At 71.2% G+C, this 87,456-nt stretch carries 84 protein-coding genes; 33 read left to right on the top strand and 51 right to left on the bottom strand.

The features are described 5' to 3' along the window. Positions 1-111: 111 nt before the first annotated feature. Genes ACYVIP_RS14870 through ACYVIP_RS14860 form a run of 3 tightly spaced genes read left to right on the top strand, consistent with a single transcriptional unit; the run spans position 112 to position 2,220 of the window. Positions 112-939 (top strand): class II fructose-bisphosphate aldolase, encoded by an 828-nt coding sequence (locus ACYVIP_RS14870; protein ID WP_460396380.1) that lies wholly within the window; start codon positions 112-114, stop codon positions 937-939. A 32-nt stretch (positions 940-971) separates the two neighbouring features. Next, the gene (locus ACYVIP_RS14865; RefSeq protein ID WP_460396378.1) at positions 972-1,289 is read left to right on the top strand and encodes an ArsR/SmtB family transcription factor; all 318 of its coding nucleotides are present in this window, start codon (positions 972-974) and stop codon (positions 1,287-1,289) included. Next, positions 1,282-2,220, top strand: coding sequence for an SRPBCC family protein (locus tag ACYVIP_RS14860; protein ID WP_460396376.1), 939 nt, complete (start codon positions 1,282-1,284; stop codon positions 2,218-2,220). The genes ACYVIP_RS14865 and ACYVIP_RS14860 overlap by 8 nt, the downstream gene beginning before the upstream one ends. A gap of 15 nt (positions 2,221-2,235) precedes the next feature. On the opposite strand, the gene ACYVIP_RS14855 is transcribed toward ACYVIP_RS14860, so the two are convergent. The 3 genes from ACYVIP_RS14855 to ACYVIP_RS14845 all read right to left on the bottom strand — a co-directional run bounded on the left by ACYVIP_RS14855 (position 2,236) and on the right by ACYVIP_RS14845 (position 7,365). Continuing rightward, positions 2,236-3,483: an aspartate aminotransferase family protein gene (locus ACYVIP_RS14855; protein ID WP_460396374.1), complete on the bottom strand. Its 1,248-nt coding sequence runs from the start codon at positions 3,481-3,483 to the stop codon at positions 2,236-2,238. A 122-nt stretch (positions 3,484-3,605) separates the two neighbouring features. Further along, positions 3,606-4,691, bottom strand: a complete 1,086-nt coding sequence (locus tag ACYVIP_RS14850) for an S-(hydroxymethyl)mycothiol dehydrogenase (protein ID WP_460396372.1) — start codon at positions 4,689-4,691, stop codon at positions 3,606-3,608. 79 nt (positions 4,692-4,770) lie between these two features. Next, positions 4,771-7,365, bottom strand: a complete 2,595-nt coding sequence (locus ACYVIP_RS14845) for a bifunctional FO biosynthesis protein CofGH (protein ID WP_460396370.1) — start codon at positions 7,363-7,365, stop codon at positions 4,771-4,773. Positions 7,366-7,516: 151 nt separating this feature from the next. Here ACYVIP_RS14845 and ACYVIP_RS14840 point away from each other — a divergent pair, with 151 nt between their 5' ends. Then, positions 7,517-8,167: a TetR/AcrR family transcriptional regulator gene (locus ACYVIP_RS14840; RefSeq protein WP_460396368.1), complete on the top strand. Its 651-nt coding sequence runs from the start codon at positions 7,517-7,519 to the stop codon at positions 8,165-8,167. Here the strand turns inward: ACYVIP_RS14840 and ACYVIP_RS14835 are convergent. Together ACYVIP_RS14835 and ACYVIP_RS14830 are read right to left on the bottom strand one after the other, a co-directional pair. Further along, the gene (locus tag ACYVIP_RS14835; protein ID WP_460396366.1) at positions 8,134-8,739 is read right to left on the bottom strand and encodes a TetR family transcriptional regulator; all 606 of its coding nucleotides are present in this window, start codon (positions 8,737-8,739) and stop codon (positions 8,134-8,136) included. The two genes, ACYVIP_RS14840 and ACYVIP_RS14835, sit on opposite strands and share 34 nt — an antisense overlap. Further along, a complete protein-coding gene (locus ACYVIP_RS14830) occupies positions 8,736-9,593 on the bottom strand; it encodes an oxygenase MpaB family protein (protein ID WP_460396364.1) in 858 nt (285 codons plus the stop codon). Before ACYVIP_RS14830 ends, ACYVIP_RS14835 begins: the two co-directional genes overlap by 4 nt. A gap of 126 nt (positions 9,594-9,719) precedes the next feature. On the opposite strand from ACYVIP_RS14830, the gene ACYVIP_RS14825 reads away from it, so the two are divergent. Both ACYVIP_RS14825 and ACYVIP_RS14820 read left to right on the top strand, forming a co-directional pair. Continuing rightward, positions 9,720-10,691, top strand: coding sequence for a LysR family transcriptional regulator (locus ACYVIP_RS14825; protein WP_460396362.1), 972 nt, complete (start codon positions 9,720-9,722; stop codon positions 10,689-10,691). 118 nt (positions 10,692-10,809) lie between these two features. After that, complete coding sequence (locus tag ACYVIP_RS14820) at positions 10,810-12,258, top strand: S1 family peptidase (protein ID WP_460396360.1); 1,449 nt, start codon at positions 10,810-10,812, stop codon at positions 12,256-12,258. Between the two features lie 66 nt (positions 12,259-12,324). Here the strand turns inward: ACYVIP_RS14820 and ACYVIP_RS14815 are convergent, their stop codons facing one another. Both ACYVIP_RS14815 and icmF read right to left on the bottom strand, forming a co-directional pair. Continuing rightward, positions 12,325-13,188: a 3-hydroxybutyryl-CoA dehydrogenase gene (locus tag ACYVIP_RS14815; protein ID WP_460396406.1), complete on the bottom strand. Its 864-nt coding sequence runs from the start codon at positions 13,186-13,188 to the stop codon at positions 12,325-12,327. Positions 13,189-13,202: 14 nt separating this feature from the next. After that, entirely contained in the window at positions 13,203-16,445 is a 3,243-nt protein-coding gene (gene icmF / locus ACYVIP_RS14810) for a fused isobutyryl-CoA mutase/GTPase IcmF (protein ID WP_460396358.1), read from the bottom strand. Positions 16,446-16,559: 114 nt separating this feature from the next. Here icmF and paaI point away from each other — a divergent pair, with 114 nt between their 5' ends. Continuing rightward, positions 16,560-16,925, top strand: a complete 366-nt coding sequence (gene paaI / locus ACYVIP_RS14805) for a hydroxyphenylacetyl-CoA thioesterase PaaI (protein WP_460396404.1) — start codon at positions 16,560-16,562, stop codon at positions 16,923-16,925. Positions 16,926-16,932: 7 nt separating this feature from the next. On the opposite strand, the gene ACYVIP_RS14800 is transcribed toward paaI, so the two are convergent. Beyond that, positions 16,933-17,517 (bottom strand): hypothetical protein, encoded by a 585-nt coding sequence (locus tag ACYVIP_RS14800; protein ID WP_460396356.1) that lies wholly within the window; start codon positions 17,515-17,517, stop codon positions 16,933-16,935. A 33-nt stretch (positions 17,518-17,550) separates the two neighbouring features. Here ACYVIP_RS14800 and ACYVIP_RS14795 point away from each other — a divergent pair, with 33 nt between their 5' ends. Next, positions 17,551-18,006, top strand: a complete 456-nt coding sequence (locus tag ACYVIP_RS14795; RefSeq protein ID WP_460396354.1) for a peroxiredoxin — start codon at positions 17,551-17,553, stop codon at positions 18,004-18,006. Between the two features lie 4 nt (positions 18,007-18,010). Here the strand turns inward: ACYVIP_RS14795 and ACYVIP_RS14790 are convergent, their stop codons facing one another. The 3 genes from ACYVIP_RS14790 to ACYVIP_RS14780 form a co-directional block, all read right to left on the bottom strand. Further along, a complete protein-coding gene (locus tag ACYVIP_RS14790) occupies positions 18,011-19,216 on the bottom strand; it encodes an LCP family protein (RefSeq protein ID WP_460396352.1) in 1,206 nt (401 codons plus the stop codon). 74 nt (positions 19,217-19,290) lie between these two features. Then, positions 19,291-19,977 carry an alpha/beta hydrolase gene (locus ACYVIP_RS14785; protein ID WP_460396350.1) on the bottom strand — a complete coding sequence of 229 codons (687 nt, stop codon included), beginning with the start codon at positions 19,975-19,977 and terminating at the stop codon, positions 19,291-19,293. Continuing rightward, positions 19,974-20,732: a TetR/AcrR family transcriptional regulator gene (locus ACYVIP_RS14780; RefSeq protein WP_460396348.1), complete on the bottom strand. Its 759-nt coding sequence runs from the start codon at positions 20,730-20,732 to the stop codon at positions 19,974-19,976. The genes ACYVIP_RS14785 and ACYVIP_RS14780 overlap by 4 nt, the downstream gene beginning before the upstream one ends. Positions 20,733-20,819: 87 nt before the next feature. On the opposite strand from ACYVIP_RS14780, the gene ACYVIP_RS14775 reads away from it, so the two are divergent. From ACYVIP_RS14775 to ACYVIP_RS14760, 4 genes are read left to right on the top strand one after another with little or no spacing between them, the layout of a single operon-like run. Beyond that, the gene (locus ACYVIP_RS14775) at positions 20,820-21,692 is read left to right on the top strand and encodes an SDR family oxidoreductase (protein ID WP_460396346.1); all 873 of its coding nucleotides are present in this window, start codon (positions 20,820-20,822) and stop codon (positions 21,690-21,692) included. Then, complete coding sequence (locus ACYVIP_RS14770; protein ID WP_460396344.1) at positions 21,689-22,543, top strand: NAD(P)H-binding protein; 855 nt, start codon at positions 21,689-21,691, stop codon at positions 22,541-22,543. Before ACYVIP_RS14775 ends, ACYVIP_RS14770 begins: the two co-directional genes overlap by 4 nt. Positions 22,544-22,553: 10 nt before the next feature. Continuing rightward, complete coding sequence (locus ACYVIP_RS14765; protein ID WP_460396342.1) at positions 22,554-23,135, top strand: nucleotidyltransferase family protein; 582 nt, start codon at positions 22,554-22,556, stop codon at positions 23,133-23,135. Between the two features lie 60 nt (positions 23,136-23,195). Then, positions 23,196-23,564, top strand: a complete 369-nt coding sequence (locus ACYVIP_RS14760; protein ID WP_460396340.1) for a DUF1801 domain-containing protein — start codon at positions 23,196-23,198, stop codon at positions 23,562-23,564. A 14-nt stretch (positions 23,565-23,578) separates the two neighbouring features. On the opposite strand, the gene ACYVIP_RS14755 is transcribed toward ACYVIP_RS14760, so the two are convergent. Further along, on the bottom strand, positions 23,579-25,471 hold the full coding sequence (locus tag ACYVIP_RS14755; protein ID WP_460396338.1) for an ABC transporter ATP-binding protein: 1,893 nt from the start codon (positions 25,469-25,471) through the stop codon (positions 23,579-23,581). Positions 25,472-25,550: 79 nt separating this feature from the next. Here ACYVIP_RS14755 and ACYVIP_RS14750 point away from each other — a divergent pair, with 79 nt between their 5' ends. Next, complete coding sequence (locus tag ACYVIP_RS14750) at positions 25,551-26,852, top strand: glycosyltransferase 87 family protein (protein WP_460396336.1); 1,302 nt, start codon at positions 25,551-25,553, stop codon at positions 26,850-26,852. A 5-nt stretch (positions 26,853-26,857) separates the two neighbouring features. Here the strand turns inward: ACYVIP_RS14750 and ACYVIP_RS14745 are convergent, their stop codons facing one another. Both ACYVIP_RS14745 and ACYVIP_RS14740 read right to left on the bottom strand, forming a co-directional pair. After that, positions 26,858-27,067 (bottom strand): helix-turn-helix domain-containing protein, encoded by a 210-nt coding sequence (locus tag ACYVIP_RS14745; protein ID WP_075123504.1) that lies wholly within the window; start codon positions 27,065-27,067, stop codon positions 26,858-26,860. Between the two features lie 133 nt (positions 27,068-27,200). Then, positions 27,201-28,829 (bottom strand): ABC-F family ATP-binding cassette domain-containing protein, encoded by a 1,629-nt coding sequence (locus tag ACYVIP_RS14740; RefSeq protein WP_460396334.1) that lies wholly within the window; start codon positions 28,827-28,829, stop codon positions 27,201-27,203. Positions 28,830-29,007: 178 nt separating this feature from the next. Between ACYVIP_RS14740 and ACYVIP_RS14735 the strand changes: the two genes are divergently transcribed. After that, positions 29,008-29,775 carry an SDR family oxidoreductase gene (locus tag ACYVIP_RS14735; protein WP_460396332.1) on the top strand — a complete coding sequence of 256 codons (768 nt, stop codon included), beginning with the start codon at positions 29,008-29,010 and terminating at the stop codon, positions 29,773-29,775. A gap of 36 nt (positions 29,776-29,811) precedes the next feature. On the opposite strand, the gene ACYVIP_RS14730 is transcribed toward ACYVIP_RS14735, so the two are convergent. From ACYVIP_RS14730 to ACYVIP_RS14720, 3 genes are all read right to left on the bottom strand, one after another. After that, the gene (locus ACYVIP_RS14730) at positions 29,812-30,246 is read right to left on the bottom strand and encodes a type II toxin-antitoxin system Rv0910 family toxin (protein ID WP_460396330.1); all 435 of its coding nucleotides are present in this window, start codon (positions 30,244-30,246) and stop codon (positions 29,812-29,814) included. A gap of 117 nt (positions 30,247-30,363) precedes the next feature. Beyond that, positions 30,364-33,156 carry a S8 family serine peptidase gene (locus ACYVIP_RS14725; protein ID WP_460396402.1) on the bottom strand — a complete coding sequence of 931 codons (2,793 nt, stop codon included), beginning with the start codon at positions 33,154-33,156 and terminating at the stop codon, positions 30,364-30,366. Positions 33,157-33,353: 197 nt separating this feature from the next. Next, a complete protein-coding gene (locus ACYVIP_RS14720) occupies positions 33,354-34,907 on the bottom strand; it encodes a deoxyguanosinetriphosphate triphosphohydrolase family protein (RefSeq protein WP_460396328.1) in 1,554 nt (517 codons plus the stop codon). 23 nt (positions 34,908-34,930) lie between these two features. On the opposite strand from ACYVIP_RS14720, the gene ACYVIP_RS14715 reads away from it, so the two are divergent. Genes ACYVIP_RS14715 through ACYVIP_RS14705 form a run of 3 tightly spaced genes read left to right on the top strand, consistent with a single transcriptional unit; the run spans position 34,931 to position 37,504 of the window. Beyond that, positions 34,931-36,013, top strand: coding sequence for a lycopene cyclase family protein (locus tag ACYVIP_RS14715; RefSeq protein ID WP_460396326.1), 1,083 nt, complete (start codon positions 34,931-34,933; stop codon positions 36,011-36,013). Between the two features lie 22 nt (positions 36,014-36,035). Then, positions 36,036-36,413, top strand: coding sequence for a MerR family transcriptional regulator (locus ACYVIP_RS14710; protein ID WP_460396324.1), 378 nt, complete (start codon positions 36,036-36,038; stop codon positions 36,411-36,413). A 23-nt stretch (positions 36,414-36,436) separates the two neighbouring features. Next, on the top strand, positions 36,437-37,504 hold the full coding sequence (locus ACYVIP_RS14705; protein WP_460396322.1) for a hypothetical protein: 1,068 nt from the start codon (positions 36,437-36,439) through the stop codon (positions 37,502-37,504). On the opposite strand, the gene ACYVIP_RS14700 is transcribed toward ACYVIP_RS14705, so the two are convergent. From ACYVIP_RS14700 to ACYVIP_RS14665, 8 genes are all read right to left on the bottom strand, one after another. After that, positions 37,501-37,902 (bottom strand): metal-sulfur cluster assembly factor, encoded by a 402-nt coding sequence (locus ACYVIP_RS14700; protein WP_460396320.1) that lies wholly within the window; start codon positions 37,900-37,902, stop codon positions 37,501-37,503. The two genes, ACYVIP_RS14705 and ACYVIP_RS14700, sit on opposite strands and share 4 nt — an antisense overlap. A 70-nt stretch (positions 37,903-37,972) precedes the next feature. Further along, positions 37,973-38,416: a Fe-S cluster assembly sulfur transfer protein SufU gene (sufU, locus tag ACYVIP_RS14695; RefSeq protein ID WP_460396318.1), complete on the bottom strand. Its 444-nt coding sequence runs from the start codon at positions 38,414-38,416 to the stop codon at positions 37,973-37,975. Beyond that, the gene (locus ACYVIP_RS14690) at positions 38,413-39,669 is read right to left on the bottom strand and encodes a cysteine desulfurase (RefSeq protein WP_460396316.1); all 1,257 of its coding nucleotides are present in this window, start codon (positions 39,667-39,669) and stop codon (positions 38,413-38,415) included. Before ACYVIP_RS14690 ends, sufU begins: the two co-directional genes overlap by 4 nt. A gap of 28 nt (positions 39,670-39,697) precedes the next feature. Then, the gene (sufC, locus tag ACYVIP_RS14685) at positions 39,698-40,471 is read right to left on the bottom strand and encodes a Fe-S cluster assembly ATPase SufC (protein ID WP_460396314.1); all 774 of its coding nucleotides are present in this window, start codon (positions 40,469-40,471) and stop codon (positions 39,698-39,700) included. 33 nt (positions 40,472-40,504) lie between these two features. Next, positions 40,505-40,819, bottom strand: coding sequence for a non-heme iron oxygenase ferredoxin subunit (locus ACYVIP_RS14680; RefSeq protein WP_460396312.1), 315 nt, complete (start codon positions 40,817-40,819; stop codon positions 40,505-40,507). Next, complete coding sequence (gene sufD, locus ACYVIP_RS14675) at positions 40,816-41,973, bottom strand: Fe-S cluster assembly protein SufD (RefSeq protein WP_460396310.1); 1,158 nt, start codon at positions 41,971-41,973, stop codon at positions 40,816-40,818. The genes ACYVIP_RS14680 and sufD overlap by 4 nt, the downstream gene beginning before the upstream one ends. Beyond that, positions 41,974-43,416 (bottom strand): Fe-S cluster assembly protein SufB, encoded by a 1,443-nt coding sequence (gene sufB / locus ACYVIP_RS14670; protein ID WP_460396308.1) that lies wholly within the window; start codon positions 43,414-43,416, stop codon positions 41,974-41,976. After that, positions 43,413-44,123 (bottom strand): helix-turn-helix transcriptional regulator, encoded by a 711-nt coding sequence (locus ACYVIP_RS14665; RefSeq protein ID WP_460396306.1) that lies wholly within the window; start codon positions 44,121-44,123, stop codon positions 43,413-43,415. Before ACYVIP_RS14665 ends, sufB begins: the two co-directional genes overlap by 4 nt. Before the next feature lie 125 nt (positions 44,124-44,248). On the opposite strand from ACYVIP_RS14665, the gene mptB reads away from it, so the two are divergent. From mptB to ACYVIP_RS14635, 6 genes are all read left to right on the top strand, one after another. Next, positions 44,249-45,853 (top strand): polyprenol phosphomannose-dependent alpha 1,6 mannosyltransferase MptB, encoded by a 1,605-nt coding sequence (gene mptB / locus ACYVIP_RS14660; RefSeq protein ID WP_460396304.1) that lies wholly within the window; start codon positions 44,249-44,251, stop codon positions 45,851-45,853. Positions 45,854-45,863: 10 nt separating this feature from the next. After that, positions 45,864-46,799, top strand: a complete 936-nt coding sequence (locus tag ACYVIP_RS14655; protein WP_460396302.1) for an ABC transporter ATP-binding protein — start codon at positions 45,864-45,866, stop codon at positions 46,797-46,799. Continuing rightward, entirely contained in the window at positions 46,796-47,572 is a 777-nt protein-coding gene (locus ACYVIP_RS14650) for an ABC transporter permease (protein WP_460396300.1), read from the top strand. The genes ACYVIP_RS14655 and ACYVIP_RS14650 overlap by 4 nt, the downstream gene beginning before the upstream one ends. A gap of 172 nt (positions 47,573-47,744) precedes the next feature. Beyond that, the gene (locus ACYVIP_RS14645) at positions 47,745-48,674 is read left to right on the top strand and encodes a COX15/CtaA family protein (RefSeq protein ID WP_460396298.1); all 930 of its coding nucleotides are present in this window, start codon (positions 47,745-47,747) and stop codon (positions 48,672-48,674) included. A gap of 82 nt (positions 48,675-48,756) precedes the next feature. After that, complete coding sequence (locus ACYVIP_RS14640; protein ID WP_460396400.1) at positions 48,757-49,701, top strand: acyl-CoA desaturase; 945 nt, start codon at positions 48,757-48,759, stop codon at positions 49,699-49,701. Between the two features lie 39 nt (positions 49,702-49,740). Further along, complete coding sequence (locus ACYVIP_RS14635) at positions 49,741-50,715, top strand: quinone oxidoreductase family protein (RefSeq protein WP_460396296.1); 975 nt, start codon at positions 49,741-49,743, stop codon at positions 50,713-50,715. 29 nt (positions 50,716-50,744) lie between these two features. On the opposite strand, the gene ACYVIP_RS14630 is transcribed toward ACYVIP_RS14635, so the two are convergent. After that, entirely contained in the window at positions 50,745-51,344 is a 600-nt protein-coding gene (locus ACYVIP_RS14630; protein WP_460396294.1) for an FKBP-type peptidyl-prolyl cis-trans isomerase, read from the bottom strand. A 294-nt stretch (positions 51,345-51,638) separates the two neighbouring features. Between ACYVIP_RS14630 and ACYVIP_RS14625 the strand changes: the two genes are divergently transcribed. From ACYVIP_RS14625 to ACYVIP_RS14615, 3 genes are all read left to right on the top strand, one after another. Continuing rightward, positions 51,639-52,517, top strand: a complete 879-nt coding sequence (locus ACYVIP_RS14625) for a hypothetical protein (RefSeq protein WP_460396292.1) — start codon at positions 51,639-51,641, stop codon at positions 52,515-52,517. A 5-nt stretch (positions 52,518-52,522) separates the two neighbouring features. Next, complete coding sequence (locus ACYVIP_RS14620) at positions 52,523-53,161, top strand: hypothetical protein (RefSeq protein ID WP_460396290.1); 639 nt, start codon at positions 52,523-52,525, stop codon at positions 53,159-53,161. Between the two features lie 136 nt (positions 53,162-53,297). Further along, complete coding sequence (locus ACYVIP_RS14615; RefSeq protein WP_460396398.1) at positions 53,298-53,966, top strand: HD domain-containing protein; 669 nt, start codon at positions 53,298-53,300, stop codon at positions 53,964-53,966. Here ACYVIP_RS14615 and ACYVIP_RS14610 read toward each other — a convergent pair. Beyond that, positions 53,963-54,289 (bottom strand): ArsR/SmtB family transcription factor, encoded by a 327-nt coding sequence (locus ACYVIP_RS14610; protein ID WP_460396288.1) that lies wholly within the window; start codon positions 54,287-54,289, stop codon positions 53,963-53,965. The genes ACYVIP_RS14615 and ACYVIP_RS14610 overlap by 4 nt on opposite strands. 67 nt (positions 54,290-54,356) lie before the next feature. Beyond that, on the bottom strand, positions 54,357-55,289 hold the full coding sequence (locus ACYVIP_RS14605) for a heme o synthase (protein WP_460396396.1): 933 nt from the start codon (positions 55,287-55,289) through the stop codon (positions 54,357-54,359). A 188-nt stretch (positions 55,290-55,477) separates the two neighbouring features. Between ACYVIP_RS14605 and tkt the strand changes: the two genes are divergently transcribed. From tkt to ACYVIP_RS14570, 7 genes are all read left to right on the top strand, one after another. Further along, complete coding sequence (tkt, locus tag ACYVIP_RS14600) at positions 55,478-57,589, top strand: transketolase (protein ID WP_460396286.1); 2,112 nt, start codon at positions 55,478-55,480, stop codon at positions 57,587-57,589. After that, entirely contained in the window at positions 57,583-58,704 is a 1,122-nt protein-coding gene (tal, locus tag ACYVIP_RS14595; RefSeq protein ID WP_460396394.1) for a transaldolase, read from the top strand. Before tkt ends, tal begins: the two co-directional genes overlap by 7 nt. A 9-nt stretch (positions 58,705-58,713) precedes the next feature. Next, positions 58,714-60,336 (top strand): glucose-6-phosphate isomerase, encoded by a 1,623-nt coding sequence (locus ACYVIP_RS14590; RefSeq protein ID WP_460396284.1) that lies wholly within the window; start codon positions 58,714-58,716, stop codon positions 60,334-60,336. Then, positions 60,333-61,862 (top strand): glucose-6-phosphate dehydrogenase, encoded by a 1,530-nt coding sequence (gene zwf, locus ACYVIP_RS14585; RefSeq protein WP_460396282.1) that lies wholly within the window; start codon positions 60,333-60,335, stop codon positions 61,860-61,862. Before ACYVIP_RS14590 ends, zwf begins: the two co-directional genes overlap by 4 nt. Continuing rightward, on the top strand, positions 61,859-62,878 hold the full coding sequence (gene opcA, locus ACYVIP_RS14580; protein WP_460396280.1) for a glucose-6-phosphate dehydrogenase assembly protein OpcA: 1,020 nt from the start codon (positions 61,859-61,861) through the stop codon (positions 62,876-62,878). The genes zwf and opcA overlap by 4 nt, the downstream gene beginning before the upstream one ends. Continuing rightward, positions 62,875-63,654, top strand: coding sequence for a 6-phosphogluconolactonase (gene pgl / locus ACYVIP_RS14575; protein ID WP_460396278.1), 780 nt, complete (start codon positions 62,875-62,877; stop codon positions 63,652-63,654). The genes opcA and pgl overlap by 4 nt, the downstream gene beginning before the upstream one ends. Before the next feature lie 168 nt (positions 63,655-63,822). Further along, positions 63,823-65,145, top strand: a complete 1,323-nt coding sequence (locus ACYVIP_RS14570; protein ID WP_460396276.1) for a sensor histidine kinase — start codon at positions 63,823-63,825, stop codon at positions 65,143-65,145. A 66-nt stretch (positions 65,146-65,211) separates the two neighbouring features. Here the strand turns inward: ACYVIP_RS14570 and ACYVIP_RS14565 are convergent, their stop codons facing one another. From ACYVIP_RS14565 to metK, 23 genes are all read right to left on the bottom strand, one after another. Then, positions 65,212-65,553 (bottom strand): RNA polymerase-binding protein RbpA, encoded by a 342-nt coding sequence (locus tag ACYVIP_RS14565; RefSeq protein WP_460396274.1) that lies wholly within the window; start codon positions 65,551-65,553, stop codon positions 65,212-65,214. Positions 65,554-65,618: 65 nt separating this feature from the next. Continuing rightward, a complete protein-coding gene (gene secG / locus ACYVIP_RS14560; RefSeq protein ID WP_460396392.1) occupies positions 65,619-65,852 on the bottom strand; it encodes a preprotein translocase subunit SecG in 234 nt (77 codons plus the stop codon). A gap of 142 nt (positions 65,853-65,994) precedes the next feature. Next, a complete protein-coding gene (gene tpiA, locus ACYVIP_RS14555; RefSeq protein ID WP_460396272.1) occupies positions 65,995-66,780 on the bottom strand; it encodes a triose-phosphate isomerase in 786 nt (261 codons plus the stop codon). Then, positions 66,777-67,976, bottom strand: a complete 1,200-nt coding sequence (locus ACYVIP_RS14550) for a phosphoglycerate kinase (RefSeq protein ID WP_460396270.1) — start codon at positions 67,974-67,976, stop codon at positions 66,777-66,779. The genes tpiA and ACYVIP_RS14550 overlap by 4 nt, the downstream gene beginning before the upstream one ends. A gap of 9 nt (positions 67,977-67,985) precedes the next feature. Further along, positions 67,986-68,990: a type I glyceraldehyde-3-phosphate dehydrogenase gene (gene gap, locus ACYVIP_RS14545; protein ID WP_460396268.1), complete on the bottom strand. Its 1,005-nt coding sequence runs from the start codon at positions 68,988-68,990 to the stop codon at positions 67,986-67,988. Between the two features lie 405 nt (positions 68,991-69,395). Next, positions 69,396-70,382, bottom strand: coding sequence for a DNA-binding protein WhiA (whiA, locus tag ACYVIP_RS14540; protein ID WP_460396266.1), 987 nt, complete (start codon positions 70,380-70,382; stop codon positions 69,396-69,398). An 80-nt stretch (positions 70,383-70,462) separates the two neighbouring features. Next, a complete protein-coding gene (locus ACYVIP_RS14535) occupies positions 70,463-71,416 on the bottom strand; it encodes a gluconeogenesis factor YvcK family protein (RefSeq protein ID WP_460396264.1) in 954 nt (317 codons plus the stop codon). Further along, positions 71,413-72,294, bottom strand: coding sequence for an RNase adapter RapZ (gene rapZ, locus ACYVIP_RS14530; protein ID WP_460396262.1), 882 nt, complete (start codon positions 72,292-72,294; stop codon positions 71,413-71,415). Before rapZ ends, ACYVIP_RS14535 begins: the two co-directional genes overlap by 4 nt. Beyond that, positions 72,291-74,273 (bottom strand): excinuclease ABC subunit UvrC, encoded by a 1,983-nt coding sequence (gene uvrC, locus ACYVIP_RS14525; RefSeq protein ID WP_460396260.1) that lies wholly within the window; start codon positions 74,271-74,273, stop codon positions 72,291-72,293. Before uvrC ends, rapZ begins: the two co-directional genes overlap by 4 nt. A 68-nt stretch (positions 74,274-74,341) precedes the next feature. Then, on the bottom strand, positions 74,342-75,379 hold the full coding sequence (locus ACYVIP_RS14520; protein ID WP_460396258.1) for a GDSL-type esterase/lipase family protein: 1,038 nt from the start codon (positions 75,377-75,379) through the stop codon (positions 74,342-74,344). A 145-nt stretch (positions 75,380-75,524) separates the two neighbouring features. Continuing rightward, entirely contained in the window at positions 75,525-75,989 is a 465-nt protein-coding gene (locus ACYVIP_RS14515; RefSeq protein ID WP_460396256.1) for a Rieske (2Fe-2S) protein, read from the bottom strand. Positions 75,990-76,126: 137 nt separating this feature from the next. Next, on the bottom strand, positions 76,127-76,567 hold the full coding sequence (locus tag ACYVIP_RS14510) for a PH domain-containing protein (protein ID WP_460396254.1): 441 nt from the start codon (positions 76,565-76,567) through the stop codon (positions 76,127-76,129). Further along, on the bottom strand, positions 76,564-77,049 hold the full coding sequence (gene ribH, locus ACYVIP_RS14505; RefSeq protein ID WP_460396252.1) for a 6,7-dimethyl-8-ribityllumazine synthase: 486 nt from the start codon (positions 77,047-77,049) through the stop codon (positions 76,564-76,566). Before ribH ends, ACYVIP_RS14510 begins: the two co-directional genes overlap by 4 nt. 53 nt (positions 77,050-77,102) lie before the next feature. Then, positions 77,103-78,347, bottom strand: a complete 1,245-nt coding sequence (locus ACYVIP_RS14500; protein ID WP_460396250.1) for a bifunctional 3,4-dihydroxy-2-butanone-4-phosphate synthase/GTP cyclohydrolase II — start codon at positions 78,345-78,347, stop codon at positions 77,103-77,105. Further along, positions 78,344-78,994: a riboflavin synthase gene (locus ACYVIP_RS14495; protein WP_460396248.1), complete on the bottom strand. Its 651-nt coding sequence runs from the start codon at positions 78,992-78,994 to the stop codon at positions 78,344-78,346. Before ACYVIP_RS14495 ends, ACYVIP_RS14500 begins: the two co-directional genes overlap by 4 nt. Further along, positions 78,995-79,642, bottom strand: a complete 648-nt coding sequence (rpe, locus tag ACYVIP_RS14490; protein WP_460396390.1) for a ribulose-phosphate 3-epimerase — start codon at positions 79,640-79,642, stop codon at positions 78,995-78,997. It lies immediately after the preceding gene. A 73-nt stretch (positions 79,643-79,715) separates the two neighbouring features. Beyond that, entirely contained in the window at positions 79,716-80,705 is a 990-nt protein-coding gene (locus ACYVIP_RS14485) for an asparaginase (RefSeq protein WP_460396246.1), read from the bottom strand. Beyond that, complete coding sequence (locus ACYVIP_RS14480) at positions 80,702-82,141, bottom strand: RsmB/NOP family class I SAM-dependent RNA methyltransferase (protein ID WP_460396244.1); 1,440 nt, start codon at positions 82,139-82,141, stop codon at positions 80,702-80,704. The genes ACYVIP_RS14485 and ACYVIP_RS14480 overlap by 4 nt, the downstream gene beginning before the upstream one ends. Beyond that, complete coding sequence (fmt, locus tag ACYVIP_RS14475; protein WP_460396242.1) at positions 82,138-83,076, bottom strand: methionyl-tRNA formyltransferase; 939 nt, start codon at positions 83,074-83,076, stop codon at positions 82,138-82,140. The genes ACYVIP_RS14480 and fmt overlap by 4 nt, the downstream gene beginning before the upstream one ends. A gap of 2 nt (positions 83,077-83,078) precedes the next feature. Then, complete coding sequence (def, locus tag ACYVIP_RS14470; protein ID WP_460396240.1) at positions 83,079-83,627, bottom strand: peptide deformylase; 549 nt, start codon at positions 83,625-83,627, stop codon at positions 83,079-83,081. Between the two features lie 190 nt (positions 83,628-83,817). After that, a complete protein-coding gene (locus ACYVIP_RS14465) occupies positions 83,818-85,797 on the bottom strand; it encodes a primosomal protein N' (protein ID WP_460396238.1) in 1,980 nt (659 codons plus the stop codon). A gap of 5 nt (positions 85,798-85,802) precedes the next feature. Then, positions 85,803-86,180, bottom strand: a complete 378-nt coding sequence (locus tag ACYVIP_RS14460; protein ID WP_460396236.1) for a DUF5313 family protein — start codon at positions 86,178-86,180, stop codon at positions 85,803-85,805. 9 nt (positions 86,181-86,189) lie between these two features. Continuing rightward, positions 86,190-87,392: a methionine adenosyltransferase gene (metK, locus tag ACYVIP_RS14455; RefSeq protein WP_460396233.1), complete on the bottom strand. Its 1,203-nt coding sequence runs from the start codon at positions 87,390-87,392 to the stop codon at positions 86,190-86,192. Positions 87,393-87,456: the final 64 nt, after the last annotated feature.

Below are 87,456 nucleotides of genomic sequence, written 5' to 3'. Positions count from 1 at the left end.
TGGCCGACGCCGTCGCGCTGTCCGCGGCGGCGGTCGCCAGCCCGCTGGCCGGCGACGTCGATCTGGACATCTACCGGCGGCTCGCGCCGGTCATCGAGGTGGAGGGACCACATGCTCACCCCGACCGCTGAGATCGTCAACCCCGCGGCCATCGCCGGCCGGGGGGTCGGCGCGTTCAACGTGATCCAGCTCGAGCACGCGCAGGCGCTGGTGGCCGGTGCGGAGGCGGCCGGCGCGCCGGTGGTGCTCCAGCTCAGCGAGAACGCGGTCCGCTACCACGGCCGGCTGGAACCGTTGGCGCGGGCGGTGTTGGCCATCGCCCGCACGTCCTCGACGCCGGTCGCGGTGCACCTGGACCACGCCACCGACGTCGCGCTGGTGCACGAGGCGATCGAGCTCGGCTTCGGCTCGGTCATGTACGACGGGTCCACGATGTCCTATCCGGACAACGTGGCGACCACGACGGCCGTGGTGGCGCACTGTCACGCCCGTTCGGTGTGGGTGGAGGCCGAGCTCGGCGAGGTGGGCGGCAAGAACGGCGTGCACGCGCCGGGCGCGCGCACCGACCCGGCCCAGGCACGGTCCTTTGTGGATGCCACCGGGGTGGACGCGCTCGCGGTCGCGGTCGGCACCTCGCACGCGATGCTGCGCCAGGACGCGCGGGTCGACCACGACCTCATCGCGGCGCTGCGCGCGGCGGTCCCGGTGCCACTGGTGCTGCACGGCTCCTCCGGCGTGCCGGACGACGACCTGCGCCTGGCGATCGCCAGCGGCATGACGAAGATCAACATCGCCACTCAGCTGAACAAGGTGTTCACCGCCGCCGTCCGCGCGTTTCTCGCGCAGGACCCGCAGGTCGTGGACACCCGCAAGTACCTCGGCGCGGCCAGGGACGCGGTCGCCGCCGAGGTCACCCGCCTGCTGGGAGTCCTGGCCTAGCCCATACATGCCATCTCGGCTATATTGCCCACGTGGCATCTACATTCGAGGTCCTGGCCGAGCCGCGCCGCCGGGAGATCCTCGACCTCCTGCGCGATGGTGAGCGCCCGGTCGGCGAGCTGGTCGACCGGCTGGCGCTGAGCCAACCCACGGTGTCCAAGCACCTCAAGGCGCTGCGCGGCGCGGGCCTGGTCGAGGTGCGCCGGGACGCGCAGCGGCGCTGGTACCGGCTGCGCCTGGAACCGTTGGTGGAGCTGGACACCTGGCTCGCGCCCTACCATCGAATGTGGACGTCCAGTTTGGACGCACTGGAAGAACACCTTGACCAGATGGAGGAACCCGATGAGTGAGCGCGCGACCATACGCACGATCGAGGGCCAGGCGGTGTTGCGCCTCGAACGCGGGCTGCGCCACTCGCCGGCCAAGGTGTGGCGCGCGGTGACCGAGCCGGCCGAGCTGGCCAACTGGTTCCCGGCGACCGTCGAGGTCGAGCTCCGGGCAGGCGCGCCGATGCGCTTCACGTTCCCGGACGAGGCGGTGGTCGACGGCGCCTGGGACGGCGAGGTGCTCGAGGCCGACGCGCCGAGGGTGTTCATGTTCCGCTGGAACCAGGACGTGCTGCGCTTCGAGCTGATCCCCGACGGCGACGGCTGCCGGCTGGTGTTCACCCACACCCTCGGCGGCGACTGGGTCGGCCGCCTTGGCGCCGGGCGCACCGCCGCCGGCTGGGACACCTGCCTGGCGATCCTGACCGCCGGCCTCGACGGCCGCGAGCCCGCGCCGCCGGCGCACTGGCTGACCCCGATGGAGCGCTACATCGAGGAGTTCGGCCTCGCCGAGGGCACGGTCACCCCGACCGAGGACGGGTTCGCGCTGCGCTTCGCCCGCGACCTGGTCTGGAAGCCGCCCGCCGAGGTGTGGTCGCTGCTCACCGGCGGGACCGAACCCACCGGCGAGCCACCGGCACCGGCGACCAACCCGCTCGTGCCGGCCGGCCGGCTGCGCACCGCGAACGCCCCGCACGAGCTGACCTACGAATGGCTGCACGACGGCCGGCCCGCCGGCACGGTCAGCTGGACGATCGTCGCCGACGAGACGCTCGGCGTCCGGGTCGAGGTGACCCAGACCGTGCCGGCCGACCTGGCCGACCTGCGTGCCACCGCGCTCGCCGGCTGGCAGGCGCGGCTGGAGCAGTTCTTCGCCGCGAGCGCCGGCGAGGACCGCCCCTGGCCGGCGGACCGGGCCGAGGAGCTGGTCAAGCACTACACGGCGACGCTCTGAACCAGCAGCTCTGACTCAGCGCGCGGCCACCGCCTCCCGCCACAGCGCCAGGCCGTCGTCGATCTGCTCGGCGGTCACGATCAGCGGCGGGATCATCCGCACCACGTTGCCCGCCGCACCACAGGTGAGCAGCAACAACCCGGCCGCCGATGCCGCCTGCTGCACGCGGGCGGCCGTGGCCGGGTCGGGGTCGCCGTCCTGGTCGACGAACTCGTTGCCCAGCATCAGGCCCAGCCCGCGCACGTCACCGATGGCCGGCACGTCGGCGGCCACCTTGGCCAGGCCCTCGCGCAGCCGTGTGCCCATGTCGGCCGCGTTCTCCACCAGGTGCTCGGACTGCACGACGTCCAACGTGGCCAGCGCGGCCGCGCAGGCGACCGCGTTGCCACCGTAGGTGCCGCCCTGCGAGCCGGGCCATGCCTTGGCCATCAGCTCGGTCGGCGCGGCGATCGCCGAGATGGGGAAGCCGCTGGCCAGCCCCTTCGCGGTGATCACGACGTCCGGGCGCACGTCGAAGTGGTCGTGGCCCCAGAACCGGCCGGTGCGGCCGAAGCCGGTCTGCACCTCGTCGACCACCAGCAGGATGCCGTGCCGGTCGGCCCGCTCGCGCAGGCCGCGCAGGAACTCGCTGTTGGCCGGCACGTAGCCGCCCTCGCCCAGCACCGGCTCGACGAAGAACGCGGCCGTCTCCGCGGGGGCGGTCATCGTCTGCAGCACGTAGTCCAGCTCGCGCAGCGCGAACCGGGTGGCCTCCTGCTCGCTCCAGCCGTAGCGGTAGGCCGTGGGGAACGGCGCCACCACGACCCCGCCCATCAACGGCGCGAACCCGGCGCGGAACTTGGTCGCCGAGGTGGTCATGGACGCCGCGCCGATGGTCCGGCCGTGGAAGGACCCGTGGAAGACCACGACGTTGGGCCGCCCGGTGGCGTGCCGGGACAGCCGCAGCGCCGCCTCGACCGCCTCACTGCCGGAGTTGACGTAGAACAGCGCGTCCAGCCCCTCGGGCAGCACTGACCCGAGGCGCTCGGACAGCGTCAGCAGCGGCCGGTGCATGACCGTCGTGTACTGGCCGTGGATCAGCTTGGCCGCCTGCTCCTGCACGGCCGCGACCACCCGGGGGTGGCAGTGTCCGGTGCTGGTCACGCCGATACCGGCGGTGAAGTCCAGGTACCGGCGCCCGTCCTCGGCGTAGAGGTACACCCCCTCGCCGCGCTCGGCGAGCACCGGTGTCGCCTGCTTCAGAATCGGGGACAACGCAGCCATCAGCCCAACCTCCCGTAGATTGTCGACAATCCTACGACTGGTCGGCCGATGTGGCTAGTGACATGCCCTGAATGCCTCATTGAGGACGTTGAGCGTCCTGAATGAGGCATTCAGGGCGTTCGTCAGAAGACCACTACCGAGCGGAGTACGTCACCGGCGTGCATCTTGGTGAAGGCCTCCTCGACCTGGGTGGGGGTGATCTTCTCGGTGACGAACGCGTCCAGGTCGAGCTTGCCCTGGCGGTACAGGTCGATCAGGTACGGGAAGTCGCGGGAGGGCAGGCAGTCGCCGTACCAGCTCGACTTGAGCGAGCCGCCCCGGGAGAAGAAGTCGATCAGCGGCATCTCCAGCCGCATGTCCGGGGTCGGCACGCCGACCAGCACCAGGGTGCCGGCCAGGTCGCGGGCGTAGAAGGCCTGCTTCCAGGTCTCCGGCCGGCCGACCGCCTCGATCACCACGTCCGTGCCGAACCCGCCGGTCAGCGCCTGGACCGCCTCGACGACGTCGGTGTCGGTGGCGTTGACGGTGTGCGTCGCGCCGAACTTCCTGGCCCAGTCGAGCTTCCGGTCGTCCAGGTCGACCGCGATGATCGTGGTGGCGCCGGCGAGCGCGGCGCCGGCGACGGCCGCGCTGCCAACGCCGCCACAGCCGATCACCGCCACGCTGTCGCCCCTGGTGACCGCGCCGGTGTTCACCGCGGCGCCGATGCCCGCCATGATCCCGCAGCCGAGCAGCCCCGCCGCGGCCGCCGAGGCGTCCGGGTCGACCTTCGTGCACTGTCCACTGTGGACGAGAGTCTTCTCGGCGAACGCGCCGATGCCAAGGGCGGGGGTCAGCTCGGTGCCGTCGGTGAGGGTCATCGACTGGGTGGCGTTGAAGGTCGAGAAGCAGTACCACGGGCGGCCGCGCAGGCAGGCGCGACAGGTGCCGCACACCGCCCGCCAGTTGAGGATCACGTAGTCGCCCGGCTCGAGGTCGGTGACGCCCTCACCGACCTCCTCGACCACGCCGGCCGCCTCGTGCCCGAGCAGGAAGGGGAAGCTGTCGTTGATGCCGCCCTCGCGGTAGTGCAGGTCGGTGTGGCAGACGCCGCAGGCGTGCACCTGGACCACCGCCTCGCCGGGGCCGGGGTCGGGCACCACGATCGTCTCGACCTCGACCGGCGCCCCCTTCGACCTGGCGATGACACCGAGAACCTGCTGAGCCATGAGCCGCCCACCTTCCATGCACCGTTGCTTACCCGTACTTCTACCAGCCGGGCGGGCGCGGCGACGGGAGGCGGCCGGGTCAGTTGTTCACGAGCGGGAGCAGGTTGGGGCGCCAGACGCCGTCGTGGGCTCGGCCCGCGGTCAGGCGTTCCTCGGGGACCTGGCCGTAGGTCGTGGTGCGTTGGCGGGCGGGGCGGCCGGCGGCGTGTGCCAGGGCCTCCAGGTCGGCGATCGTCTTGTAGCTGCCGTTCTCCGAGCCGGCCATGCGGCTGATGGTCTCCTCCATCAGCGTGCCGCCGAGGTCGTTCACGCCGCCGCGGAGCACGTCGAGCACGCCGGGGTCGCCCAGCTTCACCCAGCTCGTCTGGATGTTCGAGATCCGGCCGTGCAGCAGCAGGCGGGCCAGGGCGTGCACCGCGCGGTTCTCCAGGTGGGTCGGGCCGGGGCGGGCGATGCCGGCCAGGTAGAGCGGCGCGTTGGTGTGCACGAAGGGCAGCAGCACGAACTCGGTGAAGCCACCGGACCTCGCCTGCAGGTCCCTGATCAGCTTGAGGTGGGCCACCCAGTGGCTCGGGTTGTCGACGTGGCCGTACATCATCGTCGAGGTGGTCGGCAGGCCGATCTCGTGTGCGGTCGTGACCACCTCGATCCACGCCGCGGTCGGCAGCTTGCCCTTGGTCAGGATCCAGCGCACGTCGTCGTCGAGGATCTCCGCCGCGGTGCCCGGCAGCGAGTCCACGCCGGACTCCTTGGCCGCGATCAGCCAGTCCCGGATGGACAGGTTCGTCCTGGACGCCCCGTTCACCACCTCCATCGGGGAGAAGGCGTGCACGTGCAGCTCGGGGGCCTGGCGCTTGACCTCCGCGGCGATGTCGAAGTACGCCGAGCCCGGCAGGTCGGGGTGGATGCCACCCTGCATGCACACCTCGGTCGCGCCGACCGACCACGCCTGCGACGCCCGCTGGCCGACCTGCTCGAGCGAGAGCGTGTACGCGTCGCTGTCGGTACGCCGCTGGGCGAACGCGCAGAACCGGCACCCGGTGTAACAGACGTTGGTGAAGTTGATGTTCCTGGTCACCACGTAGGTGACCTCGTCGCCGACCGCGTCCCGGCGCAGGTCGTCGGCCAGCGCGGCCAGCGCGGTGATCTCCGTGCCATCGCCGGCCGACAACAGCAGCAGCGCGTCCTCGTCGGACAGTCCACTCGGGTCGGCCTCGGCGCGCAGCAGCGCGGCGGAGAACTCCCGGCGCAGCCCGCCCGCCGGTCCGGGCGCGGTCAGCGACGGCATGGCGGCCACCTGCGAGCGCAGCGACTCCCAGTCGCCGTAGACCGAGTCGAAGTCGTCGCGCCGGTCGGCCGTGCGGCCGTCGGTGTCGATCGAGGCGTGCAGGTCGGTGCGCCCGGACGCGACCAGCGCGACCTCCGGCTCCTGCCACGGCAGGCCGGCCGGCACCCGGCCGGGAACGGCCAGGCCGGTCGCGGGGTCGGCCAGCGCGGCGACGTGCCCGGCGACCCTCGGGTCCAGCCACGGCTCGCCGCGCAGCACGTACTCCGGGTAGATCGGCAGCCGCTCGGCCAGCGTGAACCCCGACGCCGACGTGTGCTCGGCCAGCGTCTCCTCTCCCGGCCACGGCCGCTCCGGGTTCACGTGGTCCGGGGTGATCGGGGAGACCCCGCCCCAGTCGTCGATCCCCGCGCGCAGCAGCAGCTCGAACTCGCCGCCGATCAGGTTCGGCGGCGCCTGGATGCGCATCTTCGTACCGAGCACCAGCCGCGCGACCGCGACCGTGGCGGCCAGCTCGGCCACCGTCGCGTCGGCCATGCCGGCCATCGCGGTGTCCGGTTTCGCGCGGAAGTTCTGCACGATGACTTCCTGGATGCCGCCGTACTGCCGGGCGATGCCGCGGATGGCGAACAGCGAGTCGACCCGCTCGGCGAGCGTCTCGCCGATGCCGATCAGGATGCCCGTGGTGAACGGCACCGAGCTGCGGCCGGCGTCCTCGAGCACCCGCAGCCGGACCGCGGGCTCCTTGTCCGGCGAGCCGTAGTGTGGCCCGCCCTTCTCCGACCACAGCCGGGTCGCGGTGGTCTCCAGCATCATGCCCATCGACGCCGACACCGGCTTGAGGCGCTGGAAGTCGGTCCAGCTCAGCACGCCGGGGTTGAGGTGGGGCAGCACCCCGGTCTCCTCCAGCACCTTGATCGACATCGCCCGGACGTAGGAGAGGGTGTCCGGGTAGCCCGCCTCGTCCAGCCACTCCCGCGCCGCGCTCCACCGGTCCTCCGGCCGGTCGCCGAGGGTGAACAGCACCTCCGTGCAGCCGAGCTCGGCGCCCCGGCGAACGATGTCGAGCACCTCGTCCTCGCTCAGGAACGCCGATGGCACCCGGCCGGGCACGGTGGCGAACGTGCAGTAGTGACACCGGTCCCGGCAGAGCTTGGTGAGCGGCACGAAGACGCTGCGCGAGTAGGTGATCACTCCTGGCCGGCCGGCGGCCGCCAGCCCGGCGTCGCGCACCCGCGACGCCGCGGCCAGCAGCGTGTCGAGCTGCTCGCCACGCGCGTGCAGCAGCGTCTCGGCCTCGGTCCGATCCAGCGCCACCCCGTCGCCCGCCCGGCGCAGTGCCCGCCGAAGTGCCGACTCGGTCGGCACGAAACCCTCGGTCACGGGCATTCCTCCTGGCGAGCGCGCGGTCGGTAGGTCCCCAAGCTAGTGCCCATGTTCCCCGACAACCCCGATCGGTTGCCGATCATTCCGGGGCGCGCCGCCACACCCTGTCCGATTCGCTCCGCAAACGGGCCTTCGCGAAATAGACTTCGGTGCGATGTCCCCACGAAGATCCAAGACTGGACTCACCCAGCAGCAACGCCGCGCCGCCATGCGCCTGCGGCTGCTCGACGCTACCGTCGTGTGCCTTGACCGGTGCGGATACCAGGCGACCACGACCACGAAGGTCACCGAGATCGCCGGCGTGACCCGCGGCGCGCAGGTGCACCACTTCCCCACCAGAGCCGATCTGATCGCCGCGGCGATCCGCCATCTGGTGACCAAGCGCACGGAGCTGGCACTGGAGCGGCTCGACGACGTGCGCGCGGCCGACGACCCGCTGGACGCCGCGCTCGACCTGCTGTGGGACGCCCACTGCGGCCCGTACCGGTACGCGATGATCGAACTGTGGCTGGCCGCGCGGACCGACCCCGAGCTGCGCGCCCAGGTGGCCGAGGTGGAGCCGGCGGCGCGCGCGAAGCTGGTGGAGTACGTCCTGTCCGCCTTCGCCGAGCACACCGACCAGGAGCGGTTCCGCCAGGTGGTCTACACCGCCATGTTCGCCGTGCGCGGCGTGCTGCTCACCAGCCTGCCCAGCGCGGACACCACCGCGCTGGACGCCAGATGGGCCCACACCAAGGCCGATCTGCGGATGCTGATCGACGCCGTGCTCGCTCAGCCGGCCGAGCCCATCAGCGGCGCAAGATAGCCGGTCGCGAAGGCCCGCACGGCGTCGTCGGTGTCCAGCGGGATGGCGCTCTGGGGCATGAGCGTGAACGAGATCGCCAGGCGCACGAACACCTCGGCGACGCCGTCCTGGGTGCGGCCGGCCGCCGGCGGTGGCGCGTCCGGCGCCTGGCGCACGAGGAAGTCCCGCGCGGCCGCGACCACCAGGTGGCCGTTGGTCGTCAGGTAGGGCAGCAGCGCCTCCGGGTCGGAGGCGAGCAGCCGGTTGAGCAGCCGGTCGGTGCGCGCGAAGCGGACGCCGACGACGAAGCCCTCCACCAGTCGCGCGCGCGGGGTGTCCAGGTCGGCCACGGCGGCCGCGATGCTGGCGAAGAACCGCCGCGACTCCCGCACCAGCACGGCCTGGACCAGCGCGTCCTTGCCGACGAACCGGCGGTACAGGGTCGCCCGCGACACGCCGGCGCGGCGGGCGACGACGTCCACGTTGGTCCGGCGCAGGCCGTAGGTGAGGAACTCCGCCATCGCGGCGTCCACGATCGACTCGCCGACGGTGTCGGTCTCGGGGCCGTTGAGCACCAGGTCGAGCAGGTTCACCGGCCCAGGGGTCCCACCCCGGCACGCCGGTAGCCCGCGCGGGCGCGCTCGGTGTACCGGAGGCGGTAGGGCACGAAGCGCGTGGACACGCTGACCGCGCGCCGGACCTGGCGGTGCCACCGCTCGTCGCGGTCGGTCCAGCGCTCGCCGATCTGCTCGCGGACCGGCGCCGGCAGCGTGCCGACCGACAGCCACCACAGCGGTTTGGCGGACGGCTTGCGCAGCAGGCGGTAGAGCGGGGCCGGGACGAGCGGGAAGGTGGCCGGCGGCTCCTTGGCGAACTCGATCAGCCCTCTGGCGGCCGGGGTGATCACCAGTTCCTCGCGGCACATCCGGTCGAAGTAGGCGAGGAAGCTCGCCCAGTCCGGCGGCACGATCCGGTCGCTGACCCCGTAGGCGCGGAACACCCGGCGCGTCTCGGCGTACAGGTCCTCCTTGTCCGCCTCGCTCATCGGGTGGTCGAACAGGTCGATCATCTGGAACAGCGCGTCGAAGATCGTCGCGTGCGCCCAGAAGAACACCTCCGGGTCCAGCGCGTGGTAACGCCTGCCCTGACCGTCGACGCCCTTGATGTGGTTGTGGTACTCGCGGATCTGGTGTGCGGTGCCGGCCCCGTCCGGCCAGTCGAAGGTGACGCCCTGGATCTGCGGGACCGACCGGAGCACCCGCTCCCACGGCTCGTTGAAGAAGTCGGAGTGCTGCTCGACGCCGGCGCCAAGGCCGGGGTGCATCAGCTGCAGCAGACCGGCCTTGACCAGCATGAGGTAGCCGCGGGTCTCACCCGCCCACCGCCAGTGCAGTGACCCCGGTCCCGGCAGCTCGACCTCGACCCGTGCGTGCTCGCTCGTGGTCACGCCCACTCTCCCCGCTGAGTCGATGAGACATTCGTGCATCTTTGTATCACGGAGTCGTCGGGTGGGGGAACCGGAAACGGCCCTTTGGCTCTTCCCGGTGACCGATTCGCCCCTTAGCGTCATCTCATGGAGCTTGAGCTTCGGCACCTTCGGGTCGTCTGTGCCGTGGCCGAGAGCGGCAGCATCACCAAGGCCGCCGCCCGACTCGGCCTCGCTCAACCCGCCCTCACCGCGCAGCTCAACCGCATCGAGCGCACCCTGGGCGGTCCCCTGTTCCAGCGCGGGCGCGACGGCACGCGACCGACCCCGCTCGGCGAGCTGGTGCTCGACCGGGCCCGAATCCTGCTCCCGGCCGTCGAGGACCTGCGCGACACCGCGGTCCGGCTGTCGGGCACCGACCAGGCGACCATCCGCTGCCGGATCGGCTCGACGGGCAACTCGATGGTCAGCGGGCTGGTGCGGCTGCTGTCGGACGACCGGCCGGAGGCCAATGTCATCCCGCACACCTCGTGGTCGGCGCGGGAGCTGGTCGACATGGTCGCCGCCTGGCGGCTGGACTTCGCGATCGTCGGGATCTGCGGGGACATGCAGCCGCCGAGCGAGCACGGCCTCGAGTGGCGGCCCATCGCGGTCGACGCGGTCGGTGTGCTGCTGTGCGACGACCACCCGCTGGCCGGCGGGGACGAGGTCGACCTCGCCGGGCTGGCGGACGCGCGCTGGGTCGCCGCGCCGGGCGACGGCTGCTTCTCCGCGTGCTTCGCGGCCGCGTGCGCGCGGGCGGGGTTCACCCCGAAACCCATGTACGAGACCGATCTGCGGGTGTGCATGGACCTCGTGGCGGGTGGTCAGGCGGTGGCGCTGGTCCAGCCGACCTTCCGCGAGCTGTCCGACATGCGGGCCTATCCGCTGGCCGGCGCGCCGCTGCGCTGGCGGCACCTGATCGGCTGGCATCCGGAGGCGCCCGCCGACGCGGTGGCCACCAAGATGCACCAGTACGCCACGGCCGCCTACACCGACTCCCTGCGGCACTGCCCGACCTACGCCCGCTGGCTGGCCGGACATCCCCGGTTCGGCGCCACGGCGGTCTCGGCCAGCTGACCTCGGGCATAAGCCCGGCGGTATGGCCAAGCTGGTATGCCCACACCGACCGGCTCCGGCTCTAGCGTCTCCCTTGTTGATCCACCCTGCACCGGTTGTCAAAGGGAGACACGGAAACATGGATCGAAGACTCAAGGCTGGCATCCTGGCCGCGGCCATGCTCATGGTCACCGCGATGGCGGTACCGGCGGCCGCGTCCCCACCACCAGACGACAACGCCCCTGACCCGAACGGCATGTTGGCCGCGGTCGCGCGTCATCTCGACCTCACCGAGGACCAGGCCGAGGCGAGGCTGGCCGCCGAGGACCGCGCGAGCACGACGGACCTGCGGCTGCGCAAGGAACTCGGCGACAGCTACGCCGGCGGCTGGCTGACCAGCACCGGCGACACGCTGGTCGTCGCGGTCACCGACACCGCGGCGGCTGACTCGGCACGGGCGGGCGGCGCCGAGCCACGGCTGGTCAGGTACTCCGCGTCCGAACTGGACGCTGTCAGGTCCACTTTGGACGCCAAGCGGGCGGCCGCGCCGGCAGGCGTCGCCAGCTGGTATGTCGACGTCACCGCGAACGCGGTGGTGGTCAACGCCGGCTCGGTCGCCGCCGCGTGGCGGTTCGTCGAGGCCAGCGGGGTCGCGCGGGACGCCGTGCGGGTGGTCAGGTCGACCGAGGCGCCCCGGCCGCTGATCGACGTGGTCGGCGGCAACGCCTACTACATCGGGGGCAGCCGCTGCTCGGTCGGCTTCTCGGTCACCGGCGGCTTCGTCACCGCCGGCCACTGTGGCAACAGCGGGGCCGCCACCTCGCAGCCGACCGGGCAGTTCGCCGGGTCGAGCTTCCCCGGCAACGACTACGCCTGGGTCAGGGTCGGCTCGGGCAACACGATGATCGGCGCGGTCAACAACTACTCCGGCGGCCGGGTGGCGGTCGCCGGCTCGCAGGACGCGGCGGTCGGCTCGACCGTGTGCCGGTCGGGGTCGACCACCGGGTGGCGCTGCGGCACGATCCAGGCGCGCAACGCGTCGGTGACCTACCCGCAGGGCACGGTGTCCGGCCTGATCCGCACGTCGGTGTGCGCCGAGCCGGGTGACTCCGGCGGCTCGCTGCTGGCCGGCGGCCAGGCCCAGGGCGTGACCTCCGGTGGGTCTGGCAACTGCTCGTCCGGTGGCACCACGTACTTCCAGCCGGTGAACGAGATCCTGCAGGCCTACAACCTGACGCTGGTCACCAGCGGCGGCGGCGACCCGAACCCGCCTGGCGACTGCGAGGACTCCGAGTCGACCGGCTCGGGCAGCCTCAGCTCCGGGGCGAGCGGCTACCAGCCCAACAACAGCTACTACGTGTCGAACTCGTCCGGCACGCACCTCGGCTGCCTCGACGGCCCGTCCGGCGCGGACTTCGACCTGTACCTGCAGAAGTGGAACGGCTCCGCGTGGGCGAACGTGGCCAGCGGAACCACCCCGAACGCCGACGAGACGGTGTCCTACAACGGAACGTCCGGCTACTACCGGTACCGGGTGCACGCCTACAGCGGCTCCGGCCAGTACACGCTCGGCATGACCAGCCCGTAGTTCCGGGCACCGCCGCGACGTCGGCCCCGGCGTCGCGGCGGGTCAGCCGCCAGTCAGCCGCCGTAGTCAGCCGCCGTAGTCATAGAAGCCGCGACTGCTCTTCTTGCCGAGCAGTCCGGCATCCACCATGCGCAGCAACAGCGGCGGCGGGGAGTACAGCGGCTCCTTGAACTCCGCGTACATCGACTCGGCGATGGCCTTGGTGGTGTCCAGGCCGATCAGGTCGGTCAGCGCGAGCGGGCCCATCGGGTGCGCGCACCCCTGCTGCATGCCGGTGTCGATGTCGGCCGCGGAGGCGAAGCCGGACTCCAGCATCCGGATCGCCGAGAGCAGGTAGGGCACCAGCAACGCGTTGACCACGAAGCCGGCGCGGTCCTGGGAGCGGATGACCTCCTTGCCCAGCTTGGTTTCCACAAAGGACTCGGCGCGCTCGCGGGTGGCGTCGTCGGTCAGTAACGATGGCACCAGCTCCACCAGCTTGAGCACCGGGACCGGGTTGAAGAAGTGGATGCCGATCACCTGCTGGGGCCGGGAGGTGGCCATGCCCAGCTTCATGATCGGAATCGACGAGGTGTTCGACGCGAAGATCGCGGCCGGGTCGGCGACCGCCTTGTCCAGCGAGGTGAACACGTCGGTCTTGAGCTGCTCGCTCTCCGCCACGGCCTCGACGACCAACTGGCGGTCGGCGAACTCGCCGAGGTCGGTGGTGAACCGGATCCGGCCGAGCGCCGAGGCCCGCCCGTCGTCGTCGAGCTTGCCGTTGCGGACCGCGCGGGCCAGGGACTTCTCGATCCTGGCCTGGCCGGCGGCCAACGCGTCCCTGGCGACCTCGTTGACCACCACGTCCAACCCGGCCCGCGCGCACACCTCCGCGATGCCCGAACCCATCAGGCCGCAGCCGACGACGCCAACCCGCTCGATGTCCGACAACCCCAACGCCTCCGTCATACGTTCCGCCGGTACTGCCCGCCGACCTCGAAGAAGGTCTCGGTGATCTGGCCCAACGTGCACACCCTAGCGGCGTCCATCAGCACGCCGAAAACGTTCGACCCGCTCGCGACCGCCTCGCGCAACCGGCCAAGCGCCGCCTGGGCCTGCTCCTCGTGCTGGCCACGGAACTCCCGGGTGCGCTCCACCTGGGAGCGCTTCTCCTGCTCGGTGGCCCTGGCCAACTCGATCACCGGCGGCTCCTCGGCGTTGTCGGCGCTTGGCAGGAACGTGTTCACGCCGATCAGCGGCAGCGAGCCGTCGTGCTTGCGCTGCTCGTAGCCCATCGACTCGTCCTGGATCCGGCCGCGCTGGTAGCCGGTCTCCATGGCGCCGAGCACGCCGCCGCGCTCGGAGAGCCGCTCGAACTCGGCGAGCACCGCCTCCTCGACCAGGTCGGTCAGTTCGTCGATCACGAACGAGCCCTGCAGCGGGTTCTCGTTCTTCGACAGGCCCCATTCCTTGTTGATGATCAGCTGGATGGCCATCGCGCGGCGCACCGAGCTCTCCGTCGGCGTGGTGACCGCCTCGTCGTAGGCGTTGGTGTGCAGGGAGTTGCAGTTGTCGTAGAGCGCGCACAGCGCCTGCAGCGTGGTGCGGATGTCGTTGAAGTGCATCTCCTGGGCATGCAGCGAGCGGCCGGAGGTCTGCACGTGGTACTTGAACTTCTGCGACCGCTCGTTGGCCCCGTAGCGTTCCCGCATCGCCACCGCCCAGATCCGCCGGGCGACCCGGCCGATCACGCTGTACTCGGCGTCCAGGCCGTTGGAGAAGAAGAACGACAGGTTCGGCGCGAAGTCGTCGATGTGCATGCCGCGGGCGAGGTAGGACTCGACGTAGGTGAACCCGTTGGCCAGGGTGAAGGCCAGCTGGCTGATGGGGTTCGCGCCGGCCTCGGCGATGTGGTAGCCGGAGATGGACACCGAGTAGAAGTTGCGGATCTTGTTCTGGATGAACCATTCCTGGATGTCGGCCATCATCCGCAGCGAGAACTCGGTGGAGAAGATGCAGGTGTTCTGGCCCTGGTCCTCCTTGAGGATGTCGGCCTGCACGGTGCCGCGCACGTTGGCCAGCGTCCACGCGGTGAGCTCGGCCAGCTCCCCCTCGCCTGGCTCGCGGCCGTGCTCGGCGACGAACCGGTCGACGGTCTGGTCGATCGCGGTGTTCAGGAAGAACGCCAGGATCGTCGGCGCCGGGCCGTTGATCGTCATCGAGACCGAAGTGGACGGTGCGGTCAGCTCGAACCCGTCGTAGAGCGCCTTCATGTCCGCCAGCGTGGCGATCGAGACGCCGGAGGTGCCGACCTTGCCGTAGATGTCGGGCGGGGTGTCCGGGTCGTGCCCGTAGAGGGTCACCGAGTCGAACGCCGTCGACAGCCTGGTCGCGGCCGAACCCGCTGACAGGTAACGGAACCGGCGGTTGGTGCGGAACGCGTCGCCCTCGCCGGCGAACATCCGCGCCGGGTCCTCGCCGTCGCGCTTGAACGGGAACACCCCGGCGGTGAACGGGAAGTATCCCGGCAGGTTCTCCTTGCGCAGGAAGCGAAGCAGCGAGCCGTCCTCGTCGTACCTGGGCAGCGCGACCCTCGGGATCCTGGTGCCCGACAACGTCTCCCGCCACAGCGCGGTGTGCAGCTCCCGGTCCCGGACCCGCACCACCAGCTCCTCGCCGGCATAGTCCTTGGCGAGCGCGTGATGGCGGTCGAGCAGTTCCCCGGTGTCCCGCTCGACCCGCCGACGGGCCTCCGCGACCAGTTCGTCGATGTCCGAAGTGGACGACCCGGCCCGGTGCAGCGCGAGGCTGGCGGTGGTGAGCGCGTCCCGCTCGCGCACGGCGGCGACCTGCTCGTCGGTGTGCCGGTGGTAGTCGCGGACCGCCTCGGCGATCTCGGCGAGGTAGCGCACCCGCTTGGGCGGCACGATGGTCGCCGCGCGGGTGGACACCCGACCATCGACCGGTGCGAGCACCGGCTCGCTGACCGGCAGGCCGCGCTCGGCCAGCAGCGCGCGCAGGTGGTGGTGCAGCGCGGTCACGCCGTCGTCGTCGAAGGTGGCCGCGCTGGTGCCGAAGACCGGCATGTCCTCCCAGGAGGAGCCGAACGCCTCACGGTTGCGCACCAGCTGACGGGCGACGTCGCGGCGGGCGTCCTCCGCGCCCCGGCGCTCGAACTTGTTGATCGCCACGACGTCGGCGAAGTCCAGCATGTCGATCTTCTCGAGCTGGGAGGCGGCGCCGAAGTCGGGAGTCATCACGTACAGCGAGGTGTCCACATAGGGCACGATGGCCGCGTCGCCCTGGCCGATGCCCGGGGTCTCGACGATCACCAGGTCGTTGCCGGCGGCCTTGGCCGCGGCGATCGCGTCGGTCAGGCCGGCGGGCACCTCGCTGCCGGCGCCGCGGGTGGCCATCGAGCGGAAGTACACCTGGTCCCCGTCGAGCGAGTTCATCCGGATCCGGTCGCCGAGCAGCGCGCCGCCGCCGCGCCTGCGCGTCGGGTCGACCGCGATGACCGCGATCCGCAGCTTGTCCTGCTGATCGACGCGCAGCCGGCGGACCAGCTCGTCGGTGAGCGAGGACTTGCCGGAGCCGCCGGTGCCGGTGATGCCGAGCACGGGCACCTGGCGGCGCGCGGCCGCGGCGCGGATGGCGCTCAGGGTGTCCTCGGCGAGCCTGCCGGCCTCGATCCCGGTGAGGATCCTGGCCAGCGCGTCCTGGTGCCCGCTGAACAGGGCGTCCAGCGGGGGCGCCGGCCGCTCGGCCAGGTCGGTGTCGCAGGCCTCGATCATCGTGTTGATCATCCGGGCGAGGCCGAGTCGCTGGCCGTCGTCCGGGGAGAAGATGCGCGCGACGCCCCTGGCGTGCAGCAGGTCGATCTCCTCGCGCACGATGACGCCACCGCCGCCGCCGAAGACCTTGATGTGCCCGGCGCCGTGCTCGGCGAGCAGTTCGACCAGGTAGCTGAAGTACTCGACGTGGCCGCCCTGGTAGGCGCTGATGGCCACCCCCTGGACGTCCTCCTGGACGGCGGCCGCGACGACCTCGCGCACCGACCGGTTGTGCCCGAGGTGCACGACCTCCGCGCCCTGGGACTGCAGGATGCGACGCATGATGTTGATCGCCGCGTCGTGCCCGTCGAACAGGCTGGCGGCGGTGACGAACCGAACCGGGTGCTCGGGGCGGTACAGCGCGGCGGTGCTCATAAGAATAGTTTGATGTCCTACTTTCGTACGTGCAACCATTGTGGCCCAGGTCTCGCCAGAAGGGGACGCCGACCTGCGATGATGACCAGCGTGATCCCCGAATCGGTGCGCAGAATGCTGGCCGACGACCTCGCTTCCCGGTCGCTTGGCATGTCGCTGGTGGACGCCGGGACCGGTTTCGCCGTGGTGTCGATGACCGTGGTGGAGACCATGGTCAACGGCCACGGGATCGCTCACGGGGGCTTCGTGTTCCTGCTCGCGGACACCGCGTTCGCCTGCGCGTGCAACAGCCACGGACCGGTGACCGTGGCCGCCGGCGCGGACATCACGTTCGTGGCCTCGGCCAAACTGGGCGACGAGCTGACCGCGAGCGCGCGCGAGCGGGTGACCTACGGCCGCAGCGGCATCTACGACGTCACCGTGAGTCGCGACCAGGACGTCATCGCCGAGTTCCGCGGCCGCAGCCGCACGATCCGCTGACCCTCGGTCACCACACGGCGAGGAAGATCGCCCCGCCGACCACCGGGCCGAGCACCGCACCGGCGAGGACCTGGCCGACCGTGTGGTCGGTGACCGCCACCCGCGACCAGCAGACCAGCGCCACCAGCGGGATGAGCAGCAGCAGCCACGGCCCGTAGAGGAAGGTCACCATCGCCACCGCTCCCCCGGCGACGGTCGCGTGCACCGAGATCTTCCACCAGCGGGTGATCACCAGACAGGCCAACAACGTGCTGATCATGGCCAGGGCCATGGCCACCACCGCGGTCGGCGCGTCGAACACCAGCATCAGCGCCATCCCCGCCAGCGCGGACAGCAGGCACATGACCAGCGGGACCGTGCGGTGCTCGCGGTCGCGGACCCAGTGCCCGTCCCAGCGGCCCCGGCGCGCGCCGTGCACCAGGAACAGCATCGGCAGCACGCTGAAGAACACCGCGGCCAGCGCACCCCAACCCACGGTCGCGGCCAGTGACCCGTCGGTGGCGTGCCAGGCGACGGCGAGCGGGAGGACGACGACCACGACCGCGGGCGACAGGGCCTCGGTCAGTAGCCGGGCGATGCGACTAGGGTCCATGGAACGCGATCATGCCAAGGCCAGGAGGCCCTCATGAAGCCAGGCGACCTCGCCCCGGACTTCACCCTGCCGGACCAGACCGGCACCCCACGCACGCTGTCGGGCCTGCTGGCCGACGGCCCGCTGGTGCTGTTCTTCTACCCGGCGGCGATGACCAAGGGCTGCACGGCCGAGAGCTGCCATTTCCGTGATCTGGCCGCCGAGTTCGCCAAGGCGGGCGCTGGCCGGGTCGGCATCAGCCCGGACGCGGTCGACCGGCAGCAGGAGTTCAGCGACAAGCACGCCTTCGACTATCCGCTGCTGTCGGACCCCGACGGCGCGGTGGCCACCCAGTTCGGCGTGCGGCGCTCGTTCGGGCCGTTGCTGACCAGGCGGCAGACCTTCGTGATCGACACCGATCGCACGGTGCTCGAGGTGATCAAGAGCGAGCTGCGGATGGCCGTGCACGCCGACCGGGCCCTCGCGGTGCTGGCGGCCCGGTCGGCGTGAGCGGTCACGGCGTCTCGGTGATCGTGTCCTCTGGCACCGGCTGATCGTTGCGCAGGGCCTCGAACATCCGGCCCGCCTTGTCCTCGTCCCACAGCAGCACCGCGCCGACGTCGACCCGGTCCGAGCCGCCGATCGGCACCGTGGTCGACAGCGTGCTGCCGTCGCTCGCGCCGCCGATGGCGAACGCCAGGCTCGGCAGGTGGTGCAGGTGGTCGCCATCGTCGACGGTCACCGCGTCCGGCGCGCTCGCCATCACCGGGATCAGCTTGAAGGGGTTGAGGAACGTGCCGGGGCTGGCGATCTTGTCGGTCAGCGCGCCGATGAACTCCCGCTGGTGGATGACCCGGTCGTAGTCGGCACGCGGCGTCGCCCGGGTGCGCACGTAGCCGAGCGCCTGCGCGCCGTCGAGCTCCTGACAGCCCGCCTCGAGCTTCAGCCCGGCCAACGGGTCGTCGATCGGCTCGTCGATACACATCTCCACGCCGCCGACGGAGTCCACGACATCGGCGAAGCCACCGAGCCCGACCTCGACGTAGTGGTCCAGCCGCAGCCCGGTGTTGACCTCGACGGTCTGCGCGAGCAGCGGCGGGCCGCCGGTGGCGTAGGCGGCGTTGAGCTTGTTCTTGCCCTGGCCAGGAATCTCCACATAGGAGTCCCGCATCAGGCTGATCAGGGTCGGCTTGGTGTCGTTGTCCGGGACGTGCAACAACATCATCGTGTCGGTGCGCTTGCCGGCGACGTCGCCGGTGGTCAGCTCGCCCTGCTGTTCGGCGGACAGGTCCTCGCGGCTGTCCGAGCCGACGATCAGCCAGTTGGTGCCCGCGCCCTCGGCCGGGCGGCCGGGGTAGTCGGCCAGGGCCTCCACGCGGTTGAGCGAGGTGTCCAGCCACAGCCAGACGCCGCCGAGGCCGAGCAGCAGGACGATGAAGAAGATGAGCAGCTTGCGGCCGAACCGGCGCTTGCGCGGTGGACGCGGCTGGCGCGGCGGCGGACCGTAGCCGTCCGGCGGCGGGCCTTCCGGCCGGCGGTCGTAGCGGTCGCGACCGGGCGGCGGACCGCCGCGGCGTGGCGGCGGCTGCTCGGTCGGCGGCAGTGGCAGCGCGCGGGTCTCGTGATAGGCAGGACGACGCTGACCTGGCGGCGGACCGTAACCGGGCCCCCGGCCCGGCTCAGGTCGACGCGGTGCGCCCTGCGGATAGCCGTAGCTCATCTCCCCAACCTTCCGTCGTCTCCCAAGACGTGGGGGCCGCCAAGGAGGTTGCGCTCCACCGTACGAGACATCACTCAGCGCACCACTCTCAACCCGTCCGGCGACGATTTGGCCAGTGCGCTACCGATGACGTGGTCCAGTTCGGTCACGTCCAGGACACCGAGGGTGAACTGGCGCACCAACAGCCGCCATTCGCCCGCGCGGCGCAGCATCGCGTGGGTCTCGTCACGTATCTCGAACCGGCAGGTGGTGTCGGTGACCTCCTTGGCGCGTAACGCGTAGGCGTAGGACAGGTCGGGGTCGGTGATCGTGTCGTGCGTGCCGTGGGCCAGCAGCACGGTCCGCCCGGCCAGCTGCGCCACCGGCTCGCCGTCGGGGGTCCATGGCGCCAGCGCGCACACCCCGACGACCGCGGGGTCGTCGGCCACCCGTAACGCGACCCGGCCGCCCATCGAGTGCCCGACGAGCACGACCGGGACGTCCGGGGGGCGCTGGTGCACGCGCGCGAGCACGGTTCTGGCGTCGGCCACCGGGTCCATCGCGGCGCCGTTCCAGCCGCGGTACCGGTAGCGCATCGCCAGCACCCGGAGCCCGGCCCGCCGGCCCACCCTGGCCAGGTCGCGGGCGAACGGGAGCATCCGCAGGTAGGCGGGCCGGAAGCGGTGTGCCGGGGCGGTGCTGGTCTGCTGGCCGCCGTGCAGCACCAGCACGATCGCCCGCGGCGCCGCCGACCCGAACGCCCGCAGTGACGGCCCCGTCATTTGGTCTGGACCAGTCGCTCGATGCCGTCGAGGATGCGGGCGAGGCCGAAGTCGAAGGAGTCCACCCAGTCGACGTTCTCGGCGCGGAACAGCGTTGTCAGTGCGGGGAAACGGTGTTCGTCGAGGTGACTGTCGAGCAGTGGGGCGAAGTCGGTCCAGAACTGCTCGTCGGACAGGCCGCTGCGCTGGTGGGCGATGGCCGCGTCGATCCGCTGCTGGGCGACGCCGCGGGCGTAGCTGGTCACCAGCTCCACCAGGGCCATCTTCTCCCCGCCGGTCAGGCCGATCCCGTCGATCGCGGCGAGCACGCTGTCCAGCGCGGCGGTCTGGTTGGGACCCATCGCGCCTCTGGTCAGCGACGCGCGCAGCAGCCACTGGTGGCGTAGGTAGCCGTCCAGGCTGAGCGTGGCGAACCGGGTCAGCCCGGCCCGCCAGCCGCCGGTGGTGAGGTCCATCGGCAGGTCCTCGCCGGTGACCGTGTCGAGCATCAGGTCGTGCAGTTCGGCCTTGGACGGCACGTATCGGTAGAGCGACATGGTGCCCACGCCCAGCGCGTCGGCCACCCGGCGCATCGACAGGCCGTCCAGGCCTTCGGCGTCGGCGACCTCGATGGCCGCGGCGACGATCCGTTCGATGGTCATACCTGGTTTTCGTCCCCGACTGGGTGGCGGCTTGGTGCCCCACAGCAGTTCCATGCTGCGCGCGGCGGCGGCCGAGCCGCCGAAGCTGGCCGAGGTGTCATCCGAGGTCGTCATATCGGGGCCCATCGTAGGGAATGCTATTTGCGTACACCGCACCCATCTGTTTAATCTATGCGTACATCGTACCCATTTTCAGGCGAGGTGAAGGCGTTGACGATCTTGGTGACCGGCGCGACAGGTTTCGTCGGCCGGCACGTGGTGTCGCGGTTGGCGGCGGCGGGCGAGCAGGTGCGGGCCATGACCAGGACCCCGGTCGGCGTGTCCGTGCCGGCGGGGGTCGAGGTGGTTCGGGGCGACCTGCTCGACCCGTCCTCGGTGGCCGAGGCGTGCGCCGGCGTTGACCGGATGTTCCTGTTCCCCGAGCCGCGCACCGCGGTGGCGGTGGTGGCCGCCGCGCGGCGGGCGGGCGTGGAACGCATCGTGACGCTGTCCTCCGGCGCGGTGTCGGCAGGGTTGGACACCGACTACCAGTTCCCGGTCGAGCAGGCGGTGGAGGCGTCCGGGTGTGTGTGGACCCACCTGCGGCCGGGCGAGTTCGCGTCGAACTCGTTGCGGTTGTGGGGGCCGTCGATCCGGGCGGAGCGGGTGGTGCGCCACCACGCGCCGGACTGGCGGGGGCTGCCGATCCACGAGGCGGACATCGCGGCGGTCGGCGTGGCGGCGTTGGTGGGCGACGGGCATCACGGCACGGCCTACGACCTGACCGGCCCGGAGCGGCTCAGCGCGCGTGACCAGGCGCGGGCGATCGGGGAGGCGCTTGGCGAGCAGGTGCGCGTCGAGCAGGTGACCGCGGCGCGTGCCAGGGAGATCCTGAAGTCCCACGGCGGCTGGGCGGCGGCCAACGCGGACTTCCTGACGGGCTTCGAGGCGTACTCCCCCACGGAGATCCCGGAGTACACGACCGAGGAGTGGGACCAGATGATCAAGCCACTGCCGACGGTCGAGGACGTGCTGGGTCGGCCGCCGAGGACGTATGCGGAGTGGGCGCGCGATCACGTGGCGGACTTCCGGTGATCCTGGTGACCGGCGCGACCGGGAACGTCGGCCGGCACGTGGTGGCGGGGTTGGTGCGGGCAGGCGAGCGGGTCCGCGCGGTGACCCGCTCGCCGGCCGAAGCCGGCCTGCCGTCCGAAGTGGAGGTGGTGCGCGGCGACCTCGCCGACCCGGAGTCCTTTGTGGACGCATTCGCCGGGGTGGCCGGCATGTTCGTGTTCCCGTTGGCGTACCTGGCTCCGGTGTTGCGCAGCATGGCCGACGTGGCGGAGACCAGGTCGCTGGTGGAGGTGGCGGCGCGGGCGGGCGTCCGGCGGCTGGTGATGTTGGGGTCGTCGGACTCGCTGTTCGGCATGGAGCGGGCGGTGGAGTCGTCGGGGTGCGCGTGGACGATCCTGCGGCCGGGCGAGTTCGCGGTGAACAAGCTCGACTGCTGGGCACCGATGATCCGGGCGGACGGCGTGGTGCGGGTGGCGTTCCCGGAGGCGAGCGGGGCGCCGGTGCACGAGGCGGACATCGCGGAGGTCGCGGTGGCGGCGTTGCTGACCGACGGCCACCACGGTCGCCGCTACGAGTTGACCGGGCCGGAGTCGTTGACGATGCGCGAACAGGTGGCGGCGATCGCGGCGGGCATCGGCCGGCCAGTGGGGTTCGAGCAGGTGACGCGGGAGCGGTCGCGGGCGGAGTTGGTGGGGCTCGGCCTGCCCGAGGACGTGGTGGACCACATGTTCCTGGCCCACCCGGCGACGCCGGCGCCGGTGTCCCGAGCATTCGAGGAGGTGACCGGCAGACGCGGCCGCACCCTCACCGAATGGGCAGCCGACCACGCCACCGAGTTCGCCCCTGCCGCCCGTTCTGGGCATTGGCACTAGGCTCGGCGGCGTGGGAGTCGCGGGGGTGCTGCTCGCCGCCGGCGCCGGGCGGCGGTTCGGGATGCCGAAAGCGCTTGTCCGCCACCGCGGCTCGTTGTTCGTCGAGCGCGCCAACCGCGTGCTGCACGCCGCCGGCTGCACTCCGGTCATCGTGGTGCTCGGTGCGTCGGCCGCCGAAGTCCGGGCCGCCGCCAGCCTTCCCGGGTCCTCCATTGTGGACAATCCCGATTGGACGACCGGCATGGGCTCCTCGCTGCGTACCGGGCTGGCCGCCATCGCCACCATCGCCACCGCCGGCACGGACGCGTCGGCCGCCGTCGTCCTCCCGGTCGACACCCCGGGGGTCACCTCGGCCGCCGTGAGACGGCTTGCCGCGCTGGCCGCCCCGGGCGTGCTCGCCAGGGCCACCTACGACGGCCGGCCCGGCCACCCGGTGCTGATCGGCCGCGACCACTGGGCCGCCGTCATCGACCAGGCCACCGGGGACGCCGGCGCCCGCCACTACCTCGCCGCCCACCACCCCACCCCGGTGCCCTGCGAGGACATCGCCACCGGCGACGACGTGGACCGCCCAGAGGACCTCCCCGGCTGACATCCAGAACTGTCGGACCCCCGTGTCATGGTGGCACCACATCCGACAAGGAGGTCCGTCATGAACACCCGACCGGCAGAGGCCGAGGACTGGCTGAACCGGCACGCCGACCGCCGCACCGAGATCGACGAGCTCGCCGCCATCGTGCACGCCGCAGCCGACAACCTCGACGAGGCCGTCAAATGGGGCCGGCTCACGTTCACCGCCGACGGCGACTGGCACCACTGGCTGTGCGCCATCGCCGTCACCGCTCGTGGGGTCACCCTCATGTTCCACAAGGGCGCCCTGCTCGACGATCCGGCCCGCCTGCTGCGCGGCGAAGGCCGTTACTTACGCCAGACCCCACACGCCCGCGCCGTCGAGCACGCCGACCAGCTCACCGCGCTGGTCCGCGACGCGATCGCCAGGCAGACCGACATGCTCGGCTGACGCACGCGGCGGACTCAGGCGGCGGCCGCCGACTGGTTCGCGAACTGGGTCCGGTACAGCTCCGCGTACCGCCCCTTCGCCGCGAGCAGCGTGTCGTGGTCACCGCGCTCCACGATCCGGCCGTCCTCCACGACCAGGATCTGGTCCGCGGCGCGCACGGTGGACAACCGGTGGGCGATCACCAGCGACGTACGCCCGACGAGCGCACTGGTCAACGCCTCCTGCACGGCCACCTCCGACTCCGAGTCCAGGTGCGCGGTCGCCTCGTCGAGGATCACCACCCTCGGCCGAGCCAGCAACAGCCGCGCGATCGTCAGTCGTTGCCGCTCGCCGCCGGACAACCGGTACCCGCGTTCGCCGACGACGGTGTCCAGGCCGTCGGGCAGCGACCGCACCAGCGTCGCCAGGCGGGCCTGGGTCAGCGCGTCCCAGATCTCCTCATCGGTCGCCGCCGGCCTCGGGTACGCCAGGTTCGCGCGGATCGTGTCGTGGAACAGGTGACCGTCCTGGGTCACCACCCCGACCGTGTCCCGCAACGCGTCGAACGACAGCTCCCGGACGTCCACATCGGACAGTCGAACCGCGCCGGCCTCCACGTCGTAGAGCCGGGGCACCAACGACGCGATCGTCGACTTGCCCGCCCCCGACGACCCGACCAGCGCCACCATCTGCCCAGCCCGAGCCTCGAAGGACACCCCGTGCAGCACCTCCTCGCCACCCCGCTGGTCGAGTACCGCGACCTCCTCCAGCGACGCCAGCGACACCTTGTCCGCCGCCGGATACCCGAACCGCACGTCGGCGAACTCCACCGACACGCCACCCTCGGGCACCGTCCTCGGCGACTCCGTCTCGGTGATCATCGGCTTCAGGTCGAGCACCTCGAACACCCGCTCGAACGACACCAGCGCGGTCATCACGTCCACCCGCACGTTCGCCAGCGCGGTCAGCGGCGTGTACAGCCGGGTCAGCAACAACGCCAGCGCCACCACCGTCCCCGGCGCCAGTGCCCCGGTGATCGCCAGATACCCGCCGAGGCCGTAGACCAGCGCCTGCGCGAGCGCGGACACCAGCGTCAGGCTGGTCATGAACCACCGGGTGAGCATCGCCGTGCGAATCCCGATGTCGCGCACCCGCTCCGCCCGGCCGCCGAACTCGGCGACCTCCGCCTTCGGGTGCCCGAACAGCTTCACCAGCGTCGCGCCCGGCGCCGAGAACCGCTCGGTCATCTGGGTGGTCATCGACGCGTTCAGGGTCGAGGACTCCCGCTGCAGGTCGGCCATCCGCCGGCCCATCCGCCGCGCCGGCAGCACGAAGATCGGCAGCAGCACCAGCGCCAGCGCGGTCACCTGCCAGGACAACGTCATCATCACCGCTACCGAGAGCAACAGCTGGATCACGTTGGTCACCAGACCGGCCAACGTCGAGGTGAACGCCCGCTGCGCCCCCATCACGTCGTTGTTCAGTCTGCTCACCAACGCGCCGGTACGCGTCCTGGTGAAGAACGCCACCGGCATCCGCTGCACATGCTCGAACACCGCGCGCCGCAGGTCGTAGATCAACCCCTCGCCGATGCGCGCGGACTGCCACCGCTCGGCCAGGCCGAGCCCGGCGTCCAGCACGGCCACCCCCGCGATCGCCACCGCGAGCCACACCACCAGCGACACCTCGTGCCCGCCGACGATCGCGTCCACGACCTGCCCGGCCAGCAACGGCGTGGACACCGCCAGTACCGCCGAGATCACGGTCAGTGCCAGGAACACGACCAGCTTGCCCCGGTGTGGCCCGGCGAACCGGTACACCCGCTTGATCGTGCCCTTGTGCAGCCCCTTCGGTGCGTCCGCCGCGTGCATCGAGCCACGCATGATCTGCCACGTGCCTTCCACGTACTCCCTCTCTCTCCCCCGCATCGGTCAACGTCACCCGGCCCACCGGGCTTCCCGTTACCCGGAGAGCGAACAGCCAGGCGCCCATCGGTAACCTGCCCGCGTGGAGCGGACGGGGCAGCGAGCACGTCGCGTCGACCTGCTCATCTACCTGGTGAGTCTGCTCTTCGCGGCGGGTACCGCGCTGTTCTCCGAGTTCTACGGGTATCGAGTCTGGGGCAACTTCGCGTCGGTTGGCTACCTGGTGGCCGCCGTGCTCACCTGCCTGGCCCTAGTCTCGCGCGGCCGGCTGGCAGCGGGCTCGAGGCTGCTTTGTTCCCGGTGGACGCCGGTGGCGCTCGCGGGCCTGCTGGCCGGGGTGGTGCCGCTGCTGGTGCTGATCTTCCGCCGCTCACCGAGCTTCGTGTGGGGCGACTGGCCGTGGTCGTTCCCCTCCCAGCCCGAGGTGTGGGTCGTGGAGCGCTCGGCCAGGCTGCTGCTCGACCACGGCACGCCCTACCCGGACCTGACCCTGCTCGGGCGCGCGGCCCATCCGGACGACTACACGCCCTACGGCCCGTCGATGACGGTGTTCGGGCTCCCCCGCGCGCTGTTCGGCGACGGCGCGTTCACCGACGCCAGGGTCTGGTTCGCCGTCGGCGCGGTGCTGATCATCGCGCTGGCGTGCTACCTGCTCGGCTGGCCGCCGATCCCGGTGCTGGCCGTGCAGTTGGCAGCGGTCAGCCCACTCACCCTGCTCACGATCGTCGTCGCGGGCGACGACATCCCGGTGATCGCGTTGATCGTGCTCGCCACCGTGCTCGCGTATCGCGCGCCACCGGCCATCGCCGGTATCGCGGGCGCGGTGGTACTCACGATGAAGCTGACCGCGCTGCCGGCACTGGCCGTGCTCGCGGTGGCGATCGCCGCCCGCCGAGGCGGACGCGCGCTCACCATGTTCCTCGGCACGCTCGTCGCGGCGTGCGCGGTCATCACCCTGCCCGTGCTCCTGGTGGATCCCGCGTCGTTCGTGGAGCACGTGCTGCTGTACCCCGCAGGGCTCGGGATGGCCAGCTCACCCGCGGCCAGCCCGCTGCCGGGACACCTGATCGCGTCCCTTGGCACAGTCGGGCACACCGCGGCGCTCATCGTGCTCGCCGCGGCGGCATGCGGGATCGCCGCCTGGCTGATACTGCGTCCCCCCAGGGATCCCGCAGACGCGATGCTGCGGATCGCCACCGGAATCGGCGTGGCGATCATCCTCGCGCCGGCCACGCGGTGGGGCTATCTGGTGTACCCACTCGCGATGATCGGCGCGACGATCGGGTTCGCTTCCCTCGGAAGAGCAGCTGGACCAGCCTGGACGGCCGCGGGCCCGACCAACGATCTGGTCGCGAACCCCGACGCCCGCGGAGCCCAACCCTGAGGGGTTTACTTCTTCTTCGTGCGCGTCGCGCCGCCCCGGCCCCGCAGCGTCACACCGGATTCCGACAGCACCCGGTGGACGAATCCGTAGGATCGGCCCGTCGACTCGGCCAGCGCGCGAATGCTGGCGCCCTTCTCGTATTTCTTCTTGAGGTCAGCGGCCAGCTTGTCGCGCGTCGTGCCGGTGATCCGCGCGCCCTTCTTCAGATCAGCCACGTCGTCCGCCTTCCGTAGCGTGGTGACGGAGGTATCTGAACAACACCTGCCTTGGCAATGATCGAACACCAAGGCCTGGAATGCCAGGTGAGATCGAAAATAGCTATGAAGTCGCGAACCTGTCCGTGGCGCGTTAGGCCAGCTGAACGAGTTCCAAGTAGTCCGGCGACCAGTGATCTTCGGTACCGTCAGGCAGCAAGATCACCCGTTCGGGTGCAAGCGCTTCGACCGCTCCGGGGTCGTGAGTGACGAGTACGACGGCTCCCGCGTAGTTGTGCAGCGCCTCGAGCACCCGTTCCCGGCTCGCCGGATCGAGGTTGTTCGTCGGCTCGTCGAGCAACAGCACATTGGCCGCGCTGGACACCAAACCGGCCAGCGCCAGCCTGGTTTTCTCGCCGCCGGACAACGTGCCGGCCGGCTGCTCGAGCTGCTCGCCACTGAACAGGAATGTGCCGAGCAACGAGCGCAACTGCTGTTCCGGCGTGTCCGGCGCGGCGTGTCGCACGTTCTGCCAGACGGTCGCCTCGTGGTCGAGGGTCTCGTGCTCCTGGGCGTAGTAGCCGATCCGCAGCCCGTGGCCGGGCAGGACCTCGCCCGCGTCGCCCTCCTCCATGCCGCCGAGCAGCCGCAGCAGGGTGGTCTTGCCCGCGCCGTTGAGCCCCAGCACGACCACCCGGCTCCCCCGGTCGATCGCCAGGTCGACGCCGGTGAACACCTCGAGGGACCCGTAGGTCTTCGACAGTCCGGCCGCGGTGAGCGGGGTCTTGCCGCACGGCGCGGGCTCCGGGAAGCGGATCCGCGCGACCTTGTCGCTCTGCCGGATCTCCTCCAGGCCCGAGATCAGCCGCTCGGCGCGCTTGGCCATGTTCTGCGCGGCGACCGCCTTGGTCGCCTTGGCGCGCATCTTGTCCGCCTGCTGCATCAGCGCGGAGGCCTTCTTCTCCGCGTTGGCCCGCTCGCGGCGACGGCGCTTCTCGTCGGCCGCGCGCGCGTCGAGGTAGCGGCGCCAGCCCATGTTGTACAGGTCGACCACGCCGCGCACGGCGTCCAGGAACCAGACCTTGTTCACCACGTCGGCGAGCAGTTCGACGTCGTGGCTGATGACCACGAGGCCGCCGTTGTAGCCCTTGAGGAAGCCACGCAGCCAGTTGATCGAGTCGGCGTCGAGGTGGTTGGTCGGCTCGTCGAGCAGCAGCGTGGTGCCCGACCCGTTGCCGCCGCCAGCCTCGGCCGCGGCGAACAGGATCCTGGACAGCTCGACGCGACGGCGCTGGCCGCCGGACAGGGTGGACAGCGGCTGGGCGAGCACCCGGTCGGCGAGCCCGAGGTTCGCGCAGATGCGCGCGGCGTCGCTCTCGGCCGCGTAGCCGCCAAGGGCGGCGAACCGCTCCTCCAGCCTGCCGTAGCGCCGGATCTCGCGATCGCGGTCGGCCTCGCTGGCGTGCTCGGACATCGCCGACTGCGCCTTCTCCATCTCGCGCAGCAGCTGGTCGAGCCCGCGGGCGGAGAGCACGCGGTCCTTGGCCGAGACGTCCAGGTTGCCCTCACGCGGGTCCTGGGGAAGGTAGCCGAGCTCGCCCGCGCGCCGCAGCTCGCCGGCGTAGGGCTCGCCCTCGCCGGCCAGCACGCGCAGGGTGGTCGTCTTGCCGGCGCCGTTGCGGCCGACGAGGCCGATGCGGTCGCCCGGCTGGACGCGCAGGGTCGTGTCGGAGAGCAGGATGCGGGTGCCGGCGCGCAGTTCCAGGTCCGTGGCGGTGATCATGTTTCGGAGACTCCGGGATAGTGGTCGTGGGCAGGGCTGGTCTGCCTGTCGGCCGTGACCGACAGGCCCACCTGCCACCTAGGCAGTCCGAACCACCACGCACTCGAGTGTACGGGTGGCCGGCAACCGGTTTGGGACCACTCGTGCACTAAGCAACCGCTTAGCTAGAGTCTGGCCCATGACTGCAGACTTCACTGGCAAGGTCGCGCTGGTCACGGGCGCGAGCCGGGGCATTGGGCACGCGATCGCGACGGAACTGGCCCGCGGCGGCGCGGCCGTCACGATCTCCTCCCGCAAGGCCGACCAGATCGAGGCGGCGGCCCAGGAGCTGCGGGCGGCCGTGCCGGACGCGCGCGTGCTCGGGATCGCGGCGAACACCGGCAACGACGAGGACCGCGAGCGGGTCGTGCGGCGCACGGTCGAGGAGTTCGGCTCGCTGGACGTGCTGATCAACAACACCGGGATCAACCCGACCTTCGGCCCGCTGGCCGACGCCGACCTCAACGCGGTGCGCAAGATCTTCGACGTGAACGTCGTGGCCGCGCTCGGCTACGTGCAGCTGGCGTTGAAGGCGTGGATGGCCGAGCACGGCGGCGCGATCGTGAACATCGCGTCGGTGGCCGGGCTGCGCTCCTCCGGGCTGATCGCCGCGTACGGCGCGAGCAAGGCGGCGCTGATCCGGCTGACCGAGGAGCTGGCCTGGCAGCTTGGCCCCGGGGTGCGGGTCAACGCGGTCGCGCCCGCGGTGGTGAAGACGAAGTTCGCCGAGGCGCTCTACTCCGACCACGAGGAGCAGGCCGCGGCCGCCTACCCGATGAAGCGCCTCGGCGCCCCGGGCGACGTGGCCGAGCTGGTCGCGTTCCTCGCCTCGGACAAGGCGTCCTGGATCACCGGCGAGACGGTCCGGGTGGACGGCGGCATGCTCGCCACCGGCGGCCTCGCCTGAGCCGGCGGGCCCACACCGACGCCGTCGTGGGCTGGTTCAGCTGAGGAGTTCGGCCAGGGCGGCCACCGACCTGCGCAGGTCGGAGCGTAGGGCGCGGCCAATGGCCAGGCCGATCGGGCCGAGCACCGGGCGGCCGGTCACCTCGGCGTCGACGGTGACCGTGGCGCGGTCGGTGCCGTCCGGGCGCACCGCGAGGTTCAGCGTGACCCGCACGCCGCCGACGCCAAGCCCGGAGATCCGCAGCCGGGTCGGCGGGGTGTACCGCTCGATCCGCCAGGTCACCCGGTTGCGCAGGCCCATCACGGCGACCACCGAGGTCAGCGTGGTGCCCTCGCCCAACTCCGCCGGCACCTCACCGCGCCAGCCGTCGTGCAGGGTCAGCCACTCGTCGAACCGGGACAGGTCGGCCGCGGTCGCCCAGGTGCGGGTCGGCGACGCGGGCACCAGTACCGACGCGTGCACGTGGGCCATCAGACCTCCCACGCCGCGACACCGAATACCACGACGTCCAATGTAGACAGCATGCGAAACAGGGCCGCCGCCGGCATGGTGAACCGGCGGCGGCCCTGGTGAACCGGGCTCAGTACGTCACGGCGTGACGTACCCGTTGAGGTGCAAGGCCACCGACCTGATCGACCCGGTGTCCTGGCTGTACAGGTCGACGGCGCGGAAGGTCCACGTCCCGTCGACCGGTGCCGCGCGCAGACCCGCGAGCGGGTCGTCGGCCCGCCAGGTTCCGGTGTAGGGCGCGGACGCGGAGCCCAGCGACGAGAACCGCGTCTGCGCCGTGTCGTCGAACACCACCTGGCAGATGTTGTTCCCGCTGCCACCGGCACCGGCGAACACCTGCGCGCTCGCCCCGGACGGCGCGGTCAGCTGGCCGACCAGGTCCGAGACGTAGGAGTGGTCCAGCCCAACGGTGGTCGCACCGGTCACCGTCGAGCAGGTCGTGCCGTCGATCGAGAACGTCAGCCGCGACGCCCGGCCGACCCCGCTGACCGGGATCGGCACGCTCGCCCCGACCGTGCTCGCGTCCGGGATCGCCACCGGCGCGCCGGCGTAGGCGAAGTCGACCGTCACGTCCGACGGCTCGCCGACGTCGAACGAGAACGTCGAGGTCACCGGGGAGAACGCGCCGGCGAAGGTCACCCTGGCCGACAACGTCAGCGGCTCGCCGGGCACATGGGTGGCCGGCACGGTCAGCGCGAACGAGTTCGTCACCCGCGCGCCCTTCTCGATCGCGCCGTAGGAGCGCGACCTCGGCGTGATGGTCACCCCGGGCGTCGGCGAGGTCAGCACCACGCTGGTGGACAACGCGGTGGCGTCGCCGGTGTTGGTCACCGGCAGCTCCACCGTCGCGGTGTCGCCGGGGTGCAGGTACTCGCCGCCGTCGCTCGGCGTCACCGTCACGCCCTGCGCCCGCGCGTAGGGCTGCGGGCTGGCCCCGGTGTAGGCGAGCACGCGGTCGGCCAGGATCACGCCGTGGCCGCTGCGCCCGTCCACCCCTGGCGCCTGGATGTCGATCGCGGTGCTGGTCAGCGCCTCGCGGACCTCCGCCGGGTCGATCCCGGGGTTGCCCGACAGCACCAGCGCGGCGATCGCCGCCGCGTGCGGGGCCGCCGCCGAGGTGCCGAAGAACAGCTCGAACCCGTCGACGCTGGTCGCCACGCCGTCCGCGGCGGTGATGTCCGGCTTCTGGCGCACCTCGCCGCCGGTGGAGCTCAGGTCGCCCGGCGTGATCGGGGTGCCGTCCGCCTCGTAGAAGACCCGCCGGGGGCCGTCGGAGGTGAACCGCTCGAGCGCGGTGTTCTCGTCGTAGGCGTTGGGGAACGGACCGCGCGGGTTGGGCGGGTCACCCTGCTCGAGATCACGCGGGAACGCCACGTCGGCCGGTGCGGCCGCGACGCTGAACGCGCCCCTGGCCGCCGAGTGGCCGAACGTCACGCCCGGGGTGTTGAACGCCTTGAGGCCGTCCGCCGAGTCGGCGAACCGGCCACGCAGCGCCGAGAGCGACAGGTACCGGTCGGCGCCGTTGAACTTCACGATCGCCAGCCGCAGGCCGCTGCCGCCGAACAGCGGGGTGTCCACCCGCTCGTGCGCGTCCTGGGTGCCGGTCTGGTAGTCCTGGCTGCCGGCCAGCACGTTGCCCGCGGCGTCCAGCAGGTAGAGGTCGTAGTCGTTGCTGGAGGCGCCGAGCGGGTCCGACCAGTTGAGCAGCACCGGCACGCTGGCCGACGACTCGTCGGAGATCGGCTGCAGCACCTGGGTGTTGGCCGACGGGTCGAAGTCGTGCGCGTAGCCGGCGAACTTGCCGATCACCTGGCCGGAGTTGACGAAGTCACCCTCCCAGTGCGCGGCGGTCCCGTCGACGGTGTTGCCCTCGTTGCCCGCCGAGGAGAAGTACAGCGCGCCGTCGGCGATCACGTCGTTCACCGCCTGGGCGATGATCCAGTCCTGGAACGGGGCTTCCTTGAAGTAGATGATGTCGTCGACGATCACGTCGCAGTCCAGCTCGAACCGCAGCGCGCGGATGTTGTCCGCGAAGCTGGCGTCCCCGTTGAACGCGGTGGCGAAGCCGAGCTCGGCGTTGGGCGCGACGTCGTGCAGGATCTCCAGCATCGCGGTGCCCTCGTCACCGGAGCCCGCCTGGGTGGCCAGCACGTCGACGTCCGGCAGCTCGCCGGCGGCCTGCGAGGTGGCCAGCGAGTCGATGCCGTCGGACAGCGCGCAGATCTTCACGCCGACGCCGGTGACGCCGATCTGCTCGCGCGCGGTGTCCGCGTTGTGCGCCCGGTCGCCGGTGCTGTTCACCGGGCCGGTCCGGTCGGCGAGCGCGGCGCGGGTGTTGGCCGCGATCCTGGCGGCCTTCTCGTCCTTGGACTCCGGCTTGCCCGGTGCGGCGTTCTGGTCGAGCTGGCGCGCGGTCAGGAACCCGCCGGCGGACTCGATCTGGCGGACGTCGGCGCGCGCGGCGACCTTGCCCAGTGCGGACAACGGCACCTCGGCGCGCACCGTGGCGTACCGAGTGGACACCGACTTGAGGCTGGCGCCCGCGGTGGTCAGGCCCTTGAGCAGGTCCTGGCTGACCGTGGCGCGAATGTCCACCAAGGTCCGGTCGCCGGCCACCTCCAGGCCGCTCTCCAGGCGGGGTAACGCGGCCGTGGCGGCGCGGTTGGTGCGCGCCTTCAACGCCACCAACAGCTTGCTGTCCAGTTTGGTCTCGGCCTTGGTCGCGTTCTTCTTCAACGCCTGCAACGCGCCGATCTGCCTGGCCGCGTTCGCCGTCGCCCGCTCGGCCACCGTGTCCTCCGGTGGTGGCGCGGCGGCCGCCGGGCTCGCCAGGCCCACCACGGCGAGCAGACACGCCGCCGTGGTCAACAGTGCTCGTGGTCTTCGTGGTGCGTGTGTGGGTTTGCGCACGGATCCTCCGCGAATCCTGGGCCGTGTCCCCGCACACGACGGACCGACACCGGTTGCCCCCGGCCGCGCTAAACGTATTGTTCGACCGATCCCCACAACAGCGGCCATTCGGCCGAACCGAACGCTCGGTGTGTTACCAATTGCCTGCTGTTAACGAACTACAGCACGAAGGCGTCTGACCACGGCTGTGCGCTCCGCCCGGACAGCGCGTCCAGCAACGACGCGGCCTGACTGTCGGTGAGCGACGCGACGAAATCGATCACCGCGCGTCCCCTGGCCAGTTCCCGGATTCCGGCCTCGCCGTGCGGCAACTCGCCCACCGCACCGACCAAAGTGGACATATCAGTCGCGGCGAGCCCGCTGTACTCCAGTTCGGCCAGACCGACCAGATCCTGCAACCGGCGCGGCAGCCGGTCGGACTCGAACCGGTCGGTCAGCCACTGTTCCAGCGCGCGCACCAGCGACGTGAGCAGCCGGGCCTGACCACGTTGGTGCAGCGCGAGATCCGGGCGAAGCAGGACGAACCGCCGGTGCACGAACTTGAGCACCTGCACCTCGTGCCACTGCGCGGACCCCAGCAGCACATGGCCGGCGCGGTTGGGCGGGTCGAGCACCACGCTCATGCCGTCGATCAGCCGGGCGGTCCAGCCGGCGGAGAACCGGCCGATCGCCTGCTCGGCCTCGACCGAGCCGTCGAACTGGGTGGTGAGCATGTTGTCCACCAACTCCGCGCGCACCCGCCGCACGGCCGCCACGAACGCGTCGTCGTTGACGATCCACGAGTCGCGCAGGTGCAGCCGCCTGCGCAGGATCTCCAACGAGTACCCCGGCCGGCGCGAACGCGCGGTCAGCACCGCGTCGCCGAGCTCGGCCAGCTCCAGCGCCGCGCCCATCCAGCGGTCCAGCTCGGCGGCCACCGGGGCGTGCTGCAGGACGCCGATGCGGTGGAAGTCCTCCAGGTCGTGGATGGCGTAGGCGATGTCGTCGGCGATGTCCATCACCGAGGCCTCGACGGTCTGCTGCCAGGGCGCGATCCGGGCGGCGAAGGGGCCCCTGGCGTGCGCGAAGTCGTCCAGTTCGGTGACGTAGACGGAGAACTTGCTCGACCCGGTGCCCTGCTCGGCCGCCGGCTCGGAGGCGCCGCGCGGCGGGTCCTGCAGGTGGCGCGGATGTGGGTCGGGATGGGTCAGCCGGGTCCACGGGTACTTGAGCATCGCCGCGCGCACCGCGGCGGTGAGGTCGAGGCCGGTGGCGCTCGGGCCGCCGGTGTCGGTGGTGGTGACGATCCGGACGCTCTGCGCGTTGCCCTCGAACCCGTCCGGCAGCCCGAACCGGTGACGGGCGAGCCGGTCGAGCACCTGCTCGCCGAGGTGGCCGAACGGCGGGTGCCCGAGGTCGTGGGCGAGGCCGGCGGCCTCGACCACGTCCGGGTCGCAGCCGCCGAGCGTGGCCAGCTCGGGCGCCAGCCGGGGATCGGCGCTCAGCCGCTCGGCGATGGCGCGGCCCACCTGGGCGACCTTGAGGCTGTGGGTGAGCCGGTTGTGCAGCAGGCCGGACCCGCTGACGCTGACGACCTGGGTGACGCCACCTAGGCGGGCGAAGAACGGCGAGGCGACGATCCGGTCGCGGTCGGCCCGGAACGGGCTGGCGGCCAGGTCGCCGGCACTGGTCCCGTACCGCCTGGCCGCGCGCTGTTCGGCGAGATCACCCACGGAGCCAACTCTAGGCTGCGGGCATGATCGACGTACTGGTCGGGGGCGCGGGTCCCGCCGGGTTGGCGGTGGCCTCGGCGTGCGCCCGGCTGGGGTTGCGCACCGAGCTGGTCGCGCCCCGGCCGAGCGCCCCCTGGCCGGCGATCTACGGCATGTGGGCCGACGAGGTGTCGGTGCTGCCGGCGGGAGCGCGGTACGCCACGGCCCGGGCAAGGGTGCACGCCGGCGGTGAGCGCTGGCTGCCCCGGGAGTACGCGGTGCTGGACAACGAGAGCGTGCGCGCCGGGCTGGTCCACCCGGAGGTCGCGGTGCACACCGGCCGGCTGGCCGACCGGATCGGCGACGCGGCGGTGGTGATCGACGCGACCGGCGCCCATCGGCCGGGCGATGGGCGGCGGCGCGCCGAGCAGACCGCCTACGGGGTGGTCGTGGCCGCCGAGGTGGCCGCGCCCCTGCTCGGGCCGGGTGCGGCGGTCTTCATGGACTGGCGCCAGCCCGCGCCCGGCCCGGCGACCTTTCTCTACGCGATCCCGCTGCCCGACGGCCGGGTCCTGCTGGAGGAGACCTCGCTCGCGGCCCGGCCAGGGCTCGGGATGGCCGAGCTGCGCGCCCGGCTGCGCGCCCGGCTCGCCCGCCACGGCATCGACCCCGGCGACGCACCCGTGGACCGGGTGCGACTCCCACTCGCACGCCCGGCTCCGCGCCCGCACGTGATCCCCTTCGGCGCCGCGGCCGGGTTGGTGCACCCGGCGACCGGCTACAGCGTGGCGGACTCGCTGCGGCTCGCGCCCGCCGTCGCCTCGGCCGTCGCCTCTGGCCTCCAGCTGGCGGGGGCGGCGGGGGCCAGGCGGGCGGTGCCGCGGGTGCTGTGGTCGCCTGCCGCGCGGGCGGTGTACCGGTTGCGCCGGGCCGGGCTGGGCACGCTGCTCGCGCTCCCGCCCGACCGCACGGCCGAGTTCTTCGCGCTGTTCTTCGCGCTGCCGGCACACCAGCAGCGGGCCTTCCTCAGCGAACGCGAGCAGCTCGCCGGCACGGTCGCGGCCATGGCCACCATGTTCGGCCGGGCGAGCCCGGCGGTGCGCCGCGCGATGGTCCTGCACCGCTGACCACCCGACTAGAATCCCGGCAATGCGGCGCTACTCCCCTGGCCAGGTGGCCGAACAGACCGGCTTCACCATCGACACGCTCCGCTACTACGAACGCGTCGGCCTGCTCGACGACATCGAGCGTGACTCCGGCGGCCGGCGGGTGTTCACCGAGGACGACCTCAACTGGCTGCGCATCCTGCGGTGCCTGCGGGAGACCGGCATGCCGATCGCCCGCATGGTCCGCTTCGCCGAGCTCGCCCGCGGCGGCGACGAGACCATCGCCGAGCGGCTCCAGGTGCTCGAGGAGCACGACGAGGACATCAACCGGAAGATCGAGCTGTTGCGCGCGGAGCAGGACCACATCCGCGTCAAGATCGAGAACTACCGGCGGGCCATGGTCGAGACGGTTCCCGGCTAGTTCCTCGCGGGAAGGTGGGCGGCATGACGGCACCGGACTCGCCGGCGGACGGCAGACCCGACGGCGAACCTGATGGCGAACGGACCGGGGAACAGACCGTGGAAACCGGCCTGGAAACCGGCGACCAGACGGTCTCGCTCGCCGCCGAGACGGCGGCCACCGGCCCGACGGTGGCCGGCTGGCGGCTGGACGACATGCTCCAGGCGCCGCCGCCCGCGATGCCCGTGCCGCCGGCGCCCCCGCCGCAGCCGCGCCGCCCCGCCTACTACGTCTGGGTGACCGTGGCGGTGATGCTGACGGTGGGCCTGATCGCCGGCCTGGCGGTCCGCGCCGTGAACCCGCCGCTGACCCGGGTCAGCGGCACCCCGGCCGCGCCGAACATCCCGCGGCTGCCGCCGCCGACCGACTCGACGCCACCCGGCGCGCCGACCACCACGACCGCGGCCCCGCCCGCCGGACCGTACGCCGAGCTGGCCGCGCATCCGCTCTCCTCGTCGGCGGCCACGATGCCCGACCAGACCTGCGCGCTGCCAACGTTCGACCGGGCCGACACCGAACAGGTCGGCTTCTACCAGGCGGCGAAGGTGTGCGCGGACGCCGCGTTCGGCGCGCTGCTGACGGCCGCCGAACTGCCGGCGCCGACCGTCGAGGTCCAGACAGTCCACAGTGGACCAACGGAAACCCCTTGCGGCGCGGTGGAACCGGCCGCGCCGGCGACCCAGTGTGCGGGGACCGTCTACATGACACCCGCGTACCTGCGCGACGTCGAGGGCAACGACCGCTACCCGGGACGGTACTTCGGCGTGTTCCTGCGGGAGTACGCGCGCGCGGTGCTGGAGACCGGCGGACTCGGGCCGCTGTACGCGGAGATCACCGACGTGGCGGACCGCGACCTGCGGATCGCCCGCCAGGCGACCTGTCTCGCCGGCATCGCGGCCGGCGCGATGACCGGTCGCGGCGCGGTGGATGCCAACATCACCGACGAGATCCGCGCCCGGCTGTCCGAACTGGACGCTCCGCCGGACGCGGCGGCCTGGCTGGACAAGGGGTTCAACTCTCGCCAGCTGTCGGCCTGCGACTCCTGGAGCTAGAGGGTGAAGCCGAGCGCCCGCAGCTGCTCGCGGCCGTCGTCGGTGATCTTCTCCGGACCCCACGGCGGCATCCAGACCCAGTTGATCCGGAAGTCGTCCACCAGGCCACCACCCGGGCCCGCGGTCAGCGCGGACCTGGTCTGGTCCTCGATCACGTCGGTCAGCGGGCAGGCCGCCGACGTCAGCGTCATGTCGATGGTGGCCGTGTTGTCCTCCTCGACCCGGATGTCGTAGACCAGACCGAGGTCGACCACGTTGATGCCCAACTCGGGGTCGACCACGTCCCGCATGGCCTCCTCCAGGTCGTCGACCGCCGCCACGTCCGCCCGTGGCGCGGGCGGCTCCGGCAGCGACTCCACGCCCCGCTCCGCGCTTTCGGTAGTGCTCTCGGTGCTCATGACTCCCCCTCGCAGGCTCCGGCGAGCCGCTCGCGGTCGCCCTGTGACATTGATTCGCTCGCAAGCTCGCTCATGTCGAGACTCCTTCAACTCGGGACACCGCGTCCTTGAACGCCATCCAGCCAAGCAGCGCGCACTTCACCCGCGCCGGGTACTTGGCGACGCCGGCGAAGGCCACGCCGTCCTCCAGCACGTCCTCGTCCGGCTCGACCTGGCCGCGACCCTGCACCATCTCCAGGAAGGCGTCCATCGTGGACATCGCGTCCTCGACCGTACGGCCGGTGACCAGATCGGTCAGCACCGACGTGGACGCCTGGCTGATCGAGCAGCCCTGGCCCTCGTAGGACACGTCACCGATCTTCGACCCGACGACCGCGACCCGCAACGTCACCTCGTCCCCACAGGTCGGGTTGACCTGGAAGGACTCCGCGTCGAACGGCTCACGCAGTCCCCGGCCATGGGGGTTCTTGTAGTGGTCCAGGATGATCTCCTGGTACATGGACTCCATGTTCATCCGAAGACCTTCTTCACCTGCGCCAGTCCCGTCACCAGCGCGTCCACCTCGGCGCGCGTGTTGTACAGGTAGAACGACGCCCGCGTGGTCGCCGGAATTCCGAAGCGCACCACCGCCGGCCGCGCGCAGTGGTGCCCGACACGCACCGCGATGCCCTGCTCGTCGAGGATCTGGCCGACATCGTGCGGATGGATACCGGCCAGCGAGAACGACACCTCGGCCACCCGGTCCAGCGCGGTGTTCGGGCCGATCACCGTCAGGCCGTCGACCTCGGCGAACCGGTCGATGACGTAGGCGGTCAGCTCGTGCTCGTGCGCGGCGATGGCCGACATGCCGACCGAGGTCAGGTAGTCGATGGCCGCGCCGAGCCCGACGGCCTCGGCGATCGGCGGTGTGCCGGCCTCGAACTTGTGCGGCGCCGCGGCGAACGTCGAGCGCTCCATCGTGACCAGCTCGATCATCTCGCCGCCACCGAGGAACGGCGGCAGCTCGGCCAGCAGCGCCGCCCGGCCCCACAGCACGCCGATCCCGGTCGGGCCGAGCATCTTGTGCCCGGTGATCGCGACGAAGTCCGCGCCGAGCGCGGCCACGTCCAGCGGCAGGTGCGGCGCCGACTGCGACGCGTCGACGAGCACCAGCGCGCCCACCTCGCGTGCCCGCCGGATCACCACGTCGACCGGGTTGATCGTGCCGAGCAGGTTGGACACGTGCGTCAGCGAGACGATCTTCGTCCGCTCGGTGACCACTGAGTCCAGAGTGGACAGATCGAGCCGGCCCTCGTCGGTGATCGGCAGCCACTTGACCGTCGCACCAGTGCGCTCCGCGAGCTGGTGCCAGGGAACGATGTTGGAGTGGTGCTCCATCTCGGTGATGACGATCTCGTCGCCGGCACCGACCCGGTGGTCGGGACCGGCGTCGCCGAGCACCCTGGCGACCAGGTTGATCGCCTCCGAGGTGTTCTTGGTGAAGATCACCTCGTCCCGGCTCGGCGCGTTGACGAACGCCGCCATCTTGTCCCGCGCGCCCTCGTACAGCGCGGTGGCCTCCTCGGCCAGCGTGTGGATGCCGCGATGGACGTTGGCGTTGTGCTGCTCGTAGTAGGAGACGAGCGCGTCGATCACCTGGCGCGGCTTCTGCGATGTCGCCGCGTTGTCCAGGTACACCAACGGTTTGTCGCCGTGCACCAGCCGGGACAGGATCGGGAAGTCCTTGCGGATCGTCTCGACGTCCAAGGGTGCGGCTGTGGTGGTCACCTCGGGAACCTCGTTTCCAGAGCGCGGATCAGCCGATCGCGGCCGGCTCCTGCTTTCCGGTGAACCGGACATAACCGTGCTCCTCGAGCTGGTCGGCGAGCTCGGAACCACCCGACTCGACGATCCTGCCGCCGGCGAACACGTGCACGAAGTCCGGGGTGATGTGCCGCAGGATCCTGGTGTAGTGGGTGATCAGCATGATGCCGACCTCGCCACCGGCCCGGACCCGGTTGATGCCGTCGCTCACCACGCGCAGCGCGTCGACGTCCAGCCCGGAGTCGGTCTCGTCCAGGATCGCGATCTTCGGCGAGAGCAGCGCCAGCTGCAGGATCTCGTGGCGCTTCTTCTCCCCGCCGGAGAAGCCCTCGTTCACCGAGCGCTCGGCGAAGGCCGGGTCGATGTCCAGGTCGGCCATGGCCTCCTTGACCTCCTTGACCCAGTGCCGCAGCTTGGGCGCCTCGCCGCGGACCGCGGTGGCCGCGGTGCGCAGGAAGTTCGACATCGACACCCCCGGCACCTCCACCGGGTACTGCATCGCGAGGAACAGCCCGGCGCGCGCCCGCTCGTCGACGGTCATCGCGAGCACGTCCTCGCCGTCGAGCAGCACCTCACCGGAGGTCACCGTGTACTTCGGGTGACCGGCGACCGCGTAGGACAGCGTGGACTTGCCGGACCCGTTCGGGCCCATGATGGCGTGCGTCTCGCCCGCCCTGATGGTCAGGTCGACCCCCGACAGGATCTCCTTGGACGTCTCGTCGGTGGCGACCGAGACGTGCAGACCCTTGATCTCCAGCGTGGCCATGTCGTGCGTTTCTCCTAGCTCAGTTCGTCAAGCTCAGTTCGTGGTGGTGGTGATGTCCACATGGACCTCACCGTCGCGGATCTCGACCGGGAACACGTCGACCGGCTCGGTGGCCGGCAGCGAGGACGGCGCGCCGGTGCGCAGGTCGAAGCACGACCCGTGCAGCCAGCACTCGATGCCCTTGCGGGTCACCTCGCCCTCCGACAGCGCGAGCGTCGCGTGCGAGCACTCGTCGCGCAGCGCGTGCACCGTCTGCCCTTGGCGGACCAGGACGACCGGCTCACCGTCGACCTCGACGCCGAACGGCTTCCCGTCGTCCAGATCGGACAGCGCACACGCGCGGATCATGCGCCGACCGCCTCGAGCTCCGCCTCGATGGCCGCCTCCAGCCGCTCCCGGATCTCCGGCACACCGATCTTCATCAGCAGCTCGTGGAAGAAGCCGCGCACCACCAACCGGCGCGCCACCCCCTCCGGGATACCGCGGGCCTGCAGGTAGAACAGCTGCTCGTCGTCGAACCGGCCGGTGGCGCTGGCGTGGCCGGCGCCGGCGATCTCGCCGGTCTCGATCTCCAGGTTGGGCACCGAGTCGGCGCGCGCGCCCTCGGTGAGCACCAGGTTGCGGTTCAGCTCGAAGGTCTCGGTGCCCTCCGCGGCGGCCCGGATCAGCACGTCGCCGATCCACACCGTGCGCGCGCCGTCGCCCTGCAGCGCGCCCTTGTAGGTGACGTTGGACTTGCAGTTGGGCTGGGCGTGGTCGGCGAAGGTACGCAGCTCGATGTGCTGGCCGGCGTCGGCGAAGTACAGGCCGTTGAGCTCCGCGTCGCCACCCGGCGCGGCGTAGACCACGGTCGGGCTGACCCGCACCAGGTCGCCGCCGAGCGAGATCAGGTGGTGCCTGAGCGTGGCGTCCCGGCCGAGCCGGGCGTGGTGCGCCGAGACCTGCACCGCGTCGTCGGCCCAGTCGTGCACGCTGACCACGGTGAGCTTCGCGCCGTCGCCGACGACGATCTCCACGTTGTCCGCGACAGTGCCGCTGCCCCGGTGGTCGAGCACGACCACGGCCTCGGCGAACTGCTCGGCGCGCACCTGGAGGTGGCCGTAGGCGACCTTGTCCTGGCCGGGGCCGGTGACCGACACCGTGGTGACGCCGGCCCGCACCTCCTTGGGCACGGTGACGATGGTGGCGGTGGTGAACGACGAGTAGGCCTGCGCGGCGACCCGGTCGCCCGGGGTGCCGGCGGTGCCAAGGCGCGCGTCGTCACGACCGACGGTCTCGACGGTCACGTCCGGACCGTCGACCTCGACGGTCAGCTCGGCCGGGGTTCCCGCGGTGCCGTCATGCAGGCCGCGAAGGCGCTTCATCGGCGTGAAGCGCCAGATCTCCTCGCGCCCGCCAGGGACCTCGAACGCCTCGACATCGAAGGAGACGAAGTGCTCGGCCCTGGACGCCTTGGGAACCACCGCGCCGTGTGAGTGCGGTGTCTGTGCGACGGACGTCATTTAGCCGACGGCCCCTTCCATCTGCAGCTCGATGAGCCGGTTCAGTTCAAGCGCGTACTCCATCGGCAGCTCGCGCGCGATCGGCTCGACGAAGCCGCGTACGACCATCGCCATCGCCTCGTCCTCGGTCAGGCCGCGGGCCATCAGGTAGAACAGCTGGTCCTCGCTGACCTTGGACACCGTCGCCTCGTGGCCCATCGACACGTCGTCGGTGCGGATGTCCACGTACGGGTAGGTGTCGCTGCGGCTGATCTGGTCGACCAGCAGCGCGTCACACTTCACCGTCGACTTCGAGTGGTGCGCGCGCTTGGCGACCTTCACCAGGCCTCGGTAGGAGGTCCGGCCGCCACCGCGGGCCACCGACTTGGACACGATCGTCGAGGACGTGTGCGGCGCGAGGTGCTCCATCTTGGCGCCCGCGTCCTGGTGCTGGCCCTCGCCGGCGAACGCGATCGAGAGCACCTCACCCTTGGCGTGCTCGCCCATCAGGAACACCGACGGGTACTTCATGGTGACCTTGGAGCCGATGTTGCCGTCGATCCACTCCATGGTCGCGCCCTCTTCGGCCTTGGCGCGCTTGGTGACCAGGTTGTAGACGTTGTTCGACCAGTTCTGGATGGTCGTGTAGCGGCAGCGGCCGCCCTTCTTCACGATGATCTCGACGACCGCGGAGTGCAGCGAGTCCGACGAGTAGATCGGCGCGGTGCAGCCCTCGACGTAGTGCACGTAGGCGCCCTCGTCGACGATGATCAGCGTCCGCTCGAACTGGCCCATGTTCTCGGTGTTGATCCGGAAGTAGGCCTGCAGCGGGATCTCGACGTGCACGCCCTTCGGCACGTAGATGAACGAGCCACCCGACCAGACCGCGCCGTTGAGCGCGGAGAACTTGTTGTCCCCGTGCGGGATGACCGAGCCGTAGTACTCCTCGAACAGCTCCGGGTGCTCACGCAGCGCGGTGTCCGTGTCGAGGAAGATCACGCCCTGCTTCTCGAGCTCCTCGTTGATCTTGTGATAGACCACCTCGGACTCGTACTGGGCGGCGACGCCGCTCACCAGCCGGGCCTTCTCGGCCTCCGGGATGCCGAGCTTGTCGTAGGTGTTCTTGATGTCCTCCGGCAGGTCCTCCCAGCTCTGGGCCTGCTTCTCGGTGGACCGCACGAAGTACTTGATCGTGTCGAAGTCGATGCCGGACAGGTCGGCGCCCCAGTTGGGCATCGGCTTGCGGTCGAACAGCTGCAGACCCTTGAGGCGGGACTCGAGCATCCACTCCGGCTCGTCCTTCTTGCTGGAGATGTCCCTGACGACGGCCTCGGACAGGCCGCGCTGGGCGCTCGAACCGGCGACGTCGGAGTCCGCCCAGCCGAACTGGTACTTGCCCATCGAGGCAAGCGTCTCCTCCTGCGTCAGCGGCGGTGAGCCCGCGCGCTCCGGGGCGGTGGTCATGAAGGCGTCCCTTCGGTCGTGGTGGGAGCGGTCGGAGGTGCCTGGTCAGCGGGTTCGGTTCCGCTGAGTGGCACGTGGGTGGTGCACGCGGCGTCGCCGCGCGCGATGGTCGACAGGCGCTGGACGTGGGTGCCGAGCAGGTCGGCGAACATCGCCGTCTCGACCTCACACAACTGGGGGAACTCGGCGGCGACGTGGGCGACCGGACAGTGGTGCTGACACAGCTGCTCCCCTGTCCCGACCCGCCGCGTCGACGCAGCGTATCCCTCCCTGGTGAGCGCGGTCGCGAGGGCCTTGGCCCGCTCGGCCGGCCCGTCCCGATCGGTGATCGACGCCCGGTGCCGGTCGACCATGGAGGCCACCCGCCGCTTGGCGAACTCCCGGACAGCCTGCTCGCCCCCGCCCTCGGCGACGAACCTGATCGCCGCGATGGCGAGGTCGTCGTAGGCGTGGCCGAACCCGGCCCGTCCGGTCTCGGTGAGTAACCACAGCTTGGCTGGTCGTCCTCGGCCCCGCTGCCCGCGCCGGGGCGCGTCGCGGAACTCGGCCTCACCGGTGGCGACCAGCGTGTCGAGGTGCCGGCGGACGGCCGCCGGGCTCAGCCCGAGGGTCTCGGCGACCGCGGCCGCCGTGATCGGGCCCTCCTCCAGCAGCAACCGCGCCACACCATGTCTGGTGCGGCCCTCGGCCAGCTGCTCGTATTTCACAACACCAGTGTGTCTTATTTCCTTGGGCAGGGCAAAGACGCTCCAGTGTGAGGTGAGCGGAGTCACCACCGATCCTCATCGCTACGCTCCCCAACGTGGTGGTGGGAGACACGGTGGGTACAGGCGTGGACAGGCGTTCCACCGGGGCTCTTGACGGCCGTGAGCGGCGCCAGCTGGACGTGATCCGGCGGTTCGGCACGGTCGGCGCGCTGCTGTTGGCCGTCGGCTCCCTCGGCGCCGGCGCGGCGCCGGTGCTCAACCCGGTGTGGCGGATCCCGGTGTTCGGCATCTTCAGCCGGATGACCACGGTGTCGCTGACGATCGCGTTCATCGGCGTGTTCATGGTCGTGCTCGCCTGGCTCGGGCTCGGCCGGCTCGCGCTGCCCGGCCGCGACCGGATGGTTTCGCTGCCGCAGATGGCGCGCACGCTGCTGATGTGGACCGCGCCGCTGGTGTTCACCGTGCCGATGTTCTCCAAGGACGTCTACAGCTACCTGGCGCAGAGTGAGATCGCCGCCCGCGGCCTCGACCCGTACACCGTCGGGCCCGCGCAGGGCCTCGGCCTGGACGACCCGCTGACCGACGGCGTGCCGACGATGTGGCGGGACACGCCATCGCCGTACGGACCGCTGTTCATCGTGGTCGGCCGGGCGATCAACTGGGCCACCGGCGACCACGTGGTGCTCGGCGTTGCGCTGCACCGGGTGCTCGCGCTGGTGGGCTTCGCGATGATCGTGTGGGCGCTGCCCCGGCTGGCCAGGCGCTTCGGCATCAACCCGGTCAGCGCGCTGTGGCTGGGCGCGGCCAACCCGCTGGTCCTGTTCCACCTGGTGATCGGCATCCACAACGAGGCGCTGGCGATCGGGCTGATGCTCGTTGGCATCGAGCTGGCGCTGCGCCGGATGCCGCGTGTCCGGCCCAGCGGGCCGTTCCCGCCCTGGCAGCCTGGCGAGCTGCTCTGGTACGGCATCGGCGCCACGGTGATCACGCTCGGCGCCGCGGTGAAGATCCCGGCGGCGCTGGCGCTTGGCTTCCTCGGGGTGATGATCGCCAGACGGCTCGGCGGGCGGTGGAAGCACCTGTTCGCCACCGCCGGCGCGCTGATGGTGATCTTTCTCGCGGTGCTGGCGATCACCTCGCTCGGCAGCGGCCTTGGCTTCGGCTGGACCATGACGCTGAACACGGCCAACGCCATCAAGTCGTGGATGGCGCCGATGACCGCGCTCGGCTTCGGCGCGGGTGGCCTCGGCATCATGCTCGGCCTCGGCAACCACATCGACGCCGCGATCACCGTCAGCCGGATGGTCGGCACGCTGCTCGGCCCGTTGCTGGCGGCCAAGCTGCTGCTGGACAGCTTCCGCTGGCGGCTGCGGCCGATGATCGGGTTGGGCGCGGCGCTGGGCGCGGTGCTGGTGTTCGGCGCGACCGTGCAGCCCTGGTACCTGCTGTGGGCCGCGCTGCCGCTGGCGGTCGCCGCCGGCAACATCCGGTTCCGCACGATGGCGACGGTGATCAGCGCCGGGTTCGCGGTCGCGCTGCCGCCGACGGGCAGCACCTTCGACGGCCGCACCTACCAACTCCCCTACGCCTACGTCGGCGCGGTGCTCGTCGTCGTGGTGGCGTTGGTGTTGGTGCGCCGGCACATCCCGGCCTCCCCCCGGTTGCGGAGAACGCCGGCACCCGATCGGGGTCCTGATGCCGCCGACCAGCCCGCCAGCCGCACGTCATAGCCTTACCGTCGTGAGCGCACGCACGTCCGTCCCCGCCGTGGACGTCTCGGGACTGGTCAAGCGTTTCGGCGCGACCCCAGCGGTGGACGGCCTGGACCTGCGGCTGGACCAGGGCGCGGTACTGGCGCTGCTCGGCCCCAACGGCGCCGGCAAGACGACCACGGTGGAGATCTGCGCCGGCTTCCAACGGCGCGACGCGGGCGCGGTCAGCGTCCTGGGCCTCGACCCGGCGGTGCACGGCGAGCGCCTGCGACCCCGCGTCGGCATGATGCCCCAGGGCGGCGGCGCCTACCCCGGGGTGCGCGCGGCGGAGATGCTGGCGCTGGTGGCCGCGTGTGCGGCCAACCCGCTCTCCCCGGCGTGGCTGATCGACGTGCTCGGCCTGAGCTCGGTCGCCCGCACGCCGTTCAAGCGGCTCTCCGGCGGCCAGCAGCAGCGGCTGTCGCTGGCCTGCGCGCTGGTCGGCCGCCCGGAGCTGGTGTTCCTCGACGAGCCGACGGCCGGGCTCGACCCGCAGGCCCGCAGGCTGGTGTGGGAGCTGGTGGCCGCGTTGCGCGCGGACGGCGTGAGCGTCCTGCTGACCACCCACATCATGGAGGAGGCCGAGGAACTGGCCAGCCACGTCGTGATCATCGACCACGGCCGGGTCGTGGCCCAGGGCAGCCCACGCCAACTGACCGCCGAGGCCGAGGGCGCGGCCCAGCTGCGCTTCCGCGCCCGTCCCGGGATGGACACCAGCGAGCTGTGCGCCGCGCTGCCAGACGACTGCCGGATCAACGAGCAGCCGCCCGGCGCGTACCTGCTGTCCGGGCGGATCGACCCGCAGGTCGTCTCCGCGGTGACCGCGTGGTGTGCCCAACAGGGCGTGCTGGCCGAGGAACTGCACGTCGGCCGCCGCAGCCTGGAGGACGTCTTCCTCGAACTCACCGGCCGGGAACTGCGATGAGTCAGTTCCCTGCGGGCACCTTCACCCCGGCCCCCGGTCGCGGCCGGATCGGCCGGATGCTGGCCACCCACGCGCGCACCGAGGCGATGCTGACCCTGCGCAACAGCGAGCAGATCCTGTTGACGCTGTTGATCCCCCTCGCGCTGCTGGCCGGGCTGACGCTGCTGGAGATCTTCGCCCTGCCCGAGCCGAGGATCGACTCGGTGACACCGAGGATCCTCGCGCTCGCGGTGATGTCCTCGGCGTTCACCGGCCAGGCCATCGCGCTGGGCTTCGACCGCCGCTACGGCGTGGTCAAGCGCCTGGCGGCGACCGCGCTGCCGCGCTGGCTGCTGCTGGCCGGCCGGACCAGCGCCGCCATGGTGGTGGTGGCGGTGCAGCTGGTGGTCATCGGCGTGGTGGCCGCGGTGCTCGGGTGGTCGCCGTCGGTCGCGGGCATCGGCTGGGCGATCCTGCTGGTGGTGCTCGGCACGCTGTCCTTCGGCGCGCTCGGCGTGCTGCTCGGCGGCGCGCTGAAGGCCGAGGTCGTGCTGGCGCTGGCGAACCTGGTCTGGTTCGTCCTGCTGCTGGCCGGCGGCGTGGTCATCCCGGCCACCTCGATGCCCGGCCCGCTCGCCGACATCGTGCCGTTCCTGCCATCGGGCGCGCTGGCCGAGGGCATGCACACCGCGTTGGTGGACGGCGCGGTCCCCGGCTGGTCGGTGTTCGGCACGCTCGTCGGCTGGGGCGCGGTCGCCGCGTTGCTCGCCACCCGCACCACCAAGCTCTCCTAGCGCACAGCGGCAGATCCGGGGGCCACTGACCTGTGCCGTTGTGGTCCGGTTGGGGAAACCGCCCTGAATGCCTCATTCGGGACGATGAGCGTCGCCAATGCCTCATTCAGGGCATGGGGCGTGTTCCTGGCCCTCCGGGACTGCTTGGCTGGGCCTTCCATACGATCGTGCGGTGTTGCTCGCACCGTTGAAGGCCCGGATCGACCGGCTGCCCGCGCCCAGTTACCGCCTCCAGGTCGGCGTCGCGATCTCGGTGGTCGTCACCCAGGCCCTGATCGCCATGACCGGCGCCATCGTCCGGGTGACCGGGTCCGGCCTTGGCTGCCCGACCTGGCCACAGTGCTTCCCGGGCAGCATGGTGCCCGTCGACCATCCCGAGTTCGCCGCGCTCAACCAGTGGATCGAGTACGGCAACCGGCTGTTCACCACGGTCGTCGGGCTGATCGCGGCGGTCGCGTTCCTGCTGGCCTACCGGCACCAGCCGCGCGACAAGCGGTACCTGCGCCTGGCCGCGGCCATGCCGATCGGGGTCGTGGTGCAGGCCGGCATCGGCGGGGCCACCGTGCTGCTGGACCTGCTCTGGTGGTCGGTCGCGGTGCACCTGCTCGCCTCCACCGTGATGGTCTGGCTCGCGACCCTGCTGGTGCACGCGGTGCCCAGGGACGACCGGCCGCGTGGGCAGGGCTCGAAGCTGCTCTACGTGCCGACCGGGCTGCTCGTCGGCGTGCTGTTCACCGGCACCATGGTCACCGGCGCCGGGCCGCACGGCGGCGACCCGGACACCCCCCGGCTCGACCTGCCGGTGGAGACCCTGGCCCACGTGCACGCCGCGATGCTCTACACCTTCCTCGGCTCCCTGGTGCTCATCGGCGTGTGGTTGCGTGGCACGACCAACCCCCCGTGGCGGCGTTACCGGACGCTGCTCGCCGTGGTGGTGGCGCAGGGCTCGATCGGGCTCGTGCAGTTCTGGACCGGGGTCCCGGAACTGCTCGTCTCGCTGCACGTGCTTGGCGCGATGTGCGTGGTCGTGGCCACCGCTTCGCTGTGGTGCGGCGTCCGGACCACCACGCCGTCAGTGGCGAAGGAGCCGTTGAGCACCTAACGTGGGGACTGAACCTACGGCTACGTAACCGTAGGTACGTTGACAGGCCGGCGTCCCGGCCGAGTTACGAGGTCTCCGAACCATCACATCGACACTCTCGCCAAGACGCGAAAAGCCGCCAGGACCCAAACCGCTGATCGGCCGTCGCCGCACGCTGCCGGAGACCTTCCTCGTCAAGCTGTTCATCCTCGTCCCGTTCGTCGCGCTCATCGCCGCCGTCCCGCTGTCCTGGGGCTGGGGCCTCGGCTGGACCGAGATCGGCATCGCCGCCGGGTTCTACCTGGTGTCCGCGCTCGGCGTGACCGTCGGCTACCACCGCTACTTCACCCACGGCGCCTTCAAGGCCAACCGGCCGCTGCGGATCGCGCTGGCCGTGGCGGGTGGGCTGGCCGCCCAGGGCTCGGTCATCGCCTGGGTCGCCGACCACCGCCGCCACCACGCCTTCTCCGACCGGGAGGGCGACCCGCACTCGCCGTGGCGCTACGGCACCAGCGCCCGCGCGCTGGCCAAGGGCTTCTGGCACGCGCACATGGGCTGGCTGTTCGAGCGCGACATCACCAACGCCGAACGGTTCGCCCCCGACCTGCTCGCCGACCGCGACATCCGCATGGTCGACCGGCTGTTCCTGCCGATCACGCTGGCCAGTCTGCTGCTGCCCGCGCTGCTCGGCGGCCTGATCACGATGTCCTGGGGCGGCGCGGTCGCCGCGTTCTTCTGGGCCGGGCTGGTGCGCATCGCGTTCCTGCACCACATCACCTGGTCGGTCAACTCGATCTGCCACATGGTCGGCTCCCGGCCGTTCGTCAGCCGGGACAAGGCCGCGAACTTCTGGCCGCTGGCCCTGCTGTCCATGGGCGAGTCGTGGCACAACTCCCACCACGCCGACCCGACCGGCGCCCGGCACGGGGTCCTGCGTGGTCAGCTCGACATCTCCGCGCGCGTCATCTGGATCCTGGAGAAGTTCGGCTGGGCGACCGACGTCCGCTGGCCGAAACCGGAGCGGCTGGCGGCCAAGCGGACCCGCTAGGGTCCGGGGAGGTTCCCTGGATCATGGCGGAGGATCATCGTGGTTGACGCAATCGTGGTTCGTGGCACCGGCGGACCGGACGTGCTCGAGTTCGCGACGATCGAGGCGCCAAAGCCCGGTCCCGCCGAGCTACTCGTGGACGTCCGGGCCGCCGGCGTGAACTACATCGACACCTACCACCGCCGGGGCATGTACGAGCGGGAGCTGCCGTTCACCCTCGGCCTCGAGGGTGCCGGGGTGGTCGCCGAGGTCGGCGCGGAGGTCACCGGCTTCGCCGTCGGCGACCGCGTCGCCTGGAGCGACGTGCCCGGCTCCTACGCCGGGCAGGCGGTCGTGCCGGCCAGGTCGGCGGCCGCGGTACCGGACGGGATCGACGACGAGACCGCGGCGGCGGCCATGCTGCAGGGCCTGACCGCGCACTACCTGGTCACCTCCACCTACCCGGTCAAGCCGGGGGACACCGTGCTCGTGCACGCGGCGGCGGGCGGGGCGGGCCTGCTGCTGGTCCAGGTGGTGAAGGCCCGTGGCGGCAAGGTGATCGGCACCGTCTCCACCGAGGAGAAGGCGGCGCTGGCCACCGAGGCGGGCGCGGACGAGATCATCCGCTACACCGAGTCCGACTTCGTCGAGGAGGTCGCGCGGCTCACCGGCGGGGTCGGGGTGGCCGCGGTGTACGACGGGGTCGGCAAGGACACCTTCGACGGCAGCATGCGGTGTCTGTCGCCGAGGGGAACGCTGGTGCTCTTCGGCGCGTCCAGCGGCGCGGTGCCCCCGGTGGACCCGCAGCGGCTGAACGCGGGCGGCTCGCTGTTCCTCACCCGGCCGACGCTGGCCCACCACATCGCCACCCCCGAGGAGTTCCGCTGGCGCTGCGACGAGCTGTTCGCGGCCATCGCCGCCGGCCGGCTGAAGATCCGCGTCGGCGGGCGCTACCCGCTCGCGGACGCGCGCAGGGCCCACGAAGACCTCGAGGGCCGGCGGACCACGGGGAAGCTGTTGCTTATCCCCGGCTGATCCGCCGACCCCCGGTCAGTGATGGTGGGTCAGGCGGCCGTGACCTGCACCGCGTCCACGACGAACACGAGCGTCTCGTTCGGCTGGACCGGCGGCTGGCCCTGCTCGCCGTAGCCGAGCTCCGGCGGGATGATCAGCAGTCGCCGGCCGCCCTGCTTGATGCCGACCATGCCCTCGTTCCAGCCGGCGATGACCCGGGCCGCCCCGACGTTCTCCACCGGGAAGGGCTGCTTGCCGAAGGAGGTGTCCACCTCCTGGCCGTCCGACCAGGTCATCAGCAGGTAGTTGGTCAGCACGGTCGAGCCCTGGGCGGCCTCCGGGCCGGTGCCGGGCGTGAGGTCCTCGATGACCAGCTCGGTCGGCGGCGAGCAGGTGTCCGGCAACGTGATCGTCGGCTTCTGCCCGGCGGCGCCGTCGACTACGACATCGGCGGCGGTGCAGGCCGGCCCGCTGGCCTCGGTCCCGGCCTGTTCGGTCGGCTCGGTCTCCGAGGGTTCCGACTCCGCCGGCGCCTCGAACGACTGGGTGTCCCCTGGCGGCTGGTCCGAGGCCTTGTCCTGGCTGACGCAGCCGCTGACGGCCAGCGCTGCCGCCGCCACGACGATGAGGAGTTTGCTCACGTTGCGCATGGTTGGCGAGCTTAGAGGGCGGGTATCAGCCCCGATCAGGGGCTGACGGTAACGGGGACAGGTCACCCTTTTCGCCCCTATCTCCCAGGCCGACACAGCGGTAGAGTAACTCACCGCACTCACATGAATACGCAGAGCATTCAGAGTGCTCCACCGGGGAGGTGATGCGCGTTGTCAGCGGACGGCAATGGCCTCCGCAAGAACCCGATTCAAGAGATCTTCTGGACTAGAACCGGCCTCCTACTCCTGATCTTGTTGGTGACATCGGGCCTGACCATGATCGCGTCGAGCGCCATGGCTGCCGGTACCGGGAAGAACCTGGTCACCGCGATGGCCACCGGCACCCTCGTCTCAGCGATCGTCGGCTTCGGCCAGACCCTGATCACCGCGACCGCGTCCCAGCGGGCCATGCTCACGCCACTCATCGAAGAGAGCCGCCAGGCACTGCGTGACCTGTCCGCCGAGTACCGATCGATGAACCGGGAATTCTTCCCCACGCACGTCTTCGAACCGACCGCCGAGCCTGATCCCGCCTTCAATCGGTTGATGATGCAGGATCTGCAGGCTACCCGGCAGTACCTGTTCCGTGGCTTCTCCGGCCGACACGCGGCCGCCCGGCTGTTGCTGTCGCGCTCGGAGTGGGAGTTCCGTGCCGTGGTCTCCGATCCACGGAACCTGTCCGGGATCAGCGGCCGCGCGCGCTACCTGATCCGGCACGCGGCAGCCGACGTCGACCACGACACGATCAACGCCCGGCTGCACGAGGAGATCCGCATCGGGCTGGTCGGCCTGTACCTCGCCAGGAGCAGGTGCACCAGGATGGAGGTCTCGGTGATCTCCGACCCGCCGATCGACCGGGTGGAGATCTTCGACGGCAGCGTGTGGGTCACGCTCTACAGCGACGCCAGATCGACCAACGAGTACCCGCGCACGCTGCGGTTCTCCGAGGGGTCGTTCATCTACAACATGCAACGCACCGAGTTCGGCCGTATGTCAGCGTCGCCATACGCACATCACCTGGTGATCACCCCGAACAGCACGCGCGACGAGTTCATCGCGCAGTTCGAGCAGATCACCGGCACGAAACTTACCGAGGAGAACTTCCTGGACCTGATCAACGAGTTCCACACCTTCCTCCGGGAATTCTCCGTCGTCGCCGAGTTGGGGAGCTGATCGCCGTGCCGTTACGGGTTTCCGCCCTGGGCGAGCTGGCCGCACAGCTGAACAATGCCGACCTCGACCTGGTCGCACACTGGGACCACGTCGACAAGTGGTTCGCGACCTGGGCCGAGCAGCCAGGACTACGCATGAACCTGAGACACCACCTGCTCGAACTACCGAACGACCAGGCCGACGTGATCGCCAAACGGTCCCGGGAGACGACCACGCACTTCGCGTGGTGTCTGCGGGATGTGGCCGACGAGCCGTTCACGTTCTGGCTCAACGAGTACAAGCAGCAACGGGACTGGCGAGCAGGCTACGCCGACTCGGTGCACAACCACCGTTACCATTTCTGTACGACCATCCTGCGCGGTGGCTACCTCCACGAGCGCTACACCGCGACGATCAATCCGGCCACGGAGATGATCGGGTCTACCGAATTGCAACAAAGCAGGCCGTGCCCGGTCGGCGCCACCGACTCGTTGCTGGCGAGCGACTTCCACCGCATCCCCCGGGCAGCGGACCTCACGATGACATTCCTGGTGAAGTCACGTGAGGTCGTGCCGTGGAGCCTGTCCTACGACCCGGAAACCAAGGAAAGCCACCGCCACGTGCCGGTGGAACGGCGGTTGGAACAGCTGACGAGTCGGCTGTAGATCCGCCTTCCCCGGCGGGAGAGAGGAGCGCGCAGGCAAGACAGCGGCCGTGTGCGGCGTTTACCATCAGCCAGACCAACCTTGCCGGAGGCACGGTTGTTGGGGAGGGCTGATGAGGACCGACAACGCCGCAACGGTGCGTGCCGTCGTGCCCGCGATCCAGGCTGCCGCACTGACCATCGTCGACGCACAGGTGCGCAGGCTGTGCGCCCGCTTCGCCAAGCGACTACCGTTCCACGGCTGGCATCACGTCAGCTTCGTCAGATCGAAGGCCGTGCAGTTCGCCAGGGCCAACGGGGCCGAGGTGAGCGTGGTCGAGACCGCGGCGCTGGTGCACGACGTGAACTACCTGGTGCGCCGCAACTCCCCCGCCGCGGCCGGCGGGCAGTTACGCGGCGGTCTCCTCGCCAACGCCGGCATCGAGACGCGCACCGTCGACTGGATCGAGCGGATCGTGGTCGAGGCCGAGATGGCCAACCGCGGCCCGGACATCTCCGTGGAGGCGCAGGCGCTCTCCGACGCGGACACGTTGTTCAAGGCCCTGCCGGTGACCCCGGTGATGCTCTCCCACCGGTACCTGGCGGAGAACGGCATCACCCTGCGCGAGCTGGCGGACAAGATCGTCGGTGAGCAACAACACAAGCACGACGAGGGCTACTACTTCTACAACCCGGAGGCCGCGGCCACCTACTCCCGCTGGGCGGCCACGAACCTCATGCTGTGGCAACACATCCGCGAGTCCCTCGACGACGCGGACGTGACCGACCTGATCGCCGCGGTGAACGCCCACTCGGCCGCTTCCTAGCGGCGGTCGAGCACCGTGGCCAACTCGCTCGCGAGGCTCTCGGCCCAGAACTGGCGGTAGCCGACCAGCCACTCGGTGGCCTCCCGCAGCGGGCCGGCCTCCAGCCGGCACGGCCTGCGTTGGGCGTCGCGTCCCCGGGAGACGAGACCGGCGCGTTCGAGCACCTTGAGGTGTTTGGAGATGGCGGGCTGGGTCATGTCGAACGGGGCGGCCAGTTCCTTGACCGAGGCCTCACCCTTGGCCAGGCGGACCAGGATGGCCCGTCGGGTGGGGTCAGCGAGGGCCGCGAAGGTGGCGTCGAGCCGATCGAGCGTGGCGACCATTCCATCACCTCCAGGTTCAATAACCAGAAGGTATTGAGCGGGTGTCCGCGATGTCAACCAGCCGTGATCAGAGGAGCACGGGCAGGGACAGTGCCGAGTCGACGGCGAGCGCCACGAAGACCAGGGTCAGGTAGGTGTTCGACAGGTGGAACAGCTTCATCGGCTTGCCCGGTTCGCCGCGCCGGACGGCGGCGTACAGCCGGTGGGCGACCACCAGGAACCAGCCGCCGACCCCCACGGCGAACGTCGCGTAGACCCAGCCGGCCGCCGGCACCAGCAGCAGCGTCCACAGGACCATCACCCAGGAGTAGGTGAGGATCTGCCGGACAACCCGGTCGGCGGTGGTCACCACCGGCAGCATCGGCACGCCCGCCCTGGCGTAGTCGTCCTTGAACTTCATCGCCAGCGCCCAGAAGTGCGGCGGCGTCCAGAAGAAGATGACCCCGAACATCACCAGCGCGGGCCACTCGATCCCGCCGGTGACCGCCGACCAGCCGATCACCACGGGCATGCACCCGGCCGCGCCGCCCCACACGATGTTCTGCGCGGTACGCCTTTTCAGAACCAATGTGTAGATCAGTACGTAGAAGAGGATGGCGCCTACCGCCATCCCGGCGGCCAACAGGTTCGTCGTCGGCCACAGCCAGGCGAAGGACAGCACGCCGAGCACGACCCCGAAGATCAACGCATGCCGTGGAGGAACCTGATGCCGAGGCAGAGGCCGCGTGGAGGTCCGCTTCATCACCGCGTCGATGTCCGCGTCCACGACGCAGTTCAGCGCGTTCGCCGAGCCGGCGGCCATCGTGCCACCGAAGAGCGTGGCGAACACCAGCCACGGCGACGGGATCCCGCGTTCGGCGAGCATCATGGCCGGCACGGTGGTGACCAGCAGCAGCTCGATGATCCGCGGTTTGGTCAGCGCGACATACGCCAGCAGCACGTCTCTGCGGCGACGACGCGTGCCACGAGAGGCATCGTGGGCGACGCTCACCGGCGGCATGTAGCTCCTCATGGTCAGTTCGGCAACGCTCCCGAATGGTAGCCGCGTGACCATGAACGGCCGTTGTCGGGTCGCTTGGCTAGGCTGTCCCTGACGAGGGACTACGAGGAAAGACGCCCCGTGGATCATGAACGGCACGGGGCCGCTCGCAGGTTTGAAAACACCGAGGAAATGGGGAGCCTGACTCCGTGTCCATCAGTACAGACGAACTCACCCGCCTGACCACACAGCGGACTCCGGACGACTGGACCGACCTGGACAAGCGAGCCGTCGACACGGTTCGCGTCCTGGCCGCGGAAGCCGTCCAACACGCCGGTCACGGCCACCCCGGCACCGCGATGAGCCTCGCTCCGCTGGCCTACGCGCTGTACCAACGCGTCCTGCGCCACGACCCCGGCGACCCGGACTGGATCGGCCGCGACCGCTTCGTGCTCTCCGCCGGCCACTCCAGCCTCACGCTCTACCTCCAGCTGTTCCTGAGCGGCTACGGGCTCGAGATCGAGGACATCAAGTCCCTGCGCAAGTGGGGCTCGCTGACCCCGGGCCACCCCGAGCACGGCCACACCAGGGGCGTGGAGATCACCACCGGGCCGCTTGGCCAGGGCATCGCGTCGGCGGTCGGCATGGCCATGGCCAACCGCAGGGAACGAGGCCTCTTCGACCCGGACGCGAGTCCCGGCCAGAGCGTCTTCGACCACCACGTCTACGTCATCTGCTCCGACGGCGACATCGAGGAGGGCATCTCGGCGGAGGCCTCGTCGCTGGCCGGCCGCCAGGAGCTGGGCAACCTCATCGTCTTCTACGACGACAACAAGATCTCCATCGAGGACGACACCACCATCGCGCTGTCCGAGGACACCGCGGCCCGCTACACCTCCTACGGCTGGCACGTCCAGGTCGTGGACAGCGGCGAGGACGTCACCGCGATCCTGGCCGCGGTCGAGGCCGCCAAGGCCGAGACCAGCCGCCCGTCGTTCATCCTGCTACGCACGGTGATCGGCTACCCGGCGCCGAACAAGATGAACACCGGCAAGGCACACGGCTCGGCGCTGGGCGAGGACGAGGTCGCCGCGGTCAAGAAGATCCTCGGCTTCGACCCTGAGCAGTGGTTCGTGGTCGAGGACGAGGTGCTCGCGCACACCCGCATGGTCGCCGAGCGCGGCAAGCAGGCGCACGCGGCCTGGCAGGTCACCTTCGACCAGTGGTCGCGGGCCAACCCGGAGCGCACGGCGCTGCTCGAGCGGGCCACCGCATACCGGCTGCCGGACGGCCTGGCCGACCGGGTGCCCAGTTGGGACCCGGACGAGAAGGGCGTGGCCACCCGCAAGGCCTCCGGCGAGGTGCTCAGCGCGCTGGCCGACGCGCTGCCCGAGCTGTGGGGCGGTTCCGCGGACCTCGCGGAGTCCAACAACACCACCATGAAGGGCGCCGACTCGTTCGGCCCGGTCAGCGCGGCCACCAAGGCGTGGAACGCCCATCCCTACGGCCGCACGCTGCACTTCGGCGTCCGCGAACACGCCATGGGCGCCATCCTCAACGGCATCGTGCTGCACGGCCCGACCCGGCCCTACGGCGCGACGTTCCTGGTGTTCAGCGACTACATGCGCCCGGCGGTGCGACTGGCCGCGCTGCAGGGCCTGCCGGTCACCTACGTCTGGACGCACGACTCGATCGGCCTCGGCGAGGACGGTCCGACCCACCAGCCCATCGAGCAGCTCGCGGCGCTGCGGGCGATCCCGGGCCTCGCGGTGGTCCGGCCGGGCGACGCCAACGAGACCTCGGCCGCCTGGCTCGCGCTGCTCGCGCAGTCCGACCACCCGGTGGGGCTCGCGCTCACCAGGCAGAACCTGCCGGTGCTCGACGGCACCAGGGAGCTGGCCGCCGACGGCGTGCGCCGCGGGGGTTACGTGCTCGCCGGCGAGTCGGCCGGCGAGCCGGCGGTGGTGCTCATCGCCACCGGTTCCGAGCTCCAGCTCGCGGTGGCCGCGCGGAAGATCCTCGAGGCCGACGGCGTTGCCACCAGAGTGGTCTCGATGCCGTCGGTGGAATGGTTCGACGCCCAGGATCAGGCCTACCGTGACAGCGTGCTGCCGCCGTCGGCGCGCGCCAGGGTGGCCGTCGAGGCGGGCATCGCCCAACCGTGGCACCGGTTCGTCGGTGACGCCGGCGAGATCGTCTCCATCGAGCACTTCGGCGCGTCGGCCGACTACCAGACCCTCTTCCGGGAGTTCGGTTTCACCCCGGAAGCGGTCGTGTCGGCCGCCCGCCGCTCCCTCAACCGACTGGAAACCCCATCATGACAGACAAACTGGCTCAGCTCGCCGACGCCGGCGTGTCCATCTGGCTGGACGACGTGTCCCGGCGCCGGCTCGACTCCGGCAACCTCGCGGGACTGGTGCGCGACAAGCACGTCGTCGGCGTCACCAGCAACCCGACGATCTTCGCCAAGGCACTGGCCGAGGCGGCCGACTACGACGACCAGGTGCGCGAGCTGGCCGCCAGGGGCGCCTCGCTGGACGCGGCCGTGCGGGAGATCACCACCACCGACATCCGCACCGCCTGCGACCTGTTCCGGGACGTCTGGCAGGCCACCGGCGGGGTCGACGGCCGGGTGTCGATCGAGGTCGACCCCCGACTGGCGCACGACACCGACAGGACCGTCGCCGAGGCGCTCGACCTGTGGAAGACCGTCGACCGGCCCAACCTGCTGGTGAAGATCCCGGCCACCGAGGCCGGCCTGCCGGCGATCACCCGCACGCTCGCCGAAGGGGTCAGCGTCAACGTCACGCTGATCTTCTCCGTCGAGCGCTACCGCGCGGTGATGACGGCCTTCCGCGCCGGCCTCGAGCAGGCCAAGGCCAACGGGCACGACGTGGCCACGCTGGTCTCGGTCGCGTCCTTCTTCGTGTCCCGGGTGGATTCCGAGATCGACAAGCGGCTGGACGCCATCGGCACCGACGAGGCGCGCGCGTTGCGCGGCAAGGCGGCCGTGGCCAACGCGCGGCTGGCCTACGCGGCGTTCGAGGAGTTCTTCGCCGGCGAGCGGTGGGCCGCCCTGGCCGCCGACGGCGCCCGCCCGCAACGCCCGCTGTGGGCCTCGACCGGGGTCAAGAACCCCGACTACTCGCCGACGTTGTACGTCGACGAGCTGGTCGTCGCCGACACGGTGAACACCATGCCGGAGGCCACCCTGGACGCGGTCGCCGAGCACAGCGAACTGCGCGGCGACACGGTCACCGGCACCTCCAGCGAGGCCCAAGCGGTGTTCGACAAGCTGACCTCGGTCGGCATCGACATCACCGACGTGTTCCTCGTCCTCGAGAACGAGGGCGTGCAGAAGTTCGAGAAGTCCTGGGAAGAGCTGCTCGAATCCGTCAGCGGGCAGCTGAAGGCCGCGACCTCGGCAGGGAGCTGAGCTGAACAGATGACCGTGGAACAGCCGGCGGGGCAACCGGAGTCCGGCGAGGAGCGCCTGCTCGCCGAGACCGCACCGCTGATCGAACAGTTGGTGGCGGACAAGGTCGCCTCCCGGCTCATGGCACAGGACGCCACTCTCTGGGGACCGAAGGCCGAGCAGGAGGCGTCCATCCGGCTGGCCTGGACCTCGCTGCACCGCACGTCGCGCCCGCTGCTCGGGGAGATCGCCGCGCTGCGCGGTGAGCTGCACGCCGAGGGCGTCGACCGGGTCGTGCTGGCCGGCATGGGCGGGTCCTCGCTCGCCCCGGAGGTCATCACGAACACCGCGGGCGTGCCGCTGACCGTGTTGGACACCACCGATCCCGGCCAGGTCGCCGACGCACTCGAAGGCGACCTGGACCGCACCGTGCTGGTGGTGTCGTCGAAGTCGGGGTCCACGGTGGAGACCGACAGCCACCGGCGGATCTTCACCGAAGCCTTCACCGCCAACGGGATCGACGCCGCGTCGCGCATCGTCGTGGTCACCGACCCCGGCTCACCGCTGGCCACGGCGGCGCGAGAAGCGGGCTACCGCAAGGTGTTCCTCGCCGACCCGAACGTCGGCGGGCGCTACTCGGCGCTGACCGCGTTCGGGCTGGTGCCCGCCGGGCTCGCCGGCGCGGACCCGAAGGAACTGCTCGACGACGCCGAGCTCACCGCCGCCGACCTGGCCGCCGACTCACCGGCCAACCCGGCGCTGGTCCTGGCCGCCGCGCTGGCCGCGGCACACGGCCGGGGCGCGGAGAAGGTCGTCCTGGCCGACACCGGCTCTGGCATCACCGGGTTCGGCGAGTGGGCCGAGCAGCTGATCGCCGAGTCGACCGGCAAGGACGGCACCGGCCTGCTGCCGGTGGTGGTGGAGAGCCAGGACAGTCCCGGGTTCGCCGACGCGAAGGACGACGCCACGCGGGTCGCGATCGGGCCGGCCGGGGACGCGACCATGCTGTCCACCGACGGCAAGCTCGGCGGCCTGATCCTGTTGTGGGAGTTCGCCACCGCGATCGTGGGCAGGCTGCTCGGGATCGACCCGTTCGACCAGCCCGACGTCGAGGCGGCCAAGAAGGCGGCCCGCTCACTGCTCGACTCGCCATCGACCGACCCGGCCGCGCCCTCCCTTGTGGACGGTCCGATCGAGGTCTACTCGCCGAGTCCGTTGCCGCCCGGCACGACCACCATCAGCGACGCGCTGCGCGGTTTCCTCGACGCCGTACCGGACGCCGGCTACCTGGCGATCCAGGTCTACCTCGACCGGATCGCCGACGCGTCGGCGATCCTGTTGCGCACCGAGCTGGCGCGGCGCACCGGCGTGCAGACCACGTTCGGCTGGGGCCCCCGGTTCCTGCACTCCACCGGGCAGTACCACAAGGGCGGCCACCAGAACGGGGCGTTCCTACAGATCACCGGCGCGGCCGAGGACGACCTGGCGGTGCCCGGCCGGCCCTACACGCTGGGCACGCTGCAACAGGCGCAGGCGCTTGGCGACGGACAGGTACTCATCGACCACGGCCGCCCGGTGCTCCGGCTGCACTTCACCGACCGGGCCGCCGGACTCGCCCATCTGGTCACAGCCGTTCAGGAGGTTGGCCGTTGACGCGCACCTGGCAGAACCCGCTGCGGGACGAGCGGGACAAGCGGCTGCCCACCATCGCTGGCCCGTGTGGGCTGGTGATCTTCGGGGTCACCGGCGACCTGTCACGTAAGAAGCTGATGCCGGCGATCTACGACCTGGCCAACCGGGGCCTGTTGCCGCCCGGCTTCTCGCTGGTCGGCTTCGCCCGCCGCGACTGGGCAGACGAGGACTTCACCGAGGTCGTGCACGACGCGGTGAAGGCACACGCCCGCACCCCGTTCCGGGAGCAGGTCTGGGACCGGCTCGCGGAGGGCTGCCGGTTCGTGCAGGGCACCTTCGACGACGACGCGTCCTTCGACAACCTGGCCAAGACGATCGCCGACCTCGACCAGGTCCGGGGCACCGCCGGCAACCACGCGTTCTACCTGTCGATCCCGCCGGACGCGTTCCCGGTGGTGGTCAAGCAGCTGGCCCGCACCGGGCTGGCCGCGCCGGCGCAGGACGAGTGGCGGCGGGTGGTCATCGAGAAGCCCTTCGGGCACGACCTGGCCAGCGCCAAGGAGCTCAACGACATCGTCAACGACGTCTTCCCCGAGGAGTCGGTGTTCCGCATCGACCACTACCTCGGCAAGGAGACGGTGCAGAACATCCTGGCACTGCGCTTCGCCAACCAGCTGTTCGAGCCGATCTGGAACAGCCACTACGTCGACCACGTGCAGATCACCATGGCCGAGGACATCGGCCTCGGCGGCCGCGCGGGGTACTACGACGGCATCGGCGCGGCCAGGGACGTGATCCAGAACCACCTGTTGCAGCTGCTCGCGCTGGTGGCCATGGAGGAGCCGATCTCCTTCGACCCCAAGGTGGTGCGCGCGGAGAAGGCCAAGATCCTCAACGCCACCAAGCCGGTGGAGCCGTTCGCCGAGACCACCGCGCGCGGCCAGTACACCGGCGGCTGGCAGGGCGGGCAGAAGGTGCCCGGCCTGCTCGAGGAGGAGGGCTTCGCCAAGGACTCGATCACCGAGACCTTCGCCGCGATCACCCTGGCCGTCGAGACCCGCCGCTGGGCCGGTGTGCCGTTCTACCTGCGCACCGGCAAGCGGCTCGGCCGGCGGGTCACCGAGATCGCGGTGGTGTTCAAGCGCGCCCCGCACCTGCCGTTCGACGACACCTCCACCGAGGAGCTCGGCCAGAACGCCCTGGTGTTCCGGGTGCAGCCGGACGAGGGGGTGACCATGCGGTTCGGCTCCAAGGTCCCCGGGGCGACCATGGAGGTGCGCGACGTCTCGATGGACTTCAGCTACGGGCACTCGTTCACCGAGTCCTCGCCGGAGGCCTACGAGCGGCTGATCCTGGACATGCTGCTCGGCGAGCCGTCGCTGTTCCCGATGAACGACGAGGTCGAGCGGTCCTGGCAGATCCTCGACCCGATCATCAACGCCTGGCGCTCGTCGGGCCGTCCCGAGCCGTACCAGGCGGGCACCTGGGGGCCGGACTCGGCCACCGAGATGCTTGCCCGCACCGGCCGACACTGGAGGCGCCCGTGATCATCGACCTACCGGCCACCACCACCTCACAGGTGAACAGCAAGCTCGTACACCTGCGCGAGCAGGGCGGCGCGTACACCATCGGCCGGGTGCTGACCCTGGTGATCGTCACCGACGACAGCGAGCGCACCGAGGACGTCATCGACGCGGCCAACCACGCCAGCCGCGAGCACCCGTGCCGGGTGATCGTGCTGGCCCGCGGCGCCCGCAAGGCCGCGGCGCGGCTCGACGCGCAGATCCGCGTCGGCGGCGACGCCGGCGCGAGCGAGGTCATCGTGCTGCGCCTGTACGGCCCGCTGGCCAGCGAGGGCGCGTCGTGTGTGGTGCCGATGCTGCTGCCGGACGCGCCGGTGGTGGCCTGGTGGCCGTTCGAGGCGCCGGCGGTGCCCTCCGAGGACTCGATCGGCAAGCTCGCCACCCGCCGGATCACCGACGCGGCCGCCGACCGGCACCCGACCAGGGCGCTGGAGTCCAGGGCGAAGTCCTACGCCGATGGCGACACCGACCTGGCGTGGACCAGGCTGACGTTGTGGCGGGCGCTGCTGGCCGCGGCACTCGACCTGCCGCCCTACGAGCGGGTCGTGGCCGCGACGGTCACCGGGGAGGCCGACTCGCCGTCGGCCGATCTGCTGGCGGCGTGGCTGGCGGCCCGGCTGCGGCTGCCGGTGCACCGGACCAAGGCCAGGTCCGGTCCGGGCATCGTGTCGGTGGAGTTGGCGCGCCGGTCCGGTTCGGTCGTGCTCAGCCGCCCGGACGGGGCGGTCGGCGAGCTGAACCAGCCTGGCCAGCCGCCGCGGCGGGTGGCGTTGCAGCGCCGGCAGGTGCGCGACTGCCTGGCCGAGGAGCTGCGCAGGCTCGACGCGGACGAGATCTACGAGTCCGCGCTGCGCTCGCTCGGCAAGGTCGACCGCCGGGCCCGGCCGACGGCCGCGACCACCAGGAAACCCGCCGCCAAGAAGCCGGCGAAGGCCGCGCCGGCCAAAGCGGCACCGACAAAGGCCAAGGCAGGCTCGTGAGCGGCACGCCCCAGACGATCATCTACCCCAGCCAGGCGCTGTTGGCCTCGGCCACGGCGGCCCGGCTGGTCACCAGTCTCGTCGACACCCAGGCCGCGCGCGGCACGGCGTCGGTCGTGCTGACCGGCGGACGCACGGGCACCGCGGTGCTCGAGCAGCTGCGCGCGGCCCCCGCCAGGGACGCGGTCGACTGGTCACGGGTGGACTTCTACTGGGGCGACGAGCGGTTCCTGCCGGCCGGGCATCCGGAGCGCAACGAGACCCAGGCCCGCGCCGCGCTGCTGGATCACCTGCCGGTCGTCGAGGAGCGGGTGCACGCGATGGCCCCGTCCGACGGCGAGTTCGGCGACGACCCGGAGGCCGCGGCCGCGGCGTACGCGCGCCTACTGGCCGCCGCGGCCACTCCGGGCGGCTACCCCGCGCCGGCGTTCGACGTGTGCATGTTGGGCGTCGGCGAGGAGGGGCACACCGCGTCGATCTTCCCGGACTCCCCCGCGGTGTTCGAGACCGAGCGGTCGGTCGTGGCCGTGCGCGACTGTCCGAAACCGCCGCCCATCCGGGTCAGCCTCACGCTGCCCGCGATCCGGCAGGCCGCCGAGGTCTGGCTGATGACGACCGGCGATGGCAAGGCCGACGCCGTGGCGACCGCGCTCGGCGGCGCGACCGAGGTGGCGTTGCCCGCCGCCGGCGCGCGCGGCCGGGGCCGCACCCTCTGGCTGCTGGACACGGCCGCAGGAGCCAAGGTTCCCGGCCTGCCCGCCGCTCACCTGGGGTAATCGCCGCCGGGTGTCCGGCAACTGGTGATTTGCTCCGGCACACATATTTGTAATGAATCGTCCCGTCCGGACGATACTCCTGTCTTTACTTGACACGGGGCAGTTCCGGAGGGAGGCCGACCTATGTCGCCACGGCAACAGGAACAACCGGCCGAGCACCGACCTATCGTGTCTGTCGAGGCCGAGTTGCCACGCCAACGCGCGAGCTCACCGGAGTATGCCTGGCCAGCCATGGACGTGCCTGCCGAGCAGGCACGAACCGAGCAAGGAGGGTCTCCCCTGGTCGCCCAGCCGGTCACCCCGCTGTTGGGGTCGGACGAGTTCCGGCTCATCCCCAGGTCACGTCTGGTCGCGCGCGCGCTGCCACGCGGGCTCAGCGCGATCCGAACCAGTCAGCGCGCGAAGAACATCGCCTCCGACGTGTTCGCGGTGGTGCTGGCCGTGCTCGACGTGTGGCTGGTGATCCCCCCGGACGCTCCCGGCTACTCGCTGTGGTTGTCCGGGGCCGCGGTCGCGGCCATGGTGCTGCGCCGGCACGTGCCGTTCATCGCCGTGCTGGTGACCGTGCCCGGCTTCCTGACCGGCTGGTCCCAGCTGGCGGCGATGGTCGCGCTGGGCACGCTGGCCAAGCGGCGTGGCTGGAACTGGCAGCTGGTGGTCGGGTTCCTGTTGGTGTTCCTGTGCTACTTCATCCGCTGGCCGCTGCCGGAGTTCTTCGCGCTGACCTGGCAGGAGCACGCGCTGCACGTGATCTGGGGCGTGATCGTGACCGGCATGCCGGTGGCGATCGGGCTGCTGATCACCATGCGTCAGGAGCTGTCCCGCCGGATCCGCGAGCTGGCCACCAGCCGGGAGCGGGAGAAGGCCCTGTACGCGGAGACCGTGCGCGCCGCCGAGCGCGCTGAACTGGCGCGCGAGATGCACGACGTGGTGTCCCACCAGGTCACGCTGATCGCCATGCAGGCGGGCGCGCTGCAGGTGGCGACCGCGGACAACGACTCGAAGGCGGCCGCGACCACCATTCGCGAGCTGTCCACGCGCACGCTGGAGGAGCTGCGCAACCTGGTCGGCGTGCTCCGGTCCGGCGACGACACCGCCAGCGGCCAGCCCGGCCTGGACGAGCTGGGCGACCTGGTGCGCAACTTCCGCAGCGAGTCGGTCCCGGTGGCGCTCGACATGGCCGCCGAGCCGTCCCGGCTGCCCCGTTCGGTCTCGCACGCGGTGTACCGGACGGTGCAGGAGGCGCTGACCAACGTGCGCAAGCACGCGTCGGGCGCGCACGCGTCGGTGCGGGTCACCGCGCAGCGGGACACGCTGGTGGTCGAGGTGCGCAACGAGCGGTCGGGCAACCGGCAGCCGTCATTACCGTCGGGCGGGCACGGGCTGATCGGCCTACGGGAGCGGGCCGGCCTGCTCGGGGGGACGTTCTCCGCCGGGCCGACGTCCGAGGGTGGCTTCCGGGTCTCGGCGACCTACCCGCTGGCCGGCTGACCAGGCTGGTCAACGGCGAAGGCCGCCCACGTACCTGCCGAGGGCGGCCTTCGACCAGCTTGGTTGTCAGCCCTCGCGCTGCTTGCGGAGCTTGGCCAGCGCCTCGGCGAGAATGGCCTCGCCGTCGGCGTCCGAGCGCCGCTCCTTCACGTAGGCCAGGTGCGTCTTGTAGGGCTCGTTGCGCGGCGCCTTCGGCGGCTCCTGCTCGTCGCGGCCGCCGGGCAGGCCACAGCGCGGGCAGTCCCACGACTCCGGCTCCTCGGCGTCCAGCGAGAAGTACGGGCGCGCCTCGTGCCCGTTGGCACACCAGTAGGAAACTCGACGGCGAGGAGCGGACTCACCCCGCTCCGACTCGCCCATTGGTCCAGCGCCGACTCGAGTACCTCGAATCGCACTACCACCGGCCATTGACTCTCACACCCCAATGCGGAGAACAGGTGCGGGGCTCCCGCACCAAGAAAGTGACTATCGGCTCAGGCGACCTTGATGAGCAGGCCAAGACCGATCACGCAGATCAGCCAGATGGAGCCGACGAGAAGCGTGAAGCGGTCGAGGTTCTTCTCCGCGACGCTCGATCCGGACAGGCTCGACTGCATACCCCCACCGAAGAGCGACGAAAGACCGCCGCCTCGACCGCGGTGCAACAGCACCAGAAGGATCAGCAGCAGGCTGGTGACGATCAGACCAATCTGCAGACCTAGAACCATGTCATCCTCGCTGTCGACGCGGTGCCCGCGCGGCACGCGGTGAATACACAGGTTACCTGGTGGTCGCGGAGCGTTTCACCCACCCCCACACCACTCATGGCAAATATTCGACCAGGTGAACAATCCCGTCGAACCGGCGAAATCAGGGCAGCGGACCGCCGGCGGCCATGGCGCTGAGCTTGGTGAACTCCTCCGCGTCCAGGCTGGCGCCGCCGACCAACGCGCCGTCGATATCGTCCTGTTTGACCAGGTCGCTGATGTTGCCGGACTTGACCGAACCGCCGTACAGAATCCGGATGTCGTTCGCGATCTGCTCGCCGTACTTCTCCGCGAGCCGCGCCCGCAACGCGCCGCAGACCTCCTGCGCGTCGGCCGGGGTGGCCACCCGGCCGGTGCCGATGGCCCACACCGGCTCGTAGGCCAACACGACCTTGGCCACCTGCTCGGTCTTGGCGCCCTTCAGCCCGGCGATCAGCTGGTCGGTGGTGTGCGCGACGTGGTCGCCCGCCTCACGCACCGCCAGCGGCTCGCCGACGCACAGGATCGGCGCGATGTCGTGCTTGAGCGCCGCCTTCACCTTGGCGTTGACCAGCTCGTCGGTCTCGGCGTGGTACTCGCGGCGCTCGCTGTGCCCGACGGTGACATACGAGCAGCCGAGCTTGGCCAGCATCGGGCCGGAGACGTCGCCGGTGTAGGCGCCGGAGTCGTACCGGGACAGGTCCTGCGCGCCGTAGCGGAGCTTGAGCTTGTCGCCGTCGACGAGCGTCTGCACGCTGCGGATGTCGGTGAACGGCGGCAGCACCGCCACCTCCACCTTCGCGAAGTACTTCTCCGGCAGGGAGAAGGCGATCTTCTGCACCAGGGCGATGGCCTCGAGGTGGTTGAGGTTCATCTTCCAGTTGCCGGCGATCAACACGCCACGACTCATGTGCGCTCCAGTACCTCGATGCCGGGGAGGGGCTTGCCCTCCAGGAACTCCAACGACGCGCCGCCGCCGGTTGAGATGTGCGAGAAGCCGTCCTCCGGCAGCCCGAGCGCGCGCACCGCGGCCGCCGAGTCGCCGCCGCCGACCACGCCGTAGGCCTTCGAGTCCACAATGGACTCGGCGACGACCTTGGTGCCGGCGGCGAAGGGCGCCAGCTCGAACACGCCCATCGGGCCGTTCCAGAACACCGTGCCGGCCTCGGCCAGGATCGCGCCGTAGGCGCGCGCGGTGTCCGGGCCGATGTCCAGGCCCTTCCAGCCGTCCGGCAGCTCGGTGGCCGGCAGGGTCCGGGTGTCGGCGTCGGCGGAGAAGTCGTCGGCCACCACGATGTCGACCGGCAGCTCGATCTTGTCGCCCGCGTCGGCCAGCAGCCGCCGACAGGTGTCGACCATGTCGGCCTCGAGCAGCGAGTCGCCGATGCCCAGGTCCTTGGCGGCCAGGAACGTGAAGCACATGCCGCCGCCGACGAGCAGCTTGTCCACCGTCGGCAGCAGCGACTCGATCACCGCTAGCTTGTCGGAGACCTTGGCCCCGCCGAGCACCACCACGTACGGGCGGTCGGCGGCGTCGGTCAGCTTGCGCAGCACGTCGAGCTCGGCGAGCACCAGCCCGCCGGCGTAGGCGGGCAGCAGGGTGGCCACGTCGTAGACCGAGGCCTGCTTGCGGTGCACCACGCCGAACCCGTCGGAGACGAACGCGCCGCCGTCGCCGACCAACGCGACCAGCTCGCCGGCGAACGCCGCCCGCTCACTGTCTACTTTGGACGTCTCGCGCGGGTCGAACCGGATGTTCTCCAGCAGCGCGACCGCGCCGTCGGCCAGCGCGTCCACAGTGGACTTCGCGGACGCGCCGACAACGTCGGCCGCGAGCGCCACCGGCGCGGCGAGCAGCTCACTGAGCCGCGCGGCGACCGGGCGCAGCGAGAACTTCGGGTCGGGCGCGCCCTTCGGCCGGCCGAGATGCGCGGTGACCACGACCCGGGCGCCGGCCTCGGTGAGCCGGCGGATGGTCGGCAGCGACGCGCGCACCCGGCCGTCGTCGGTGATCGTCTGCCCGTCGAGTGGCACGTTCAGGTCGGCACGCACCAGCACGCGCCGACCCGACACACCCTCGGCGAGCAGGTCGTCGAGAGTCTTCACCTGATTTCCCTACAGCTTGGAGGCGACGAGCGCGGTCAGGTCGGCGAGCCGGTTGGAGTAGCCCCACTCGTTGTCGTACCAGCCGATGACCTTGACCTGGTTGCCGATGACCTTGGTCAGCGGCGCGTCGTAGATGCAGGAGGCCGGGTCGGTGACGATGTCGGCGGAGACGATCGGGTCCTCGTTGTAGCGCAGGATGCCCTTGAGCGCGCCGTCGGCTGCCTTGCGGTACGCGGCGTTGACCTCGTCGACCGTGGTCTCGCGACCGAGGGTGACGGTGAGGTCGGTGGCCGAGCCGGTCGGCACCGGGACCCGCAGCGCGAAGCCGTCGAGCTTGCCCTTGAGCTCCGGGAGCACCAGGCCGATGGCCTTCGCGGCGCCGGTGGAGGTCGGCACGATGTTCAGCGCGGCGGCGCGGGCCCTGCGCAGGTCGCTGTGCGGGCCGTCCTGCAGGTTCTGGTCCTGGGTGTAGGCGTGGATCGTGGTCATCAGGCCCTTTTCGACGGTGAACTCGTCGTGCAGGACCTTGGCCAGCGGCGCCAGGCAGTTGGTGGTGCAGGAGGCGTTGGAGATGACGGTCTGCGAGCCGTCGTAGGCCGCGTCGTTCGCGCCGAGGACCACGGTGAGGTCCTCACCCTTGGCCGGTGCGGAGATGATGACCTTCTTGGCGCCACCCTCGTCGACGTGCCGGCGGGCGTCGGCGGCCTTGGTGAAGAAGCCGGTCGACTCGACCACGACGTCGACCTCGAGCTCCTTCCACGGCAGCTTGCCCGGGTCGCGCTCGGCGAGTGCCTTGATGGTCTTGCCGTCGACCTGGATGCCGTCGTCGGTGGTCCGCACCTCGTAGGGCAGACGGCCGAGGATGCTGTCGTACTTGAGCAGGTGAGCCATGGTGGCGACGTCACCGAGATCGTTGAAGGCCACGATCTCGATGTCGTGGTCGCTGGCCGCTACCGCGCGCCAGAAGTTACGGCCGATGCGGCCGAAGCCGTTGACGCCAACTCGAACCGTCACGGTGCGTCTCCTCATGCTCGTTGATTTGACCGTTGGTCACCCTATAGGCCGCGACTCGCCTGGTAGTGGCCCATGGGAGCGATCTGACTGTATCGAATCAGTTGGGTGACACGACACCCGGTCCGGGGGTTGCCGCCCGGACCTCACCGACCGAAGTAGGGAATTTCCGGCAGCGGCGGTATCTGGGGAGGGTGCGCCCGCTCTTTCCATGTGGGGGCGCTGGACGGTGGTGAGGCGGGGGACGGCTCACCACCCGGGGGTTGCGGCACCCGAAGGGGTGGATCCGCCTGACTGCGTGGGGGTCAGTCAGGCGGATCCAATTGTGTCTGGAGCGTTTGACTCGCGGGTCACGAACGTTGGACTCGCGGGGGTGGGCCGGGTCGGACCTCGGCTCGGACCTCGACCTCAGACCTCGGCGTCGAGCATTTCGGGGGTTACCGCCGACTCGGTGTCGGGCAGGCCGAGGTCCTTGGCGCGCTTGTCGGCCATGGCGAGCAGGCGGCGGATCCGGCCGGCCACCGCGTCCTTGGTCATCGGCGGGTCGGAGAGCTGGCCCAACTCCTCCAAGGACGCCTGGCGGTTGGACAGGCGCAGCTTGCCGGCCGCGCTGAGGTGGTCGGGCGCGGTGTCGCCGAGGATCTCCATCGCCCGCTGGACCCTGGCCGCGGCCGCGACCGCGGCGCGGGCCGAGCGCCGGAGGTTGGCGTCGTCGAAGTTGGCCAGGCGGTTGGCCGTCGCCCGGACCTCGCGGCGCATCCGGCGTTCCTCCCAGGCCAGCACCGAGGTGTGCGCGCCGAGCCTGGTCAGCATCGCGCCGATCGCGTCGCCGTCGCGGACCACCACCCGGTCGGCCCCGCGCACCTCGCGGGACTTGGCCTGGATGCCCATCCGGCGGGCGGCGCCGACCAGTGCCAGCGCGGCCTCCGGGCCGGGACAGGTGATCTCCAGCGCCGACGAGCGCCCCGGCTCGGTCAGTGAGCCGTGGGCGAGGAACGCGCCACGCCACGCGGCCTCGGCGTCACACACCCCGCCGGACACCACCGGCGCCGGCAGCCCGCGCACCGGGCGACCGCGCGGGTCGAGCAGGCCGGTCTGACGAGCGAGGCCGTCACCGTCCTTGACCACGCGCACCACATAGCGGGTGCCCTTGCGCAGGCCGCTGGAGGCCAGCACGTGCACGTCGGCGTAGTGGCCGAACAGGTCGTGGATCTCCTTGCGCAGCCGTCTGGCCGCCGCGCCGGTGTCCAGTTCGGCCTCGACGACCACTCGGCCGGCCACGATGTGCAGCCCGCCGGCGAAGCGCAGCAGGGACGACACCTCCGCGCGCCGGCAACAGGTCTTCGACACCGCCAGTCTGCTCAGCTCGTCCTTCACAGCAGCAGTCATCGCCACGAGGCCCCTCCTCTACCCACGACACGCCGATCCGTACCCCGCGCCGGCGGATCCCTCCCACAGGAACCGCCAACATCCCATCACTCGCACGCGCGCACCGCCGCCAGGGCGTCCCGCAGGCTCTCCGCGAGTGCCTTCGGGTCGTGCCGCTCACGAGCCTCGGCGGACGCCACCCCGTCCAACCGCATGCTCGCTCCCAGCGACTCCGCCGCCCGTCGCAGCCGGTCTGGCGTGGACACGGAGTCGGCGTCGGCGATCACCGCGTCGACTCGTAGGCGGGGTGCGTGCTCGCAGAGTACGTCCAGGTGTCGTTCCGGGGAGAAGCCGGCGGTCTCCCCCGGTTGAGGGACCAGGTTCAGTACCACTATCCGGGACGCGGTAGTCGTGATGAGCGCCTCCTGCAGCTCCGGGACCAGCAGGTGGGGCAGCACGCTGGTGAACCACGAGCCCGGCCCGAGCAGCACCACGTCCGCGTCGAGCACCGCGCGCACCGCGGCCGGGCAGGCACTCGGCACCGCGCCCGGTTTTCCGGCCGTGTGCAAGCGAATCCGTTGCACCCGGCCGGGGGTCGTGGCGATCGCGACCTGGCCCCGGATGCGGCGCACGGCGTGCGTGTCCTCGTCCAGCCCGACCACGTCGGCCTCGATGTCCAGCGGCTCGGCGCACATCGGCAGCACCCGGCCGCGCAGCCCGAGCAGCCGGGCGGCCTCGTCCAACGCGATCACCGGATCGGGTATCACCTCCAGCAGGCCGGCGAGCAGCAGGTTGCCGACCGCGTGCCCGGCCAGTGCCCCGGTTCCCCCGAACCGGTGCTGGAAGACCGTCCGCCAGAGCGTGTGCTCCTCGCCGGCCAGTGCCGCGAGCGCCTTGCGCAGGTCGCCCGGCGGCAGCAGGCCGAGCTCACGACGCAGCCTGCCGGAGGACCCGCCGTCGTCGGCGACGGTCACCACCGCGGTCACGTCCGGGGTGATCTGGCGCAACGCGCTGAGTGTGGCGTGCAGGCCCTGCCCTCCCCCGAGCGCGACCGCCTTCACTCGCGCCCCAGATCCCGGTGCACGACCTTGACGGCCATCCGGTCCTCGTCGGCCAGCCGCCGGGACAGCTCCTCGGAGATGCAGACACTGCGGTGCTTGCCGCCGGTGCAGCCGATGGCCAGCGTGAGGTAGCGCTTGCCCTCCCGGCGGTAGCCGGCGCCGATCAACCGCAGCAGCTCGTGGTAGCGGTCGAGGAACTCCTCGGCGCCCTCCTGGGTGAGCACGTAGTTGCGCACGTCGGAGTCCTTGCCGGTGAGGTCCTTGAGCTCCGGGATCCAGAACGGGTTTGGCAGGAAGCGGCAGTCCATGACCAGGTCGGCGTCCATCGGCAGGCCGTACTTGTAGCCGAAGGACAGCACGGTGACCCTGGTCTGGGTGCTGTTCTCGGTGCCGAAGGTGTCCTCGATCTTGGCCCGCAGCTGGTGCACGGACAGCGTGCTGGTGTCGAGCGCCAGGTCGGCGGTCTCGCGCAGCGGGCCGAGCAGGTCGCGCTCGGCCTTGATGCCGTCGATCAGCCTGCCGTCGCCCTGCAGCGGGTGGCCGCGGCGGACCTGCTCGAACCGGCGGACCAGCACCTCGTCGGTGGCCTCCAGGAACAGCACCCGTGGCTTGTACTCGCTGGCGTCCAGGTCCTTGATGATCGACGCCAGGTCGTCGGTGAACGCGCGGCTGCGCACGTCCATCACCACGGCGACCTTGGTCACCGCGCCCTGGGCCTTCGCGCCGAGCTCGACCATGGTGTTGATCAGCTCGGGCGGCAGGTTGTCCACCACGAACCAGCCGAGGTCCTCCAGGCATTTGGCCGCGGTGCTCCTGCCCGCGCCCGACAGCCCGGTGACCACCGCGACTTCCACCCCAGGTGATTCCTTGTCCGTCATTGTCCCCTCCCCTTGTCCGGCGTTTCCTGCGCCAGTGCGCTGTGTACCAGCGCGGCGGTGTGCGTGCCGATGCCGGGTACACCGCTGATGTCCTCGACGCTCGCCTGCCGTAACCGCTTGAGCGAGCCGAAGTGCTTGAGCAGCGCGGCCTTGCGGCTCTGGCCGAGGCCCGGGATGCCGTCCAGCGCCGAGGTGGTCATCCGTTTCGAGCGCCGGCCGCGATGGTAGGCGATGGCGAACCGGTGTGCCTCGTCGCGGACGCGTTGCAGCAGGTAGAGGCCCTCGCTGGTGCGGGAGAGGATGGTCGGCTCCGGGTCGGCCGGCAGCCAGACCTCCTCCAGCCGCTTGGCCAGCCCGATGACCGCGACGTCGGCGATGCCGAGGGTGGCCAGCACGTCGGCGGCGGCGTTGGCCTGGGGTCCGGCGCCGTCGACGACCAGCAGGTTCGGCGGGTAGGCGAACTTCTTCGGCCGCCCGGTCTCGGGGTCGATCCCGGCCCTGACCTCGGTACTCGGCTCGGTGCCTGACTCGGTGCCTGACTCGGCGCTCGTCTCGGCGCTCGTCTCGGCCAGGTACCGGGCGAAGCGGCGACGGACGACCTCGGCGATCGAGGCGACGTCCCCCTCGGTGGCCGCCTCCCTGATCGCGAACCGCCGGTACTCGGACTTGCGCGCCAGCCCGTCCTCGAAGACGACCAGGGAGGCGACGACGTCGGCGCCCTGGATGTGGCTGATGTCGATGCACTCGATGCGCAGCGGGGCGGTGTCCAGGCCGAGCGCGTCCTGCAGCTCCTGCAGCGCGGCGGAGCGGGCGGTGAGGTCGCCCGCGCGGCGGAGCTTGTGCTGGGCGAAGGCCTCCTTGGCGTTGCGCGCGACGGTGTCCATGAGCGCGCGCTTGTCGCCCCGGTGCGGGATGCGCAGCGCGACCCGGGAGCCGCGCAGGGCCGAGAGCCAGTCGGAGATCGCGGGGGCGTCGTCGGGCAGGGCGGGGACGAGCACCTCGCGCGGGACCGGGCTCGCGGTGCCCTCGTCGGCCAGCGCGGCCTGGTCGCCGTAGAACTGGCTGACGAACTGGTGGGCCAGGCCCGCCTCGTCGATCTCGTCGATCTTGTCGATGACCCAGCCGCGCTGGCCGCGGACCCGGCCGCCGCGCACGTGGAAGACCTGGACGGCGGCCTCCAGCTCGTCGTGGGCGAAGGCGACCACGTCGGCGTCGGTGCCGTCGCCGAGCACGACGGCCTGCTTCTCCATCGCCCGGCGCAGGGCGGCGAGGTCGTCGCGCAGCCGGGCGGCGCGCTCGAACTCCAGGTCGGCGGAGGCGGCGTTCATCTCCTTCTCGATGCGCCGCATCATCCGGTCGGTGTGGCCGGCGAGGAAGTCGCAGAAGTCGTCGACGATGTCCCGGTGCTCGTCGGCGCTGACCCGGCCGACGCAGGGAGCCGAGCACTTGCCGATGTAGCCGAGCAGGCAGGGGCGGCCGATCTGCCCGTGGCGCTTGAAGACGCCCTTGGAGCAGGTGCGGGCGGGGAAGACGCGCAGGAGCAGGTCGAGGGTCTCGCGGATGGCCCAGGCGTGGGCGTAGGGACCGAAGTAGCGCACACCCTTGCGGCGGGGGCCGCGGTAGACGTGCAGGCGGGGGTACTCCTCGTGCAGCGTGACCGCGAGCACCGGGTAGGACTTGTCGTCCCGGTAGCGGACGTTGAACCGAGGGTCGAACTCCTTGATCCAGTTGTACTCGAGCTGGAGGGCCTCGACCTCGGTGGCCACCACGGTCCACTCGACCGAGCCGGCGGTGGTGACCATCTGGCGGGTACGCGGGTGCAGCAGGGAGACGTCGGCGAAGTAGGAGTTCAGCCTGCTCCGCAGACTCTTGGCCTTGCCGACGTAGATGACCTCGTCCCGAGCATCACGGAACTTGTACACCCCCGGAGCGTCCGGGATCGTCCCCGGCGACGGCCGATATGTCGACGGATCTGCCACCCACCCAGCCTACGGCCGCCCACCGACAGTGCACGGGAGGGCCGGCGCGCACTGTCGGCCGCCGCCGGTCACGGGGTGGCGTGGAGGTTGCCGTCCTGGCCGATCAGGCAGGTGGCTGAGGGTTGGGCGGAGGTGATGAACTCGGTTACGCAGCGGCCGAGTTGTTCGTGGCCGCGGGCGTTGGGGTGGAAGGACTCCTGGGCCAGGTGGATGCCGATCGCGTCCAGGCCGCCGGTCACCCAGGCCCACGGGTCGACCTTGACGCGGTTCTGCCACTCGGTGGACGAGTCGCCGTTGCCGCTGCACGCCTCCCGGCCCTCGGTGCCGCGGGAGAAGTCGAGGAACTTCACCCCGGTCCTGTCCGCCACCCCGCGCAGCGCCGCCGACAGCTGGGGCACCGCCTCCGTCCGGCCGAAGCCCGCGTCCGCCAGCTTGAACGGGCAGCCCTGCGGCCCGTGCAGCACCTCGTCCATCCGCTCGGTCAACGGCGACGCGTACGACGTGAGCACCAGGTCGTAGCTGCCCGCCGCGTACCCCGCCTGGGACATCGCGGACTTCACGTCGTTGACCGCCACCTCGACCTTGGGCGCCATCGCCGCGAGCCGTTGGGGCCATTCGGTGCGCAGGTCGGCGCGGCAGCCGGCGCCGAACGGGTTGAACCACTCGCCGATGCAGTCCAGGAGCGTGTCCGCGAAGGCCGGGTCGTCGTTCGCGCCGACCTGGACGATCACCGTCGTCACCCGGTACTCGCCGGCGACGTCGATCAGCCTGCGGGCCTGCGAGCCCTCGGTGTAGTGCGTGGTGTCGGCGAGCGACACGTTGGCCGCGTCCGCCCCCGAGCACGCCAGGTTGATCGTGTGGTCGGCCACGGCCGTGCGGTGCACCAGCGCGTTGGCCGAACGGTGGCACCAGTTGCCGTTCTCGCCCCGGGTGCCGGTCTCGTAGTCCCCCGCGCCCTCGCCGGAGATCGCGCTGTCGCCGAGCGACACGATCGCCGTCGGCCGGTCGTCGACCGCCTCCTGGGCGACCGCCGATGGTGTGCCGGCCAGCAGGCCGACGGTCAGCAGGGCGGCTGCCCCGGCTCCGACGATTCGTACCCCACGCATGAGCAGCTCCCCGGGGCCACGGCGGTCACCGCCTGGTTACCTATGGTGAAAGTCACCCTAACCAGGCGGTAACCTGCCGGGCTATAACCCGAATGGCCCTCATATTTTGCGTTCAGCTCACTTCGGAGGGCGGGTCCGGGACGCGTCAGGCGAAGGTGACCTGGTCTCCGTCGACCGTCACCGTCAACTCGGCCAGCGGGCTGGTCGCCGGTCCCTTGGCTGGCGAGCCGTCGGACATCTTGAACTGACTACCGTGACTCGGGCACTCCGCCACCCCGTCCTTGGGCGCGCTCACGATCGTGCCCTGGTGGGTACAGCTCGCGTTGAATGCCTTGACCTCGTTGCCGTTGCGGACCAGCAACGCCTTCCCGCTCGGGGCGTCCACGAGCAGGCCGCCGCCGTCCGGGATGTCCGCGAGCGGCGTGCCACCGCCGCCCGGCGTGCCGGTACCCGTGCTCTGGTTGTCACCGCCGGGACTGCCATCTCCGCCGGAGTCCCCACTGCCGCAGGCCGCGATCAACGCGCCGGGCGCGACGAGGGCGACGGTCAGGCCACAGAGCATGTCCCGACGGCTTCGGGTGGACGTGGTGGGATTCTCAACCGCGGTCAAACCGGGCCTCCTGGTATCTATCGGACTGCCAGTACACGAGGCCTAACGCGCGCGCTCCGCACATGGTTCAACGGTGAACGACATTTCACGACGCCAGATGGGTGCGCGGCGCACCGTCCAGTCGGCCTATCGCCGGTTCAGGCGGCGGTTCGCTCGCCGGCCTCGCGGCGGAACCGGCGCAGCGTGCGCATCGCGGCGACCGCGTGCTCACCGTCGATGGCCTGCACGGCCACCAGCGGAACGTACTCGTCGTTCGCGAACTCCAGCCTGGCCCACGGCGCGCCGTCGGGGAAACTGACGCCCTCGACGTCCGCCCACCGGAAGAACCGCGCGCCCGCCATGTTGCGCACCTCGACGCCCTCGGCGTCGGCCCGCACGCGGGGCCGGGCGAACCACAGCGCGCCGGCCGCGAGGAACACGCCGATGCCGATCATCGCGAGCTGGTCGGACAGGCCGAAGTAGGCGCCGGTGTGGGTGCGCAGCATCAGCAGGCCGGCGACGGTGAACACCACCAGCAGGACCGCCGCCACGATCGCGGCGATCACCCGCGCCTTGCGCGGCCGGGCCACCACGCTCATCCGACGCCCCGCTCGCGCAGGCCGCGCACGATCACCGCGGTGTCCAGGGCCGCGACGCAGGCCTCGAAGCCCTTGTCCTCGGTCGACTCCGGCAGGCCGCTGCGGTCGAGCGCCTGGTCCTCGGTGTTGACCGTCAGCACACCGTTGCCGACCGGGGTGGCCTCGTCCAGCGAGACCCTGGTCAGGCCGGCGGTGACCGCGTCGCACACGTACTCGAAGTGCGGGGTGCCGCCCCGGATGACCACGCCGAGCGCGACCACCGCGTCATGGTGTTTGGCCAGCTCCTGGCACACGACCGGCAGCTCGACCGCGCCCGACACCCGGACCACGGTCGGCTCGTCGATGCCCGCCCGCTTGGCCGCCGCCAGCGCCCGCTCGAGCAGCGCGTCGGTGATCCTGGGGTGCCAGCGGGTGGCCGCGATCGCCAGCCGAACGTCCGGGCACTCCGGCACGGAGACCTCCGGCCGGCCAACCCCACTCATAGTGTCTCCAGGTCGCTTCGCTTCTCAGCCACAGCCTAGGCGGCACCGCGCACTCACAGTCGCCCGCCCTCCAGCAGGTCCATGTCGAGGTCGCCGAGCTCGTGGCCCATCCGGTCGCGCTTGGTACGCAGGTAGCGCAGGTTCTCCGAGTTCGGGCGGATCGGCAGCGAGACCCGGTCGACGATCGTCAGGCCGTAGCCGTCGAGGCCGACCCGCTTGGCCGGGTTGTTGGTCAGCAGGCGCATCGACTTCACGCCCAGGTTGACCAGGATCTGCGCGCCCTGACCGTAGTCGCGGGCATCCGCCGGCACGCCGAGCGCCAGGTTCGCGTCCACCGTGTCCGCGCCGTCGTCCTGGAGTTGGTATGCCTGCAGCTTGTGCATCAGGCCGATCCCCCGGCCCTCGTGGCCACGCATGTACAGCACGATTCCCCGGCCCTCGGCCGCGACCGCGGCGAGCGCGGCGTCCAGCTGGGGGCCGCAGTCGCACCGCAGCGAACCGAACACGTCACCGGTCAGGCACTCGGAGTGGACGCGCACCAGCACGTCCTCGCCGTCGCCGATCTCGCCGTAGACCAGGGCGATGTGCTCGATGCCGTCGAGCGTGGAGTCGTAGCCGACCGCGCGGAACGAACCGTGCGCGGTCGGGATCCTGGCCTCGGCCACCCGGACGACCTGGACCTCGGTACGCCGCCGGTAGTCGATCAGGTCCGCGATCGAGATGATGGCCAGGTCGTGCTCGGCGGCGAACACCTCGAGCTCGTCGCGCCGGGCCATGTCGCCCTCGTCCTTCTGGGACACGATCTCGCACAGCACCCCGGCGGGACGCAGGCCGGCGAGCACGGCGAGGTCGATCGCGGCCTCGGTGTGGCCTGGGCGGCGCAGCACGCCGCCCTCCTTGGCGCGTAACGGAACCACGTGCCCGGGGCGGGTGAAGTCGCTCGCGGTGGCCTGCTCGTCGGCCAGCAGCCGGATGGTGTGCGCGCGGTCGGCGGCCGAGATGCCGGTCGACACGCCGTCCTTGGCGTCGACGGTCACCGTGTAGGCGGTGCCGCGCACGTCCTGGTTGGTGTGGAACATCGGCGGGAGGTCGAGGCGCTTGCAGTCGACCTCGGTCAGCGGGACGCAGATGTAGCCGGAGGTGTAGCGCACCATGAACGCGATCAGCTCGGGAGTGGCCTTCTCGGCGGCGAAGATGAGGTCGCCCTCGTTCTCCCGGTCCTCGTCGTCCACGACGATGACCGGGCGACCGGCCTTGATGTCCGCGACCGCCCGTTCGATCCCGCTGACGTCACTCATCGTGTCTCCCGCTCGGTGATGCGCCCATTCTGCTCCGCCCCGCTCCGGGTGGCGGGCAAGTGTGGCGCGGCCAACCTCTCGATGTACTTGGCGACCACGTCCACCTCGAGATTCACCAGGTCACCCGGCTGCCGGACGCCGAGGGTGGTGGCTCGCAGAGTCTCCGGGATGAGGCTGACGGAGAAATCGTCGTCGGTCACGTCTACCACGGTGAGGGACACCCCGTCGACCGTGATCGACCCCTTCTCTACCAGGTATTTGGCCAGGTAGCTGGGCAGGCCGATGCGCACCAGGTCCCAGTGCGTCGACGGCTGGCGGGTGAGCACCACGCCGGTGCCGTCGACGTGGCCCTGCACGATGTGCCCGCCGAACCGCTTGCCGACCTCGGCCGCGCGTTCCAGGTTGACCTGGTCACCCGGTCCGATCTTGCCCAGGCTCGAGCGGACCAGGGTCTCGCGCATCACGTCGGCGGTGAACGAGCCACCGTCGACGCTCACCACGGTGAGGCACACGCCGTTGACCGCGATCGAGTCGCCAAGGCCGACATCGCTGGTGACCAGCGGTCCCTCGACGGCCAGTCGAGCAGCGTCCGGCAGGCTCTCGACCGCGACGACCGTGCCGCGTTCCTCAACGATCCCGGTGAACATCTAGCTTCCCTCCGCCATAGTCCGCAGCCGCTCGACCGCTTCGGCCGGGTCGTCCGCTCCGTAGACCGCCGAGCCGGCGACGAAACAGTCCACCCCCGCCTCGGCGGCGACCGCGATGGTGTCGGCGTTGATCCCGCCGTCGATCTCGATCAGCACCCGCAGTTCGCCACTGTCGATCATCCGCCGGGCCGCGCGCACCTTGTCCAGCACCTCCGGCATGAACTCCTGGCCGCCGAAACCCGGCTCGACCGACATCACCAGCAACGTGTCGTAGTGGGTCAGCAATTCCGCGATCGGCGCGAACGGGGTGCCCGGTTTGATCGACAACCCGGCCTTGGCCCCGGCGGCCCGGATGTCCTTGGCGACCCGGACCGGGTCGGTGACCGCCTCGGCGTGCACGGTGACGTTGTAGGCGCCCGCCTCGGCGTACTCGACGGCCCAGCGGTCGGGGTCGTCGATCATGAGGTGGCAGTCGACGGGGATGTCGGTGCTGTCGAGCAGCGCCTGGACGACCGGCAGACCGATGGTGAGATTGGGCACGAAGTGACCGTCCATGACGTCCACGTGCAGCCAGTCGGCGCCGCGCACCGCCGCGGTCTCCTCGGCGAGTCTGGCGAAGTCCGCGGCGAGGATGCTGGGCGCGATCATCGGTTTTCCTGGCACGTTCCAGAGCATATTGGCTCAGCGCCCGGCACGTGTTTCGCGCTGTGCTGAGTTGGGGTCATCGATACCGGTCGAAGGCCGCCGCGATGTCCTGTTTGGTCTTCTTGTTCGCGAGCAGGAGCTGGAGCAGCACGCGGGCCTTGGCCGGGTCGAGGAACCCGGACTGGATGAGCCCCCGGTCGAGCAGGTCCCGCTCGGACCCCGGGTAGCCATAGGTGTGGCGCAGCACCGAGCCCGCGCCGGTGCGCGAGGCCAGGACCACCGGGATCGCCGCGGCGTGCGCGGCGACCGTGGCGACCATCCTGGCCGGCACGTGACCGGCGCCCAGACCGGCGATGACCAGCCCGTCCAACGCGTCGCCTGCCCGTTTCAGCAGCTCGCCGTCGTCGCCGAGGGCGACGGTGAGCAGACCGACGCGCAGCGTGGCGATCGCAGGGTCGGCCCGCAGGATCAGCCCGGTCCGCGCGACGCCCCGGATCCTCGGGTCGCCCTCGACCACCAGGCCCAGCGGACCGAACGCGGGCGAGACGAACGCGCCGGTGCTGAACGTGTGGCTCTTGCGGACGAACCTGGCCCCGTGGATCTCGTCGGACATCACCACCAGCGCGCCAAGGCCACGCGCGGTGGGGGCGCCGGCCACCCGCACGGCGGCGTAGAGGTTGGCCGGGCCGTCCGCGCCCGCGGCCTCCGGGTGGCGCATGGCGCCGGTGACCACGATCGGCGCGTCGCCCTCGACGGTGAGGTCGAGGAAGAACGCGGTCTCCTCGATGGTGTCCGTGCCGTGGGTGATCACCACGCCGACCGCGCCGGCCGCGAGCTCGGCCGCCACCAGGTCGGCGAGGGCGACCAGGTCGTCGAAGCCGATGGACGGGCTGGGCAGGGAGCGCAACGTGCTGGCCCTGACCTCGACGTCCAGGTCGGCGAGCCCGGGAACGGCCGCGACCAGGTCGGCGGCGTCCAGGGAGGGCACGATGCCGCCGGAGGCACTCGGCGCCATGGCGATCGTGCCGCCCATGGCGATCACCGAGACGTACCCGGCAGGGCTCACTTGCGGAGCAGGGCGCAGAACATGGCGTCGGTGCCGTGCCGGTGGGGCCACAGCTGCACGTGCGGGCCCTGGCCGAGATCGGGCATCTCCGGGAACGACTCGCGGGCGTCGAGCGTGGTGGCCCCGGTGCGCCGGACGACGTCGGCCACCACGCCGATGGTCTCCGACAGGTGCGGCGTGCAGACCACGTAGCCGACCACGCCGCCGGGGCGGACCAGGTCGATGGCGGTGAGCAGGAGCTCGCGCTGCAGCTTGGTCAGCTCGCCGACGTCGGATGGCCGGCGGCGCCAGCGGGACTCCGGCCGGCGGCGCAGCGAGCCGAGGCCCGTGCACGGCGCGTCGACCAGGACGCGGTCGAACGTGCCGGCGGCCAGGCCGAGCGCGGCGGGCTGGCGGCCGTCGCCGGTGTGCACGGTGACCGGCAGGCCCTCGGTGGAGCGCTCGACCAGGCGGGCCCGGTGCGGGGCCTTCTCCACCGCGTCCAGGCGGCCGCCGGAGATGCCGAGCACGGCGGCGAGCAGGGCGGACTTGCCACCGGGGCCCGCGCACAGGTCGAGCCAGCGCTCGTCGGTGCCCTCGATCTCCGGGCGGGTCATGGCGATCGCGCAGAGCTGGCTGCCCTCGTCCTGCACCGAGGCCAGCCGTTCGCGCACCGGCTCCAGCCCGGCCGGGTCGCCGGCGCCGGCGGCCAGCCGGACGCCGTAGGGCGAGTACGGCGCGACCTCGCCGCCGGTCATCGCGGCCAGTTCCTCGGCGGTGACCTCGCCGGGACGGGCGACCAGGTGCACCGCCGGGCGCTCGTTGTCCGCGTCCAGCGCGGTCTTCAGCTCGTCACCGGTGGTGCCCAGCGCGTCGGCGAACGCGCGGGCCACCCAGCGCGGGTGCGCGCAGCGCATGGCCACGTTGCCGATGGGGTCGGTGGCCGGATCGGGCGCCAGCCGGGCCATCCAGGCGTCCTCGTCGAGCTCGGAGACCTTGCGCAGCACGGCGTTCACGAACCCGGTCTGCCGCGAGCCCTGCTCGCCGCGCACCAGGTCGACCGTGGACGCGACGGCCGCGTGCGGGGGGATCCGGGTGCGCAGCAGCTGGTAGGTGCCCAGCCGCAGGACGTCCAGCAGGCCGGGCTCGACCTTGGCCAGCGGACGGTCGATGCAGGCGTCGAGGATCTCGTCGAGCAGGCCGATGCTGCGGCACGCGCCGTAGGCCAGCTCGGTGGCCAGCGCCGCGTCCCGCCCGGTGATCCGGCGTTCCCGCAGCAGTTGCGGCAGCAGCAGGTTGGCGTATGCGTCGCGCAGGCGGACCTCCCGCAGCGTGTCCAGCGCCGCCTGCCTGGCCGGGTCCTCCACCGGTGGCCGGCTCGGCCCACTGCGCCGCTTGGGCGGGTGGGGGCTCCTCGGCCGGGAGAACCGCTCCTGGCGCCGTCCTTGCTGTGTCACGTCAGCCGCTCTCCTGGCTCGACCCGGGCGCCGCGCGCCCAGTCGGTCGCTGCCATTCGCTTCTTGCCGGGTGCCTGTACCTCGCCAAGCGTGACCGGTGCGGTCGCGGTACCGACCAGCACCTGTCTGCGTTCCACCCGCAGCTCTCCCGGCCGCGGGATGTCGGCGGTGGGGGCCGGGTCGGGCCTGCCGACCGGGCCGAGCTTGATCCGCTCGCCGCGGAACTCCGCCCACGCCCCCGGATCGGGGGTGACCGAGCGGACCAGCCGGTCCACCGCGACGGCCGGCAGGGTGAAGTCGGCGCGGGCGTCCTCGGTGGTCACCTTGGGCGCGTAGCTCACCCCGTCGCCGGACTGCTCGACCGGGGCCAGCGTACCGTCCGCGATACCGTCCACAGTGGACACCAGCAGGCCGGCGCCCGCCTCGGCGAGCCGGCCGAGCAGCCCGCCCGCGGTGTCCTCGGCCCGGACCGGCTCGGTGAGCACGCCGAACACCGGGCCCGCGTCCAGCGCCTTGACGATCCGGAACGTGCTGGCGCCGGTGATCTCGTCGCCATGGCGCACCGCGGCCTGCACCGGGGCGGCCCCGCGCCACGCCGGCAGGACCGAGAAGTGCAGGTTGACCCACCCGTGCGGCGGGATGTCCAGCGCGGACTGGGGCAGCAGCCCGCCGTAGGCCACCACCGGGCAGCAGTCCGGCGCGATCTCCCGCAGCCGGGCGAGGAAGTCGGGGTCGCCCGCCTTGGGTGGGGTGAGTACCTCGATGCCGTGCTCGTCGGCCAGCGCGCCGACCGGGGAGCGGACCAGATGCCTGCCTCGGCCGGCGGGCGCGTCCGGCCTGGTGACCACGGCCGCGACCTCGTGCCGGCCGCCGTCGAGCAACGCGCGCAGGGCGGGGAGCGCGACGTCGGGGGTGCCCGCGAATACCAACCGCATCGTCAGCCGGCACCGCCGAACAGGGAATGGGGGCTCTGTTTGATCGTCGGCACGGCGCCGTCGAACCAGTCGGCCTGCCGGATCTCCTTCATCGCCGCCTTGCGCGTCGGGGCGTCGAGCCGGTCGAGGAACAGCACCCCGTCGAGGTGGTCGGTCTCGTGCTGCAGGCAGCGGGCGAGCAGGTCCGAGCCCTCCAGCTGTACCGGCTCGCCGTGCATGTTCCAGCCGCGGGCGACCACGTTCTTCGCCCGGACACAGTCCCAGTACAGGCCGGGGATGGACAGACACCCCTCCTCGCCGAGCTGGGTCTGCTCGTCGCTGGCCACCCAGGTCGGGTTCACCAGGTGACCGGCGTCGCCCTCGCAGTGGTAGGTGAACACCCGCAGGCCGACGCCGAGCTGGGGCGCGGCCAGGCCGGCGCCGCCCTGGGACTCCATGGTGTCCCAGAGGTCCTTGACCAGGTTGTGCAGCTCCCGGTCGAAGTCGACGACCTCGGCGGCGGGGGTGCGCAGCACCGGATCACCGAATAGCCGAATGGGCTGGACGGTCACTGTTCTCCCAAGGACGGAATCGGGGCGGGCCCGTTCAGTCTATTCAGTGCCGGATGATGCAACGTTGAGTGCGCCTCCGGCCACGTCAACACGTGACCATCACGAGACGCACGGACAAAGCCCTGAATGGGTCATTCGAGACGCTCAGCGTCCTGAACGGGTCATTCGAGGCATCACGGTGCCGCCTGGGTCAGATCAGTTCCAGGGGGTCGAGGCGGACCCGGATCGGGTCGGGCTCCTTGCGCGCGGTCCGCGCGTGTTGCGCGGTGGCCAACGCGGCGGCCAGCGCCCGGCCCTGCGCCCTGGTCGTGCGGACCAGCGCGCGCTCCTTCTCGTCCGGCCCGATGGGCACCGGGCCGAGGATCTCGCCGGTGTCCGGCAACACCAGCTCCTCCAGGAAGAGCGCCAGCGCTTTGGCCTGCCCGTCCACCGCCGCCATCCGCACCGAGGGCGGGAACCCGAGCTCGGTGCGCCCGGCCAGCTCCAGGCCGGCGTGCCAGGCGGGGTCCCAGCGGACGAGCGCCTGCACCGGCGCGAGCACGGACTCGGCCAGCACCACCACCCGGCCACCGTCGCGGTGCGCGCGCACCAGCGCGGCGGCGGTCATCCACCGGCGCAACGCCTCCTCCGAGGCCCGCAGGTCTGCCCGGCCGAGCAGCGCCCAGCCGTCGAGCAACAACGCCGCCCCGTAGCCGCCGGCGGCCACCGGCTCGGCCCCCGGGGTGGCCACCACCAACGCGGGCCGCGCCTCGACCTCCGACAGCACGGCGCTGGCCCCCGAGCCGAGGACCGGCACGTCGGCGAAGGCCCGCCCCAGCTCCTCGGCGGTCCGCTTCGCGCCGACGACGATCGCCCGCAACCGCCGGGAACCGCAGTTGCCACACCGGAAAGCGGTGTCCGGCACGCCGCACCACCGGCAGGTCGGCGTGCCGGCCTGCCCGCCGGCCGGCAGGCCGAGCGGTCCGGCACAGCGCCGGCAGCGCGCGGGCCCACGGCACTGCTGGCAGGCCAGCGTCGGGACATACCCGCCCCGGGGCACCTGGACCAGCACCGGCCGCCCGTCCTTGAGCGCCGCGCGCGCCGCGTCGAAGGCCACCGACGGGATCCGCGCCGCGCGCGCCGCCGGGTCGCGCGCCAGTTGCAGGTCGCTCTCCCCCAGCGCCACGATCCTGGGCGACGCGGCCCGCAGCTCCTCCCTGGACGCCACGATCTCCGGCGCCCAGCCCGACTCGACCAGCAGCTGGGCCTCGGCCGTGCGCGCGATCCCGGCGACCACCAGCGACGCGCCGACCGCGTGCGCCCGCTGGATCAGCACGTCGCGCACGTGCGGGTAGGGCGAGTGCGGATCGGCGTGCAGGTCGTCGCCGTCGTCCCACACCACGAACACGCCCGGCCGGTGTACCGGCGCGAACACGCTGGCCCGGGTGCCGACCACGATCCGCGCGCCGCCGCGCAGCACCGACAGCCACCGGCGGTACCGCTTGGCCGGTCCGGCGTCGGCCGACAGCGCGACCACGGCCTGCTCCCCCGCCAGCGCCACGCACGCGGCGTGCAGCCGGGCGACGTCGCGGTAGTCGGGTACCACCAGCACCGCGCCCCGGTCGCCGGCGGCGGCGGTGACCGCCAGCTCGGCCAGCCGGGTCGGCCAGTCCTCGCCGGGCGTGACCTGCCAGGCCGCGTGCGCCTGCTTGCCGGTGAGCACCGCGTCCAGGAAGGCGGGGCCGCGCGGGTAGCGGCGCCACCCCTGCGCGTCCGGCAGCGCGGGGCGCGGCGCCGGCTCGGGAGCCGGCTCGGCCGCGACCTCGGCGTGCCGGGGCGGGATGGCGAGCCGCAGCACGTCGATCATGCTGCCGGCGTAGCGGTCGGCCACGGCCCGGGTGAGGGTCGCGATCTCCGGCGCCAGCACGGGTTCCGGCGAGACGACCTTGGTCAGGAAGCCCAGCTTGCCGCCGAAGTCGGACTCGGCCGCGCGGCACAGCAGGAACCCGTCGACCTGTTTGCCGGCGAACCGCACCCGCACCCGGCAGCCGGGCACGGCGGTGTCGTCGAGGGTGGTCGGCACGAGGTAGTCGAACGGGCGGTCCAGGTGCGCCAGCGGCACGTCGACGACCACCTTGGCGACCGGGAGCTCGGCGGCCGCGACCAGCTCGCCCTTACGCGGGACGGACAACGCGGCTAGCCGCCGTAGTAGGCGGTGTACCTGGACGCCAGCTCCGCCCGCTGGCCAATGGTGGACTCCTCCCGGATGGTGCGGTTGAGCCCGGCCGGGAAGCCGTGCTTCACCAACCGCCGCTCACAGGCGTCCTCCATGAAGGAGAAGGAGAAGTACAGCGAGGTGAAGTAGCCGAGCGCCATCATCCACAACCGCACGTCCAGCGGCGCGGGCACCAGCAGGACCACCAGCCAGACGCTCAGCATGACCTGCACCCGCGCCAGGTGGCGGAACACCCACGACTGGCAGGTCAGGTCATAGAGAACCCACTCGCGGTACGCGGCCGGCAGAGTTCCGCCGACCGCGTACCGCAGCCACTTGCTCGGGGTGGGTCGTCGCACCTGGCCAGTCTAGGCGCCGGCCAGAGACTTCAACGCGTCCGCCCGGTCGGTGCGCTCCCACGGCAGGTCCAGCTCGGGACGACCGAAGTGGCCGTACGCCGCGGTCTGCTTGTAGATCGGGCGCAGCAGGTCCAGGTCGCGGATGATCGCGGCCGGGCGCAGGTCGAAGACCTGGCTGATCGCCTGCTGGATCTTGGTCGGGTCGACGGTCTCGGTGCCGAAGGTCTCGACGAACAGCCCGACCGGGGCGGCCTTGCCGATCGCGTAGGCGACCTGGACCTCGACGCGGGTCGCGAGACCGGCGGCGATCGCGTTCTTGGCCACCCAGCGCATCGCGTACGCGGCCGAGCGGTCCACCTTCGACGGGTCCTTGCCGGAGAACGCGCCGCCACCGTGACGGGCCATGCCGCCGTAGGTGTCCACGATGATCTTGCGACCGGTCAGGCCGGCGTCACCCATCGGGCCGCCGATGACGAACCGGCCGGTCGGGTTGACCAGCAGGCGCACGTCGTCGGTGTCCAGGTCCAGCTCGGCCAGCTCGGGCTTGACGACCTGCTCCAGCACGTCGACGGTGAGCAGCTTCTCCAGGTCGACGCCCTCGGCGTGCTGGGAGGACACCACGACGGTGTCCAGCCGGACCGCCTGGTCGCCCGCGTACTCGATGGTGACCTGGGTCTTGCCGTCCGGGCGCAGGTAGGGCAGCTGGCCGTTGTTGCGGACGTCGGTCAGCCGCTTGGACAGCCGGTGGGCCAGCGCGATCGGCAGCGGCATGAGCTCGGGGGTGTCGGTGCACGCGTAGCCGAACATCAGGCCCTGGTCGCCTGCGCCCTGCTTGGCGATCTCGTCTTCCTCCTGGTCGACCCGCTGCTCGTAGGCGGTGTCGACGCCCTGCGCGATGTCCGGCGACTGGGAACCGATCGCGATGTTCACGCCACAGGAGTTGCCGTCGAAGCCCTTGGCCGACGAGTCGTAACCGATCTTGAGGATCGTGTCGCGGACCAGCGCGGGGATGTCGGCGTACGCCTCGGTGGTCACCTCGCCCGCGACGTGCACCTGGCCGGTGGTGACCATGGTCTCCACCGCGACCCTGGACCGGGGATCCTTCTCCAGCAGCGCATCCAGGATGGAGTCGCTGATCGCGTCACAGATCTTGTCCGGGTGTCCTTCGGTCACCGACTCGCTGGTGAACAGCCTGCTCGCGGACTCAGTCACGTCATACCTACCCAGTTAATCGCGGATTTGTTGCACAAAGCGTACTGATGGAACTGGAGAACGA

This window comes from Actinophytocola sediminis, from assembly GCF_054779715.1.
The sequence above is the reverse complement of the archived record's forward strand: the minus strand, read 5'-3'. Positions and strand labels throughout refer to the sequence as shown.

Coding starts and splice junctions, on each gene's coding strand:
- ACYVIP_RS14500 (WP_460396250.1), bottom strand. CDS start 78,347: ATGAGTGACGTCAGCGGGATCGAACGGGCGGTCGCGGACATCAAGGCC.
- sufD (WP_460396310.1), bottom strand. CDS start 41,973: ATGACGTCCGTCGCACAGACACCGCACTCACACGGCGCGGTGGTTCCC.
- ACYVIP_RS14840 (WP_460396368.1), top strand. CDS start 7,517: ATGTCCCCACGAAGATCCAAGACTGGACTCACCCAGCAGCAACGCCGC.
- ACYVIP_RS14565 (WP_460396274.1), bottom strand. CDS start 65,553: ATGGCCGGTGGTAGTGCGATTCGAGGTACTCGAGTCGGCGCTGGACCA.
- ACYVIP_RS14715 (WP_460396326.1), top strand. CDS start 34,931: ATGATCGACGTACTGGTCGGGGGCGCGGGTCCCGCCGGGTTGGCGGTG.
- ACYVIP_RS14510 (WP_460396254.1), bottom strand. CDS start 76,567: ATGAGCGTGGTGGCCCGGCCGCGCAAGGCGCGGGTGATCGCCGCGATC.
- ACYVIP_RS14680 (WP_460396312.1), bottom strand. CDS start 40,819: ATGATCCGCGCGTGTGCGCTGTCCGATCTGGACGACGGGAAGCCGTTC.
- sufB (WP_460396308.1), bottom strand. CDS start 43,416: ATGACCACCGCCCCGGAGCGCGCGGGCTCACCGCCGCTGACGCAGGAG.
- ACYVIP_RS14630 (WP_460396294.1), bottom strand. CDS start 51,344: ATGCGCAACGTGAGCAAACTCCTCATCGTCGTGGCGGCGGCAGCGCTG.
- ACYVIP_RS14820 (WP_460396360.1), top strand. CDS start 10,810: ATGGATCGAAGACTCAAGGCTGGCATCCTGGCCGCGGCCATGCTCATG.
- tpiA (WP_460396272.1), bottom strand. CDS start 66,780: ATGAGTCGTGGCGTGTTGATCGCCGGCAACTGGAAGATGAACCTCAAC.
- ACYVIP_RS14850 (WP_460396372.1), bottom strand. CDS start 4,691: ATGGCTCAGCAGGTTCTCGGTGTCATCGCCAGGTCGAAGGGGGCGCCG.
- ACYVIP_RS14845 (WP_460396370.1), bottom strand. CDS start 7,365: ATGCCCGTGACCGAGGGTTTCGTGCCGACCGAGTCGGCACTTCGGCGG.
- ACYVIP_RS14735 (WP_460396332.1), top strand. CDS start 29,008: ATGACTGCAGACTTCACTGGCAAGGTCGCGCTGGTCACGGGCGCGAGC.
- rpe (WP_460396390.1), bottom strand. CDS start 79,642: ATGATCGCGCCCAGCATCCTCGCCGCGGACTTCGCCAGACTCGCCGAG.
- rapZ (WP_460396262.1), bottom strand. CDS start 72,294: ATGACGGACAAGGAATCACCTGGGGTGGAAGTCGCGGTGGTCACCGGG.
- ACYVIP_RS14855 (WP_460396374.1), bottom strand. CDS start 3,483: ATGGCTGCGTTGTCCCCGATTCTGAAGCAGGCGACACCGGTGCTCGCC.
- sufU (WP_460396318.1), bottom strand. CDS start 38,416: ATGAACATGGAGTCCATGTACCAGGAGATCATCCTGGACCACTACAAG.
- ACYVIP_RS14785 (WP_460396350.1), bottom strand. CDS start 19,977: ATGACGGGGCCGTCACTGCGGGCGTTCGGGTCGGCGGCGCCGCGGGCG.
- ACYVIP_RS14700 (WP_460396320.1), bottom strand. CDS start 37,902: ATGAGCACCGAGAGCACTACCGAAAGCGCGGAGCGGGGCGTGGAGTCG.
- ACYVIP_RS14710 (WP_460396324.1), top strand. CDS start 36,036: ATGCGGCGCTACTCCCCTGGCCAGGTGGCCGAACAGACCGGCTTCACC.
- ACYVIP_RS14825 (WP_460396362.1), top strand. CDS start 9,720: ATGGAGCTTGAGCTTCGGCACCTTCGGGTCGTCTGTGCCGTGGCCGAG.
- ACYVIP_RS14610 (WP_460396288.1), bottom strand. CDS start 54,289: ATGGTCGCCACGCTCGATCGGCTCGACGCCACCTTCGCGGCCCTCGCT.
- ACYVIP_RS14730 (WP_460396330.1), bottom strand. CDS start 30,246: ATGGCCCACGTGCACGCGTCGGTACTGGTGCCCGCGTCGCCGACCCGC.
- ACYVIP_RS14605 (WP_460396396.1), bottom strand. CDS start 55,289: ATGCCGCCGGTGAGCGTCGCCCACGATGCCTCTCGTGGCACGCGTCGT.
- ACYVIP_RS14780 (WP_460396348.1), bottom strand. CDS start 20,732: ATGACGACCTCGGATGACACCTCGGCCAGCTTCGGCGGCTCGGCCGCC.
- ACYVIP_RS14790 (WP_460396352.1), bottom strand. CDS start 19,216: ATGAGCTACGGCTATCCGCAGGGCGCACCGCGTCGACCTGAGCCGGGC.
- ACYVIP_RS14650 (WP_460396300.1), top strand. CDS start 46,796: ATGAGTCAGTTCCCTGCGGGCACCTTCACCCCGGCCCCCGGTCGCGGC.
- sufC (WP_460396314.1), bottom strand. CDS start 40,471: ATGGCCACGCTGGAGATCAAGGGTCTGCACGTCTCGGTCGCCACCGAC.
- ACYVIP_RS14590 (WP_460396284.1), top strand. CDS start 58,714: ATGACCGTGGAACAGCCGGCGGGGCAACCGGAGTCCGGCGAGGAGCGC.
- icmF (WP_460396358.1), bottom strand. CDS start 16,445: ATGAGCACCGCCGCGCTGTACCGCCCCGAGCACCCGGTTCGGTTCGTC.
- paaI (WP_460396404.1), top strand. CDS start 16,560: ATGCTGGCCGACGACCTCGCTTCCCGGTCGCTTGGCATGTCGCTGGTG.
- ACYVIP_RS14740 (WP_460396334.1), bottom strand. CDS start 28,829: ATGATCACCGCCACGGACCTGGAACTGCGCGCCGGCACCCGCATCCTG.
- ACYVIP_RS14800 (WP_460396356.1), bottom strand. CDS start 17,517: ATGGACCCTAGTCGCATCGCCCGGCTACTGACCGAGGCCCTGTCGCCC.
- ACYVIP_RS14625 (WP_460396292.1), top strand. CDS start 51,639: ATGGCTGCCGGTACCGGGAAGAACCTGGTCACCGCGATGGCCACCGGC.
- secG (WP_460396392.1), bottom strand. CDS start 65,852: ATGGTTCTAGGTCTGCAGATTGGTCTGATCGTCACCAGCCTGCTGCTG.
- ACYVIP_RS14520 (WP_460396258.1), bottom strand. CDS start 75,379: ATGCGTGGGGTACGAATCGTCGGAGCCGGGGCAGCCGCCCTGCTGACC.
- ACYVIP_RS14795 (WP_460396354.1), top strand. CDS start 17,551: ATGAAGCCAGGCGACCTCGCCCCGGACTTCACCCTGCCGGACCAGACC.
- ACYVIP_RS14870 (WP_460396380.1), top strand. CDS start 112: ATGCTCACCCCGACCGCTGAGATCGTCAACCCCGCGGCCATCGCCGGC.
- ACYVIP_RS14495 (WP_460396248.1), bottom strand. CDS start 78,994: ATGTTCACCGGGATCGTTGAGGAACGCGGCACGGTCGTCGCGGTCGAG.
- fmt (WP_460396242.1), bottom strand. CDS start 83,076: ATGCGGTTGGTATTCGCGGGCACCCCCGACGTCGCGCTCCCCGCCCTG.
- ACYVIP_RS14860 (WP_460396376.1), top strand. CDS start 1,282: ATGAGTGAGCGCGCGACCATACGCACGATCGAGGGCCAGGCGGTGTTG.
- ACYVIP_RS14705 (WP_460396322.1), top strand. CDS start 36,437: ATGACGGCACCGGACTCGCCGGCGGACGGCAGACCCGACGGCGAACCT.
- ribH (WP_460396252.1), bottom strand. CDS start 77,049: ATGAGTGGGGTTGGCCGGCCGGAGGTCTCCGTGCCGGAGTGCCCGGAC.
- ACYVIP_RS14760 (WP_460396340.1), top strand. CDS start 23,196: ATGAACACCCGACCGGCAGAGGCCGAGGACTGGCTGAACCGGCACGCC.
- ACYVIP_RS14755 (WP_460396338.1), bottom strand. CDS start 25,471: ATGCGGGGGAGAGAGAGGGAGTACGTGGAAGGCACGTGGCAGATCATG.